The organism is Nonomuraea sp. NPDC049714, from assembly GCF_044465295.1.
Taxonomy (GTDB): domain Bacteria; phylum Actinomycetota; class Actinomycetes; order Streptosporangiales; family Streptosporangiaceae; genus Nonomuraea.
Window position 1 is genome coordinate 1 of record NZ_JBITLM010000017.1, and the last position, 112669, is coordinate 112669.

The window sequence follows — 112669 nt, forward strand, 5'->3', positions numbered from 1 at the left end:
AACGCTCGCGCACAACCCAAGACAAACTTCGCGGCCAGTTCACCTATCCGCAGCTGGACCAGTTACCCGGCCAAGGTTGCGTGACGGGCCACTAGTACGGCGAGCGCGCCTTCGGCCCCCTTCGGCAGGTCCAGCAGGCGGTCGATCAAGGCACCGTCGAAGTCCAGGTGAAGCCGGACGGAAAGGTCGAGATCCTCGGTCAGGGCCAGCGACTGCGCCACGAGCGCGCCCGTCTCCTGGCACTGGATCTTGTAGGCGAAATCGCCATAAGCGATGCCCGTCCGCCAGAACACCGACGTCAGGACGATCATCAGGTCGGGCGGCGTGGCAGGGGGAGCGGTGAGCGTTTCCAGCAGCGCCGTACGGTGATCGCCCTCTCGTACGCGCTGCAGCGCGTGATGCGCGCGATCGTAGTGGTACAGCCCCGCTGGAGACCCGCCGGATCCACCGGCGAGATACGCCTCGATCGGATACAGCGCGCCGCCGGACGGAACCGGCCGGTGCACCCGGACGGTCACGGCCTGGGCGGCTCCGGACCATTCCCCCAGCACGGGCACGTCATAGGCCCAGCCGAACCGGCCGATCCCGAGAAGGTGCCGCAGCAGGTGGCCGATGAGCTCCGGACCGGCGGCGAACGGCGCCTCCTGCCGGTCATCGGGCAAGTTCAGTCGCTCGGTGTCCGCGTACCGCTTGAACGCGCCGGTCGCCTTCGCGGCGCTCGCGGCGGGGGCGGCCGACGGCCCGTCCACCGCCACCGCGAGGAAGCGGCGGGTCGCCTCCCCCGGGGGCGGCGGCTTCGGCGGATCGGCGGCCCACACGGTCTTGACGATCATTTTCTCCCTCCAGACCGAGGTGGCAGCGCTACGGAAACGGGTGGGGATGCGGGTTGATCTCCTCGGGGCGCAGGTCGCGGTCCCGGTGGCCGAGCAGCCGGGGCACGGTCAGCAGCCGCGGCAGGCCCTCCGTCCTGCGGAACCGGTGGCCGAAGGTCATCGGCAGCGTGCCGGGGACGATGACCTTGGCGGACGCGAATCCGCCGGCCGCCTGCTCGGTGGAGGTGGTGTCGACGGCGATGACGTCCATGCCCTCTGCCAGCCACCGTCCGACGAGCTCGTGCAGGTCGTCCGAGAGGTCCGCGTGGCGCGGCCACCCCGCCCTGGCGGAGACCGCGCACAGCGGCAGCCCCGGCCTGTCGCCGTCCAGGAAGTCCGCCCGCGGGAGCGTCGCCGGATGCGTGTAGAGAGCCGCGTGGTCTTCCATGTCGCGAACCAGCAGGGGATCGGCCAGCATCGGCTCGACGGCGCCGAGATCGAGCCCGGCGGTCAGCCCCTCCAGCAGCGCGGCGAGCTCCCACAGGGCCGACCGCACGGCCCGCTCGGGATCGAGGTGGGCCGCGGCCGCGAACGCCATCGCCGGCCGGGCCTCCCCCGTACGGTTCACCGCGAAGGTCAAAAACGCCGGCACCCGCTGCTCCAGCATCGTGGAGAAGGCCATGACCTCGCACCCGAAGCGCCGCGTGAGCAACTCCACGGTCAGCGGGATCCGCCGGTCCGCCGCCGAATCCAGGTCGACGCGCGGCACGGCGAGGCGGCCGTACCAGGTCATGAGGAACGCGTCCCGCTCGGCGATCTCCAGCAGGCCGTACAGGATCGCCTCTTCCAGGCAGGAACCGGCGGCGCACCCGTTGGACGTCTCGAACACCCAGTGCGGCCCGGTCTCCGGACGCCTGCCGTAGTAGGCGATGGACTCCGGAACCAGCACGGGAGCGGACCGCTTGAACGAGTATCCCCACACCCAGCTCGTCCGCTGATCGGGCGCGAACGGCACGAACGGGTAATCCGGCAGCCGATACAGCTCCTCCGGGGGCGTGCCGAGAGTGCGGGGGTCGATCGCGTCGTCGCCGAGTTCCTCGTACGACCCTCGCACGGCGCTCCTGCGGCCCCCCGGCCGCTCGCCCGCACTGCGTTCCAGCGCCTCCGCCAGTGCGGTGAGCCTGGCGGAGCGGTAGTCCACGGCCCGGCCGAAACCGTGCTGGGAGTCGCTGTGGATCCGGGCCGGCACCAGGCGGGCCACGGCGCTGGGCGTCCCGGCGAGCGACCCGGCCTCCACGGAGGCGATCAGACCGGTCTCCGCGTCCACGTAGCGGTCCGCGACCCAGCTGTGCAGATTGTGCAGTCGAAACTCGCCGGGGGCCGCCTTGACCAGCGGTCGGCGGGGTAGCGCGGCCCCCAGCCCGGTATCCGACGGCAGGTCGGAGCAGCGTGGGCACCACGGGTCGGGGAGGAACCGATGTCGGCGCACCGACGCGTCCAGCAAGGACAGGCGCAGGATGGCGCCGTCGGTTCGGGCCGCGCACGCGCCGGCGGACGCAGTCTCCACCTCGTCCCGCACCAACCGGGCCACGGCCGTGGCCAGCATCGGCGGGACCATCGAGTCACCGGTCTCCTGCGACGCCGTCTGCGACCGGTCGCGCAGCAGGCGCCGGGCCGCCGTGTCGATCCGGTTGCGGCTCTGCCTACGCCGTACGCACAGCGGGCACCCCGGTCTCGGCGGACGCACCAGCGGGCCGACGGTGATCCACCCAGCGTCGACATGGACGGGCAGCCAGGGCATCCTCCGAACCGACGCGTACTCCTGGACCGCCCGCTCGCCCGCGTGCACCGAGCCACGCGAGACGACGACGAGCGCCGAGTATCCGCTCTCGTCCGCGACGCCGGTCGACAGGTCGTGCACCGCATCGACGGCGAGGTAGGTGATCCGGCCCTCGCCACGGGCGGCGACGGCCCGGGCGATCTGCCCAGTGCCGATGACAGCGACGTCCTGCTCGACCTGCGCCCGCGGTCTGAACGGGTCCGCCCGCACCTCAGTCATCACACAGCACCACCTGGACCACGAAGGGCAGTAACGAGCCGGCCGCACCCCTGTGGTCGTCCCGGACGAGCGGTACGACCACAGGGGTGCGGCCGGTGACGCGCAGCAGCCTCAAGGCGAGGAAGGCCGGGTCCGGCGGCCCGCCCGCAGCCCATCGCCGCGACGAAGGGACGACCTCGGGCCGCCCTTCGACCCGGGCCTGCCAGCTCAGCAGGGCATGCTCCGCCGCGTGCCGCAGGGCCTGATCGGGAGCCGAGGCCACCGATCTCGTCACCGCCCCGCCCGCGGCGGTCACCGTGTAGGCGGGCAGCCCCACCGCGGCGCTGTGATCCCGGAACTCGAACACCTCACCGGTACGCTCAAGCAGCCGTACCGTATCGAGGACACCCTCGCCGTCTCCGGACTCCCGTACCGGATCGACGCTGGGCGCGCCGGCCTCTTCCCCCAGGACCGGCAGTGCTTCGAAGTGCGCCAGGAGGCCGGCCCCCACGGCCTCGTCCCAGCACAGCCCGGCCGCGGCGCCGAGAGGTGCCGCGTACGCCCGCCGTTTCGTGGCCGGGTCACCGCCGGGAATCCGCACCCGGCGCACGGCCCCGGTCAGCAGGTCCATCCCCCAGGCGGTGGCCCGGTCACCGGCCTGCTGCGCCTCGTGCTCGGCCACCAGGGACCCGTAGGCGGCGAGGGCTGCCAGCACCGCCCGAACGCGTGCGGTCTCGCGGTCGGATCCCCATGCGACGACCGGCTCCACCGCCGAAGGCGGGCGACGGCCGTACGGATCGATCACCGTGGCCCGGCACAGGGCGAGCGGCACCTGCGGCAGGTCCTCCTCGTCAAGCGAACGCAGTGGTCCGAGGTAGGGGTCCACGAACCCGCGGGCGCGGGCGAGCAGGTCCCCCTGCGAGACACGCTCCGCTGCCCGCAGGGAGGCGATCGTGTCCTGCGTCGCCGCCGCGCCCACCGCCATGCCCACCGCCATGCCCACCGCCGCGCCGCCGGCGGGGTGAGGATGGAACCGGTGCGCGGTCGTGGTGAGGCTTTCCAGGTCGGTGCGCGTCATCGTCCCGTCGATCCGGGATCCGGAGCGCGTGCCCGTCCGCTCGGGGCGCATCCTCGCCAGGTGGCGGAAGCAGGCGAGGACGACGGTGGCGGCGATCAGCGAAGGCACCGGTCCGGTCAGCCATGAGACGCCGGTCTCTCGCCGTTCGGCTTGACCGGCGACCAGCCATCGCCACCCCGACTCCACAAGCCGGTGGTCCCGCTCGTAGACCGGTGTCGCCCACACGTCCGCATCGCGTACCAGCACCTGCGTCAGCGCGACGCCGGCGTCGGCGCACCTCCGGGCGGTCGCGAGCAGCGCCTCCGTGTCGTCTCCGGACGCGACGTGCACGACGAGATCGGCGTCGGCGATGCCGTCCCGCAGCAGCGGGTCACCGGCCGGATCCGGTCCCGCCGTCTCGACGATGATCTGCTGTCCCTCGTCCCGCCGGGCACGTTCGGCCGCCGCTCGGAGGATGGTTTCGCCCGCGCGGGGGAGGATGCGCAGTCGCCGCCAACCCGACCGCAGCCCGTCCTGGGCGACCGCGGCGAGGACCGGGCCTTGGCCGTAGAGCAGGATGCGCGCGTCCCGCACCTGCTGGAAGCGCCACTCCGGCGAGTCGTACCCATAGCGGATGAACGAAATCTCGGATGCGTACTCCGTCAACTCCCGCTCGGAAAGGCTGTGTGCTCGGTCGTCGCGCGCGTCGACGACGAAGCGGTGATCGGCCAGCGTCCGGACAAGCCCTTCCACCATCTCCCTGTGCGCGTCGGGCAGACCCTGGGTGATCTCCTCCAGCTCCCGGTCGCCGGACAGACGCGGCGCGAGACCATTGACCCATCGGAAAACATGCCGACCCTTGATAATGCAGGAGCCCAGTCCGCTTTGTAGGTAAACACCCTCCTGGCATTCGACATATCGAACATCATCCATGAGGCGTGGGCGCATGACCTGTCCTTTCGCACGCCAGTGATGGAGCGTGCCGCAGAGCACGCACCAGGTACGACGGAGGTTGCCGCGCTTGAGACCTGCTTCGCTGGGGGCGGGCAACCGGCTACAGGGACCTTCCGTCCTGGTTCTGCCGGAAGGAAAAGAAAGGACCGAAGAAGTGACTCGTATCGAGCGGTGACCGGTCAGGAATATGGGAGCGATCAGGGCATTCGAGTCGAGTTGCCCTGATACGAATAATTTTCGCGGTTCCGGCGCCGGACGCATGGCCGCAGCCACCGAGACCCCTGAGCTCCGCGATCGCGCGGCCGTGCCACGATCCTTTACGGTGCCCCTCACCCGCACAGCCGGTCAGGCGCGCGCTGGAGGGGCGAAGTTCCGGGTCGGAAGGAGTACAGGGGATGATGGTGGCCTGCGCTCCTGCCTAACGCTGGTGAGCATGTTCTCGATCACGAAGGCACTCGTATAAGACGCCTTATATAAGGCACCTTATATCATTGTCCTCACGATGTTCAACACGGAGTTGTCAAATGGCCGCTGCAGATGTGGACGAGGTCGACCCGCTCACCCGGCCCTACTATCTGATCTACCAGCTGAGCTACCTCATCGGTCATGACCTCGACCGCGTCCTGCGGCCGATGGGCCTCACCCGTGCGCAGCTCGGCGCGCTGAGCCATCTCGCCCGCGAGGGTGACATGTCGGCGGCAGACCTGGCCAGGAAGAGCCACGTCACCGCCCAGTCGATGGGCGCCGCCCTCACACAACTGGCCGAGGCGGAACTCGTGGCACGGCAGGCGCGCAAGGAGAACGCCCGGGTCATCGACACCTCCATCACCGACAAGGGGCGCCGCCTGTACACAAGGGTGCGGGAAAGGCTGCGCGACGCGGAGGCGCGACTACTCGTGGACCTGGACGAGCACGACGTCGAACGCCTCGTCGCCCTGCTCCGGCACGTCTACGGCACCCTGCACGCGGACGAAACGGCCGACCTCGGCAGATGACGGCTTCCGGCGACACGGGTCGCATGCCGCATCCGCAACCGCTGAAAGCGCCCCAGGGCACAGGACATGAACCGCGTCGAAGGATCCGATGTCGCGGGAGAAGCCGCAGTGGGCGCAGTGGGCTCAGCTGAAGGGCGAGTTGGGCCGAGGGCCGCTGGCGCACGGCTACGGCGACGACCAGCGCCGGACGTTGGGCCGGGTTCAGACGCTGCTCGGCGGCGGGAAACGGCTGCCACCCGTGGGGCAGCGGCCTCACGGATTCGATCAGGTCGGCGGCGCAACGTCGCGCCACGGTCGAGGAGCGTTCAACTCGCCGGCACTCGACCTCGCTCGGAGATCCAGCTGCTGTCGGTGTGGCCTGATCTCTGTCACCTGGTGGCGAACGATCTTGATGGCAGATTGATGGCCAACGATCAAAAAAGCCGTCTCCCGACCCCGGGAAACGGCCTATGAAATGAGAAGAACTCTGTGGGGCTACCAGGACTTGAACCTGGGACCTCTTCCTTATCAGGGAAGCGCTCTAACCGTCTGAGCTATAGCCCCGCACACACCGAAACGGTATCGCATCCGCAGAGCGGAGGCGAACCGGTTGTTCGGACGGGAAAAGCTTACCGCCTCCGGTGAGCTACTCGCGCCGCACCCGTGGACAACCCCAGGGTGCGGCGCGACCCGCGTACTACTCCGCCTCGCTGAAGGTCACTTCGACGCCGCCCACGAGGTCGGAGGCGACGTTGTAGATGACCGCCCCGAGCGTCGCCAGGGCGGTGATCAGCACGACGTTCACGGCGCCGATGAGGGCCGTGTAGCCGAGAATGCGGACCGGCTCGAACCATGACGCGATGTCGATGGGGATTGAGCTCTGTCCCTGCTCGCCCTGGCCGAGCTGGTTGACCAGCTCCACGAGGGAGTCGAACACGCCCAAGGCCGACAGCACGCCGTACAGGACGGCGACCGCCACGAACAGCACGACGAAGCAGACCAGCGACACCACGAAGCTGAACTTCATGGCCGACCACGGCTCGACGCGGCGCAGGACCAGGTGGGCCTTGCGCGGGAGGCGGGCTCCCGCGGAGTTCGACGACTTCTTCTTGCGCAGCTCGATGGGGGGCGGGGGAGCCTCGGTGGTGAGCGACGAGGCACGCATGCGTACGGTCTCGCCACCCTCCGGCTCCGCCTGCCCAGGCTGGCCAGGCTGACCTTGCTGGCCAGGCCCAGGCCCAGGCCCAGACTGACCAGGCTTGGGCGGCTGCTGCGGGCGCGCGGGCGGTGCCCCGTCAGGCTGCACCGCCGGCTGAGGCCCGGCGGCTCCCTCCTCATCGACTGGCTTGGGGCCCTCGTTGCCTGAGGGCCGCTGCGGCTGCTGTTGCTGCTGGCCGTTCTCCCGGACCGGTTTGGTCCGGGGGCCACCACCTTGGGTGCTCATGACCTACTCTCCTCCCCCGTCTTCCTCACTCTCCACCGAAGTCTCCAAGGACTCGGCGTTCCGGGCGAGGGCCACCACGCTGTCGCCTTCGGCGAGGTTCATCAATCGCACTCCCATGGTCTGGCGGCCGGACTGCTTGATCTCACCCGCACTCGTCCGGATCACCCCGCCTGCGGATGTGATCGCGAAGACCTCATCCTCCGGGTTGACCATGACGGCTCCGATCAGCTTGCCACGGGCACTCACGATCTTTGCAGTCAGCACGCCTCTGCCGCCACGTCCTTGCACCGGATATTGCTCCACGGGGGTCCGTTTTGCGTACCCGGCTCGGGTGGCGATAAGCACATGATGGCCATCACCGATGCGATTCATGGCGAGAAGTTCGTCACCGTCAAGGAATCTCATGCCGATGACACCGCTGGTCGCCCGGCCCATGGGGCGCAGCGCGTCGTCGGTGGCGGTGAAGCGGATGGATTGCGCGTTCCGGGACACGAGCAGCAGGTCGTCCTCTTCGGAGACCAGCCGGGCCCCGATGACCTCGTCGTCGTCGCGCAGGTTGATCGCGATGAGGCCGCCGGTCCTGGGGGAGTCGTACTCCGACAGGCGGGTCTTCTTGACCAGGCCGCTGCGGGTGGCCAGCACGAGGTAGGGGGCGACGTTGTAGTCGCGCATGGCGAGGACTTCCATGACCGTCTCGTCCGGCTGCATGGCGAGCAGGTTGGCCAGGTGCATGCCGCGCGCGTCACGCCCGGCGTCCGGCAGTTCGTACGCCTTGACCCGGTAGACGCGGCCCTTGTTGGTGAAGAACAGCAGCCAGTGGTGGGTCGTGGTGACGAAGAAGTGGTCGACGATGTCGTCCTGACGCAGCTGCGCCCCCCGCACACCCTTGCCGCCGCGCTTCTGCGCCCGGTAAAGGTCGGTCTTGGTGCGCTTGGCGTAGCCACCACGGGTGATGGTGACGACGACCTCTTCCTCGGCGATGAGGTCCTCGATCGACATGTCGCCGTCGTGCGCGATGATCTCCGTGCGCCGCTCGTCGCCGAACTTGGCGACGATCTCGCCGAGCTCCTCGTTGACGATCTCGCGCTGGCGGGCCTCGCTGGCGAGGATCGCGTTGTACTCGGCGATCTGCGTCATCAGGTGGTCGTACTCGTCCTGGATCGCCTGGCGCTCCAGGGCGGCGAGCTTGCGCAGCTGCATGTCCAGGATGGCCTGCGCCTGGATCTCGTCGATGTCCAGCATCGACATCAGGCCCTGCTGGGCGTGTGAGGCCGACTCCGAGGAGCGGATCAGCGCGATGACGTCGTCGAGCCGGTCGAGGGCCTTGAGCAGCGCACGCAGGATGTGCGCGCGCTCCTCGGCCTTGCGCAGGAGGTAGCGCGTCCGGCGGACGATGACCTCGATCTGGTGGGCCACGTAGTACCGGATGAACTGGTCGAGCCTGAGCGTACGCGGCACACCGTCGACCAGCGCCAGCATGTTGGCGCCGAAGGTGTCCTGGAGCTGGGTGTGCTTGTACAGGTTGTTGAGGACGACCTTGGCGACCGCGTCGCGCTTGAGCACGATCACCAGCCGCTGGCCGACCCGGGAGGAGCTCTCGTCGCGTACGTCGGCGATCCCCGAGAGCTTGCCCTCGCGGACCAGCTCGGCGATCTTGAGGGCGAGGTTGTCCGGGTTGACCTGGTAGGGCAGCTCGGTGACGACCAGTGCCTGCCGGCCCTTGCCGTCCTCCTCGACCTCGACCACGGCGCGCATGGTGATCGAGCCGCGACCGGTGCGGTAGGCGTCCTCGATCCCACGGCGTCCGACGATCAGCGCCTTGGTGGGGAAGTCCGGCCCTCTGACGAGCCGCATCGACGCTTCGAGCAGCTCCTCGTCCTCGGCCTCCGGGTTCTCCAGGCACCACTTGACCGCGCCGGCCACTTCGCGCAGGTTGTGCGGCGGGATGTTGGTGGCCATGCCGACCGCGATGCCGCCGGACCCGTTGACGAGCAGCTGCGGGAAGCGCGCCGGCAGCACGTCCGGCTCCTGCGACTTGCCGTCGTAGTTGGGCCGGAAGTTGACGGTGTCCTTGTCGATGTCGCGCAGCATCTCCATGGCGATGGGCGCGAGCTTGCACTCGGTGTAGCGCATCGCCGCCGCCGGGTCGTTGCCCGGCGAGCCGAAGTTACCCTGCCCGTCGACCAGCGGATAACGCAGCGACCAGTGCTGCGCCAGCCGTACGAGCGCGTCGTAGATGGAGGTGTCGCCGTGCGGGTGATAGGAGCCCATCACGTCACCGACGACGCGCGCGCACTTGAAGTAGCCGCGGTCGGGACGGTAGCCACCGTCGTACATCGCGTACAGCACCCGGCGATGCACCGGCTTGAGTCCGTCGCGGACGTCGGGCAGCGCTCTGGACACGATGACGGACATCGCGTAGTCCATGTAGCTGCGCTGCATCTCGGACTGGATGTCCACAGGCTCGATGCGATCAGCCGGGGGAGTGGTGTTCACTTCCGTCACTGGTTGTGGTCCTTCTTCGTGGTACAGGGAGCCGTGTCGAGTGGTCCCCGCAGGTTGCGGAATCCGTGCCGACGGCTAGGCCGCTAGACGTCGAGGAAGCGGACGTCGCGTGCGTTGCGGATGATGAAGTCGCGCCGGGCTTCCACGTCTTCGCCCATGAGCACGCTGAACAGGTCGTCGGCCTGCGCGGCGTCGTCGAGCGTGACCAGGCGCAGCAGCCGCGTCTCGGGGTTCATGGTGGTCTCCCAGAGCTGGGCGGCGTTCATCTCGCCCAGACCCTTGAAGCGCTGGATGTTGTCGCGAGCCCGGGGGTCGGGCTTGCCCGCGTCGATGCCGGCCTGGATGACCGCGTCACGCTCGGAATCGGAGTAGGCGTAGGAGGCGTCGTCGCCCTTACGGTCCCATTTGATCTTGTAGAGGGGCGGGCAGGACAGGTAGACGTGCCCGGCCTCGATCAGCGGCCGCATGAACCTGAACAGCAGCGTCAGCAGCAGCGTGTTGATGTGCTGGCCGTCGACGTCGGCGTCCGCCATCAGGATGACCTTGTGGTAGCGCAGCTTGGCGATGTCGAACTCGTCGTGCACGCCGGTGCCCAGCGCGGTGATCAGGGCCTGAACCTCGTTGTTCTTCAGGACCTTGTCGATCCGCGCCTTCTCCACGTTGAGGATCTTGCCGCGGATGGGGAGGATCGCCTGGAAGCGGGAGTCGCGGCCGCCCTTGGCGGAGCCGCCGGCCGAGTCACCCTCGACGATGAACAGCTCGCACTTCTCCGGGTCGTTCCACTGGCAGTCGGCCAGCTTGCCGGGCAGGCCGCTGCCCGACTCCAGCAGCGACTTGCGCCGGGTCAGGTCGCGGGCCTGGCGAGCCGCCATGCGGGCGCGGGAGGCCTGCAGCGACTTGTTGATGATGTCCTTGGCCTCGCCGGGGTTGCGCTCGAACCAGTCGCGCAGATGGTCGTTGCAGGCCTTCTGCACGAACGACTTGGCCTCGGTGTTGCCCAGCTTGGTCTTGGTCTGGCCCTCGAACTGGGGGTCCGACAACTTGATCGAGATGATCGCGGTCAGGCCCTCGCGGACGTCCTCACCGGAGAGGTTGTCGTCCTTGCCCTCCTTGAGGAACTTCTGCTCGCGCGCGTAGCGGTTGACGATGCTCGTCAGCGCGGCGCGGAAGCCCTCCTCGTGAGTGCCGCCCTCGGCCGTGTTGATGGTGTTGGCGAAGGTGTAGACGGACTCCGAGTAGGAGTTGTTCCACTGCATCGCGATCTCGACCGCGGCGCCTTCGCCCTCCTCCTCGAAGGCGATGATCGACGCGTGCGCCGGCTCCTTCTTGCCGTTGAGGTGCTTGACGAAGTCGGCCAGGCCGCCCTGGTAGCAGTATTCGGACCGATGCGGCTCACCGTTGATGTGGTCGGGACGCTCATCGGTGATCGTGATCGTCAGACCCTTGTTGAGGAAGGCCATCTCCTGGAAGCGCCGCGAGAGCGTCTCGTAGTTCCAGGTGGTGGTCTCGAAGATGTCCGGGTCCGGCCAGAAGGTGATGGTCGTGCCGGTCTCGTCGGTCTCCTCGCCCTTGGCCAGGGGGGCCGTCGGCCTGGAGTGGTCGAAGTAGACGCGCCAGTAGTGGCCTCTCTGCTTGACCTCGACGTCCATGGCGGTGGACAGCGCGTTGACGACGGCCGAGCCGACGCCGTGCAGGCCGCCGGAGACCGCGTAGGACTGGCTGTCGAACTTTCCGCCGGCGTGCAGGGTGGTGAGCACGACCTCGACGGCCGAGCGCTTCTCGACCGGGTGGATGCCCGTCGGGATGCCTCGGCCGTTGTCGATCACGCGCACACCGTTGTCAGCCATCAGCGTGACGTCGATGCGGTCGGCGTGGCCTGCGAGCGCCTCGTCCACCGCGTTGTCCACGATTTCGTAGACGAGATGGTGGAGGCCGCGCTCACCGGTCGACCCGATGTACATACCCGGGCGCTTGCGAACGGCTTCAAGCCCCTCGAGTACGGTGATTGAGCTAGCGTCGTAGGACAACTGCGAAATCCTCCTGCCGCGGACACGCGGCGGGGGAGGCGATTGCTTTCAAAGCTGCCCCTGCCGTGCCCGTCACCGTCGTGAATGCCCCCGATGCGCGGTCACCCAGGGGAGTCGGCTTGGTGCCGGGGTGACACGCAAGCGGACGTGTCCGGAATCCGCTTTCATTCTACCGGCTCTGGAGCCCGAAGGTAGCAATGAACGCGCCTGTGATGCTCTCTAGCTCGTTTTGCCCCCTGGCAAGCATCCCCCCTCTGGGGTTGGGGGTCAACGCGTCTGTGGCTCTCTGATCGCCCGGGGCGCCTAACCGTAGGTGTCGCCGGGGCCACGGCTTCCGGTCACCCGTAAACCACCGGCCGGTCGAGGGGCGTTCTGCGGGCCTCTGACCTTGACCTTCGTCACGGTGTTGTCGCCGAGCTCCTCGTTGAGCCTGCGTACGAGGGTGCGCGCGAGCAGCCGCACCTGGGTCGCCCACGCCGTCGAGTCGGCCACGACGAGCACCTCGCCGTCCTCGAACGACTCCGGCTTGGTGTGCGCGGCCAGGTCAGGGCCGACGATGTCGATCCAGCGGCCGAACACCGCGCCGACGGCCGCCGACCGCTCCCAGCCGCGGGCGGCCAGCAACTCCCTGATCGCCCGGCCGAAGAGCTGCGGGTCGCCCGTGTCCCGGCGCGGACCGGCGGCCTTGCGGCGGGGCTCGCGCCGGGGGAGCTGCCCCCGCTTGGCGGCGTCGGCCTTGGCCTGGGCCAGCTTCTCCCTGGCCATGGCGGCGCCCCGGGCCGTGGGGTCGTCGTCAACGGACACGCGTCACACTCCCCTCCGCTACGTCGAATCGGGCACCGGCCAGCTCGGCCGGCACGTCGTCGTCCACAGCCGCGGTGATGAGCACCTGCTCGGCGGGGGCGACGATCTCCGCCAGCCGGCGGCGGCGCTGCGTGTCGAGCTCGGCGAAGACGTCGTCGAGGATCAGCACGGGATCGCCGCCGTCGGCGCGCAGCAGGTCGTAGGCGGCCAGTCGCAGCGCGAGCGCGAACGACCAGGACTCGCCATGGCTGGCGTAACCGCGGGCGGGCAGCTCGCCGAGGCCGAGAACCAGGTCGTCGCGGTGCGGGCCGACGAGCGTCACGCCTCTTTCGATCTCGGCCGAACGGACCTCCAATAGCCGCTCGCGCAGCCGCTCTTCAAGGGTTTTCCCCAAGTCTGTGGATAACGTCTGTGCATCGGAAGATCCCCGCTCACCGGGGGATTCGTCCTCAGCGGCGTCCTCGCCTGTGGACAACGTGCTGCGGTAGGCCAGGGTCGCGGGGGCGCTCGTCGGGGCGAGCGAGGCATAGGCGCCGGCGACCAACGGGCGCAGCTCGTCGATGAGCTCCAGCCTGGCGCGCAGCAACTCCGCGCCGTGCCTGGCGAGGTGGGCATCCCAGACCTCCAGAGTGCTCAGGACGTCTCCGGCGCCCGCCGCCGCGAACCCGGTGTCCCCCTCGGCCCGCCGGCCGCTCCTGGTGCCTCTGCGGGCCTGGGAGGCCGTACGCAGCAGCGCGCCTCGCTGCTTCAGCACCCGGTCGTAGTCGGCACGCACGCCCGCGAACCGGGGTGTCCTGGACACCAGCAGCTCGTCGAGGAAGCGACGCCGCTCCGACGGGTCGCCCTTGATCAGCGACAGGTCCTCCGGCGCGAACAGCACCGTGCGCAGCAGGCCGATGACGTCGCGCGGCCGGGACACCGGGGAGCGGTTGAGCCGCGCGCGGTTGGCCCGGCCGGGATTGATCTCCAGCTCCACCAGCGCCCGCCGGTCGTCCCGCTGGACGGCGCAGCGCACGATCGCCCGGGCCGCGCCCTGACGCACCAGCGGCGCGTCACTGGCCACCCGGTGGCTGGAGTGCGTCGCCACGTAGCCGAGGGCCTCGACCAGGTTGGTCTTGCCCTGGCCGTTGGGCCCCACGAAAGCCGTGACGCCCGGCTCCAGGCCGAGCTCCACGGATGCGTAGGACCGGAAATCGGTCAGCGAGAGGTGGGCGACGTGCACCCCACGAAGGTTAGTGCGCCACGAGCGTCACTGGGGCAACCGGCGCACACCCTGTGGAAAACCGAGGTCACTCCGCTTCGCGCGGTGGACGGACGTCCGCCCCCGGCGCGTCGGCGCCCTTGTCCACAGAACCTTCGGCGGCGGTGGTCGCGTGGCCGCCGAACTGGTTGCGCAGCGCCGCGACCACCTTCATCGCCGGGGAGTCGTCCTGCCGCGAGGCGAACCTCGCGTAGAGGGCGGCGGTGATCGCCGGCAGCGGGACCGCGTGGTCCACAGCCGCCTGAACCGTCCACCGGCCCTCGCCGGAGTCCTGTGCGTAACCCCGCAGCTGCTCCAGCTTCTCGTCGTCGTCCAGCGCCCGCACCAGCAGGTCGAGCAGCCACGAGCGGATCACGGTGCCGGTGCGCCAGCTGCTGAACGAGCCCCTGACGTCCTTGACGACGTCCGCGGCCTCCAGCAGCTCCCACCCCTCGGCGAAGGCCTGCATCATGGCGTACTCGATGCCGTTGTGGACCATCTTGGCGAAGTGCCCGGCCCCGACGTCTCCCGCGTGGACGAAACCGTCCTCGCCCTCGGGCTTGAGCGTGTCGAAGATCGGCATGAGGTGCTGGACGTCGGCGTTCTCGCCGCCGCACATGAGCGCGTAGCCGTTCTTGAGGCCCCAGACGCCGCCGCTGACCCCGCAGTCGACGAACCTGACGCCCTTTTCGGCGAGCTCGGCGGCGTGCTTCTGGTCGTCGGCGTAGTGGGAGTTTCCGCCGTCGACGACCAGGTCGCCCTCGGACAGCAGCTCACCCAGCCGGTCGATCGTCTGCTGGGTGGGTTTGCCCGCGGGCACCATCACCCAGATGGCGCGTGGCGCCTGAAGCCGCTCGACCAGCTCCTGCAAGCTGGTCACGTCGCTGACCTCGGCATTGTGGTCGTATCCGACCACGTCATGACCGCCGCGGCGCAGCCGCTCGGCCATGTTGCCACCCATCTTGCCCAGTCCGACCATGCCGATCTGCATGTAGTCCAACCCCCTTGTCAGGCCTCCATCATCCCCGATGACGTTCTCAGCCGGACAGGCGGATGGGCATGATCAGGTAACGGTAGTCGGGAGCGCCGGGGTCGTCCACAGGCTTGCCCCCCGTGAGGATGGCGGGCTTGGTGGACGTGGTCATCTGCAGGCGGGCGACGTCGGAGTCGATCGCACCCAGCCCTTCCAGCAGGAACTGGTGGTTGAAGGCGATGTTCATCTCGTCGCCCTCGTAGTCCACGGGCAGCGCCTCGACGGCCTGCGCCTCGTCGCCGCTGCCGGCTTCGAGCACGACCTCACCGCTCTTGAACGCCAGCCGCACCGGTGTGTTGCGCTCGGCGACCAGGGCCACGCGCTTGACCGCCTCGACGAACGCGGCTGTGGACAGATCCGCCTTGGCGGAGAACTCGGTGGGCAGCAGCGAACGGTACTTGGGGAACTCCGGGTCCAGCAGGCGCGTGGTGGTCCGGCGCCCCGCGCTGGAGAAGCCGATCATGCCCTCGCCGGTGCCGCCGGCCGAGCTGAGCGCGATCTCCACCTCGGCCCCGCTCCCGCCGAGTGCCTTGGCCGTGTCGGCGAGCGTCTTGCCGGGGATCATCGCGATGGCGGAGATGTCCGCCTGGTCCGGCTGCCACCTGAGCTCACGCACGGCGAGCCGGTAGCGGTCGGTCGCGGCGAGCGTCACCAGGTCGCCCTCGATCTCCATCCGCACGCCGGTGAGCATGGGCAGCGTGTCGTCACGCCCTGCGGCGACGGCCACCTGGCTGACGGCGGAGGCGAAGGTGTCGCTGCCGACCCGCCCGGCGGCCGGTGGCATGGCCGGGAGCGAGGGGTAGTCCTCCACAGGCATGGTGAGCAGTGTGAAGCGGGCGCTGCCGCACGTCACGACGGCCTTGGCGCCCTCGACGACGAAGTCCACAGGCTGTGCGGGAAGCGCGCGGGTGATCTCGGCGAGCAGCTTGCCCGAGACCAGGACGACTCCCGGCTCACCGGTGTGGAGTTCGAGCGTCACCTCGGCGGAGACCTCGTAGTCGAAGCCGGACAGCTTCAGCCGCTGATCCTCGGTGACCTCGAGGCGCATGCCGGCGAGAACGGGCACCGACGGCCGTGCGGGCAGACTGCGTGCCGTCCATGCCACCGCCTCAGCGAGGACGTCTCGCTCGATTCGGAACATCACGGTCATCAGCCTCCTGGATCGTCGTTGATTCAAGTGTCGCGTCTCCCGCACCCTCGATCCGGGAGAACCCCTCTATGGGTCTTGAGTTTCTTCTTAAGAGATAAGTGAAGTCATCACACTAGGGGCGGTGGATACTGTGGACAACCCGCGTCTTCCCTGCTCAGCAGCCCTGTTTTCATCCACTGCGGCTGTGGGTGACGCCTGGGGGTAACCCCGCCGCCTGGGGACGAAGCTTCGTTGCCCACAGGCCGTCCCCAGATCAGGGGGTGTTCATCCACCGGTCATCCACTGGCTGTCCCCAGGTTGTCCACGGACAAAACGGCCCGGTGAACGGCCTCCAAAAGTCTGTGCACAGGCCGTCCCCAAGTCGTCCACCGGTAGTCCCCAGGTTCTCCTCAGGATGTCCCCAGGGTTATCCCCAAGCGCTGTGCGGAATTTATTCGGGCAATGCGGGGCGTACGGACGGGCCGTTCGCGCGTTTTCCCTGATCCACAGTGTTATCCACAGGCTGTGCATGACGGCTAGGACCCGCGCGACGTCTGCTTGATCCGCATTGTCAGCTCGTTGACCTGGTTGTACATCGACCGTCGCTCCGCGATGAGCGAGCGGATCTTGCGCTCGGCGTGCATGACGGTGGTGTGATCGCGGCCGCCGAACTGCTGGCCGATCTTGGGCAGCGACAGCTCCGTCAGCTCCCGGGCCAGGTACATCGCGATCTGCCTGGCGTTCACCAGGGCCCTGCTGCGCGAGCTGCCGCACAGGTCGTCGATGCTGATGCCGAAGTACTCGGCGGTCTTGTGCATGATCGTGGCGATCGTTATCTCCGGCCCGGAGTCCGAGGTGATCAGGTCCTTCAGCACCACCTCGGCCAGTTGGAGATCCACACCCTGGCGATTGAGGCTGGCGAACGCGGTGACCCTGATCAGGGCGCCTTCGAGCTCGCGGATGTTGGTGGAGATCCGGCTCGCGATGTACTCCAGCACCTCGGGCGGCGCCGCCAGGCCCTCCTGGATGGCCTTCTTCCTCAGGATGGCGATCCGCGTCTCCAGCTCGGGCGGCTGCACATCGGTGATCAGCCCCCACTCGAACCGGTTGCGCAGCCGGTCCTCCAGCGTGATCAGCTGCTTGGGAGCCCGGTCGCTGGAGATGACGATCTGCTTGTTGGCGTTGTGCAGCGTGTTGAAGGTGTGGAAGAACTCCTCCTGCGTCTGCTCCTTGCCCTCCAGGAACTGGATGTCGTCCACAAGCAGGATGTCGATCGCCCGGTAGCGTCCGCGAAAGCCGTCGGCCTTGTGGTCGCGGATGCTGTTGATGAAGTCGTTGGTGAACTCCTCGGAGCTGACGTACCTGACCCGCGCGCCGTCGTACAGGCTCTGCGCGTAGTGCCCGATCGCGTGCAGCAGGTGGGTCTTGCCCAGGCCGGAGTCGCCGTAGATGAACAGCGGGTTGTACGCCTTCGCGGGGGATTCGGCGACGGCCACGGCGGCCGCGTGCGCGAAGCGGTTGCTGGCGCCGATGACGAAGGTCTCGAAGGTGTACTTCTGGTTGAGCCGGGCCGGCTCACTGGGCTTGTTGCTCTTGGCTTCCCACCTGTTCGGCGTCGGCTCCGGCTCTTTTTCCACAGGCGGTGTGTACGGCTGAGCCTGTTCAAAAGAGAACGTCGGCTGTGGATAGTCGGTGGACGACTGTGCCTGGTCAGGCTGTGGAGAATAGAACTGCGGGGGCTCTGAGGCCTGGTAGTGCTGGGGTTGGACGCCCTGTGTATAACGTGGCTGCTGGTCCTGGCTCTGGGGATAACTTTGGCCCCCAGGCTGTGGATGATGTTCCTGCATGGACTGCATCGGCTGTTCGGGCGCCGTGGTGTCGATCATCACGGCCAGTCGCATGGCCCGGCCGAGCTCCTGGGAGAGCGCGTGGGCCACGAGCGGCCGGAGTTTGCGCTCGATGAGGTCCTTGAGGAAGTCGTTGGGCACGCCGAGCACGATCGTGTCGTCCGCCAGGGCGATCGGACGGACCATGGAGAGCCAGGTGCGCTGCTGTGCGGGCACGTTCTCGTTGAGGAAGTTGGTCAGGGCCCTCTTCCATACCGCGCCGAGGTCGACACCGTTCATGGTGTGGCTCCCCCTCCTTCCTCTCGCGGCCCCCCGCGATTGTTATCCACATACGGGGGCCGCCCGCGTAGTGATCAGTCCCCGTCGTCCACAGCATCGCGCCCGGGTCGAATACCCAGGGTCTCCACAGGAGATCCACAAGTTGTGCACAGCCTGACAGCGCGTCTGGAAGGGCCGACAGTAGCTATGTGCACAGCTGTGTTCAAGACGTTGTCCACAGCCTAGTGGTACGTGGGTGCACATGCTGTGGACATGAGCCGGGCGGTGGACAAGTAGCCTGTGGATACGTGGATAACCGTTTTCGGTTTGACCTGGGATGCTCTTGACCCGTAACGTACGACGGTCGGCTTGTCACGTGACGGCTATTTCGCGTGCCCTCGCATTTCAGACAGGCCAGCCATGTGTGTTCAGCGCCTCGTGCGCACCTTCAAGCCTGGAGCCCAGCCGTGAGCAAGCGTACTTTCCAGCCGAACAACCGTCGCCGCGCGAAGACCCACGGCTTCCGGCTGCGGATGCGCACCCGGGCCGGTCGCGCCATCCTCGCCGCTCGCCGCCGTAAGGGCCGCGAGAAGCTGTCGGCCTGATCGCCCCGAGTCGTCCGATTGTCCGCCCGCCGGTGCACTCCACCGGCGGGCGATAGGCGTCTATGGTGCTAGCCCGTCATTCCCGCATGCGGCGCGGGGACGAGTTCAAGGCCGCGATCAAGCGCGGCAAGCGCGCGGGTCGTCCCACTTTGGTCGTCCATCTCGGTATTTCAGGGGAAGGTACGCCTTTGGTGGGTTTTGTGGTGAGCCGAGCCGTCGGAGGCGCGGTGGTCCGCAACAAGGTCAAGCGGCGGCTCCGACACCTGATGCGGGACCGTCTCGACCGGCTTCCGAGAGGTAGCCTGCTGGTGGTACGCGCCAATCCACCGGCCGCGTCTGCGCGATGCGACCAGCTTGCCGCCGAGCTCGACCTCGCATTGGAACGTTTGCTCAGGCGGCGTGAGTCCTCGATGGATGGACAGAGATGACGGAGCAGCCGCAAGGGACTCCGAGCCTTGCCGCTCGGGTGCTGATCGTCCCTATCCGGTTCTACCGGGCCTTCATCAGCCCGATGCTCGGTCCGCGCTGCCGTTTCTACCCCTCGTGCAGCGCATATGGACTTGAGGCGATCTCCGTACACGGAGCATTGCGCGGCACATGGTTGACTGTCCGGCGAGTCGGGCGTTGCCACCCATTCCATCCCGGCGGTATAGACCCGGTGCCCCCACGCCCGGTTCGGTCCCACGAAATGCAAGGGAGATAGCTCGGTGGAGCTGTCCTGGCTGAGCTGGCTCTATGAAGCCGTAGCCTTCGTCATCACCTGGATCCATACGGGTTACAGCACATTCCTGAACCCGGACAGCGGCCTGACGTGGATGCTGACCATCATCACGCTGACCGTGCTCATGCGGATCCTCATCTTCCCCCTCTTCCTCAAGCAGATGAGGTCGTCGAAGAAGATGCAGGAGCTCGCCCCCAAGGTGGCTGAGCTCCGCAAGCGTCACAAGAACGACAAGCAGCGCATGAACCAGGAGGTCATGGCGCTGTACCAGGGAGCGGGGGCCAACCCGCTCGGCGGCTGTCTCCCTGTCGTGGCGCAGTTCCCCATCTTCATCTCGATGTTCACCGTCCTCCAGGCCATGGCCAACGGCGAGACGAAGTTCGGGATGACGCAGCAGCTCGTCGACAGCGCCCGGGCCGCGCACATCTTCGGTGCGCCGCTGCCGGCCAACTTCTTCATGTCCAGCGAGGACATCCTGGCCCTGAACGCCACGGTCATCCAGACGAAGGTCGTCCTCGGCATCTTCGTGGCGATCAGCTCGCTGACCACGTTCCTCACCGTCCGGCAGAGCGTCACGCGGTCCATGGCCCAGATGCCGGACAACCCGATGGCCCAGCAGCAGAAGATCCTCATGTGGATCTCCCCGCTGTTCGCCTTCTTCAGCCTGAACTTCCCGCTCGGTCTGATCATGTACTGGGTGACCACCAACGTGTGGACGCTCGGCCAGCAGCACTGGTTCTACAGCCGCAACCCGATGCCGGAGTTCGACGCCAAGGGCAACGTGATCCCGGTGAAGCCCAAGCCGGGCCTCCTCGCGAAGATTCGCAAGACGGATCCGGTGGTGGAGGAGGCTCCCCCGCCGCCTCCGGAGCCTAAGATCGTCAGGAACCAGCCGAGCCGCCAGCCACGCAGCAAGCGCACCGGCAGCAAGAAGTCGTGATTACGAAGGAGAGGCCGGCCATGACCGAGGCCGAGCAGGAGAAGGCTCCTGATCTCAGCGTGCTCGAGCAGGAAGGCGAGATCGCGGCGGACTACGTCGAAGGCCTTCTCGACATCGCCGACATCGACGGCGACATCGATATGGACGTCGAGGGCGACCGTGCGCTGGTCTCCGTTGTCGGGCTCAAGGGCAACGAGTTGGTCGGCCCCGCGGGCGAGGTCCTGGAGGCGCTCCAGGAGCTGACCCGCCTGGCCGTGCACCGGCAGACGGGGGAGCGGTCCCGGCTGATGCTCGACGTCGGCGGCTACCGCGAGCGCCGCCGCGCGGAGCTCACCAAGCTCGGCACCGAGATCGCCGATGAGGTCCGGAACCAGGGCGAGCCCAAGGCCCTCCAGCCGATGACCCCCTTCGAGCGCAAGATCGTGCACGACGCGGTGGCCGCTGCCGGGCTCACCAGCGAGTCGGAGGGCGAGGAGCCCCACCGCTACGTGGTCGTCCTCCCCGCCTGACCCACACCCCGCTCCACATCGGCCGTCAGCCCGCCCCACAGGCGACTGACGGCCGTTCTCATCTCCACCCCGCCAACCCACGCCCCTCCGCCTACCCTGGCCTTGCCGCCCGCCCTCACCTCTCTGGTGGCTCGCCCTCTGGGGGCTTGCCTCTTCAATGCTGTACGGCGCGGAGTCGTACGGTGTGGAGCGGTTCGGCGTGCCTCAACCGTCCCGACTCGCCCGGGCTGAACAACCGCATTCGACCGTTCCCAGGTTCACCGTCCGCCGTGAACCATTGATCATCCCAACAGCCGTATTTCCGTATGACGGAAAGGCGTTTCGAGGGCGGTGCACTCGGAGGCTCTGTTCAGGGCAGCCCGCTAGTCTTCAACAGTGATCGCCCGCTTAGCCTTGGGTAGACACCATCACCAATGATGCGCACACATTCACCCCTCAGAAAGGGCCACCAAGCAAGTGAGCGAAGAGCTACCGCCGCCGCCGGACATCGCGCGAGACGTCTTCGCCGGCGAGGCCTGGGACCGGGCAGAGGCGTTCGCCGAGCTGCTGGCCGGCCCCGGAGTGGTGCGCGGACTGCTGGGCCCCCGCGAGGTGCCGCGCATCTGGGACCGCCACCTGCTCAACTGCGCCGTCGTGGCCGAGGCCATCCCCGAGGACGTGCGCCTGGTCGACATCGGCTCGGGCGCGGGCCTGCCGGGCATCGTCCTGGCGATCGTCCGGCCGGACATCACGGTCACCCTGCTGGAGCCGTTGCTTCGCCGTACCGTCTTCCTGGAGGAGTGCGTCGAAGCGCTCAAGCTGGACAACGTAGAGGTGCTGCGCGGACGCGCGGAGGAGCTCGCGGGCAAGCGCGTGTTCGATGTGGCCAGCGCCCGCGCGGTCGCTCCGCTCGACCGGCTCCTGAAGTGGGCCATGCCACTGCTGCGCGAAGGTGGCGAGCTGATCGCGATGAAGGGGGAGCGAGCAGCAGAAGAACTCGCCGAGGCGGAGCCCCAATTGCGAGCCAGCGGGGCGAGAACGGCCGAGCTTGTAACCGTCGGGCACGGTAAGGTCGAGCCGCCTGCAACATTGGTTCGGGTGATATCGGGTCGCGCGCCAGAGCAAGGTAGGCGCCGACGAAGGAGGTGACGGTCGTGCCAGTCGCTTATTGCGGTCTTGGCTGGCCGGACAGCCGTCTGTCCGAAAGTCCCACTGGGGTTGGCTGGCCCGAAAAGGGCGTGTCGCGACAGCAAATTCCCGGCACTGAAATGCCACGGGTTGAAAGGATTACCAACGTGACCCAGACCCCCCTGAACCCAGGTGATTCGCCGTTGGTACGAGAGGCGCTCAACTCAGTGGTTTCACGTGAAACACCCGCTGCGCAGTTGCCGGCTCAGGAGGGTGACGCCCCTGAGAGGGCTGACGGCTCATGGCCGAAACCCGCCAAGTGCCGAGTGATCGCAGTGGCGAACCAGAAGGGCGGCGTCGGCAAAACCACGACGTCCGTCAACATCGCCGCCGCACTCTCCATGAACGGCGAACGCGTCCTCGTGGTGGATCTCGACCCGCAGGGCAACGCCTCCACGGCCCTGGCGACCGAGCACCGGGGTGACATTCCGGACGTCTATCAGGTGCTGGTCGACGATCTGCCCTTGGCGGACATCGTCAAGCAGGTCCCCGAGATGCCCAACCTCTACTGCGCCCCCGCCACCATCGACCTGGCCGGCGCCGAGATCGAGCTCGTCTCCCTGGTCGCCCGAGAGGCCCGCCTCCGCCGCGCCCTGGCTGCCTACGAGGGCATCGACTTCGACTACATCATCATCGACTGCCCGCCGTCGCTCGGCCTCCTTACGGTCAACGCCCTGGTCGCCGCCGACGAGGTCATGATCCCGATCCAGTGCGAGTACTACGCACTGGAGGGCCTCGGTCAGCTCCTCCGCAACGTCGACCTCATCAAGGCCCATCTCAACCCCACCCTCAGCCTTTCCACCATCGTCCTCACGATGTACGACGGCCGCACCCGACTCGCCTCACAGGTGGCGGACGAGGTCCGGGCGCACTTCGGCGAGACCGTCCTCCGAACGGTGATCCCCCGTAGCGTCCGCCTCTCGGAAGCCCCCAGCTACGGCCAGTCCGTCATGACCTACGACCCAGGCTCCAGCGGCGCCATGGCCTACATGGACGCAGCCCGCGAAATCGCTCACCGAGCGCTGGTCTAACCCTTCGCTCCACTTGGTGCTGCGGGTGTGTGCCCGCACGCGCGGACGGGACGCCTCGCCACGGACGGGGCCCGCAGGTGCTAGCGGTGTGCCCGTACGGGTGCGTTCGGGGTTCACACCGCCAGTTTCTGGGCGTGCAGCTTCGAGGCGTGTGAGCCTTACCTGCGAGTCCCAGACGTGCAGCTTCGAGGTATGCGGACCTCACCTATGAGTCCCGGGCGCGCAATTTAGAGGGGTACGGCCTCCGTCCGGTAGAGCTGCTACCGCGGTGATCCCTGTTGTGTGAGCCCGCACGTTGGGCCTGACATGTAGCCCGCGCCGCTCGCTGAAGGCGCCTGCTGAAGGTCTGCCTGCCGCTTTGTGCATCGGCTGGCAGGGTCGTTTGGCCATCCCGGTCCGTGCCGCGTGTAGATAAGCGAGCACGACAGGTTGTGCCGAGGTCTACTGCTCGCGCTGATCGATCATGTCGACACGGTCCATGAGGATGAAACGCCTCTGCTTCGCCGGGAGCGAAGGCAATGGGGGGTGTTCAGGGCATGGTGGTGTAAATCCGGTGGGGCGGTGTGTGGCGCGGAGGCGCCGGGCCGGGTTGGCAACGGTAACCTTCCCTGGATAGACCGGAATCAGCCCGGGCGGATGAGGAGACGTAGTGAGCCAGGTGCGGCGGGGATTGGGCAAGGGGCTGGGGGCGCTCATCCCGACCGGTCCCATCGTTGACGGGACGGGGACGGTTGACCCGAACGGTTCGACGAATGAGGCCGGTCCGAAGCCGGTTGCCGGAGCGTACTTCCGGGAGATAGATCTAGCCGCGATCGTGCCCAACCCGCGCCAGCCGCGTGACATCTTCGACGGCGAACGCCTGGAGGAGTTGGCGGCCTCCATCCGTGAAGTCGGGCTTCTGCAGCCGATCGTCGTGCGCTCAGTCGGTGGTGGCCGATTCGAGCTCATCATGGGGGAGCGCCGCTGGCGCGCGTGCAAGCTTGTGGGCCTTGACCCGGTGCCGGCGATCGTCCGCAACACCCAGGACACCGACCTCCTGCGGGACGCCCTGATCGAAAACCTTCAGCGTGAGGAGCTCAACCCGCTGGAGGAGGCGGCCGCCTACCGGCAGTTGCTCGATGACTTCCAAGCCACCCACGACCAGCTCGCCCAGAGGATCGGCCGCTCCCGCACCCACATCACCAACACCCTGCGGCTGCTCAAATCCCCGCCCGAGGTGCAGCTGAAGGTCGCCGCGAAGACCATCAGCGCCGGCCACGCCCGCGCCCTCCTCGGCCTTAACAGCCCCGAGGAGCAGATCCACCTGGCGACGCGCATCGTTGCTGAGCTCCTCTCGGTTCGGGCGGTGGAAGAGATCGTCGCGCTCGGCAGCGCAGGAGCCGCCCCTCAGAAGCCCTCCCGCGAGCGCCAGCCCGCCAAGCCCGCAGACCCCGGCCTGACCAGCCTCGCAGACCGCCTCTCGGACCATTTTGAAACCAAGGTCAAGGTCGACCTCGGCCGTCGCAAGGGCCGGATCGTCGTAGAGTTCGCCACGATCGACGACCTTGAGCGCATCATCGGCACCATGGCCCCCAACGCCACAGGCATCATGCGAGAAGCCGAAGACTAACCACCACCCCCGTTTCACGTGAAACATCGCCCCAGCAGCTAACACCCGAACATCACCCCAGCAGCCAACGGCTGAACGTCACCCAGCAGCCAACGGCATGCCCTTCCCCTCCCGTTGCCTCCTCCCTACCTCACCACTTCTTGCATCCCGGCCGACCCGACTATCGGCGTCCCTCCTCTGGCCCATCCACCGCTCGGTCTTCTGAACTATCGTTTCCCGCTTCCTGGCCTCGTTGGCCGTGGCCTGGCTTCCCCACCCCTCCTTCCCCCGTCTTCCCACTTCTCTGCGAAGCCGATCTTCGGGGACGGGGGATTTCCTCTGCCCCAAACCTGGGCCATGAGATTCCGCCGCGCCACCGCACCTTCGACCGTCGTGCTTCGCCTCTACGGCTGCCAAACCACCCAGACCAACTCGCCCCGACAACCGGCCCTCTTGCGCTCCCACACACCAACCTGTGGCCCCTGCCGCCACCTCCCACGCCCCCGTTAAAGTTCGGGCCGGCCATGAGATTTCGCCACCCACCGCCTTCGGCCGGCAAACTTCACCCCGACGAATTCCAAGCACCCACGACTGCACCGCCCAGACGATCGCCCTCTTGGCTCCAACCTCACCAACACCGCGACCGCCTGCGCTGCGACCGCCCGCGCTGCCACTCGCCCGCGCCGCCACTGCCGACATCGTCCGCGCTACCACCACCGCCTGCGCTACCACCGCTGGACGGGCTACCACCGCCAGTAACATCACTGCCCGCTACCACCGCGGCACGCTGCCCCGATACCTGCGTCCCTGCTTAGTGCCCCTCCTGGACCTTCCCCCTGACTTATCCGTCTCCTGGCGCCCCGTCTCACCTGAAGGCCAGGCCCATGCCCACCGACACCACGTCGCCATCACACTCCACCTCTGGCGAGCAACGGCACCTCGACAACGTCGGAGCAACACCACAAGAAGCCACCCCGTCACCCCGATACACCCCTGAGGCTCTTTACGATGCCTTCATGGCGGCGGTGAGCATGTACGTGATGACCAATTGGACGACGGCGCCTGTGGCATTCGCGTCCATATGACCGTGCTAGGTCTACGATGGCGCGCCTGGCGTGGGCTGCACTGCCCGGAGGGCAGCTTCGCGCCCGGTTAGCCCATACGGACACCCCTCTGCCATGGCCGTGGGGGATAGTGGCGCCTGCTGAGGCGGAAGACTGGACGAAAGGGAGAGGACCGCTCACCCGGATGTCGATTTCCCGACGGCCAACCTGCCCGCTGCGCAGCGGGCCCCGGCGACGCTTCCGATGAGCGAAGCGGCTTACGTCGAACGCCACTGGGAAGGCCAGCCAACCTGAGGAATTGGGCGGCCAGCCAACCTGAGCAAATAGCAACATGAAACGGCAGCCACAGCACTACCCGAACGCCCGACAATCCGGGACGCCGGGACGCCGGGACGCGTTTCACGTGAAACATCGCTGACTGCTCGGCTGTTCGACTGCAGCAATTGGGGCGAGGGGTTAGGGCGCTCATCCCGATCGGGTGCCGTTGTTGACGAGACGCGATGGTTTACGTGACGGTTCGACGAATGAGGTCGGTCCGAAGCCGGTTGCCGGGGCGTACTTCCGGGAGGTGAATCTGGCTGCGGTCGTGCTCAAATAACGCCAGCCGCGTGGGATCTTCGACGGGGGTCCTGGAGGAGGAGGTGGTATCGAACCGTGAGGCCCCGCTTGAACGTCATGACCTCAGCCAGCGGTAGGTGCTACGAGCTTGTTATGGGGAGCGCCGCAGACGCGCGGGCAAGGGGGATGCTCGTGAGCTGACGATTTTCAGAGATACCTCAATGTCTGTGGCGTGGGTGTAGGCGATGACCGTTGACGACTGCGCCCGTGGCGATCGTGTCGACGGGCAGTGGCTTGGTCTGCGGCCGGACCCGTAAGCGCCGCGCCCATAGCCGCCGCGCCCGTGACTCTGACAGCCTTTCGCGATGGTGCCGGCGTCCGTGATGGCGCGGCGTCCGCGGCGGTGCGGGGCACGGCCAAATGCTTCGCGTTGACCCGGATAGGCGTTGGGGTGGTGCTGCGTTGCTACTTGTTTACGCTGGCTCCTCCGGTTCAGGAGCTACGCCGTGGCGTGGCCGGCTGTAGAGAGGTGTGCGCGGATGTGCCCTGACTCATGGCTCGGGCGGTCGATGTCTCGGAGGGGCCGCCATTGGCTCCGAGGCTGCAGCGAGGAGTTCCTGTATTGCGACTGGCCGGGCGCGGAGCTGCCATCAGAGCTGTGCGGGTGGAGATTGCGTCTGTGACGCAGTGCTGCGCCGATGATGTCGTCCGAATGTCCGTGGGATGCCTACGCCATCGCCCCATGGCCCCATGGCTACGACGGCGCGACGGCCCCATGGCCCCATGGTGCGATGGGGCTTCATCGGCTTCCAAGTCCTACAACGACGACTCTCGACTCGGCTTGCGAGGCTGCTGCGGCGTATCCGCTGACACCCCGCTCACGACGATAAGCGCGTGGTTAATGAGTCGGCGTGGGTGCTCAGAGCTTTGGTTTCACGTGAAACCGGGCCAGGGGTTTTGGGTGTCGAAGCTATGGAGGGCTGAACGCTCGATGGGATGGGGAGCGAGAGGGACATGCACCGGGTGTCCCCGTTGGATCTTGGTGCACGCGATCAGACGTCCCCGCCGTGCCACTCAAGGAGGAAGCGAGGCCCGTACCGGGGGAGGTTGCTAGCCGGTGTGAGGGGAGGTTTCACGTGGAACATGGGGGCGGTTAGCAGCTAGGGGGTGGTGGCTTTGTGGATGGCGTTGAGGAAGTCGTCTACCTGGTCTGGGGTGGTGTTGAAGGCGGTCATCCAGCGGACTATGCCGGCGGCTTCGTCCCAATGGTGGAAGAGGTACCGGCTCTGCAAGGTCGCCGCCACCTGTGCGGGCACGGTGGCGAACACGGCGTTGGATTGGACCGGGTAGGCGAGAGAGATGCCGGGGGCGTTGGCCAGACCGTTCGCCAGGCGGGTGGCCATGGCGTTGGCGTGGGCGGCGTTCTGGTGCCACAGGTCGTCCGTCAGGAGAGCTGAGAGCTGGGCTGAGATGAAGCGCATCTTGGAGGCCAGTTGGAGGGACTGGCGACGGAGGTAAGGAACGGCCTGAGTGAGGGTCGGGTCCAGGACCACCACGGCTTCGGCGGCCAGGGCGCCGTTCTTGGTGCCGCCGAAGCTGAAGACGTCCACGCCGGCCGCTGTGGTGATGGCGTCCAGGCCGCAGTTCAGGTGGGCCGCCGCGTTGGCGAGCCTGGCGCCGTCCAGATGGAGGCGCATGCCTGCGCTGTGAGCCGCTTCGGCCAGCTCGGCGATCTCGGCGGGGGTGTAGCAGGTTCCCAGTTCGGTCACCTGGGAGATGGAGACCGCACGGGGCTGCGGCTCATGGTGAAGGCCCAGCTTGTGTACGTGGCCGGCGATATCTGCTGGGCGGAGCTTGCCGTCTGGGGTGGGTACGGTGATGAGCTTCACGCCGAGCAGGCGCTCCGCCGCGCCTGTCTCGTGCGTGGCGATGTGGGCGGTGTCGGCGCAGAGGATGGCGTCGTAGCGGCCGAGCATCAGTGGCAGGCCGACCATGTTGGCACCTGCGCCGTTGAGTACGGCGAATCCTTCGGCCTGGGGGCCGAACACGTCCTTGATCTGGCGCTCGAAGGCGGACGTCCAGGTGTCGTCGCCGTAGGCAGGGGCGTCGCCGTGGTTGGCTGCCGCCATGGCTTCGAAGATGGTCGGATGCACGCCCGCGTGATTGTCGCTGGCGAAGCTCTTCGGGGAGGTCATCACCCGGCCAAGGCTAGCCTTCGCGCAGTCTGCCTTGTCGATCACCACGCGACCCGTCTCAGCCAAGGGTGTCGTGACGGCCGCCGCTCGCGGAGGTCCGGGCGCGTAGGTCTGGGCGGGCAGCCGTGACAGAGGTTATGAGCGAGGGCGGGCGGCGGCGTTCTGGAGGAGGGTGCGGCACAGGTCGCCGAGGTCCTGCCCCGCGGCCTCCGCCGCCATCGGCAGCAGCGACGTCTCCGTCATCCCCGGAGCGACGTTCACTTCGAGGAAGTACGGCCGGTCCGAGGCGTCCACGATGAGGTCGGTGCGGGAGATGTCACGCAGCCCGAGAGCGGTGTGGGCGGTCACGGCGGCTTCGGCGCACGCGGCGGCGGCCGTGGCCGAGAGGCGGGCGGGGGCGAAGAACTCGGTGTGGCCGGCCGTGTAGCGGGCGGCGTAGTCGTACACCCCTTCGTCGGGGACGATCTCCACGGCGGGCAGGGCGATGGGGCCGTCGCCGAGGTCGACGACCGAGACGGCCACCTCGATGCCCTCGATGTAGCGCTCGATGAGGGCCGTGTCGCCATAGGCGAAGCAGCCGACCATGGCGGCCGGAAGCTCCTCCGCGGTGCGGACCATGGAGGCGCCCAGGGCGGAGCCGCCGCGGGCGGGCTTGACGAACAAGGGCAGGCCGAGGTGCTCCACGATGCGGCCGAGAACGGCAGTGGCGCCGAGGTCGTGGAAGGTTTCCTTGGGCAGCGTGACGGACTCGGGGGTGCGCAGGCCGACCGAGCGTACGACGGCCTTGGCGGTGGGCTTGTCGAAGGCGACGCGGCACGCGTCGGGGTCGGCACCCACGTAAGCGACGTTGAGCAGCTCCAGGACCGAGCGGATCGCGCCGTCCTCGCCCGCGCCGCCGTGGAGCGTGACGAAGACCGCGTCCGGCCGGTCGGCGAGGATGGACGGCACGAGGGACGCGTCGGTGTCGCGGGCCTCGACGTCGACGCCCGCCGCCCGCAGCACCTCGCTCACCCGGCGACCGGAGCGCAGGGACACCTCCCGCTCGTAGGAGAGGCCTCCTGCCAGCACGAGCACGTGGCCCAGATCGCTCATCACTTCTCCTCCGCTGATCGCACGCTGTCCCACCGTACCGGGCATCTGGGGCGAGCTGAGCGTACGCTGTCCCACCGTATCGGGCGTCTACGGCGGGAGGCCCCAACGGTGCCGGCCGTAGACGGGCGGATGGCGCGTACGCGGTCCCCACCGTACCGGGCGTCTGGCGGGCTGAGCCCACCGGCGCCGGGGCGGATGGCTCGCGGCAACGGGGTGGGCACTCTCGCCGTGACGTGAAGCTGTGACGTGAAGCCGTGACATGAAGAACGGCCGGCGCCGTCCGTGACGCCGGCCGTACTCGTGTCAGGAATCAGGCCAGGTCCGGTCCCGGGGTGTCGACGCCGGCGTGCCCGCGGGTGGAGCCGGTGCCGAAGGTGTCCCGTAGCTGGATCTCCTGCTCGATGACGCCGGCCAGACGGCGGACCCCTTCGCGGATGCGGTCCGGCTCGGGATAGCAGAACGACAGCCGCATGTGCCGCGCCCCGCTGCCGTCGGAGTAGAACCCGGTGCCGGGGACGAAGGCGACTCGCTCGGCCACGGCCCTGGGCAGGATGGCCTTGGAGTCGAGGCCTTCGGGCAGTTGCGCCCACACGAAAAAACCGCCGCCCGGTCGCGTCCAGGTGACTTCGGGCGGCATCAGCGCTTCAAGGGCGCCCAGCATGGCGTCGCGGCGTTCACGATAGAGCTCCTTGAACGTCTTGATCTGCTCCTGCCATGGTTGGGAGGCCAGATATTCGCCGACAGCGAGCTGGGTGAAGGTGGAGTGCGACAGCACGGCCGATTCCATGGCGAGGACGAGCTTGTCGCGGATGGCGTGCGGGGCCAGCGCCCAGCCGACCCGGAAGCCGGGGGCCAGCGTCTTGGAGAACGATCCCAGGTAGACGACGCCGTCGGCGTTGTCGGCGCGCAGGGCGCGCATGGGCTCGGCGTCGAAACCGAGCAGTCCGTACGGGTTGTCCTCGACGATGAGGACGCCGGCGCGCTGGCAGATGTCGAGCACCTGCTGCCGCCGGGCCACGTTGAGGGTGACGCCGCCGGGGTTCTGGAAGGTGGGGATCGTGTACAGGAACTTGATGGGAGCGCCCGCGGTCTCCAGGGCGTAGATCGTCTGGGCCAGGGACTCGGGCACGATGCCCTGATCGTCCATGGCGACATGCACCACTTTGGCCTGGTATGCGGCGAATGTGCCGAGGGCGCCCACGTAGGAAGGGCCCTCCGCGAGGACCACGTCACCCGGGTCGATGAAGATGCGGGTGATCAGGTCGAGCGCCTGCTGGGAGCCCACGGTGACGACCACGTCGTCAGCCCCGGCGTGGATGCCCTCCAGGCGCATGACGTCGCAGATCTGCTCGCGCAGGTGCGGGTCGCCCTGGCCGGAGCCGTACTGCAACGCGACAGGACCGCGCCTGGTCACCAGGTCGGAGACCAGCTGGCCGACCAGGTCCAGGGGAAGGGCGTTGACGTACGGCATGCCGCCCGCGAGCGAGACCACCTCGGGCCTCGACGCGACGGCGAAAAGAGCTCGAATCTCGGAAGCGACCATCCCGGTAGCTCGTGCGGCGTACCGATCGACGTAGGCGTCGATGCGCGACCCTTGGGTCGCGGGCGTTTGACCGTGATTCTGCTCTGCTGTCACGGCCCACCTCCTAGGTGAATATCGATCCGAGATACCAGATTACGCTAGTCGGACATGTCGCCCGTGACGGGCCTCGGCCGTCGTGGTATCCGCTGGCGGCGCCATCACTGGGCTACGATGCCAGGTGGGGACGCGTTTTTCGCGGGATTTTCCGGGTCAACGATAGGGGCCGTAGTTGTCGCGTCGGCTGGTCAACATAACCCTGGACAACGTAGAAGATCTTCCTCGCCGCTGCAGGCAGTGTGTTTTCTGGGAGCTCGACCCTGTCAGCGGAGAGCGATCGGTGGAGGCGGGGGATCCGAGCCTGGAGAAGGAGGCCTGGATCTCCGGCACGCTGCTCGAATGGGGGAGCTGTGGCAAGATCCTTTACGTCGACGGCGTGCCCGCCGGGTTCGCGCTCTACAGCCCGCCGCTTTACAGCCCGCGCTCGGTCGCCTTTCCCACCTCGCCGGTCAGCGCCGACGCCGTGCTGCTGATGACGGCGCACATCATTCCGGAGTTCTCCGGCGGCGGACTGGGCCGGATGCTCATTCAGGGCATGGCCAAGGACCTGACGCGCCGCGGGGTGAAGGCCATCGAGGCATTCGGCGACCTCAAATGGGAAGAGCCCAGCTGCGTGGTTCCTGCTGAATATCTACTATCCGTGGGCTTTAAGACTGTACGTCCACATTTGCGTTTTCCTCGGCTCCGACTGGAGCTCAAGACCGCCGTCTCCTGGCGCGAGGACGTGGAGGTCGCCCTGGAGCGTCTCCTGGGGTCGATGAGCCCAGAGCGTGCCCTGCGACCGGTATAGCCATCCCAAGCCCGTACGAACCCGTACAGAGCCGCGAAAGCCCCCTGCGCCGAGACGCAGGGGGCACGGGGGCGTTCTAGATGATGCCCTCAAGCTCGCGCAGCAGCATGGCCTTCGGCTTGGCGCCGATGATCTGCTTGACGAGCTCTCCACCCTTGTAGACGTTCATCGTCGGGATCTGGAGTACACCCGCGTCGCGCGGAACGTTCGGGTTCTCGTCGATGTTGAGCTTGACGATCTCCAGCTTGTCACCGTGCTCGTTGGCGATCTCCTGCAGGATGGGAGAGACCTGACGGCACGGGCCGCACCATTCGGCCCAGAAGTCCACCAGCACGGGCTTGTCGCTCTTGAGGACCTCGGCTTCGAACGTGGCGTCCGTTACTGCCTTCACGGTTGAACTCCTTACTTGTCGTTGCTGGCCAGCCAGCGCTCTGAGTCGAGTGACGCGGCGCAGCCGGTGCCGGCCGCGGTGATCGCCTGACGGTAGGTGTGGTCGACGACGTCGCCGGCGGCGAACACACCGTCGATGTTGGTCGCCGTGGTGGGGGCGTCGACCTTGACGTACCCCTCGTCATCGAGATCGATCTGGCCCTTGACCAGCTCGGTGCGGGGATCGTGGCCGATCGCCAGGAACAACGCGTCGGTGGCGAGCTCGCACTCCTCACCGGTCTTGACGTTGCGCACCTTGACGGCCTCGACGCGGCTCTCGCCCAGCACGTCGACGACCTCGCTGTCCCACATGAACCGGATCTTGTCGTTGTTGAACGCCCGATCCTGCATGATCTTGCTGGCGCGCAGCTCGTCGCGGCGGTGCACGACGGTCACCATGCGGCCGAACCGGGTCAGGAACGTGGCCTCCTCCATGGCGGTGTCGCCACCGCCCACGACCACGATGTCCTTGTTGCGGAAGAAGAAGCCGTCACAGGTGGCACACCAGGACACGCCACGGCCGGACAGCCGCTTCTCGCTGGGCAGCCCGAGCTCGCGATAACCGGAGCCCATGGCCAGGATGACCGACTTGGCGTAGTAGGTCTTCTCGTGGGTCTTGATGACCTTGGGGTTGGCGTTGAGATCGACCTCGACGACGTCGTCCGCGACCAGCTCGGCGCCGAACCGCTCAGCCTGCTTGCGGAGATTGTCCATCAGGTCCGGGCCCATGATCCCGTCCGGGAATCCCGGGAAGTTCTCCACGTCGGTGGTGTTCATCAGGGCGCCGCCCGCGGTCACGGATCCCTCGAAGACCAGAGGCGCCAGCTCAGCACGCGCGGAGTAGACGGCCGCAGTGTAACCGGCTGGGCCCGACCCAATAATGATCACGTTACGGACGTCGCTCAACGCTCCCACGCTCCTCGTCTGCTGTTTTGCCAGTGGCGTCAACAGATCCTAGGCCGCCGTGATTCCCGCCCCTGTCCGCAACACTGCCCGCAACGCGAAAGAGCCCGCCGAAGCGGGCTCTGACGTGCGATGTACGGCTACCAGCGGCCCAGACTGGGCTTACGGAGGTTCTTGCAGCTGAACGGGTCAACGACGTCGATCCGCAGCCGCTTGGCGGCCTTGCTCTTCCAGGACGCCATGATGATGGCCTCCTGGCCGTTGTACTGGCCCTGGTCGACCGCGAAGACGTCGAGCTTGGTGCGGTTGGAGACCTTGGTCACACAGCTGCCGACCTTGTCGCCCTCGGAGGGACCGCCACCCACGATGGGGGCGACGCCGAGGAAGGTCCCCAGCGGCTTGTCCAGCGCCTGGTCGCTGTAGTTGTAACCACTGTCGGTCAGCGCATAGGGGCGCGCCTTGGTCTCCTCCTTGGACGGCACTTCGCTCACCGCGACAGGCGGGCTCACCGTGGTGCCACCACCACCGCCCGCGGCCAGCAGGCCGGTGGAGAGCACCGCCGTGCCGACCACGGCAGCGGCCGCGGCGGCCGCCACCGCGGGCACCGCCCACCGCGTGCGCCGTGAGCTCCGCCGCTTGGCGGGGACGATGCTGCCGTCGGTCGCCACCACGCCAAGGCGGACCGGCTCGGGCGCCTCGACCGGTGGCTGTGGCCGCTCCCATGGGGAGTCGCGCATGAGCTCGTCCCAGTCGGGCGCGTCAGCGAGACCCACTCCTCCCCGCCGAGACTCCGCCTCGGCGGCCAGCGCCTGGTCGATGCGCAGTGCGACTCCCATCGGCATGGCCGGTGTGGGGGTCGCCGCGAGCACCTCTCGAACCGCCGCAAGGTCTGCCAGGCGCTCCCCGCAGGGGGCGCAGATCGCGAGATGCTCGCGCACCTGGCGGGCCGTGCTGACGTCTAGGAGACCCTCGGCCAGCTCGGCCAGGATGTCCAGATCGTAGTGCGTATCACCCGTCACGAAGTTCTGTCTCCCTTCGCGGATGAGACGCGACCCAGGTCCGATCGGTTCCGCAGATGCGAAAGAATTGGGGCAAGTTTCGCGCGTCCCCGCGCACACCTGCTCTTCACGGTGCCACTGGGCACATCAAGCACCTGAGCTGCGTCTTCGACGGAATACCCCATCATGTCGACGAGCACGAGGGCGGCTCGCTGGTCGGTGGGCAGCAGTTTCAGCGCGGCCGAGACCTCCATCGAGGTCTCGCGTTCGATGGTCTGGTCCGGCAGCGGCGTGTCCCGCTCGGCGGCCTCGATGAGCTCGTCGTCGGCCACCGGGCGCACGGACTTGCGGCGCATCCGGTCGAGGCACGCGTTGACGACGATGCGGTGCAGCCAGGTGGTGACGGCGGCCTCGCCGCGGAAGGTGCCGGCCTTGCGGTAGGCGGAGACGAAGGCGTCCTGGACGGCGTCGGCGGCCTCGTCGGGGTCGCCCAGCGTGCGCAGGGCGACGGCCCACATCCGGTCACGGTGTCTCTTGACGATCTCGCTGAAGGCGTGTGGATCCCCGTTGATGTGCGCGGCCAGCAGCTCGGCGTCGCTGACCGCCGGGCGTTCCGCTGAGGGTGTGTCGGGTGGGGAGTTCACAAGAGGGATTCCTGGTTACGCCGATCCTGGAGAGTGCACCACTACTTCATAGATGGTGCCATGAAACTTGCCCGCGTCTGCCGGGAGACGGGTAAACCAGATCAAAACGTACTGGCCACTTGCCGCCTGATCAGGCTTGAAGGTGATCTTTCCTGACGCGTCCTTCTCCTTGGCGACGGTCTTCAACGACGACAGGTCGGCACTGTCGCCGACCTTGAGCTCGACACTGGCACCGGACGCATCGGCAAGAGTAGCGACCACATCACTGATCTGCATGGACTTGCCCATGTCGAGGAGCAGGCCCACACCGTCCTTGAGATTGCCCAGCTCGGCGTTGTTGTAGTTGTCGGTCTTCCAGAATGTGCTGGGCTTGCCGTCGATGGTCAGCGCCGCGAGCTCGGCCTTCTCCTCCTTGTCGCCGAGCGGGTCGAAGCCGCTCGCCTTGTCCGGCTTGACCACCTGGGCCTGCTGCGGAGCCTCGCTGCTGGCGTCGGGCGTGGGATCGGCCTCGCGGGTGCCCGGATTGCCGAGGCTGCGGCCGATCGTCCAGGCGCCGACGCCGACCGCCACGATCACCAGCAGCACGACGATGGTCATCAGCACCCGGTTGAGCGCGCCGCCACCGCCGCCGCCGTTCGAGCCGGGCGGCATGGGACGGTGCACCACCTGGGGGCGCTGCTGGATGGTCGTGGGCCGGGGAGTGTCGATCCCTTCGGAGCGTGAGGCCGAGGTGACCGAGGGCGGATGGTACGGCATCGGGATCGGCATCGGCCTGGCCACGCCCGCCAGCGCCTCGGCGATCTCGGCGGGGCTGGTCAGCGCGCCGTGGCCCTTACGCGTCTCCGGCAGGCAGGCCCGCAGCGTGACGGTGTCGAGGTAGCTCGGGACACCGGCGGTCACCTGGCGGGGTGTGCAGAAGTGGCCGTCGATCATGGGGGCGGCGGGCAGCCCGCCCTCCTCCTCGTCGCCGGGCCAGTGGCCGGTCAGCCCCGCGTAGAGGAGCCGGCCGAGCCCTTCGGCGTCGTCGAGCGCGGGCTGGTCGGTGGTCAGGCCGGACAGGGCGGCGTCGACCGCCACACCCAGCACCTTGACCGTGTTGCCGGTCGTCCACACCAGGTGCTCGGGGCGCAGGCACAGGTGGTGCAGGCCCGCCTCGTGGGCGTGGGCCAGCGCCTCGGCCGCCTCGGCGACCAGTCCGGCCGCCCGCTCCGGCTCCAGCGGGCCGGCGGCGAGCAGGTCGACGAGCGTGTCACCGGTCACCCACTCGCTGACCACGTACGAGCGCCCGTCGTCCTGGGCGGCGTCGAACACCTGGGTCAGGCGCGGGTCGGTGAGCCTGCTCGCGGCCCGGGCGGCGGTGACGACCTCCTGGACGCGGGGGAAGTCGGGGGCGAAGGTCAGCACGCCGACAGGGCGGGCCAGGATCTCGTCGATGGCCTTCCAGTGGGTGGCGCCGTCGGACTCGCTGACCCGGTCCTCCAGGCGGAAACGGTCGGCTAGGCGAGTGCCGGGTTCGACCGCCGATGTGCTCACTTGCTCGCTCCGCTCGGCTGATCAGTCGTGCGCATGACTCGACTGACCCGCGTGGTGCTGTCCCACGAAGGCCTGCTATGCCGGGTGGATCCGCCCACGCCCCTCCTGCTTCCATTCGCGCGTGTCGGTCACCATGCTAGTGCCCCTCGCCGATGCGGCCCGTGCTCTTTACCGGCGTACCCGCCCGGCGACCATCCCAACGACCGAGTTGACCTCGGGGATGCGCGCCCTGTGGCCGACCCACAGGTAGAGCAGCAGGCCCAGTCCACCGCCCGCGGACAAGATGATCAGCGAGTTGAGGAACGCGAGTCCACCGAAAGCCTCCTGAACCGCCCAGACCGCCACCAGTGCCAGCACCGCTGTGGGCAGGGCGGCCAGATACATCCTGGTCAGGGCCACACCGATCTGCCATCCGCCCAGGCCGTTGACGCGGCGGCTGGCCAGCATCCAGGCCCCGGCGGCCCCCAGCGTGTAGGCGACGGCATAGGCGAACGCCAGCCCCATCACGGCGTACCGGGCGGGCAGCAGGTTGAAGAACAACACCATCAGCAGCGCGTTGAGCGCGGTGGCGGCACCGCCCACGAACACTGGAGTACGGGTGTCGCCGAAGCTGTAAAAAACTCGCAGCAGCAGCTGGAAGAAGGCGAACGGCACCAGCGCCAGCCCGTACACCTGCAGCACATTGCCGATGTAGACGGCGTCGGCGACCGAGGTGGCGCCATGGGCGTAGATCGGCACCGTGATCGCCGGGCCGAGCACCATGAGCAGCAGCGACACCGGCACCATCACCGCGCTGATGAGCAGCACGCTCGACCTGAACTCACTCCGTACGTCACCGAACCGCCCGTCGGCCACCGCCCGGCTCATCCTCGGCAGCATGGCGGTGATCACCGAGACGCCGATGACGCCGTACGGAAGCTGGAAAAGCTGGAACGCCAGGGTGTACGGAGTGATGCCGTGGCCGAGCACCTCGTTGCCCGCCGAGCTGGACAGGTTGGTGGTGAGCATGAACCCGAGCTGGGTGACGACCGCGTAGCCGATGGTCCAGACGCCGGCCTTGGCCATCTCGCCCAGCCGGGCGTTGCGCAGGTCGAAACGGGCGATGAACCGGAACCCGACCCGCCGGAGCGCCAGCACCAGCACGGTCGCCTGGACGATGATGCCGGCCGTGGTGCCGAGCCCGAGCAGGGCGAGCTCGCCGTTGGTGATGGTGTTGACGTCGTCGCCGTCGGTGACGATCAGGTGGTAGGCCACCAGGACGCCGATGACGACCAGGTTGTTGGCCACCGGCGCCCACATCGGGGCGCCGAAGCGGTCACGGGTGTTGAGGATCGCGCCGGCCACCGCGCCGACTCCGAAGAAGGCCAGCTGCGGCAGGATGAACTGGGCCAGCCGCACCGCCACCTCGAACTGCCGGGTGCCCCGGTCCCAGTCGGTGTAGAGGTCGATCAGCGTCGGGGCGGCGAGCACGGCCATCCCGGCGACGATGATCAGCACGGCCGTGGCGAGGGTGAGCAGCCGCTGCTCGTAGGCCCGCCCGCCGTCGGGGTCGTGCTGCTGGGCGCGGACGATCATCGGCACCACGACGCTGCTCAGCACGCCGAGCAGCAGCAGGTCCAGGATGCTGTAGGGGATGGCGTAGGCGGCGTTGTAGGCGTCGCCCATGGCCGCGGTGCCGATGGCGGTGGCGAGCACCATGGTCCGTACGAACCCGGTGATCCGGGACACCATCGTGCCCGCCGCCATGATGGCGCTGGCCCGCAGCATGCGGCTCATACGGTCTCACTTTCCCGTGCCCTGGCAGCTCGCGCCGTCCGCCGTTGCGATCTGCGTCTGAGCACCCGCGTGACCACCGCCGCGAGCATGACCGTCAGCGCCGCCCCCACGATGACCAGCGCGATCCCGGTGTAGCCGGTGGTGCGCACGATGAGTTTGACGGGGCTGCCGTAGGGGGTCTTGTCGGCGGTCATGAGCTGGACGGTCACGGTGGCGTCGCCGCTGGCGGGGGTGGCGGTCATCGGCACCTGCACCGTGCCGCTCTGGCCGGGGCCGATCGGCAGCGGCTCGGTCTGCTTGTAGGTGACCTGCAGCAGCTCGCGGTTGTTGGACTTGACCTCGATGTACAGCGAGATCGGGTCGGGCAGCGAGTTCTTCACGCTGATGGGCACCACACCGTCGCGGCCGGCGAGTGTGCGCGGGCGGTCCGGGCCGACGCCCGTGATCGAGACCTTGTTGATCCTGGCCGTGACCGCGTCGTCCACCAGCTTGGTGAGGGCCCGCCCGGTCCGCTGCCCGCCGCGCCAGGCGGAGGAGCTGAGCCGGAGCACCGCCGCGTCGAACTCCGGCTGGGGCCGGCCCGTGACCAGCCCGGTGAGCCGCGCCTTGGCGGCGGTCTCCTTGACGCGGGCGAGGTATTTGGCGCCGAGCTCCTGCTTGCGGTCCTGGGCGGTGTAGGTGAGCCCGGCCCGGGGCACCTGGGTCGCGCCGGGCTTGATCGAATCGAGCCGGGTCAGCGTCAGCCAGGGCAGCTTGCCGGCCGTCTTGAGCAGGGTCGACACCAGCGTGGGGCTGGGGTTCCAGCGGCGGGAGGGGGCGACGACGAGCGATCGGGGCCGGGTCTGGCCGGGCTCGGCGGAGATCATGGCGGTCTCCGCGATGAACCGCTGCTTGCTGAGCAGCGTCGAGCCGGCGGTGCCCGAGGGCGGCTCCAGCGTGCGGCTCAGCTCGGTGTCGGCGGTCAGCGCGGTGATCGGCCCCATGACGGTGTCGATCGTGGTGGCGGCGTCGGGGGTGATCGTGGCGGGGGCCTGCGGCGGCAGGTTGGCGGCGTCGAGCAGGACCTTGCCGACCCTGGCGACGTTCGGCTCGCCGACGGCGAGCAGGTCCAGCGCGTCGGCGTCGATCCGGCCGTTGGCCGGCCAGTAGGTGGAGGTCGCCGCCTCGGGTTTGACCAGCTGCCTGGCCTTCTGGCCGCCCAGCTCCAGCGCCCGTCCCGGCTGGTCGTCCAGGCCCTGGTGGGCGAGCGCGGTCACGTCGGGGTCGGCGTACGGCGTGGCCACCACGGAGTTGTCGGCCAGCGAGGCGCGCATCGAGGTCAGCCACTGCGAGGCGGCGTTGTCGGCGGGACGCTTCTGCCTGGCGCCCTTCGTGCTGACCGTGTGCTCCTTGGCCATCGCGTCGGCGTCGTCGAAGAGCGCGGGGTCGACGACCCAGGTGACGCTCGCCGGCGCGACCTCGGCGATGCGCGCCAGGTCGGCCAGGCGGCCCCTGCCGGTCATGGCGGCGCTGAGCTTGTCGTCGACGAAAGTGCCCTCGTCGGCGCGGTGCGGCTGGTCGATGACGGGCAGCACGAAGGCGAGCCGGTTGCGGACGGGCGGCTGCGGGGTCGGAGGGGCGTAGGTGAGGAAGGTCCGCTGCGAGGCGAGCTGGACCGCGTCCCACTGCACCACCTCGACGGCCAGCGGATAGGCGCCGAAGGCGGTGAGCTCGAACTGCGCGGGCGTCATGGTGAGCTCGAACTGCTGGGAGGCGTTGGCGGCGAGCTCGGGCAGGACCATGCTGGACTGCGTCGAGACCCGCGGCGGCTGGGTGAGCGTGGTCTGGTCGGCCTGGAAGGCGCTCATGGCGGCCCGGTCCGGGAAGCGCTGGGCGGAGTAGCGGACCCTGACCCGCAGGCCGGGCAGTGCGGCGCTGCCCGCGTTGTGCACCGTGCCGGTGATCTTGATCTCGGTCCCGCGCTCGGTGGCGTAGTCGGGCGTGATGGTGGCCAGGGTCAGGCTGACCCCCTGCCTGCTGGTGATCGCGGCAGCCTCGCTCGGCGCCGTCGCCACCGAGGGGGCGAACAGCGCGGCTGAGAGTACGGCGAGCAGCGCGGCCTTACGGATCACGCGTCTGCCCGAGCTGGAGTACGACGCACGCCCGCAATGGTACGGGTTCAGTGCCGCGGCGCGACCGCCTCCAGTTGCGCCCTGGGCCCGGGAACCCGTAGATCCACTGTCTTGCCCGTCATGAGTGCGAGCAGGTCGAAGGCGCGCAGGGCGAGGGCGGTGTGCCGATCACCGGTGGCGGTGAAGACGGGGTCCGGGTCCGGTCGCAGCCGGTCGTCGATCAGCACGGTCAGCTCGCCGGGCAGCAGCAGCGGGCTGACCAGGCCGGCGGCGTAGTCGGTGGCCGCGTTCACCACGTGCGCGGGCGCGTGGCGTGCCTGGCGGACGCCGAACAGGCCGCCGATGATCCCGGGCGCCGGGGGCGTGGCCAGCGTGGAGACGACCGCCACGACGAGCTCGCGTCCCACCCGCGGGGCCACTTCGAACACCGTGACCGTGACACATCGGCCGGGCGCGGTGGGGATCGTCTCGGGTAGCTCCTCCGCGCCGGTCATGGGGCGCGGAAGGCGTACGATCTCATGGTGGATCTGGTGCGCGAGGAGCCAGCGGTGGATCGCGAGGGCATCCTTCATCAGACCTCCTTGCCTCATACGATGGCGTCGTCGGTCCCCTGACCGAAGGTAACCCGGACCCGGTGTGGCTCGGGGGATATGTTCCGGAATCGAAGGACCTACCCAGCTTGTCCGACTCAAATCTGACCGAAATCCAGCAGCGCGCCATGGGCGATCTGTTCCGCAAGGTCGCTCCTGTGGCCGATGAGCTAGGCCGGCTGTTCGCCGCCCAGGGCCACGAGCTCGCGCTCGTCGGCGGCCCGGTGCGCGACCTCCTGCTCGGCCGGGTCGGCAACGACCTCGACCTGACCACCGACGCCCGCCCCGAGCGGGTGCTGGAGATCGTGCGCGACTGGGCCGACTCGGTCTGGACCATCGGCATCGACTTCGGCACCGTGGGCCTGCGCAAGGGCGGCTGGCTGATCGAGATCACCACCTACCGCAGCGAGGCGTACGACCCGAAGTCACGCAAACCCGAGGTGATGTACGGCGAGACGCTGGAGGCCGACCTGGAGCGGCGCGACTTCGCGGTCAACGCGATGGCGGTGCGGCTGCCGTCGCACGAGTTCGTCGACCCCTACGGCGGCCTGCCTGACGCGGCGGCCAAGCTGCTGCGCACCCCTGGCGCGCCCGAGCGGTCCTTCGACGACGACCCGCTGCGCATGCTCCGCGCCGCCAGGTTCGCCTCCCAGCTCGGCTTCAGGGTGCACGAGGCGGCCCTCGCGGCGATGACCGCGATGGCCGAGCGGATCGAGATCGTCTCCGCCGAACGGATCCGCGACGAGCTCGACAAGCTGATCTGCGGCGCCAACCCGCGCGAGGGCCTGCGCCTGCTCGTGGAGACCGGGCTGGCCGCCCACGTCCTGCCCGAGCTGCCCAAGCTCCGCCTGGAGATCGACGAGCACCACCGGCACAAGGACGTCTACGACCACACGCTGACCGTCCTCGACCAGGCCATCGCCCAGGAGGAGGACGGCAAGCCGGATCGGATCCTGCGCTGGGCCGCGCTCATGCACGACGTCGGCAAGCCCAAGACGCGCCGGCACGAGCAGGGCGGGCGGGTCTCCTTCCACCACCACGAGGTGGTGGGCGCGCAGATGACCAAGAAGCGGATGACCGAGCTCAGGTTCCCCAAGGACGTGGTGAACGACGTCTCCCGCCTGGTGGAGCTCCACCTGCGCTTCCACGGCTACGGCACGGGCGAGTGGACCGACAGCGCCGTGCGCCGCTACGTCCGCGACGGCAGCCACCTGCTCGACCGGCTGCACAAGCTGACCAGGGCCGACTGCACCACCCGCAACAAGCGTAAGGCCGCGGCCCTGTCACGCAGTTACGACCAGCTGGAGGAGCGCATCGCCCGCCTCGCCGACGAGGAGGAGCTGGCCAAGATCCGGCCCGAGCTCGACGGCAACGAGATCCAGCGGGTGCTGGGCGTCGGCCCGGGGCCGGTGGTGGGCCAGGCGTACAAGTTCCTGCTGGAGCTGCGGCTGGACAAGGGCATGATCGGCAAGGAGGCGGCCACCGAGGCGCTGCGCGAGTGGGCGCGCGACGGCGGCGTGGTCACGACGTGATCGGCACCCGCTGCTGGGTGAGCGCCCGGTAGGCCAGCCCGCTCGCCACATAGCCGGCCGCGATGATCGCGACGGCGAGGTAGGACTTGCCGTTCGGCGGCAGGATGGTCGCCGACAGCGCCGCGGCCAGCACGTACATGCCGTTGAACAGCATGTCGTAGATGGAGAAGGCGCGGCCGAGGTAGGCGTCCTGGACGTCGCGCTGCACGGTGGTGTCGGCGCAGATCTTGACGCTCTGCCCGGCGATGCCGAGCACGAAGCCGGCGATCGGCAGCCCCCACGTCTGGAACGGCAGGACGAGCACCGCCGCGAGCAGGCCCGCCACGGTCATCGCGATGGGCACCCAGCGCACGATGGTGAAGCGCTCGGTGGCGTACGGGGTGATGATCACGGCGAGGAAGTAGCCGACGCCGGAGGTGGCGACGACCAGGCCGATGCCGCGCAGCGCCGCGTCGGGGTCGCCGTCGGTGAAGTAGTAGCGGTAGAGGATGATGCCGAGCGCCGTGGCCATGCCGTAGAAGAAGCGGTGGGCCGCCATCGCGCCCATGGTGGCGGCGGCGACGCGGTGGTGGATGAGGTGCCTGGCGCCGTCGGCCAGGCCGGCGACCACGTTGCGCAGGGCCTCGCGCGCCTGCGGCCGGTCGGGGTCGTAAGACGGGCCGAGCAGCGAGCGCTCCATCGTGCGGGCGATCAGCGCGCTGAGTCCGAACATCACGCCGGAGGTGGCCAGCAGCAGCGCGACCCCGAGATCTCCGCTGCCGAACAGCCCTCGGAGCAGGAATCCGAATCCCACGCCGATGAAGGTGAGCACGGTGCCGGAGGTCGGCGTGACCGCGTTGGCCGCCATCAGCCGGTCCTGTGGCACCACGTGCGGCAGCGACGCGCCGAGCGCGGCCAGGAAGAACCTGTTGACGCCCAGCACACCGAGCGCGGCGGCGTAGAAGAACGGGTCCGGCACGTCGGCCGCCACCAGTCCCGCGGTCGCGAGCAGCATCGCACCCCGTACGATCGGCGCGATCATCAGGATCTGCCGCCGCGACCAGCGGTCGATGAACACCCCGACGAACGGGCCGAGGATGCTGTAGGGCAGCAACAGGACGGCCAGTCCGGTGGCCACCCCTAGGGCGGTCGTCTGGTTCTCCGGGCTGAAGAAGGCGAATCCGGCGACGCCGAACTGGAAGATCCCATCGGAGAACTGGGAGACCAGCCGGGTGCCGAACAACCGTCTGAAGTCCCGCCCCTTGAGAACCACTCGTAGATCGGCGACGAAAGACACGTCGTCAGCCTAGCCCCGGCGGTGCGATGATCGGGTGTCCTCGGAGGTTGGCGCAGCAGGTGGGCAACGGGGTTCTGGCGGAGCCCCTGAAGACGTACGCTTCACAGCGTGACGATTGTGGAACACGTGGTACTCGTTGACGACACCGGCCACGCGCTCGGGACCGCCCCCAAGCTGTCGGTGCACGGCCGGGAGACGCCTCTGCACCTGGCCTTCTCGAGCTACGTCTTCGACCGGGCAGGACGGGTGCTGCTGACCAGGCGGGCCACCCACAAGCTCACCTGGCCGGGCGTGTGGACCAACAGCTGCTGCGGCCATCCGATGCCCGGCGAGCCGCTGGACCGGGCGGTTCTCCGCAGGCTCTCCTACGAGCTCGGGCTCACCGTCCAGCGCGCCGACCTGGTGCTGCCGCGCTTCTCCTACCGGGCGGTCATGGGCAACGGGATCGTCGAGCACGAGCTCTGCCCGGTCTACCGCGTGACGGTCGACCTCGCCGAGGCGCCCAACCCGGACGAGGTGGACGACACCCGCTGGATGCCGTGGAGCGACTTCACCCAGGGCGTGCGGGGTGGCCTGCTGGAGATCTCCCCCTGGTGCCGGGAGCAGGTGCCGCTGCTGACCGCGCTCGGCCCCGACCCGCTGCGCTGGCCCACGGCCCCGGACGACGAGCTGCCGCCCGCGGCTCGCGTACGGCTCGACTGATCCCTGCGGCGCGCTGCGGCGCCGCAGGGATCAGCGGGGCTCAGCGCTCGACCTCGCCCCGGATGAACTTCTCGACGTAGTCGCGCGCCTCGTCGTCGGAGTACTGCTCCGGCGGCGACTTCATGAAGTACGAGGAAGCGCTCAGGATCGGGCCCCCGATGCCGCGGTCGAGCGCGATCTTGGCGGCGCGGACGGCGTCGATGATGATGCCGGCCGAGTTGGGGGAGTCCCAGACCTCCAGCTTGTACTCCAGGCTGAGCGGGGTGTCGCCGAAGGAGCGTCCTTCGAGGCGCACGTAGGCCCACTTGCGGTCGTCGAGCCACGGCACGTGGTCCGACGGGCCGATGTGCACGTCGGCTCTGGCCATCTCGTGCGGGATCTGCGAGGTGACCGACTGCGTCTTGGAGATCTTCTTGGACTGGAGGCGCTTGCGCTCCAGCATGTTCATGAAGTCCATGTTGCCGCCGAAGTTGAGCTGGTAGGTGCGCAGCAGCTCGACGCCGCGGTCCTCGAACAGCTTGGCCATGACGCGGTGCGTGATGGTGGCGCCGACCTGGGACTTGATGTCGTCGCCGACGATCGGCACGCCCGCCTCGGTGAACTTCTCGGCCCACACGGGGTCGGAGGCGATGAAGACCGGCAGCGCGTTGACGAAGGCGACCTTGGCGTCGATCGCGCACTGGGCGTAGAAGCGGTCGGCGTCCTCCGAGCCCACGGGCAGGTAGGACACCAGCACGTCGACCTGGTTGTCACGCAGCACCTGGACCACGTCGACGGGCGACTCGTCGGACTCCTCGATGATGTCGCTGTAGAACTCGCCCAGGCCGTCGAAGGTGTGGCCGCGCTGGACCGTCACTCCCGTCGGCGGCACATCGGTGATCTTGATGGTGTTGTTCTCGCTGGCGACGATCGCCTCGGACAGGTCCCGGCCGACCTTCTTGGCGTCCACGTCGAAGGCGGCGACGAACTCGACGTCGCCGACGTGGTAGTCGCCGAACTTCACGTGCATCAGGCCCGGCACCCGGACGGCCGGGTCGGCGTCCCTGTAATAGTGAACGCCCTGGACCAGCGACGACGCGCAGTTGCCGACACCGACAATGGCCACGCGAACCGAACCCATCGCACTCGCTCCCTTACTCATCACTTGACGTGGTATCTCTCTCAGGCCCTTGTGAGGCCTTTCTCTCCGTTGCGATCAACTCGTTCAGCCACCGGACCTCGCGCTCGACGGATTCGAGCCCGTGACGTTGCAGCTCGAGCGTGTAGCTGTCGAGCCGCTCCCTGGTGCGGGCCAGGGCGGTGCGGACGCTGTCGAGGCGCTCTTCGAGGCGGCTACGGCGGCCTTCGAGGATGCGCAGGCGGACTTCGGCCTCGGTGTGCCTGAAGAACGCGAAGTGGACGCCGAAGCTTTCGTCCTCCCAGGCTGAGGGACCGGCCTGGGTGAGCATGTCCTGGAGGCGCTCCTTGCCCTCCGCCGTGAGCTTGTAGACGATCTTCGATCTGCCGCCCACGATCGTGGTGGGAGCCGGCTGCTCCTCCGCGATGAGCCCTTGCTCCAGCAGCGACCGCAGGCAGGGGTAGAGCGAACCGTAGGAGAACGCACGGAACATCCCCAGCAGGGCGTTGAGCCGTTTGCGCAGCTCATAGCCGTGTAGCGGCGTCTCGTGCAGCGACCCGAGCACGGCCAGTTCCAGCACTCTGCCCTGTCCGCTGGCCAAGGGAACCGCCCCCTCTCGCGTCGATGTATCGAGCCGATACATCTTGAGGATACGTCGCGCCGCTATATGCCGCAATCGACGACTTCCCCAAGTCGTTGGGATGAATCCGTAAAAAGCCGTAGTCTGGCGCTCATGTGGTCACAGAGAAGGGTGGTGGACGGCGGCCTGACGAGGCAGGCGGTGGTCCGATCCACCCGTTCACGTGGTGACTCTCTGGCGACATGGCGCAGGATTACGAAGAGTTCCGGGTGAACATGGTCGAGGTCTGCCAAGGTTGTTCCTGGAATCGCTTGACGGCCTCGTTCGTCCTCGGTAACGGGCGCGATCAGTTGCCAGCCTTCAGTAGGCGCGACACAGCAGTCACCGAGGACGGCGAGGAGTCACACCCCAGAACCGCCGTGCTATTCCGACGACGATGTGAGGACGTGTGAGTTACAGCAGCAATGAGGGGGCGGCCCGCCCGGGAAGGCGCCGCCGCTCCAACTCATCCCGCTCCATGCCCCAGGCGCCGCAGACAGGCGAGTCCGGCTGGGGTGAGGCGCCGCCCTCCCGTCGTCCCGAGGCCGCCTACGAGCAGACCGGCGCGATGGCCGCCCAGGCGTACAACGAGCCGACCCCGCGTAACGAGGCGACCTCGCGCAACGAGCCTCCCCGACGCAACGAGCCGACGCCGTACAACGAGCCCGGGCCGCGCGGAAATCCGCGCCCGCCGGGCCCGGCGCCGTCCCACGGCCCGTCCCACGGCCCGGCGCCCTCCCCTGGGCCCTCGCCGGAGCACGAGCCCCGCAGGCGCGCCCCCCAGGGCTCCCGTCGGCGCGGCAGCGGTGAGCAGGAGACCCGCTCGCGCAGCAACCAGGAGACCATGGTCAGCGACGCCCCCCGGCGCGCGCGCAGGAGCGGAGGCGGCCCCGGCGGGCCGGCCGAGCCGCCACGCCCGCCCGAGGACGGCGACAGGCCCAGGTGGCGGCGGTTCATCCCCAGCTGGAAGATCGTCGTGGCCAGCTTCGTCGTGCTCTCCGCCGGCGTCTTCGGCATGATCGCGGTCGCCTACGCCAACACGCCCGTGCCGACGCAGAGCCAGGTGCAGGACGGCGTCAAGGACCAAGAGAGCATCATCTACGACGCGCACGGCAAGGAGCTGGCCAGGCTCGGCACCAAGCGCGTCCCCCTCAAACTGCAGCAGGTGCCGCGCGCGGTCCAGGACGCCGTCATCGCCGCCGAGAACGACACCTTCCGCGAGGACGCCGGCATCTCCTTCAGCGGCATGGTGCGCTCGCTCTGGAGCACCGTCTCCGGCGAGCAGGTGCAGGGCGCCTCCACGATCACCCAGCAGATGGCGCGGGCCTACTACGACGGCCTCTCCCAGGAGCGCACCATCCAGCGCAAGGTCAAGGAGATCTTCGTCGCGGTCAAGCTGAACAAGCAGCTGCCCAAGGAGCAGATCCTCGAGCAGTACCTCAACACCATCTACTTCGGCCGGGGCGCCTACGGCATCGGCGCGGCGGCCGACGCCTTCTTCAACAAGAAGGTAGAGAAGCTCACCCCGGAACAGGGCGCCTACCTCGCGGGCCGGATCCAGAACCCCGACGCCTTCGACCTGGCCGAGAAGGCGGGCAAGCTCGAGGCGACCGAGTTCCGCTACGACTACGTGATCCGCCAGATGGCCAAGCTCAACCCACAGGCCTACGGCGGCCTGGCCGCGAAGACCCCCACGGCGCCCAAGCGGATCAAGTACAAGCCCAAGGACTACTTCCAAGGGCTCAGGGGCTACATGGTCGAGGCGGTGCTCAACGAGCTCGAAGCGCGCAGCATCAGCAGGGAAGACGTCGACAAGGGCGGCTACCGGATCTACTCGACGCTGGACCCGAAGCTCATGCGGGCCGCCAAGACCGCGGTGAACCAGCACACGGGCAGCCTCACCACGGAGATCAACGCCATGCTGGCGGCCGTCAACCCGACCAACGGCCGGATCCTGGCCTTCTACGGCGGCGACGACTACGCCAAGGACGCGTGGAACGACGCCTTCCTGTCGCAGAAGCAGGCAGCCTCGGCGTTCAAGCCGTACGTCCTGGCCGCATGGCTGGACGTCGGCTACAGCCTGCGCAGCTGGGTGCCCACCAAGGGTCCGGTCAAGCTGCCCAACACCACGCCCATCGACAACGATCACTCCATGAAGGCCTCGGCCGTGGACGTCGTCGCCGCCACGGCCAACTCCATCAACACCGCCTACGCGAAGATGGGGGAGAAGGTCGGGCTGGACAAGGTGATCGACATCGCCTCCAAGGCCGGGCTCAACGAGGCCAGGCTCAAGGACGCCGAGTCCCGCCACCACTACCTGATCACCATCGGCAGTAGCCAGGTGACGGCCGTCGAGCAGGCGGGCGGCTACTCGATCTTCGCCAACGGCGGCAAGCACTTCGACAACCACGTCATCATCAAGGTCGAGGACAAGTCCGGAAATATCGTCTTCACCGAGGACAAGACGGCCACGCAGGTCATCTCGCCCGAGGCCGCCGCCGACGCCACCGCCGCGCTCCAGGCCGTGGTCAAGTCCGGCACCGGCCGCAGCGCCGCGCTGTACGACCGGCCGACGGGTGGCAAGACCGGCACCAACAACGAGAACAAGGAAGCCTGGTACGTCGGGTTCACCTCGCAGATCTCCACCGCGGTCGGCATGTTCCGCCAGGAGTGCAGGACCAAGGGCGGCAAGGTCGTCAAGCCGGTGAACGACACCTGCCCGTGGGCCAGGGGCAAGAGCAAGAAGTACACCATGCAGAACCCGTACAGCACGGCGTTCGAGGTCCCGCTGGGCGCCGGCTTCCAGGGTGCCACCTATCCGGCGGCCATCTGGAAGACCTTCATGACCGAGGCCACCAAGGGCCAGAAGGTCGTGCCGTTCCCGCCGCGCGCCGACACCGGCATCTCCGAGGACCTGGTCCCCAAGCCGGAGCCCACCTCGACGCCGACCCCGACGCCCGACCCGGACAACCTCGACCAGGGACCCGACGAGTCGTGCGGCTTCGTCGAGCCGTGTGACGAGGACAGCAACGTCTCCGTCGACCCCAACGTGGACGACTTCCCCGAGAACGGCGAGGAGGACACCGGCTTCCTGGGTGACCAGGACGGTGCCGGCCAGGCGACCATGCCCGAATCGTCGATGCCGAGCAGGCGCGAGCAGCAGTGACCACGACGACGCGGGCGCGCCTGCCCTTCATCGCGCGCGCCGTGCCGTATCTCCCCCTGGGGCTGTTCGCGGCCCTGGGGGCGACGCTCGCCTACCTGGTGCGGCTGCCCTGCCGCAGCGGCGGCTGGAACGACCAGGTCACCACCTACACCAACTTCTGCTATTCCGACATCTACCCGCTCTACTTCGACAGGCAGCTCGCCACCCAGAACCCGTACTTCGCCGACGTCCCGTTCGACAAGCACGTCGAGTATCCGGTGGTGCTCGGCGAGGTCATGCAGGCGATCGGCTGGCTCGTCCGCAACCTGGAGCCGTCGGTGCCGGCGCAGGGGGTCCTGTTCTACGACCTCACCGTCATCCTGATGGGCGTCAGCCTTGTGGCAGGCGTGCTGCTGATGGCGGCGGTGGCCGGCCCGACCAGGCGCTGGGACGCCGCGTGGTACGCGCTCGCGCCCGCCGTGATCCTGGCCGCCTACATCAACTGGGACCTGGTCGCGGGCGCGCTGAGCATGGGCATGCTGCTGGCCTGGGCCAGGCAGCGGCAGGTGCTGGCCGGGGTGCTGCTGGGGCTGGCGATCGCCACCAAGTTCTACCCGCTGATGTTCGTCGGCGCGCTGTTCCTGCTCACGCTGCGCACCGCGCGCTGGCGGCCGTTCCTCGTCACGATGGGCTCGGCCGCGGCGGCGTGGCTCGTGGTCAACCTGCCGTTCATGATCTTCGCCTGGGACGGCTGGCGGCGGTTCTACGTCTTCTCCCAGGAGCGCGGCGTCGACTGGGGCTCGCCCTGGCTGTTCTTCCAGACCAAGGGCTGGCCGGTGCTCGGCACCTCGGACGTCAGCCTGCTGGGCATGGTCTCGCTGGCGCTGTTCTGCCTCGGCATCGCGGTCCTCACCCTGGCGGCGCCCCGCCGGCCGCGCCTGGCGCAGATCTGCTTCCTCGCGCTGGCCGCCTTCATGATGACGAACAAGGTGTGGTCGCCGCAGTTCGTGCTGTGGCTGGTGCCCCTCGCCGTGCTGGCCAGGCCCAACTGGAAGCCGCTGGCGCTGTGGCAGGTGGCCGAGGTGTGGTATTTCTTCGCCATCTGGCTCTACCTGCTGGGCCAGCCGCCGGTCAGCCGGGCGGACCTCGGCATCGGCGACGACACCTACTTCACCGCCGTCTGGGGGCGCATCATCACGATCGCCATCATGATGGCCTTCGTGGTGCGCGACATCCTGCGACCGGACAAGGACGTGGTACGGCAGGCCGGCGTGGACGACCAGGTCGGCGGGGTCTTCGACGAGGCTCCCGACCGGTTCACGCTGAGGGCCGCCACCTAGCCGCATGCTCACCCGTTCCCCGGCCAGGGACGCTCTGGTGGTCTGGTTCGGCTCGCGTGCCGGGCTGCTGCTGATGACGTTGCTCGGCGTGTCCTTCGGCCAATACCTGCACAGGTGGAGGCAGTGGGACGCCGGGCTGTTCGTCACGATCGCGGAGTACGGCTACGACGGCGAGCCCGGCCGGCAGCCGGACGCGGGGCTGCCCGCCTTCTTCCCGGGCATGCCGCTGGTGCTGCGGGCGGTCCACCTCGTGGTTCCGGACTGGTCGGCCGCCGGGCTGATCGTCTCGCTGGTCGCCGGGGCGGTGGCCATGGTCGCGCTGGCCAGGCTGGCGGAGCTGGAGGGCGCGCGCGGTTGGGCCGCGGTGCTGGCGCTGGTGCTCTTCCCGGTGGCCGTGTTCCTCACCGCGGGCTACAGCGAGTCGCTCTTCCTGGCGTTCGCGATCCCCGCCTGGCTGGCCGCCCGCCGGGAACGCTGGGCCGCGGCCGCCGTGCTGGCGGCGGGCGCGTCGTGCGTGCGGATCACGGGGCTGTTCCTGGCTGCGGCCCTGATCGTGGAGTTCTGGAGGAGCGGTCAGCCGGTACGCCGCGCGCCCTGGCTGGTGGTGCCGTTCCTGCCGCTGGCGGCGTACTCCTTCTATCACTTCACCCGCACCGGGGACTGGCTGGCGTGGAAGAGCGCGCAGGAGGCCGGTTGGGGGCGGGAGCTGGTGTGGCCGTGGGACGCCTGGACGGTGACCTGGCAGGCGGCCATGGGCGAGGGCGAGGCGGCGGCGCCCTTCCGCATGGAGATCGCCGGGGCGGTGGTCGCGGTGGCGGCCCTGGTCTGGCTGCTGGTCCTGCGCAGATGGAGCGAGGCGGTCTACGTGGGGCTGCAGGCGGCGGCGCTGATGACGTCGGCCTACTATCTGTCGCTGCCACGCTCGCTGCTGCTGTGGTTTCCGCTCTGGGTGGCGATCGCCGGGCTCGCGACCAGGCGGCCGTGGGTGATCGTCGTCTACGCGCTGGTGTCGGGGCCGCTGATGGTGCTCAACACCGTCCGCTTCCTGTCGGGCGCCTGGGCGGGGTAAGGCCTCTACCCACTTTCGGTCATCGGTAATCCAGGGAAGTTATCCACAGGCTGTGTGTATCGGCTAGAGGTTCTTCCGCAGGAAGGCGATGTCCTCCGCCTGGCCCTCCGCCGGGGTCTCCACCACGATCGGCGCCCCAGCCGCCCGGCACACCTCCAGGATCAGCTCCGGGTCGATCCTGCCCTTGCCCAGGTTGGCGTGGCGGTCGGCGCCCGTGCCGAAGTCGTCGCGCGAGTCGTTGCAGTGGACCAGGTCGATCCGGCCGGTGATGGCCTTGACCCGGTCGACGATGCCGGACAGGTCCTCGCCGCCGGCGTGCGCGTGGCAGGTGTCGAGGCAGAAGCCCACGTCGAAGCCGTCGAGGGCGTCCCAGAGCCGGGCGAGCCGCTCCAGGCTGCGGGCCATCGCGTTGTCGCCGCCCGCGGTGTTCTCGATCAGCACCGGGATGGGGCACTCCAGGCGCTCGAAGACCTTGCGCCAGTTGTCGAAGCCCGCCTGCGGGTCGTCGCCGGCGTTGAGGTGGCCGCCGTGCACGATCAGGCCCTTGGCGCCGATGCCCGCCGCCGCCTCCAGATGCTGGGCGAGCAGCTTGCGGCTGGGGATCCTGATGCGGTTGTTGGTCGAGGCCACGTTCACCAGGTAAGGGGCGTGGATGAAGATGTCGACGCCCTCGACCGGCACGGTGGGCAACTCCGGCTTCTTGTAGCCCTGCGGGTTGCCGAGGAAGAACTGCACCACCTCGGCGCCGATCGCCGCGGCGTGGGCGGCGGGGTCGTCCTGACCGACGTGAGCTCCGATGCGCACCATGCCAGGAGCCTATCCGTTTGCCGGACCCGCGCTCGGGAAGTCGCCTTGGACCCCCTACGCGAGGAGAACGATATGAGCCGCTGGCGGCTGCGCTCCTTAATCATCCTGATCTACGTGGTCATCGGCCTGTACGTGGCCTGGGTGTACGACTACATCACGCCGGCGATCCTCAAGGACATCGCCGAGGCGCTGCTCGCGGTCTTCCTCTGGTTCCTGGTCCTGCTCGGCGTGGACCTGCGCATCGGCGGTTGACCGATATCCCGGACGGCCCCGGGCGACGACCGGGGCCGCCGGTGTCACGGCAGGAAGCCGCCTCTGGCGATGCCCAGGGCGGCACCCACGAACGACGCCACGAGACCGATGATGTTGAGCGAGCGCTGCGGCGTGGTGGCCGAGACATACTGGGAGTAGAGCCCGATGCCGAAGCCGAGCGTGCCGAACCAGGACGAGACGACGTGACCCCCGGGGAAGAAGGTCCCCGCGAAGGCGGCGAGTCCGCAGACCAGCGTGCTGACCGCGAGGATGTTCTCGACCGGGTGGGATCTGCCGTCGGTGTTGAGTGTGAGCCTGAACCGCTCGTTCTGTGAGGGTTGGAGCAGGTGCGGCACAGCGAAAGCACCCCCTAGGTTTCCTAGGTGCCTTCCCACCTTTGCGCGACTGGTAACCTGGACACGCTGCGTTGTGATGGATGATCCGTCACCCCGAGGGGCCGATATGGGCGCCCCGGGATCCGCGCAGCGTCCTCCTGTCACGGCAGAGTGTCGTGACCGCAAAAGTCCAGAGGAGGTTGGAGTCCCGCATGCGTCGTTACGAAGTAATGGTCATTTTGGACCCTTCGCTCGATGAGCGCACCGTGGCGCCGTCCCTTGACCAGTTCCTCACCGTGGTCCGCAATGACGGCGGCACTGTGGAGAAGGTCGACGTCTGGGGCCGTCGCCGTCTTGCCTACGACATCGACAAGAAGTCCGAAGGCATCTACGCCGTCATCGACCTGTCCGCGCAGCCCGCGACGGTCAAGGAGCTCGACCGCCAGATGAACCTCAACGAGGGCATTCTGCGCACCAAGGTCCTGCGTCCCGACGTGCACTAAGCAGCTCGTTGCCCGGCTTTTTGTCGGGCGGCGGCCGTACTCTGAGCCGTAACCGAAGACGAAGGCGTGCAGGAAGGCGAGCGCTAGCCATGGCAGCAGGCGACACCGTAATCACCATCGTCGGCAACCTTGTCGACGACCCGGAGCTGCGCTTCACCCCCACGGGGCAAGCGGTGGCTCGATTCCGCATCGCGTCCACTCCGCGGTTCATGGATCGTCAGACCAACGAGTGGAAGGACGGCGAGAGCCTCTTCCTGACCTGCAACGTGTGGCGGCAGGCGGCGGAGAACGCCGCCGAGAGCCTCCAGCGCGGCATGCGGGTCATCGTTCAGGGGCGGCTCAAGCAACGGTCTTACGAGACCAAGGAAGGCGAGAAGCGCACCGTCTACGAGGTCGAGGTCGACGAGGTCGGCCCGTCTCTGCGTAACGCCACGGCCAAGGTCAACCGCACCTCCCGTCAGGGCGGCGGCGGTGGCGGCGGCTTCGGCGGCGGTCCGGCCGACGACCCGTGGGCCTCTGCCACGCCTGCCTCGCCCCAGGGGGGCGGCGGCTTCGGCGGCGGTGGCGGCGGTTTCCAGGGTGGCGGCGGCGGCCAGCAGCAGGGCGGGTCCTCGTCCGGCGGCTTCGGCGGCGGCGGCGACTTCAGCGACGAACCGCCTTTCTAACCGGAAGATCCCTTTCCGATCCACCTGTCCACCTCGGCCCATTCCCGCTTGACGGCGGGGCTCTGAAAGGAGCACCACGATGGCAAAGCCGGCACTGCGCAAGCCGAAGAAGAAGGTTTGCCTGTTCTGCCACGACAAGATCTCCTACGTCGACTACAAGGACACCGCGCTGCTGCGGAAGTTCATCTCCGACCGCGGCAAGATCCGTGCGCGTCGGGTGACGGGCAACTGCACCCAGCACCAGCGCGACGTGGCGACCGCGATCAAGAATGCCCGTGAGGTGGCTCTGCTGCCCTACACGAGCACCGCGCGCTAAGGAGGCCTGTCGATATGAAGCTCATCCTCACCAACGAGGTCTCCGGCCTCGGCACCCCTGGCGACGTCGTCGAGGTCAAGGACGGTTTCGGCCGTAACTACCTCATCCCGCGCGGCTACGCCATGCGCTGGACGCGTGGCGCCGAGAAGCAGATCGAGTCCATCAAGAAGGCTCGTGACGCCCGCGAGATCCGCGACATGGGCACGGCCAAGGAGGTCGCCGGCCAGATCGGCGCGCTCCGCGTCCGGCTGACCACCCGCGCGGGCGACTCCGGCCGCCTGTTCGGCTCGATCACCACGGGCGACATCGCCGAGGCCGTCAAGGCCGCCGGCGGTCCGACCCTCGACCGCCGCCGCATCGAGATCGTCAACCCGATCAAGAGCGTCGGCTCCCACAAGGTGACCGTCAAGCTGCACCCCGAGGTCTCGGCGTCCGTTGACGTCGAGGTCGTCGCCGGCTGACGATTTCCGGCTTGGCCGCGGCCCGTCTCCCTTTCACGGGGAGGCGGGCCGCCGCACTTCACCCGCAGGTCGGAGCGTACAATTCCTACGTTCTTCCCCTGTATTTCCCCCTGGAGGCTCAGCCATGGCCCGTCCCTCGATGCTGCTCGCGCTAGGCGCGCTCGCGGCGGCGGCCGTCGCGTGTGCGCCTGCCGACAACACGGCGAGCACCTCGGCCGCTCCGACGGCGTCCACCGCCTGCACCAAGGAGCAGCTCAAGCTGATCACCCCGGGGAAGCTGACGATCGGCACGGACAAGCCGGCCTTCGAGCCGTGGTTCAAGGACGACGACCCGGCCAACGGCCAGGGCTTCGAGAGCGCGGTGGCGCACGCGGTGGCGGGGGAGCTCGGCTTCGACCGCACCGAGGTGCAGTGGAACACGGTCAAGTTCGACGCGGCCTTCGCGCCCGGCCCCAAGCAGTTCGACTTCGACATCAACCAGGTCTCCATCACCCCTGACCGGGCCAAGGCCGTCGACTTCAGCCACGGCTACTACACCGTCAAGCAGGCCGTCGTGGCCCTCGACGGTGGCAAGGCCGCCTCCGCCACGTCGCTGGCCGAGCTCAAGGGCGTCAAGATCGGCGTGCAGGTCGGCACCACCTCGCTCAACGCCGTGCGTGAGGTGATCAAGCCGGAGAAGGACCCGAACGTCTACAACGAGCAGATCGACAGCATCAACGCGCTGAAGAACAAGCAGATCGACGCGCTGGTCCTGGACCTGCCGACGGCGTTCTACGTCACGGCCGCGCAGGTCGAGAACTCGAAGATCATCGGGCAGTTCAGCGCGACGGGCGGCACACCCGAGGAGTTCGGCCTGGTCATGGAGCGGGGCAGCGCCCTCAAGTCGTGCGTCGACAAGGCCGTCGACGCACTCAAGACCAAGGGCGAGCTGGCCAAGATCGAGCAGCAGTGGCTGAGCGAGGCGGCGGGCGCGCCGGAGCTGAAGTGACCGCCGGGCCCACCCGGGTCAAGAGCGAGCGGCAGCACGAGCGGGAGCGGATCCGCAGGTCCCAGGGCCGCCGCACGGCCTCGATCGCCACCGCCTCGACGTTCGTCTTCGTCGTCCTGGTCGTGTGGATCGTCACCAACGCGCCCGGCTGGCCCCGGGTGCGGGAGACGTTCTTCGACGGGGAGATGTTCGTCAGGGCGCTGCCGGACGTGCTGGACGGCTTCCTGCTCAACATCAAGATGTTCCTGATCGCCGAGCCGCTGATCCTGGTGGTCGGTCTGCTGGTCGCGCTGGCCCGCAACATCCGCACGCCCGCCTTCTTCCCGGTCCGGGCGCTGGCCACGCTCTACACCGACGTCTTCCGCGGCGTGCCGACGATCCTGGTCATCTACCTGATCGGCTTCGGGCTGCCCGCGCTCAACCTGCAGGGCGCCCCCACCGACCTGGCGACCCTGGGCATCATCGCGCTCACCCTGTCGTACGGCGCGTACGTGGCGGAGGTGTTCCGGTCCGGCATCGAGTCCATCCATCCGAGCCAGGTGGCCGCCGCCCGCTCGCTCGGCCTGAGCCACGTCAAGACGATGCGGTTCGTGGTGCTGCCGCAGGCCACCCGCCGGGTGGTGCCGCCGCTGCTGAACGACTTCATCTCGCTGCAGAAGGACACCGCGCTGGTGGCCACCATCGGGCCGCTGGAGGCGCTCCGGCAGGCGCAGATCCACGCCGCCGGCACCTTCAACTACACCCCCTACCTGGTCACGTCGTTGCTGTTCATCCTGCTGACGATCCCGATGGCCCGGTTCACCGACCATCTGGCCGAGCGCACGCGGAGGAGGCGGGGGGCATGAGCTTGCTGACCATCGACGGGGTGTGGAAGGACTTCGGCGACCACAGCGTGCTGCGCGGCATCGACCTGGAAGTCCGCCCGCACGAGGTGGTGAGCCTGATCGGCGCGTCCGGGTCGGGCAAGTCGACGCTGCTGCGCTGCGTGAACCTGCTGGAGACGGTCGACGACGGCGCCATCCACCTCGACGGCCAGGAGATCACCGACCCGCGGGTGAACGCGGACGACGTGCGCAAGCGGCTCGGCATGGTCTTCCAGGCGTTCAACCTGTTCCCGCACATGAACGTGCTGGACAACATCACCCTGGCCCCCCGGCAGGTGCACAAGGTCGCCAAGGAGCAGGCCGAGGAGCAAGGCGTCGAGCTGCTGGGCAGGTTCGGGCTGGCGGACAAGGCCCGTGCCTATCCCGACCAGCTCTCCGGCGGCCAGCAGCAGCGGGTGGCCATCATCCGGGCCCTGGCCACCGGGCCCAGGCTGATGCTGCTGGACGAGGTCACCTCGGCGCTCGACCCCGAGCTGGTCGTCGAGGTGATCGCGCTGATCAGGGAGCTCAAGGAGTCGGGCATGACGATGATCGTGACGACCCACGAGATGTCCATCTGCCGCGACATCTCCGACACCGTGTGCTTCCTCGACGACGGGGTCCTGCTGGAGAAGGGCCCGCCGGAGAAGATCTTCACCGAGCCGGAGCACGACCGCACCCGCAGCTTCCTGCGTAGCGTGCTCGGCTCCGGCCGCCTCTGAGGCTTCAGCGCCGCAACGCGCTAACGCCGGTGCCGGCCCCGGCCACCGGCCTCCGGCGGGGGCCGTTCGGCCTGGGAGAGCAGGCTGCGCCGCCTGCCGTACACGAGATAGACCACCAGGCCGAAGGCCATCCACAGGGCGAACCACGCCCAGGTGAGCAGTTGCAGGTTGACCATGAGCCAGAGGGTGGCGACGAGCGAGGCGATGGGCAGCAGCGGTGAGAGCGGCACCCGGAAGCCCCGCTCCAGGTCCGGCATCGTCCGGCGCATCGCGATCACGCCGGCCGCCACGAACAGGAACGCGAACAGCGTGCCCATCACCACGAGCTCCTGCATGGTGAGCACCGGCACGAACACCGCCAGCACGATCGCCACCGCGCCGATCACCAGCGTCGCCCGCTGCGGCGTGTGATAGGCGCGGCTGATCGCGCCCAGCTGCCTGGGAAGCAGCCCGTCGCGGGCCATCGAGAACAGCACGCGCGTCTGGCCCACGATCAGCACCAGGATCACGGTCGTCAGGCCGAGCACCCCGCCGACGTCGATGACGTGCCCCATCCAGTCCACGCCGACGTCCTGGAAGGCGCTGGACAGCGGGGCGTCCAGGGAGATGCTGGTGTACGGGATCATGCCGACCATGACCACGGCCACCGCGATGTAGATCACCGTGGCCACCACCAGGCTGCGGATCATGCCCTTCGGCACCATGGCGCGAGGGTTGACGGTCTCCTCGGCGGCGGTGGCGACGATGTCGAAGCCGATGTAGGCGAAGGCGATGACCGGCGCCGCCGCGAACACGCCGATCCAGCCGAACGCCTGGTCCTGACCGACGAAGAAGTCGAGCACGGTCGTCTTCGTGCCGCTGACGGGCTGCGGCTCGGCGTAGAGGTCGCCGAAGTTGGCCACGTCGATGTGCATGGCTCCGACGACGATGACGGCGCCGATGGCCAGCAGTTTGGCCGCGACCATGACCCACAGGGCCCGCAGGCCGATCCGCGCGCCGACCGCCACGACCCCGGTCAGCAGCACCAGGATGACCACCACGAGGACGGTGGCGACCACGTCGGGGTACGGCACCCGTACCCCGAAGTTGGTGATGGCGCCGACGGTGATCTGCGACCAGGCCCGCGCCACCACGGCGGCGGCGAGCTGGAGCTCCAGAATGAGCGCCCAGCCGATGATCCACGCCCACACCTCGCCGAAGATGACGTAGGCGAAGGTGTAGGCGCTGCCGGATCTCGGCATCGTGGACGACAGCTCGGCATAGCACAGGCAGGCGAGCAGGCAGGCGATCCCGGCGATCATGAACGACAGGATCACGCCCGGCCCGGCCGTGGTCTTGGCCTGCTGGCCGGCGATGCTGAAGATGCCGGCGCCGATCATGACGCCGAGTCCGAGCACCACGAGGTCGGCCGTGCGATAGACCTGGGCCAGCGCATGCCGGGCACCGGTGCGCAGCTCGGTCGCCTCAGCAGGTGGCAGGCGCCGGGTGATGGAGGATCGCGTGATAGTGGACAAGACACACCCCGCTCATGGGACTCGCCCACACTGCCTTACCACTACGACAACGGCAAGCACGGGAGGATTACGCCCCTGTTACCAGCCAGGCGCTGCCCATGGCGCGCCGGCCCAGCGTGACGAGCCGGGCGGCCATCCACACCCCCAGCGCGCACCACAGGGCGACGATGCCGTGCTCGGCGGCGACGAAGGCGGCGGGCAGGTAGGCCAGCGTCGTCCACACGCCGGCCCACGCCAGATAGCGCTGGTCACCCGCGCCGATGAGCACGCCGTCGAGCACGAACACCACGCCGCAGATCGGCTGGAACAGCGCCACCGGCCAGAGCACGGCCAGCAACTGCGCGGTTACCTGTGGATCGGCGTCGAACAGGCCTGGCAGCAGCGGCCGCACCGCCAGCACGACCAGGGTCAGCACCACCCCCGACCACACGCCCCAGACGACCATCCGCCGGGTCGCGGCCCTGGTCGCGACGGTGTCTCCGGCGCCCAGCGCCCGCCCGGTGATGGCCTGCCCCGCGATGGCGATGGCGTCCAGGGTGAAGGCCAGCATGGTCCAGATCTGGGTGGCGATGGCGTAGGCGGCCAGCTCGGCCTGCCCCATCCTGGTGGCGATCGTTATCGCGACCAGGAGCACGATCCGCAGGCAGATGGTCCGGATGAGCAGGGCGAGGCCGGCCGTGCCCGCCTGCCTGACCCCGGCCGGATCGGGTCTGAGCGGGGTGCGCAGCCGCCTCGCCGCGCGTACGACCACGCTCACGTACACGGCGGCGCCCAGCGTCTGCGCGAGCACCGTCCCCCAGGCCGATCCCGCGATGCCCCAGCCGAGGCCGAGCACGAACCAGGCGTTCAGCACCGCGTTGAGCGCGAAGGAGCCCACCGCCACCAGCAGCGGCGTGGCGGTGTCCTGCAGCCCGCGCAGCACGCCGGTGCCCGCCAGCACGACCAGCATCCCGGGCGTGCCGAGCAGGCTGATCCGCAGGTACGTCACCGCCTGCTCGGCCTGGTGAGGCGCGGCTCCGAACAGGTCCACGACGGCCGGGGCGAGCGGCCAGCAGACCACGATCACCGCGGCGCCGATGGCCAGCGCCAGCCAGATGCCGTCCACGCCGCTGCGCATGGCCCGGTCGTGGTTGCCCGCCCCCGTCTGCCGTGCCACGGAGGCCGTCGTACCGTAGGCGAGGAACACGCACAGGTTCACCAGTGTCGTCAGGACCGCCCCCGCGACGCCCAGCGCGCCCACGGCGGTGGTGCCCAGCCCATGGCCGACGATGGCGTAGTCGGCGAGCAGGAAGAGCGGCTCGGCGACCAGCGCCCCGAACGCGGGCACGGCCAGCCGGAGTATCTCCCGGTCCTGGGTGGTAATGGGCATCCGTCTATTATGCCCCTTACCCGGCGTGGCGGTCCAACTTTCTTCCCTCCACAGCCGGTGGACACTGTTGTGCCAGGTCAGAGCGGTTTCGGTGGATGTCTTTCATAGTTATCCCCAGGCTGGTCCACAGGCCTTTCACATCTTCGGCCCGTTCGTCCACAGCTTGACCACAGGGTTATCCACAGGCTGCGTTGCCCTCGGCCCGGCGAGCCGGGAAACTGTCTCACCGGTCGACTACAAGTGGGGGTGGTGCGACCGCCTGCAAGCTGTTGAGGGGGCGCGGTGAGCATTGACGACGAAGAGGTGGGCGCGGGCCCAGGTTTCGAGCGCACACCACCCAACAACATCGACGCGGAGCAGTCCGTCCTCGGCGGCATGCTGCTGTCCAAGGACGCCATCGCCGACGTGGTCGAGGTCCTGCGGTCCGACGACTTCTACCGGCCCGCCCATCAGATGATCTACGACGTCGTCACCGACCTCTACGGCCGGGGCGAGCCGGCCGACGCGGTCACGGTCTTCGACGAGCTGCAGAAACGCGGCGAGATGGCCAGGGTCGGCGGCGCCGCCTACCTCCACACCCTGACGGCCGTGGTCCCGACGGCCGCCAACGCCGGCTACTACGCCAAGATCGTCCGTGAGCAGGCGATCCTCCGCCGCCTCATCGAGGCCGGCACCCGCATCGTCTCCTTCGGCTACGGCGGCCAGAACGAAGAGGTCGACGACCTCGTCGACCGCGCCCAGGCGGAGATCTACAAGGTCACCGAGCGCCGCACCTCGGAGGACTACGCGGCCCTGGCCGACATCATGCCGGGCGCCCTGGACGAGCTGGAGGCCATCGGCAGCCGGAGCGGCCAGATGGTCGGCGTCCCCACCGGCTTCCAGGACCTCGACCAGCTCACCAACGGCCTCCACCCGGGCCAGATGATCGTCGTGGCCGCCCGGCCCGCCATCGGCAAGGCGCTCGCCCTGGACACGCCGCTCCCGACGCCGGCCGGGTGGACGACGATGGGCGAGGTGCAGGTCGGCGACCACCTCATCGGCGCCGACGGCAAGCCGACACGCGTCGTCGCGGCCACCGAGGTCATGCACGGCAGGCCCTGCTACGAGGTCGAGTTCAGCGACGGCACGGTCATCGTGGCCGACGCCCAGCACCAGTGGCGCACCACCACACGAGCCGCCAGGAGGGCCGCTGACGATCTGCGGTCGTTCCAGTGGCCCGCCGACTCCGTCCGTCGTGTCAGGGACGCGTACCACGGCTCGCTCGCCGCTCGTGACCAGCGGATCACCCACCGAGAGGCCGTGGCCACCGTCGGGCAGGAGTTCCGTTACGTCCTCCACACGGTGGAGAAGGCAATGGGGACGGTCGGCAAAGTGCCTGCGGCTGTCGGCGGCCCGGTCCGGAGCTACTCCTGGCAGACGCCCGCCTATCCTGCGGCTCAACTCTTCGGAGCTCTGTACGAGAGGGTGACGAGGCCGAAGAACGCCGCCACGACGGCTCGGCACAGGAGTGTGGTGACCACGGAGGAGATCGCCGCCACGCTGAGGTGCTCGTCCGCGGATCGGCGGCCCAACCATGCCGTCGCGGTTTCCACTGCATTCCAGCTCGACGAGCAGGATCTCCCGCTTTCCCCTTACCTGCTAGGGATGTGGCTCGGCGACGGCCGGAGCGAAAGCGAGCGAGTCACCACGCTCGACCCTGAGATCATCGCCGATCTGCGAGCTGAGGGATGCCGCACGTCGGGTGTGCCGGGCGACAAGCACATTCCCGCCGATTATCTGCGCGGCTCGGAGAGTCAGCGGCGCGAGCTGCTGGCAGGTCTGCTCGACTCCGATGGGTACGTGAACGCGGACGGGCAGATCCAGTTCGCGGTGACGAACCGGCAGCTGGCCCATGATGTGCACGAGCTGGTCCTCAGCCTCGGTTACCGAGCGACGATTCACACCGAACCAGTGAAGGGGCGCACCGAGGCATCTGCCACCCGCTACGTGATCGAGTTCACCACGCCGGACAAGGTCTTCCGCTTGCCTCGCAAGGCGGCCAGGCAGGTGGATCGGGCGCATCCGTCGACGCTGGTGCGCTACATCGTGGACGTGCGTCCCGTCCCGTCACGGCCGGTCAGATGTGTCGAGGTGGCTAACGCCGATCACATGTACCTGGCCGGCCGGACCTGCATCCCGACACACAACAGCACCCTGGGGTTGGACTTCGCCCGGTCTGCGGCGATCAAGCATGGGATGACCACAGTCATCTTCTCCCTGGAAATGTCGCGCAACGAGATCACGATGCGTCTGCTGTCGGCCGAGGCCAGGGTGTCCCTGCAGTCGATGCGATCGGGCATGATGGGCGACGACGACTGGACCCGGCTGGCACGGCGGATGAGCGAGGTGGCCGAGGCGCCGCTGTTCATCGACGACTCGCCCAACATGTCGATGATGGAGATCAGGGCCAAGTGCCGCCGCCTCAAGCAGCGCAACGATCTGCGGTTCGTGATCATCGACTACCTTCAGCTGATGAGCTCACCGAAGAAGACCGAGAGCCGTCAGAACGAGGTCTCGGAGATCTCGCGTGCCATCAAGCTGCTGGCCAAGGAGCTGGAGGTGCCGGTCATCGCGATCTCGCAGCTCAACCGTGGTCCCGAGCAGCGTACGGACAAACGCCCTATGGTGAGCGACCTGCGCGAGTCTGGATCTATCGAGCAGGACGCGGACATGGTCATCCTTTTGCACCGTGAGGATGCGTACGAGCGCGAGTCCCCCCGAGCGGGTGAGGCGGACCTGATCGTGGCCAAGCACCGTAACGGCCCCACGGCGACGGTCACCGTGGCGTTCCAGGGCCACTACAGCCGGTTCGTCGACATGGCGCAGCACTGACGGCCGTAGCGGGCGCGTGGCCGGTCGTCGGTCATCGGGCGGGCGCCCGGGTGCGGGCGTCGATGCGGTAGCGGCCCGGGGTCCGGCCGCGGGCGCGGGTGAAGGCGCGGTTGAAGGCGGGGACGGAGCCGTACCCCACGGCGGCGGCGACGTCCTCGACGGAGTCGTGGGTGTCGCGGAGCCGGATGGCGGCCAGATCCATCCGCCACTGGGCCAGGTAGGCGGCGGGGCTCTGCCCGATGGCCGCCGGGAAGCGCCGTGACAGCGTCGCGCGCGACACCGCGATCGCGGACGCGAGCGTCGCGGTCGTCCACGGCCGCGCGGGGTCCTGGTGGATACGCTCCAGCGCCTCGCGGACGATCGGATCGCCGAGCATGCCCAGCCAGGTCCCGCGCTGCTCGGCCGGGCGGGTGGCCAGCCAGGCGCGCAGCAGCTGGATCAGCATGATGTCGACCAGGCTGTTGAGCACGGCCGTCGTCGCGATCTGCGGGTGGGCCAGTTCGCGGCCGAGCATGCGCACGGCGTCGTCGAAGCAGTCCGCCCCCACCTCGGCGCCGACGTGCACGAGGTCGGGAAGCCTGGTCAGCACCTGCGTGCGTGTCGCCGGATCGCAGCTGTAGTGGATGGTGACGATGCGCGTACGCACGGGCGGCGCACCGAGCCGGACCACCTCGCCGCTCTCGCGGGCGCGTGCCGCCTCCGCCTGGTCGCACGGCCCGGCCCGGGAGCCGGAGGCGTCGCTCAGGGCGTGCCGCGTCCCGGCCGGGAGCAGGACGACGTCGCCCGCGGTCAGCTCCACCGGCTCACGGCCCGCGACGGTGAGCCACGCGCCGCCCGCGGTGACGGCGTGCATCGCAGCGCCGGGATAGTCGTCCAGGACCATCGCCCAGCTTCCGCCCGCCTCGATCCGGGTGCCGAGAGTGCCTTGGACGCCGGACACCTGGAGCACGTCTGTCAGGAGATCCATGAGGTGATCGTACGTCAGGGTGAGGCAATCGGATAATTATCTGAGCCAGACGGGTATCGACTGACGCACCTGGTGCTCCGTACGGTTCATTACGCCCGGCTGTACCGGGCCGGAACCCAAGGAGAGACATGCGACTGCACGGAGCCACCGCCCTCGTCACCGGCGCCAACCGCGACCTCGGCCGCCACTTCGCCGAGCAACTGCTGCACCGGGGCGCGGCCAAGGTGTACGCCACCGCCCGCCGTCCGGAGCTCGTGGACCTTCCCGGCGCCGAGGTGCTGCCGCTCGACGTCACCGACCCGGCGTCCGTCGCGGCGGCAGCGGCGGCCGCCGGCGACGTCGACCTGCTGATCAACAACGCCGGGGTCTCCCTGGGGGTGAACCTCGTCGGCGGTGACCTCGACAAGATCCGGCTGACGCTCGACACCCACTTCTACGGCACCCTCGCCATGATCCGGGCCTTCGCCCCCGTCCTCGCCGGGAACGGCGGCGGCGCCATCCTCAACGTCCTGTCGGTCCTGTCCTTCCAGAGCTTCGACGGCAACAACGCCTACGCGGTCGCCAAGTCCGCACAGTGGGCCCTGACCAACGGGGTCCGGCTCGAACTCGCCGATCAGGGCACCCTCGTCACCGGCCTGGTGTTCGGGCCGACGGCCACCGAGACCATGAAGGCCTTCGCGGACAAGGCCCTGGAGGGCGGCGCACTTCCGGACGGCGTGCTGAACGACCCGGTCGACATCGTCCGCGCCGCCCTCGACGGGGTCGAGGCCGGGAAGATCGAGATCCTCGCCGACGGCTTCGGCGTCGCGGCGAAGGCCGCACTCACCGGCGACCCCCGCGCCTTCGTCCTGGGGACGGCTTCCGCCGGGTGACACGTCCTGACGCCCGAGGACGAACCCTGATCTCCGTACGGCGCGCCGAGGCTCTCTCGCTGACCCGCGCGTGTGACCCTGGGGAGTGCTCTACTGGTGAGTAGGAGCGAAGGGAAGCGCGTCATGACCATTCTCATCGCCTACGACGGCTCGCCGGACGCCCGGGCCGCCGTCGAGTTCGCCGGGCGTGCCCTCGCCGGTCGGCCCGCCATCGTCGTCACCGTGTGGGAGCCGCTGCTCGTGCGGATGCGCCGGTTCCCGCTGGGGGCCATCACGATCGCGGAGGACCTGGGGGAGGCCCGGGGTCAGGCGGAGCAGGTGGCCAAGGAGGGGGCCGAGCTGGCCGCCGCCGCGGGGTTCGCCGAGGTCACGTCCAGGGTGGTCGCCGAGACCGAGTCGATCTGGCGGACGATCGTGGAGGTGGCGGACGAGCTGGACGTCACGCTGGTCGTGATGGGGTCGCGTGGTCTGGCCGGGCTGCGCTCGGTGCTGCTGGGCAGCGTCTCCAACCACGTGCTGCACCACATCCACCGCCCGATCCTGATCGTGCCGCCCGCCAAGGGCTAACGGCACGGGGAGGCGGGAGGACAGATGCGGGTGTCGATGCGCCGGGCGCCCGGCCCTTCGGTGCCCAGCCGGTCGTAGGGGTTGGCCAGCGCGCACCGGTCCAGCGACAGGCAGCCGCAGCCGATGCAGTCGGTGAGGTCGTCCCGCAGGCGCTGGAGCTGCTCGATCCGGTCGTCGAGCTCCTTGCGCCAGGCTCCTGACAGGCGCGCCCAGTCGTCGCGGGTGGGGGTGCGCTCCTCGGGCAGCTCGGCGAGGGCGTCCTTGATGGTCTTGAGGGGGATGCCGAGCCGCTGCGCCAGCCGCACGAACGCCACCCTGCGCAGGGTGTCACGGGTGTAGCGGCGCTGGTTGCCGGCCGTGCGGCGGCTGGAGATCAGGCCCTTGGTCTCGTAGAAGTGCAGGGCGGACACGGCGACGCCGCTGCGCTCGGCGAGTTGGCCGACGGTCAGCTCCCGGGAGTTCCATGTCACGTTCGTCACATCCTCAAGGTTACTTGAGGATGACCGGCCGGAAATGGGTCACCAGCCGCTCGCCGTCGAAGAAGTGCAGGGCGAAGGCGGGCGGCAGGTCGTAGTCGAGGGGAAAGCCGTCGGTCTCGACGTGGGTCAGGCAGGTGGAGATGACACCGGGGGCGATGACGAGCGGCACACCGGCGAACGTGCTCGACACCCCGGTGTGCGCGTGGCCGGTGAACACGCCCGCCACGTTCGGGTGCCTGCGCACGACCGCTTCGAGCCGTTCCGGAGCGGTGAGCTTGATCCGGTCCACGTATGGGATCCCGAGGTCGATCGGCTGATGGTGCAGGCCCACGAAGGCCGGCACCCCGGGCCGTTCGGCGAGGATCTCGTCGAGCCAGGCCAGCGTCTCGTCCGCGAGGTAGCCGTGCGGCTCGCCCGGCACGCTGGAGTCGGCCAGCGCGATCGTGACCTCGTCGAGTCTGAGCACCTGGTTGGCGGGCCCGATCAGCTTCTCGAACGGCGGCACCGCGTCATGGTTGCCGGGGCAGACGATCAGCGGCACGTCGCCGCCGAGGAGGAGCCCAGCGGCGATCTCGTACTCCTCCACCAGCGCGTGGTCGGCGATGTCGCCGGTGACCACCACCGCGTCGAGCCGGAGCGCCGCGAGATGCCGCATGACGCCCCGGGCCCGGCCCACACTGGCCGCGGATCCGCCGATGTGGAGGTCGCTGATGTGCGCGATAGTCGCCATTTCGTCACCTTACGCCAGGTCGCGCTACTCCCAGCGGAAGAGCTTGACGGCCAGCCCGCTGAACAGCGCCAGCCCGACGGCGATCACGATCAGGTGCGGGAGCTGGGGCAGCTGGCCCGCCCAGGTGTCGCGCATGGCGTTGATGAACGGCCCGACCACCGAGTAGTCGCTGACCGTGCGCAGCGTCTCCGGCATGGCCTCGCGCGGGATCCACATGCCCCCCACGAACATCAGCGGGAACATCGCGATCGACCCGATGCCGGGCGCGGACTTGCTGTTGGGCGCGATCGAGGCGATCACCAGCCCCATGGCGAGCATCGCCGCGGTGCCGAACAGGACCACGAGGACGAAGGCGAAGATGCTCGAGGGGATCTGCGAGCCGAGCACCAGCCACCCGAGCACGATGATCAACACCGTCGCCACCAGCGCCACCACCAGATGGATCAGCAGTTGCGCGCCCAGCAGCCGTGCCGGGTGCACCGGCGTCGTCGACATCCTGCGCAGCACCCCCCGCTCCCGGTAAGTGGTCAGCACACTGGGCAGCGTGGTGAAGGAGATCGTCAGCAACGCCAGCAGGATCATCTGGGCGGGCAACTGGGCGTCGATGAACCGCTGACCGCCGAACGCCGGATCGGGCGTCCGCAGCGTCGGGATCTGCCCCAGGACCACCAGCAGCACGACGGGCAACACGATGCTGAAGGCGACGCTGGGCCAATCACGCAGCATCAGCTTGATCTCGACAGCGAGGATCTTCTTCATACCAGTTTCCTTCCGGTGAGCGCGAGGAACGCGTCGTCCAGAGAGGCCTGCTCGATGCGCAGGTCACCGGGGACGATCTGCTTCTGGGCCAGGGCGAGGGTGACCACGTGCGCCAGGTTCCCGGTGCCGGACACCGTCACCTGGTCGCCGCTGTGGCTGACGTCCGTCACACCGGGCAGCTCTGTCAGTACGGAGTCCGCCACGGGAGCCGACGGCCGGAACCGCACCCGCTGCTCGGCGCCCACCCGGGCGATCAGGCCGGCGGGTGAGTCGGTGGCGACGACGCGTCCGGCGTCGATGAGCGCGATCCGGTCGCAGAGCCGTTCGGCCTCCTCCATGAAGTGCGTGACGAGCACGATCGTCACGCCGGAGTCGCGCACGCTCTCGACCAGTTCCCAGGTGTCGCGCCTGGCCTGCGGGTCGAGCCCGGTGGTGAGCTCGTCGAGCACCGCGATGCGCGGCTTGCCGACCAGCGCGAGCGCGACGGACAGGCGCTGCCGCTGACCGCCGGAGAGCTTGGCGAAGGCGGTGTCCCGCTTGGCTGACAGCCCGACCTGCTCCAGCAGCGCCTGCCAGTCGGCCGGCTCGGGGTAGAAGGAGGCGTACAGGTCCATCGCCTCCCAGACCTTGATCTTCTCCGGCAGGGCCGCGCTCTGCAGCTGCGCGCCGAGCACCCGGCGCAGCGCGGCCCGGTCGCGGGACGGGTCGATGCCGGTGACCCGCACCTTGCCGCCGTCAGGGGCGCGGATGCCGGACACGCATTCCACGGTGGTGGTCTTGCCCGCGCCGTTCGGCCCGAGGATGCCGAAGATCTCCCCGGCCCGCACCTCGAACGAAACGTCGTCCACCGCCACATGGTTGGGGTAGCGCTTGTGGAGGTTCTCGACCTCGATGACGTTCATGGCCTTGAGCCTAGGAACGGGCCGTACGCAGGAGAATCGTGCTGGTTGCCCGGGCAAGGTGTATCTAGATGCAGTGTGCGTATCGCCTTCCATCGCGCACACTGAGGGGATGCTGCGGAAGTTCGGTCATGTCCTGGCGCTGCTGGCGCTGCTCGTCGCCGAGGTGATCGCGCTCGCCTCGTCGGTGCTCACGCTGATGCTGACCTTCGGCCTGGGCATGGTCTTCCTCTTCCCGCCGCAGGTCCGGATGATCCGGTGGGTGACGAGGACGACCAGGCGCGTGGTGCACGCCTCCACCGGGGTCACGATCGAGCCTCCGTACCTGCCCAAGCCGCCGCCTCCCCAGCCGCAGCCCGACGGCATGTACCGGTCGAACCGCACGCTCTACAAGACGCCGCGGATGCCGGCCTGGAACGACCGCTGGAAGTGGCTGCTCACCGACCCGGCGACCTGGCGCGACGGCCTGTGGCTGGCGCTGGACCCGATGGTCAAGGTGCTGCTGGTGCCGCTGTTCATCCTGCTTCCCGGCCGCGGCCTGCGGGTGTACGCGCTGTGGTGCGAGGTGCTGCTGGCCGCGACCGCGGCCAGCCGCCTGGCCGGCCAGGTCAACCACCTCAGCAGGGTACGCAACCTCGCCGTGGACACGCAGGCGGCCGAGATGCGCAGGATCGAGCGTGACCTGCATGACGGCACCCAGGCCAGGCTGGTGGCGATCGGCATGACGATCGGCGCCGCCGAGCAGCTCATGGCCACCGACGCCGCCGCGGCCAAGGCGCTGATGGCCAAGGCCAGGGAGGCGTCCGCGGAGACGCTGACGGAGCTGCGCCGGATCATCCGCGGCATCCACCCGCCGGTGCTGGCCGAGCGCGGGCTCGCGGACGCGGTGCGGGCGCTGGCGATGGACAGCGTGCTGCGGGTGACGGTGGAGGCGGACCTGCCGAACCGGCCGGAGTCCCCGGTGGAGGCTGCGGCCTACTTCGCGATCAGCGAGCTGCTGGCCAACGCCGCCCGGCACGGCAAGGCCAAGACGGTGGCGGTCGACATCAGCTGCAACGGCCCCAACCTGCGGATCACGGTGGCCGACGACGGCTGGGGAGGCGCCGACCCGGCGAAGGGCAGCGGGCTGGCCGGCATCGAGCGCAGACTGGCGGCCTTCGACGGGGTGTTAGCGATCAACAGCCCGCCCGGCGGCCCCACCACGGTCACCATGGAGCTGCCGCAGGTGCTGCCCGAATACTGGGCAGGCGAGTTGTCCAAGCTGCCGCGCTGGAAGCTGGTGACAGTGGTGGCCCTGCACTCGACGGCCTGGTGCCCGATGTTCCCGCAGGGGATCGTGGCCGCCATCTTCAAGATCTTCGGCGTTGACGAGAAGACCTGGTTCCTCGCTCTGCACCTGCCGGGGCCCTGGCAGTGGCCGGTCATCGCGCTCATGATCGCGCTCGGCACGACCATGTACGTGGTGGCCATGGCGCTGCCCGCGCTGCACGAGAAGAAGGGGGGCGCGGCGTGCTAGACGGCACCGAGCCGCCTATGGTGCACAACGTGCCTCTCCGCGTGCTCATCGCCGAAGACCTCTACCTGCTCAGAGAAGGGCTGGTCCACCTGCTGCAGGCGCACGGCTTCCAGGTGGTCGCCGCCGTGGAGAGCGGCCCGGAGCTCCTCAAGGGCCTGCTGGAGCTCCGCCCCGACGTCTCCATCGTGGACGTACGGCTGCCGCCCACGTTGACCGACGAAGGGCTGCAGGCCGCGCTGGCCGCGCGCAAGCAGGTGCCCGGCCTGCCGATTCTGGTGCTCTCCCAGCATGTCCAGCAGCTCTACGCCCGCGAGCTGCTGGCTGACGGCTCCGGCGCGATCGGCTACCTGCTCAAGGACCGGGTGTTCAACGCCGAGCAGTTCGTCGACGCGGTCCGGCGGGTCGCCGCGGGCGGCACCGCGATGGACCCGGAGGTGATCGCGAAGCTGCTGGCCAGCAACGCCGCGCACGAGCCGCTGGCCGCGCTCACGCCGCGCGAGCGGGAGGTGCTCGAAGCCATGGCGGAAGGGCGCTCCAACGCCGCCATCTCGCAGCGCCTCTACCTCAGCGAGAGCGCCGTGGCCAAGCACACGGCCAGCATCTTCGGCAAGCTCCGCCTGGCCCCCTCCGACGACGACAACCGCCGCGTGCTGGCCGTTCTCGCCTACCTCAACAGTCGCTGAGGAGGACTCTTGTCGGTGCCCTCGGCTATTTTCTAGAGGGCACGCCGAGAGAAAGGGTGGATCAGGTGAAAATCCGGGTTAACCGCGATGTCCTGGCCGAGGCGGTCGCGTGGGCCGCCAGGGTCCTGCCCAGCCGCCCTGTGACGCCGGTGCTGTCCGGGCTGCTGCTGGAGGCGGGCGAGGAGCTGAGCCTGTCCGCGTTCGACTACGACGTGTCGGCCCGCGCCACGGTCGACGCCGACGTGGCTGAGACGGGCAGCGTGCTGATCCCCGGCCGGCTGCTCGCGGAGATCAGCCGGAGCCTCCCGGCCGATGACGTCGAGATCGTCACCGAGGGGTCCGAGGCGGTGCTCACCTGCGGCAGCGCCGAGTTCGGCCTGATCACCATGCCCGTCGAGGACTTCCCGACCATGCCCACGATGCCGCCGAGCATCGGCGCGATCGGCGGCGGCGTCTTCGCCCTGGCGGTCGGGCAGGTCGCGCCGGCGTCCAGCCGCGACGACACTCTCCCCATGCTCACCGGCATCAGGGTCGACATCGACGGCGACTCGATCACGATGGCCGCGACCGACCGCTATCGCATCGCCGCCCGGGACTTCGCCTGGCGTCCGGTCGGCGCCGACACGTCGATCTCCGCCATGGTGCCCGCCCGGGTGCTGGTGGAGGTGGCCAAGTCACTGCGTGGCGGCGAGGTGTCGGTGGCGCTGGGCGACGGTGTGGCCGGGTTCGAGAGCGTCGGCCGCAGCACCACGGTCCGGCTGCTCGACGAGCAGTTCATCGACTACCGCGCCCGGTTGACCGCCGACTGGTCGATCAGGGCCGACGTGCGGGTGGCGCCGTTCGTGGCCGCCATCAAGCGGGTGGCGCTGGTGGCCGAGCGCAACACCGCCATCCGGCTGTCGTTCAGCCAGGGGCAGGTGCTGATCCAGGCGGGCGGCGGCGACATCGGCCGCGGCGCCGAGGTGGTCGAGTGCGAGCTGCGCGGCGACGACATCCAGATCGCCTTCCAGTCGCAGTTCCTCCTCGACGGCCTGACCGGCATCGACAGCGAGCTGGCCCGCCTCAACATGGAGTCGCCGACCAGGCCGGCCCTGATCCAGGACGTTCCCGGCGACGCCGAGCCGGCCTTCCGCTATCTGGTGATGTCACTGCGGCTGAGCTGACCGCCCCGCCACCAGCCTGTAGACGCGCTTGAACTCCGCGTAGGCCTCCTCGCCCACGGCCCGCGCGTGCCGCTCCTCGATGGCGGCCACGATGGCGTCCGAGCGGGCCATCTCGTCGAGCCCTTTCGCCGTGGGCACGACCAGCTTGGCCCGGCGGTCGGCCGGGTCCGGCTGCCGCTCCACGTACCCCAGCGCGACCAGCTCGTCCACCAGGGTCCCGATGACCTGCTTGTGCTGGCCTGACTGCGCGGCCAGATCGGTGGCCCTGCTGCCCTGCTCGTCCAGATAGGCGAGCACGGCGCCATGGCGCGGCCTGAGCTCCGGATGCCCCTGCTCGGCGAGGGTGGCGAACAGCTCCTTCTGCAGGCCGAAGAGCGTGCGGCCGCTCAGGACGCCGAGATCGGGGTCGGCTTGCTTACGTTCACTGCGGCGCACGGCCATGTCCTCCAAATGGTCACTAATCTTGACTGTCACTATTTCTTACCATATTCTGCTCGTATGACGACAACGGTAGAACTCACCCGCTTCCGGGTGCCTCCCGAGCGCGCTGACCAGCTGCTGGCGGCACGACCGGGCATGATCGCGGACTTCCGGGCCGACCGCGCCGGCTTCCTCGGCGCCCGGCTGGTCCGCCTGCCCGACGGCGAGTGGCTCGACGTCGTGGAGTGGCGATCGCCGGACGACTTCGCCGCCTCCCGGGCCAAGGGGGCCAACCTGCCGGGCATCCGTGCCTTCTTCGACCTGATCACCGAGGTGGTGTCCACGGAAGAGGGCACCACGCATGAGAGCGAGATCTGACATGACCACCTTGATCACCGGTGCCACCGGGAACGTCTCCGGCGCACTCCTGCGAGCCCTGCCCGGCACGGACGACGTCCGGGTGCTGGTCCGCGATCCCGCCAGGGCGCCCGCCGGCGTCGAGGTCGCGGTCGGCGACCTGGACCGGCCACAGACGTTGCGGGAGGCGTTCAAGGGCGTGGACGTGCTGTGGCTGCTGACCGCGATGGGTCCCCAGGCGCCGCATGCGAGCATGAACGCCGTATGGGCGGCCCGCCAGGCCGGCGTGCGGCACATCGTGCGCATGTCGGCGATCGGCGCCGCCCACGACGCCCCCACCCGCAACGGCCGCCTGCACGCGCTGTCAGACGCCGAACTCGCCGCCTCCGGGCTCGGCTGGACCATCATCCGACCGGCGTTCTTCATGCAGAACCTCTTCGGCTCGGTGAGCGGCGACACGCTCTACGGCCCCACGGGAGAGGGCCGGATCGGCTTCATCGATGTCCGCGACATCGCCGAGTTCGCCGCCGAGGTGCTGAGCGATCCGGCGGTTCACCACGGCAGGACCTACACCATCACCGGCCCGGAGAGCATCTCCCTGCGCGAGGCGGCCGCCCGGCTGACCCGCGTCCACGGCACGCCCATCGGCTACGAGCCGGTGTCGCCGGAGGCGGCTCACCAGGCGATGCTCACGGCGGGCCTCCCGGAGTGGCAGGCGGAGGTCAACGTCGAGTACGCCCAGGCGTACGCGTCCGGTTGGGGCGACTACACCACCCCTGACTTCGCGCAGGTGGTCGGCCACCAGGCTCGCACGTTCGAGGACTTCGCCGCCGACCACGCCGAGTGGCTGCGCTCGTGACTAGGCGTCGGTCAGGGCGATGAGGATGTGCTCCATGCACGCGTGGCCGGCCCGCTCCGCGGCGGTGGCGTCGCCGGCTGCGATGGCGCGGGCTATCGCGTCGTGCGGGATGTAGCTCTTGTTGAGCGAGGTGCCCGCCGCGGTGATGCTGGCCCGCAGCGCGGCCGAGAAGTCCTCGTACAGGTCGATGAGCACGAAGTTGTGCGTGGCGTGCGCGACGGCCATGTGGAAGGCCAGGTCGGCCTCGACGAAGAGGTCGGGGTCGTCGGCCTCCCAGGCCTTGTCCCGCTCGGCGAGCGCCGCCTCGATGAGGACGATGTCCTCGTCGGTGCGCCGGGTGGCGGCCAGGCGGGCGGCCTCGATCTCAAGAGCCCGCCGCACCTCCAGGATCTCCAGCTGCTCGGCCTGCCGCAGCCGCCTGAGCATGGCCCCCGAGAGCTCGCTGGTGGCGCGGACGTAGGTGCCGTCACCCTGCCGGCACTCCAGGAGTCCGGCATGAGTGAGCGCGCGCACGGCCTCGCGAACGGTGTTACGTCCGACCCCTAGCTGCTCCGCGAGCACGGTCTCGGTCGGGATCTTGCCGTTCATCGGCCACGACGCTGAGGTGATCTGCTCCTTGAGCTGGTCGATCACTTGATCAACCAGCGAAGCCCGCTGCGCTGTACGCAGACTCACAGTCGCGCCTCCTCCGGGGGAAACCAATCATCCTATGAGTCAATGACTGGAGAACCCTAGTCTACTCCAGGCCTGAAGAAGACGGCCTGGAGCCCCCCGGAGGTCAGTGGGAAAGCGGGGCGTCGACCGTGAGCCCGGCCATCGTCGAGCGGACCCCGGCGGCTTCGAGGGCCTTGCGATAGGCGGCCGTCTGCTGGGCGCGGTCTCCCACCTGGCCGTACAGGTCGCCGAGCTCGCGCCAGCAGCGGGCGGCCGGCCGGTCGGAGCCGAACACCTGCCGGTCACGGTCGGCCAGCAGGGTGCGGGCCTTGCCGAGGTGCGTGGCCGGGTCGCCGCCCAGACCGAGCGCGACCGTGGCGAGCACCAGGTTGGCCTCGGCCGGGGCCGTGCCGGGAGCGTCGGGCAGCAGGTCGAGGGCCTCGCCCGCGAGCTTGCCCGCGAGCGCGGCGTCGCCGGCCCGCAGCTGGACCCTGGCGCGCACGATGAGGCTCTCGCCGTGCTCGCGCTCCCTGCCCGTGGCCGTGGCGAACGTGTGCGCCGCGGCGCCGGACAGCCGCTCCGCCTCGCTCAGGGGAGCGCTCTCCAGTCGGGCCCAGTGCATCGCGGTCCTGGCCAGCTGTAGTGCGAGCCGCTCCTGACGGCCGGCGTTGACGGCGTCGTCGGCCAGCCGCACGGCCAGCGCGGAGTCGTCGCCCGCGGCCGCCGCGCTGCTCGCCTGCCAGAGCGCGTGAATCTCTCCGGAACGGTCCACAATTTCAGGAACCCCGGCGACGTCCAGCACCTTCTTGACATAGGCGAGCTCGGCGGACTGCCCCTCACGGTCGCCGCGCGCCACGACCAGCGCGGCGGCCAGGTCGATGGCGATCTCGCCCTGGGTGATGGACATCTGCTCGGCCTGCTCCAGCGCCTTGCAGGCGAGGTCACGGGCCCGCAGCCGGTCGCCGGCCCGCTGGTAGCAGCGGCTCAGCGCGACGGTGAGCGGCAGGTCCGCCAGGCGCTCGGGGTGCGCGGCGGCCTCCCTGCGCAGGCGCTCGAACGCCTCGACCGCCTGGCCGAGCCGCCCCTGCGCCTCCAGGGCACGCGCTCTGCCCAGTCGCGCGTGCGCGGTGAGCATGGCGTTGTCCTCGTCGGCCGCCTTCACGATCTCCGTGTAGCGCTCGGCGGCCACGCCGGGATCGCCGTGCTGTAGCTCAAGCTCCGCGTGACGCAGGCCGAGCTCGGTGTCGATGCGCTGCCGAGGCTCGATCCCGTGCAGGAGGAACTCGGTGGTGCACCCCAGCCTTTCGGCGAGGAGCCGTGCGACGACGGGAGTCGGTGTGCGCTTACCCGACTCAATGAGCGAGACATAACTGTCCGACAGGTCGGGTCCGGCCAGCTGGGCCTGCGACATGCGCCTGTTCAGCCGCAATCCTCGGACGCGGTCACCGATGGTTCCCTGACTCGGCATCTCATCTCTCAAGGCGGGGAAGGGTCAACAACACGCAATGATTGCATGAAGTAGCCGAATCGGGTATCCCCGCGTGAAGAATTCTCCAAGCGGAGATTAATCGTCGCCGTCGTCCTTGCCTGGGAAAAGCATCTGGCAGACCTCCAGGTAGAGGGTCTCCGGATACGGAATGTACTCGACGTTCGACAGGGCCTGGTCCTGACCGGCGGACTCGAGGATGAACTCTCCGTAACCGAGCATGCGCCCAACCAGAGATCGTTGGAAGCTCATGTCGGTGACTTTTCCGATCGGCATCATCGCGACCTTGCGCGTGATGAGGCCCGTGGTCAAGAGCATCCGTTTCGAGGTAACCACAAAGTAGTCGACCGACCACTCCGCGACTTTCCAGACAAAACGGATCAATAGCAGCAACCAGAGCCACCACACGACCACGAGAGCCGTGCCACCCCCCGCGCTTCCGCCGAAGAACCTGCTGAGCAGTCCGGCGATGATCAGGCCGCCGAACACCTCGGCGATCGGACGCAGCAGCACGGCGGGGTGACGCCGCACCATGATGACCTGTTGTTCGTGGGGGAGGAGGTAACGGTTGACCGACGACGGAGCAGAGTCCCCGTGGGTCACAAGTCTCATGCGAGTTGGTTCACGAATTGAGCCAGCGAGTCTGCCGCGTTGAACACGGTGTCGAACGCCCCTCTGACCGCGTCAGCGGCATCAGATGGTCGTGCGAACAGGTAGTACGCGACAAACGCGACACCACCGTATGTCAGGACTTTTTTGACCTGCACTGTCGCCTCCGTACACTTACCCACTCCGCCCGCCCTATACATTACCCACCCTGTAGCCCGGGTAAAGGTGGCATCGCGAGCTAGTTTCGATCTTGCCTAGCCACGTTCGCTGGCCACCAGGGCCAGAACGTGGAGATGCTTGCGCGCGATCCGCTCGACGAGACTCGGATGCGCGTAGCCTGTGACCTCCAGCGCGCCGTAGTGCGCCGCGTCCACGCAGCGCGTTACGGTGGCAGCGGAGTGGACACCCGCGAACTCCTCGCGAAGCGCCGTCTCCACTTCCGCGTACGGATTCGGATCCGCCTCGGTGCGATCGTTCACGAGAACACCCCGGCGATCGGACAAACGCTCATCCTGCTCCCCCACCAGCGGAAGTTGCCTTCCTCACTCTTCGTACCCATGCAAACACAGTATGTAACGAAGAGGGTGCTCCGCGTGAAGGAAAAGGGCCTGTCAGGCCACGCCGTAGAGGCGGTCTCCCGCGTCGCCGAGGCCCGGCACGATGTAGCCGTTCTCGTTGAGCCGCTCGTCGAGCGCGGCCGTCACCACCCGGATCGGCTTGCCGCTGTTGGCGAACACCTCGTCCATGTGCGCCAGGCCCTCGGGCGCGGCGAGCAGGCACAGGGCGGTGACGTCGACCGCCCCCCGGTCGAACAGGAACTGCACCGCCGCTGACAGCGTGCCGCCCGTGGCCAGCATCGGGTCCACGACGTAGCACTGCCGCCCCGACAGGTCGTCCGGCAGCCGGGTGGCGTACGTCTCGGCCTGCAGCGTCGACTCGTTGCGCACCATGCCCAGGAACCCGACCTCGGCCTTGGGCAGCAGCCGGGTCATGCCGTCGAGCATGCCCAGCCCGGCGCGCAGGATCGGGACGACCAGTGGGTACGGCTTGGCCATCCGCACGCCGTCGGCCGTGGCCACCGGGGTCTCCACGGTCACGTCGGCGACCCGTACATCTCGCGTGGCCTCGTACGCCAGCAGCGTCACCAACTCGTCCGCCAACCGGCGGAAAGTGGGCGAGTCGGTGCGGACATCGCGCAGCGCGGTGAGCTTGTGAGCCACGAGCGGATGGTCGACGACGAGGGTTTCCATAAAGGACAACGCTATCTTGTGTGGAACGTACCGACACGATGCGTCCGCTGTTTTGATCACAATTTGGTCGGAGGGGCACGCGCCGGCCGGTCAGGTCTGGAACGATTGGAAACCGAAGAGGCTCTGTACTGACAGGGTCGGGTGTGGGGGATCGCGATGACAGACGAAGACGCACTTGATTTCGCCATCGTGGTCTATCTCGAGGACGACTGCTGGGACGCCGAGCTGCTGCCTGCCGCGCTCACGTCCGATCTGCACGGCCTGATCAAGGCCCTGCGCCAGCAGCCGAGCGAGAGCGGCACGATTGGCCTGGTCGCCGTGGGGGATGAGTTCTTCGTGGCGCTGCGCGTACTCGGCGAACGGGTCGATGTCTTCCTCTCCGACATCGCCGCGTCGTGGGATTTCCCGCTGGCCGAACAGGTTCTCGACTACCTCGACGTGCCGGTTCCCGACGAGGACGAGCTCGACGAGATCCTCCAGGACGAGGACACCGCGCTGCCCGCCGGCGACCTGTCGATCTTCGCTGACCTCGGACTGGACGAGATGGAGCTGGGCATTCTCTCCGGCGACGTCGATCTGCTGCCCGACGAGGTGCTGTCCAGCATCGCCGCACGGCTCGGCTTCTCCGAGCCGTTCGAGCGGGCCATCGAATCGGTCTTCGACTGACCCCCTGGAGCGCACATGGCGAACACCTTCTCCGCGGCCTTCGTCAAGACCTCCGGCGGCTGGAGCGGCGCCGAGGTCGACCTGCGTGATTCCGAGATCGTCGACGACTTCGGCGACGCCGTGGTCGAGGCGCTCGGCCTGGCCGGCGACGAGCTCGCGCTGCTCTGCGTCGAGGTGGAGGACGAGTGGTTCTCCATCGTCCGCTACCGCGGCGACGAGGAGCCCCGCGTGTTCCTCTCCGACGCCCACGCGATCCTCTCCGACCACCTCGGCGAGCTGTTCGCCGAGTTCGCGGGCGTGGCTCCCGACAAGGAGGCCACCGAGCTCGGCGTGCGCCCGGCAGGCGACTTCGAGCTGCTCAGCGACCTGGGTGTGACCTCCGAGGAGCTGCTGGAGCTGAGCATGGAGGAAGGGATGCTGCCGGCCGACATCCTCTCGGTGCTGGCCGAGCGGCTGTCCTTCGCCGACGAGCTCGACCGCTTGCGGTGAACCACGCGGACGCGATGCGTCTCGCCCTGGACGAGGCCGCCGCCGCGGGAGCCAGGGGCGAGGTGCCCGTCGGCGCCGTGGTGCTCGACCCGCTCGGCGAGGTCCTCGCCGCCGCCGGCAACGACCGCGAGAGCGCCGCCGACCCCACCGCGCACGCCGAGGTGCTCGCCCTCAGGCAGGCCGCCCGGCGGCGCGGCCAGTGGCGGCTGACCGGCTGCACGCTCGTCGTCACGCTCGAACCCTGCACCATGTGCGCGGGAGCCGCCGTCCAGTCGAGGATCGACAGGATCGTGTACGGCGCGGTCGACGACAAGGCGGGAGCCGTCGGCTCGCTCTGGGACGTCGTCAGGGACCGCAGGCTCAACCACCGCCCCGAGGTCGTCATGGGCGTGCTGGCCGAGGAGAGCTCCGCGGTTCTCAAGAAGTTCTTCGCCACTCGGCGGATCCGGTAAGCTCGTCGACGGTGGTGTCGCCTAGTGGCCGAGGGCGCACGCCTCGAAAGCGTGTGATGGGGCAACTCATCCGTGGGTTCAAATCCCACCACCACCGCCACCCGAAAAGGGCCCCCGATCTCTCGGGGGCCCTTTTCGTTCACTGAGCCGACCACCCTCGCCAGCTGTCGACCGTGATGGTGACGACAGGCCCCTCCGGCGGCCGGTCCCGATACTGCTCATAACGATCCGCCAGCCGCTCGATCCATCGAGCGGGATCCCCGGCGATGGCGGCCCGGCCGTCGGCTCTGACCCACCACAGGCGAGACCAGTCGTCGTCGTAGTGGTCGACCAGCAGGCAGACGCGGTCGTTCTCGGCGATGTTGCGCAGTCGCCGGAGGTGCGTGGTGGTCTTCGGCTTGTGGTCGACGGCGAACGCGATCACGTCCCCGTCCACGGCGAACACGATCGGCACGAGATGCGGGGTCCCGGCCGCGTCCACGGTGGCGAGCGTGGCCGTCCGCGCCGCTACGAAACGTTCGCGAGCGGTTGCCTGGTCCATGGGTGCCATTGAACCGCGAGCGGTTTCGGGTCAGCTCGGCAGTTCGAGAACTCTGGCGTGCAGGATCGAACGCTGGTGCAGAGCCGCGCGCAGTGCCCGGTGCAGGCCGTCCTCAAGGTAGAGCTCGCCCCGCCACTGGACGACGTGGGGGAACAGGTCGCCGTAGAAGGTGGAGTCGGCGGCGAGCAGCGAGTGGAGGTCCAGCATGGCCTTGGTGGTGATCAGGGAGTCGAGCCGGACCTGCCGCGGGGGTATCTGGGCCCACTCGCGGTTGGACGTGCCGTGTTCGGGATAAGGGCGTCCGTCGCCGACGAGCTTGAAGATCACCCCACTGATTTTAGGCGTGATTTCGATTACTTGCGTTCTCGGCGGAGATCAAACCAGCTCGTCGGCCGTGCATCGGGCGGAATTTCCGGTTGCGTATCCGCGCTGGAAGGCGGCCACGCGCTGTTTCGAGCTGCCGTGTGTGAACGACTCGGGATCGACCCGGCCACCGCTGCGTCGCTGAATCCGGTCGTCGCCCACGGCGGCCGCCGCGTCGAGCGCCTCGGCGATCTCGGTGTCGGTGAACGGCTTTTCGTAGAAACCGCCTTCGTAGGCGTTCTTGGCCCACACGCCCGCGTAGCAGTCGGCCTGCAGCTCGACCGCCACCGAACTGCCGCCTTCCAGGGCGCCGAGCAGGTTCTGCACATGGTGGCCGTACTCATGGGCGATGACGTACGCCTGCGCGAAGGGGCCGCCCTGGGCGCCGAACCGGCTCCGCAGCTGGTCGAAGAAGCTCAGGTCCAGGTAGACGCGCCGGTCGCCGGGGCAGTAGAAGGGGCCGACGGAGGAGTCGGCATCCCCGCACGCGGTGCGCACGCCGCCTGAGTACAGCACGGTCTTGGCCGGGCGGTAGGTCGGCAGCTCGGTCTTCCAGTAGTCCTGGATGCTGTTTACCACGCCCACGACCTGGCACTTCTCCGTCTGGTCGGCGTCCTTGCCCGTCTGGCACCGCTCGGCCAGGTTCGCCGGGGGCTGTCGCTGGGCGGGCTCGACGCCGCCGCCCACGTTGTTCAGGACGAAGACCAGGACGAGCGCGATCAGGCTGACGATGCCTCCGCCGCCCATGATCACGCCGCGCGGGAACCTGCCGCCGCCGCCTCCTCCACCGGCATCCTCGACCTGTGAGGAGTCGAGGTTGACGTCGTCCCTGAAGTCCATGGCGTGTCCCTTCCGCTGGGGTTGCCAGGTGGCAACTTCCCCGAAAGGGAGGTCGGAATGCCTCTGGCCCCGGCCAAGGGCTCAGTCAGAGCTTGCCGTTAATATGCCGATATGACGGGTGGAATGTTAGGGATTGCCCTGGTTTCCCTGGGCATGGTTCTCACACCAGGGCCGAACATGATCTACCTGGTCTCCAGGTCGATCACCCAAGGCCGCAAGGCGGGGCTCATCTCGCTCATGGGCGTCTTCCTGGGTTTCACCACTTATTTGACGGCCACCTGCCTGGGCCTGACGGCCATCTTCGCCTACGTGCCGGCCGCGTACACCGCACTGAAGCTCGCCGGCGCCGCCTACCTGCTCTGGCTCGCCTGGAACGCGGTCAAGCCGGGCGGCACCTCGGCGTTCGAGACCCGCGAGCTGCCTGTCGAGCCGGCCCGCAGGCTGTTCGCCATGGGCCTGTTCACCTGCCTGCTGAACCCCAAGATCGCGATTCTGTACCTGTCGTTGCTGCCGCAGTTCATCGACCCCGCCATGGGCCACGTCCTGCTGCAGAGCCTGGCGCTCGGCTCGGCGCAGATCGCCGTCGGCACCCTGGTCAACGGCCTGATCGTCATCTCGGCGGGTGGCCTGGCCGCATTCCTCGCCAGCAGGCCGCTGTGGGTGCGCGCGCAGCGCTACTTCATGGGCACCGTGCTCGGCGGCATGGCCGTCCACCTCGCCACCGACCGCTCCAAGGCCCTCACGACGGCCTAGCCCTCTCATAGGCACTCAGGGAGGTTTCAGGGTCGTCCCGGACGCTGCTCCGGCCGCCTTGCAGGAGACTCGGTGCCATGAGCATTCGGAGATCAGGTGTGGTCGCGGGATCGCTGGCGCTCGCGGCGCTGTTGACGGGATGTGGTCTCGCCGGGCCCGTCAACAGTGACACGGCGTCCTACGACGTCGCGGACAAGGTGACCGCGATCGAGGTCGAGACCGACTCGGGCCAGATCGAGGTGATCGAGTCCGACCGGGCGGGCATCCACGTGACCGAGCACCTCACCTGGCAGAAGAGGAAGCCCACCACCACCCACGAGACGCAGGGCGGCACCCTGGTGCTCACCTTCACCTGCCCCGGTGGCTGGATGGCCGGCAACTGCGACGTCGGCTACCAGGTCGAGATCCCCCGGGGGCTGCGCGTCAAGACCGTCAGCGACTCGGGCAAGGTGACGCTGCGGGATCTGTCCGGCGACGTCGAGGCGGCCACCGACTCGGGCGCGATCGAGGCCGACGGGCTCACGGGCAAGCAGGTCGTCTCCAAGAGCGACTCGGGCGCCGTCACCCTCGCCTTCGCCGCCCGGCCCGGCAAGGTGGAGACGTCGACGGACTCGGGCGCCATCACCCTCGCCTTCGCCGCCCCGCCGGACAAGGTCGTGACGTCGACGGACTCGGGCAAGACCGTGGTACGGGTGCCCGAAGGCCCGTACAACGTCGTGTCCACCACCGACTCCGGCAACGAGCACCTGAACACCGTCCACGACCCCTCGGCCCCGCGCTCGCTCACCCTGACCAGTGACTCCGGCGACATCGACATCCTGCCTTCCTGATCCCGGGGTCTCGGCAAGAGAGGAAAGCGTGTGGGAGATCACGAGATCGAGCTGCGGCACGATGTGGTGATCAAGCGATACGGATCGACCGGCCATGACCAGCCCGAGCGGGAATGGCGAGCCCTGGAACTGCTCGACGCGTACGCGCCGGGGCTAGCGCCCGCCCCGGTGAGCGCCGAGCCGGACGCCGACCCGCCGACCGTGGTGATGTCCAGGCTCGCCGGCGTCGCCGTACGTGGACCGATCGGCGGACATGTGGCCGACGCCCTGGCCGGGGCCGTGACGAGAGTCCAGCACGCGATTCCCCGGCCAGCGCTGGAGCGGGTGCCGGCGCGTGCCGGACATCCGGTCGAACTCCTCCGGCAAGTATTGGCCTGGTCCGCGACGGTTCCTCCCGGCGGAGACCCTGCGGTCGCTGACGTGCTCGGCCAGGCTGCGAGCTGGGTGGAGCAACCGAGGCTGGAGGAACTGCTGGCGCGGCCCGGCACTCCGGTGTTCGGCACCGGCGACGGGAACCTGGCCAACTACCTGTGGGACGGAACCGATGTCCGCGTCATCGACTTCGAGTACTCCGGCCGCAGCGACCGTGCCTTCGAACTGGCCGAGGTCATCGAGCACATCTCGGTCTGGCGCCACGGCCCCGCCGGCATGACCGCCGTGCTGGAGCGCCTGGACCTGACCGCTGAGGAGGCCGGCAGGCTCACCGAGTGCCGTCGCCTCCTCGCGCTGTACTGGCTGCTGCGGACTCGCGGGGACACCCAGGCCGATCAGGCGAAGCGGATGTCGGCTCTGCTGTAGATGCCTCCTTCCAGCTCTGCACTACCTCACCTGGCTACTGAGCGGGGCGAGGACCGCGAACAGGTGGCTAGCCGTCCGAGCCCGCGGCAGACGGCGGCACTTCGGCAACGAAGAACAGGAAGCTGAGTTTTCCCGAGAAGTCATCGAATTCGTCGGGGAACAGCTCACGGACGGCCGGGTCGAGTTGCGGCTCGCTGATGACGGCAAGGCGGAACCCGGCGGTGGTGAAGGCATCGGTCATCGCGTGCAACGGCCTGCGCCAGAAGGTCATCGGGAAGGACTGTCCGTTGAACGTCCATTCGTCGGCGTAGCTGGTGGTCGCGAAATAGTCGGGCCGAGGACTCTGGATCATGTAGTCCACGAAAGGATGGTGGACCGACGCGATCAGTCGGCCGCCGGGCCTGAGCACGCGCCGCATCTCGGCCAGCGTCGGCGCCCAGTCCTCCAGGTAGTGCAGCACCAGCGACGCGACCACGTCGTCGAACGCCCCGTCGGCGAACGGCAGGCGGTCGCCGAGGTCGACCACGCGCAGGTCCGCGTCGTCACCGAGCCGCCGCCTGGCCAACGCCAGCATCCCGGCGCTGGCGTCGACGCCGGTGACGACGGCACCGCGGTCGCGTAGGGCAGCCGACAGGGGGCCTGAGCCGCAACCGGCGTCCAGGATCCGGCGGCCGGCCACATCCCCGGCGAGCGTGACGATCGCGGGCCGCGCGTAGTGCGCGTTCAAGATGTTGTTCTCGGTCTCCGCGGAGTACGCCTCGGCGAAGTCGTCGTAGTCATTCACCCGGGCCGGATCCGCAGCTCGGGTCGCGGCCGAACCCCGGGCAGGAGGCCGTGTCGCGGAATCTTCGGGCACCTCGGTCACGCGGTCCATCGTCGTAGCCTAGCGATCTGGCGAAGCGATGCCCCGATCGTTTCCAGCGCCGTGATCGGCTATCCGGCGGGGCGTCAGGCGGGCGGCGCCAGCCGTCGTACCCGATCAAGAAGTGCGTTGTCCAGATCCCCTACCAGCCCCCCGTTGTTCACCGAGGGCCGGCAAGGGGAAAGGATGCGCACCCAGGCCGGCGGTCCCTCCGCATAGCCGAATTGCAGTAGGAACATCTCCCGTCGTCCGCCGCCGACTTCCTGGCACGTGTTGCCGCCCGGTTCGGCGTCCAGCGAGTTCAGCCCCGCTGCCAGCTCGCGCGCCTGCTGTTCTCCATGCTCCAGCCCGCGAGATGGGCGGGGTGTGGAGTTCCCCTTGTGGCGATCTCGACAGACCAGCACCTTGATCGCCCCATCGGGCACCATCTGCTCATTCTGTCCCCGCCGTCGGGTCGCCGGGTCGCAAGGGTCCTTCGGCGGGAGGAGCGCCCAGGTCCCGGTGCGGTAGGCAGTGGTGATGCTGGGCCCGACGTACGAATCGCTGACGACCGTGCCATTGGTGGTCGTGACGCAGGAGTTGACCTCTTCGGCGCTGCCCACCCACAACGCCTGGCCGTCGGGGTAGGCGAACCGGATGAGGTAGTTGGTCATCCGCCCGCCCACCAAGGTGCAGGCTTTTTCGAGGCGATCGGTGGTGACCGGAAGGTATCCCAGGTCGTAGGCCATCGACTTGGCCTGGTCGGTCAAGATCCGTGATCCGGCGAGTGACTCCCCGCCCGGATTCGAGTTCAGGCCGGGGTAGGCGCAGATCAACGCGCTCGTGGGTGTACCGGGGACGAGCGAGTCCTCGACTCCGTCGAGGCCCGCGGCAGCCGGCACCCAGTGGCCGATCTCGTCGCCGTCCCATCGCTGTGGACACGAAGCAGGCACCGGCGGCGCGGGCTCGCCGACCATGCCCGGAACCACGACGACCGCGGCGAGAAGCAGGACCGCCGCCAGGACGATGCCGCTCCAATGAAGGGGCTTCACATGCCGATGACGTTCCCCGCCTACCCACCGGTTCACCGAACGGAAGCTCGAAGCCGAGCAGCTCATCCGTTGAGACCAGGAAGCCGACAGGGGTGCGCCGTGATCACGGCGCACCCCTGCTGAGCTGGCGGAGGATGGGGGATTTGAACCCCCGAAAGGTTGCCCTTTACACGCTTTCCAAGCGTGCGCCCTCGGCCACTAGGCGAATCCTCCGTCGATGAGCTTACCGGACTTCCAGAGGTGTGGTGACCATCATTTCCCGCCGCAAGCCGTACGAGATTTCCTGTCGCGAAGGGCTGGAGCGAGCACTGCCGTGTCCCGCTAGACTGTGGAAGGACCCCTCGCGCGGCGTCATCCTGTGAACCTCCCCAGGGCCGGAAGGCAGCAAGGATAAGCGGGCTCTGGCGGGTGTGCGAGGGGTCTCTTCGTTGGGAGCCCCTCGCAGGCGGGATGGTCGCATGAGCCTTGCGCTTTACCGCAAGTACCGGCCCGGGACCTTCGCGGAGGTCAAGGGCCAGGAACACGTCACCGACCCGCTGCGGCAGGCGTTGCGCACGGGCCGCATCAACCACGCCTACCTGTTCAGCGGCCCCCGCGGATGTGGCAAGACCTCCAGCGCCCGCATCCTGGCCCGCTCGCTCAACTGCGAGCAGGGCCCCACGCCCGACCCCTGCGGCGTCTGCGAGTCCTGTGTCGCGCTCGCCCCGACCGGGCCCGGCCACCTCGACGTGATCGAGATCGACGCCGCCTCCCACGGTGGTGTCGACGACGCGCGTGACCTGCGGGAGCGGGCCTTCTTCGCGCCGGTGTCCGCGCGCTACAAGATCTACATCATCGACGAGGCGCACATGGTGACCCGCGAGGGTTTCAACGCGCTGCTCAAGCTCGTCGAGGAGCCCCCGCCGCACCTGAAGTTCATCTTCGCGACGACCGAGCCGGAAAAGGTCATCGGCACCATCAAGTCGCGGACCCACCACTACCCGTTCCGGCTGATGCCGCCCGCGACGCTCCGCGCGCTGCTGGAGGAGATCCTCTCCTCGGAGAGCGTCCCGTTCGAGCCGCCCGCGCTGCCGCTCGTCGTCCGGGCCGGCGCCGGATCCGCGCGTGACTCGCTGTCCATCCTGGACCAGCTCCTCGCCGGGGCCGACGACGAGGGCATCACCTACGCCAAGGCCGTCTCGCTGCTCGGCTACACCGACGGCGACCTGCTGGACGAGGTCGTCGCCGCCTTCGCCGCGCACGACGGCGCCCAGGTCTTCCACGCCGTCAACCGGGTCATCGAGGGCGGCCACGACCCGCGCCGCTTCGCCGCCGACCTCCTGGAGCGCTTCCGCGACCTGGTCATCCTCGCGAACGTCCCCGAGGCGGCCTCCAGCGGCCTGCTCGACCGCCCGGCCGACGAGCTGGAGCGGCTGGTCCAGCAGGCCGCCTCGATGGGGCCCGCCGAGCTCACCCGCGCCGCCGAGATCTTCAACAACGGCCTCACCGAGATGCGCGGCGCCACCTCGCCGCGCCTCCTGCTGGAGCTCATGTGCGCCCGCGTCCTGCTCCCGGCGGCGGCGCAGGGCGAGGCCGCCCTGCTCGTCCGCCTGGAGCGCCTCGAACGCGGCGGCGCCGTGGCGCACATGGCCGCCCGCTCAGCCGCCGCACAGGCAGGTCCTGGTACGCGTGCCGTCCAGGCCGGTCCTGGTACGCCTGCCGCGCAGGATGGTCCCGGTACGCGGGCCGTACAGGATGGTTCTGGTGCGCAGGCCGGCTCCGGCGCGCCTGCCGGACAGGATGGTCAGGCCGCGGCTGCCCACGGTGCCACGGTCAACACGCCGAGCGGGCAGGCGTTCGACCCCTCGGGGGCGGACACCCAGGCGCGGCGGGCGGCTGACGACTGGCCCGAGGCGGCTCGTCCAGGGGCTCCGGCGGCGCAGCCGGCCCCTGCCGCGCCACCCGCTCACGCCCCGTCCGGTGTCACGGCGGGTGGTACGGCCACGATCCAGCAGCAGTGGCCGGTGGTTCTGGCCGCGCTGAAGCAGCGCAGCATCGCGGCCTGGTCGAACGTGAGCACCAACGCCCAGGTGGTGGGCGTCGAAGGCAACGTGGTCACACTCGGCTTCCTGCAGGTCGGCGCGATGAAGAACTTCACCGGCGGCGGCAAGGACGCCGTGGTGGCCAGTGCGCTGGGCGACGTGCTCGGGGGCACCTGGCGGGTCGAGGCGGTGGTGGGCGGAGGTTCCGCGCCGCAGCAGACCTCACGCGGCCCTCAGTCCGGGCCGCACTCCGGGGGGCCTTCGGGCGGTTTGTCGGGTCCCCACTCGGGCGGGCCCGCGGGCCCGCATCCCGGTGGACCTTCGGGTACGCATCCGGGCGGTCCGGCCGGGCCGCATTCGGGTGGTTCCGTCCGCTCATCCTCGGATGCCCATGCGGGCCAGGGTGGTGCGGCAGGCGGCCACACGGGCGCTTCGGCGGACCCGCAAGGAGAGCAGCCCGGCTCAGGGCAGCCCGGCGCGGGGTCCGGCTGGGGTGCGGAGCCGTCCGGTGCGGGGCCCGGCTCGGGGCTGTCTGGTACGGCGTCCGGTTCGGGGGAGTCCGGCAGCGTGGGGGCGCAGGCGGGCGATGCCGCTGGGGGGCAGTGGGGAGTGGCCGCGGGTTCGCACGCGGGCTCACCGGTGGGTGCCCTGGGCGGGACGCAGGCTGATGGTGGCGTCGCGGTGCAGACGCCTCAGGGTGTCGCCGTTCAAGCCGACGGTGCGGCGTCGCCGGCGCGGAGCCGTACGGCGTTGGACGAGGCTCGTTCGACCGGTCCTTCGTCGTCGGGCGGCCCTCAGACGACGGACGAGTCCTGGCCGTCCGCCCCTGACGATCCCGGGCCGGGGTCGCCTCCCACGCCCGACCCCACCCAGGCGTCGGCGGGTGCGGGGCACCGAGGGGGAGGGGCGCCGGGCACCGGCCTGGCCGCCGCCCGTTCGGCCGCCAGAGCCGCCGCCCAGGCGGGTCCCCGCGTGGCCGGCGCCCGCAAGGCACCCTCCCAGAGCCCTCAGGGCTCCCAGGGCTCTCCGGCCTGGCCGGACGCCGTCCCGGGCCGTGGCAAGAACGCCTACGCCGACGACGTCGACCCGCTGAACGACGCGGGCGCCGATGTCGACGCGGCATCGGGCATGGCCCTCCTCCAGCGCGAGCTGGGCGCCCAGGTGATCGGCGAAATCGACCACTGACGCCTCACGGCAATACGGACGACTCCGTGCGGCGAGATCGTTGATCTCGGACGCTTTTCGCCATGGATGGTTCTTCGGGTGAAGGTGCTGGCGCATGGCGTTGACCGGAGGTGCCGGACGGCTCGGGTGGGCATGCAGGTCCCCGGTTCGTATCGCCTGCTGGTGGCGGGCTTGCCGACGGCCCTCCTTGCCCGCTGCTGGCGGGCTTGCCGACGGCCTCGTTTCTGCTCGGTACCGCGCTGAAGGTCCTCGTCACCGTCCGGGAGACGGCTGCGGCTTGTGCTCGGCCGCCGGCTCGCCCCGGTCGGCCGCTCCCGCCTGGTCGTGGGGGGTTGCGTGCTGAGGTGCGGGCGGTGTCTGGGTGATGGAGGCGAGGAGGGCTAGTTTGTCGGCGTTGTCGGTGCCGGGGTCCGGGTGGTAGATGACGAGCGTCCGGCCGGGCGCGCCGCCGATGCCCAGCCTCTCCCGGTGCAGGTGCAGGCCGCCGACCTGGGGGTGGTCGATGCGCTTGGGGGCGCCTTCGCACGCCTCTACGTCGTGGCGGGCCCAGAGGCGGCTGAAGCGGGGGCTGGAGAGGGAGAGCTCTCCGACGAGCTCGATGAATCGAGGGTCGTCCGTGTCGGTGCCGACGGAGTCGCGGAAGCCCGCGACCATGCCCCCGGTGGCGTTCTCCCAGTCGGGGTAGAGGGCCTGCTCGGCGGGGTCGAGGAAGATGTCCCGCAGGCGGTTGCCTCCCGCCACGAGGCGCGGGGACAGGGCGGTCGCCAGGGCGTTGGCGGCCAGGACGTCGAAGTAGCGGCCCTCGACGTACGCGGGGAGCGGGAGCGTGGCGACGAGCTGGGTGATGCCGGGAGGGACGGTCTCCTTCCGGGGCCGGCGTCGGCGCCGGCGGGGTTTGTCGGCGCCCAGGCGTAGCAGGTACGCCGTCGCGTCGTCGTCGAGTCGCAGCACGCGGGCGAGGGACTCCAGGACCTGCACGGAGGGGTTGCGGTCGCGGCCCTGCTCCAGGCGCAGGTAGTAGTCGGCGCTGATGCCGGCGAGCATCGCGACCTCTTCCCTCCGCAGGCCCGGCACGCGCCGTACCCCCATAACGGGGATGCCGGCCTGCTCGGGGGTGACGAGCTCACGGCGGGCACGCACGTAGTCGCCCAGCGGGTTCGATTCGTCGCGCATCTCTCCACCGTAGTTCGCGCGACCGGGTGGGTGCCTGGTCCTGTCACCCCCAGGACCGCGGGGGCTCTGGCTCCGGCGGAGCACGGGCGGCAGCGTGGTCGGCGGCCCATCGAAAAGGAGCGAATCATGGCAACATATCTGCTGGTCCACGGTGCCTGGCATAGCGGGCAGTGCTGGGAGCGGGTGGTCCCGTTGCTGGCGTCGGCCGGACATCGGGTGATCGCGCCGTCGCTGACCGGTTACGGCGACAAGGCGCATCTGCTCGGCCCCGAGGTGGGGCTCGACACGCACGTCGACGACATCGTCAGTCTGATCACCGAGGAGGACCTCACCGAGGTGGTCCTGGTGGGACACAGCTACGCCGGGCTGGTCATCTCGTCCGTGGCCAACCAGGTCCCGGATCGGATCGCACGCTTGGTCTACCTCGACGCGATGGTCCCGGAGGACGGCGAGAGCGCGGTCGATGCCCAGCCCGTGACCCAGACCCTGATCGACCTCGCCGTGAAGTCCGGCACCGGCTGGCGGGTGCCGCCGCTCCCCGAGATGCCGCCGCCCTTCGGCCTGTTCGGGGTGACCGACCCGGCGGACGTCGCCTGGTTGCGCGCGATGCTGTCGGATCAGCCGGTGCGCTGCCTTCAGCAACCGGTCCGGCTGGACAACCCGGCCGTGAACGCGATCCCACGGGCGCACATCCACTGCACCGCCGGCGTGCCGGAAGGCATCACCCGTCGGCCCGTGCCCGCGATCCAGCCCAACGGCGACCCGGCGCAGGTGTGGGAGCTGGCGACCGGCCACGACTGCATGATCACTGTGCCGGCCGAGCTCACCGACCTCCTGCTCAAGCTGGGCTGACCGGCCGGGCGAGCCGCTAGCTGGTGCGGAGGCGGGCGCGGGCGGCGGCGGCCCGGGGATCGGCCGGGGGGAGGGCCCTGATGATGCGTTCGAGGACCTGGAAGTCCTCGCGGCCGTTGGCGGTCTGGGCGTAGGCCCACAGGTCCTGGGGGGAGCCCCGCTGGAGGAGGCAGGTGCGGACCTGGACTTCGAGCTCGTCCCGTTCGCGGCGGATCTCGGGGGACTCTGAGCGGGGCAGCAGGGGGCCGGGGTAGGCACGGGCCAGGGAGGCGGGATCGTTGGCCGTCAGCAGGCGGCGTAGGTCCAGGAAGTCCGCTTCCACGGGAGAGGTCAGGTGGTACGGCTTGGCGTCGATGGCGGCGCCGAGCTGGGCGCGCAGGCGGTGGATCTCGGCTCGGATGGTGACCGGGTTGCCGTCGTCGCCGTACAGGTGGAAGGAGAGCTGCTCGGCGGTCAGGCCGCGCGGATGAAGGGCGAGGAGGGCGAGGATCTCGGCGTGGCGGAGGGAGAGCGGGAGCTTGCGACCGCTGAGGACGGCCGAAGGCGGGCCGTCGCCGAGGAGGCTGAGGGTGAGCGGGGGCGGCGGGGCGTCGGGGGTGGGGCACAGGAGGTAGCCGTCGGAGTAGGGCTCCAGGAGCGCCACGCGGCCGTCGCGGAGGATCATGCGCTCGCCGGTGGCGGGCAGGTCGATGCGGTCGCCCAGGTGGCCGGCCGGGTCGCCGGCGATGACGCGGCCGCTGGGGGAGAGCAGGATGGCCGAGCCGCAGCGCGCGGACTCGTAGCGGCGGCGCAGGGACTCGTCGCGCTCGTGCATGCGCAGGGTGAGCTGGGTCTCGGCCAGCCTGGCCGTGGCGCCCACCAGGGCGATGGTGGCGGGGTGGAGGCTGGGGGCGGTGCCGCTGACGTCGACGCAGCCGAGGATCCGGCCGGTCTCCGGGTCGATGATCGGGGCGGCGCTGCACGACCAGATGTGCAGCACGCGCATGAGGTGCTCTTCGGAGTAGACGTGCACCGGCCGCCGGGTGGCGAGGGCGGTGCCGATGCCGTTGGTGCCGACGGTGTCCTCGGACCAGCGGTGCCCGTCGGCGAGGCCCACGCGGTCGGCGCGGCTCAGGGTGGTGGGGTGCCCGTCGCGCCACAGGACCAGGCCCTGGTCGTCGGTCACGACCATGATGTGCTCGCTGTCGTTGGCCGCCTGCTGGAGCGTCTGGGTGAGCAGGGGGAGCAGCGGCTGGAGCGGGTGGGACTCGCGTACCTGGTCAAGGTGGGCGGGGCCGTAGGCGAGGGGGGCGGCCGTGGCGTCGGGATCGATGCCGGCGGCCATGGAGCGTCGCCAGGACGCGCTGATCAGCCTGCGGGGCACGGTGGGCGTCAGTGCCTCTGACGTCACCGTCTCGTGCGCCGTGCGCAGAAGGCGGGAGTATGCGTCAAGGTGAGCGTAACTCATCGGCCACTCCAAGTAATCAACGCCTATGGCGAGCATCCGTGGTGCGGGCCTGCCTGCGCAACCCGTTCGGGGGATTGCTTAGGGTGATTGAATCATCGCAACGTGTGTGCAACGTTCTCGTGGCTAGCGTTCCGGTGCAACGCGTCGGCGTGGTGCGGCCGCTCCGGTCGACGTGCGGCCGGGTCTCGGGCACTGGAGGGGGGCCGGGACCCGGCCAGACCGGAGCCGTGCGAAACACCTGTATGCCCCCAGTACATGACGAGGCACAAACACCGTAGGCTCGTGGCAGTCAAGAACCGGAGCCACGAGGAGCGCACGACGGTGAACCCAGGGGATGTCAACCTGCAGCAGCTGCTGGAGCAGGCACAGCTCATGCAGCAGCAGCTTGTGAGCGCCCAGCAGGAGCTCAACGACGCGCAGATCGAGGGCTCGGCCGGCGGCGGCCTGGTCACGGCCGTCGTCAACGGCTCGGGCGAGCTGCTCGAGCTCAAGATCGATCCGAGCGTCATCGACGCCGCCGACCCGCAGGACACGGCCGACACGATCGCCGATCTGGTGATCGCCGCCGTGCGCGACGCGGTCAGGGCGGCGGCCGATCTGCAGCAGGAGAAGCTCGGTCCGCTGGCCCAGGGCCTGGGCGGCGGCGGCCTCGGCCAGTTGCCAGGGTTTTAGACGATGTACGAAGGGGTCGTCCAGAACTTGATCGACGAGCTGGGCCTGTTGCCCGGCGTCGGTCCCAAGAGCGCGCAGCGAATCGCGTTCCACCTGCTGGCGGCCGATCCTGCCGACGTCAAGCGGCTGGCGCACGCGCTGTTGGAGGTCAAGGAGAAGGTCCGGTTCTGCCGGACGTGCGGCAACGTGGCGGCCGAGGAGGAGTGCCGCATCTGCCGCGATCCGCGCCGCGACACGCACGTGATCTGCGTGGTGGAGGAGTCCAAGGACGTCGTCGCGATCGAGAAGACGCGCGAGTTCCGCGGCACCTACCACGTCCTCGGCGGCGCGATCAGCCCGATCGACGGCGTCGGTCCCGAGGACCTGCGCATTCGTGAGCTCATGACCAGGCTGGCGGACGGCCGGGTCACGGAGCTCATCCTCGCCACGGACCCCAACCTTGAGGGTGAGGCGACGGCTACTTACCTGGCCCGTCTGGTCAAACCGATGGGCATGAAAGTGACACGACTGGCCAGCGGTCTGCCTGTCGGCGGTGATCTCGAGTACGCCGACGAGGTGACCTTGGGCCGCGCGTTCGAGGGACGGAGGCTGCTGGATGTCTGACGAGTGGAGCGCCCTGGCGGAGGAGATCGCCGGACACGCCCAGAACTATGTGGACGGCCTGGCGAGGGTGGCCGGCGGCGAGGGGGGCGACGCCATCTGGTCGCTGCTCCTCGTCGAGGTGGCGCAGGTGAGCCTGGCGGGAGCCAAGCTCGGCGCCAACCAGGACGTGATCCTCTCCGGCAACTACGAGCCCCCGCTGGGCGAGGATCCCGACATCGACGGGGTGCGCACGGCGCTGGGCGAGTTGCTGGAGGCGGTGGACGACTACGCCGAGGTGTTCGATCCGTACAAGGACACCTCCGTGACGCCCTACCGGCTCTCGGACGACCTGACGGCGGTCGCCGCCGACCTCATCCACGGGCTGCGCCACTATCAGGCGGGCCGGCCGCACGAGGCCCTGTGGTGGTGGCAGTACTCCTACTTCAACACCTGGGGCAACCACGCGGGCGCGGCCATGCGCGCGCTGCAGGCCCTGGCCGCGCATTCGCGGCTGGACGTGGCGGAGGAGGCCACCACCGCCTAGAGGCGTCCACATAGTGGTCTAGACCTGAGTGGCATGAGACAGCCCAAGTAGACTGGCAGCTCACAGTCCAGACCGGGAGACTCTCGTGGCCCTCGTTGTGCAAAAGTACGGTGGTTCGTCCGTTGCCGACGCGTCCTGCATCAAGCGGGTCGCGCAGCGCATCGTCGCGACGAAAAAAGCCGGCAACAGCGTGGTCGTCATCGTCTCCGCGATGGGCGACACCACCGACGAGCTGCTCGACCTGGCCGAGCAGGTGTCGCCGCTGCCTCCGGGCCGCGAGCTCGACATGCTGCTGACCTCCGGGGAGCGCATCTCGATGGCGCTGCTGGCGATGGCGATCGCCAACCTGGGCCACGAAGCCCGCTCGTTCACGGGCTCGCAGGCCGGGGTGATCACCGATTCGACACACGGCAAGGCGCGCATCATCGACGTGACGCCGAGCCGCATCCGTGAGGCGCTCGACCAGGGCCACATCGCGATCGTGGCCGGCTTCCAGGGCGTCTCGCAGGACACCAAGGACATCACCACGCTGGGCCGTGGCGGCTCCGACACCACCGCGGTCGCGCTGGCGGCGGCGCTGGAGGCGGATGTCTGCGAGATCTACACGGACGTGGACGGCATCTTCACCGCGGACCCGCGCATCGTGCCCGGGGCCCGCCAGATCCCCAGGATCTCCTACGACGAGATGATGGAGATGGCGGCCTGCGGGGCGAAGATTCTGCACCTGCGGTGCGTCGAGTATGCTCGCCGGTTCGACCTGCCGATTCACGTACGAAGCTCTTTCAGCAACAGGGAAGGCACGTGGGTCGTCTCCGACCCTTACACCGAAGGAACCGAGATGGAGCAGCCGATCATCTCCGGCGTCGCGCACGACCGGAGCGAGGCCAAGATCACTGTTGTCGGGGTGCCCGACAAGGTCGGTGAGGCTGCCGCGATCTTCAAAACCCTGGCCGACGCCGGGGTCAACATCGACATGATCGTGCAGAACGTCTCGGCCGCGGCGACGGGCCGCACCGACATCTCCTTCACGCTGCCGACGACCGACAGTTCGACCGCGCTGACGTCGCTGAAGAAGATCCAGGGAGACATCGCCTTCGAGTCTGTGCTCTTCGACGACCAGATCGGGAAGGTGTCGCTGATCGGCGCGGGCATGCGCTCGCACCCCGGCGTCACGGCGACGTTCTTCGCGGCCCTCGCCGACGTGGGGGTCAACATCGAGATGATCTCCACCTCGGAGATCCGCATCTCCGTGATCGTCGAGCAGGACGGTGTCGACGCGGCCGTGGCCGCCGCGCACCGCGCCTTCGATCTCGAGTCCGACCAGGTCGAAGCCGTTGTGTATGGAGGTTCAGGACGATGAGCAGGCCCAATCTCGCACTGATCGGCGCCACCGGCGCCGTCGGCACCGTCATGCGGGACATCGTCTCGACGCGGGACGACATCTGGGGTGAGGTGCGCCTGGTGGCCTCCCCGCGCTCGGCGGGCAAGGTGCTCCAGGTCCGCGGCGAGGACGTGGTCGTGCAGGCGCTGGCGCCCGAGGTGTTCGACGGCATCGACATCGCCATCTTCGACGTGCCCGACGAGGTGTCGGCCGTCTGGGTGCCGATCGCGGCCGAGCGTGGCGCGATCGCCATCGACAAGTCCGGCACGTTCCGGATGGAGCCCGACGTCCCGCTGGTGGTGCCCGAGGTCAACCCTCAGGACGCGCGCGACCGGCCGCGTAACATCGTCTCCACGCCCAACTGCACCACGCTGTCGATGATGGCGGCCATCGGCGCGTTGCACGCGGAGTATGTGCTGACCGAGCTCGTCGTGGCCTCCTATCAGGCGGTGTCGGGTGCGGGCGTGGCGGGCTCGGCCCGGCTCTACGACGAGGTCGAGGCGCTGGCCGGTGACCGCACGATCGGCCAGGTGGCCGGTGACGTGCGCAAGGTGCTGGCCAACAAGCTCCCGGAGGAGTCGCCGTTCCCGGCGCCCGTCGCGTTCAATGTGGTGCCGTGGGCGGGATCCTACAAGGACGGTGGCTGGGCCTCCGAGGAGCTCAAGCTCCGTAACGAGTCCCGCAAGATCCTCGGCATTCCCGACCTGAAGGTCTCCGCGACCTGTGTCAGGGTGCCGGTGATCACCACCCACTCGCTGGCCGTGCACGCGCGCTTCGAGCGCGAGATCACGGTGGCCGACGCGCATCGGGTGCTGGAGGCGGCGCCCACGGTGGTGCTGAGGGACGACCCGGCCAACGGCGTCTACCCGATGCCCGCCGACGTGGTGGGCACCGATCCCACCTACGTGGGCCGGGTGCGTCAGGCGATCGACTTCCCCAACACGCTGGACCTGTTCGTCTGCGGCGACAACCTGCGCAAGGGGGCCGCCCTGAACGCGGCGGAGATCGCCGAGCTGGTCGCCTCGGAGTTCTGACCGGATCCTGGGGCATCCTGTTCATCGGAAGAGGATGTCCCAGTGGTCGCCCTCGTCGGCGTAGATCGAGCCTGACGGGGTGCGGTACAGCGGGGAACCATCACTCCGCATCCCGGTTCGATCGTAATTTTTGGTTATATAGCGATCGATGCACTGATTGTGTGAGATGTCAGCCTTGTAGCCCGCGCCATGGCTCAACGGGCCGGGCGCGTGGCCTGCTTCGGTGCCGCCGGTGACCATGACCGGACACCCGCTGCGCTGCTTGAGCTCGATGAGCCCCGAGACGGTCGACGTCCGGACCGCATCCAGCGAGGTGCAGTAGCGCAGCCGCTTGTTGCTGCAGTTGCCCGTCGATCGCCAGCGCAGGCCCGCCCCCTTGAGCCAGCGGGAGGCGCTGGCGTGGGACAACTGCACTGTCGCCTGCCTCGGCAGGGCGCGGTGCAGGTTCACCAGCGGCCGGTGGGCCTGCTTGGCCCGTGGCCGCGCCGACCACTTCCAGCCGGTCCCGGCCTGACCCGCGCGCGCTTCGGGGCGTCGCTCGCGAGGGGCCGCCTGCTGGACGGGCCGCACGTTATAGGTCTCCTCCAGGGCTGTCGCGGCCTCGGCGGGCGCGGCGTGCCATCGAGGAGCCTTGTACGCCCCCCCGAGGTGATAGACGCGAACGATCGGGGCCGGCGCTTGTCGTGGCTCTTCCACTGGCGTGATCGGTGCGGCGGAGGCCGCGGACGCCAGTGCGATTATGGAGATTTCGAGAGCAAAGAGCGCGACCACGAGGAGCCGCACTGTCCTACGTATCCACATGTCGATGCCTTTTCGCGGAATAGCCCTTCCGCTGGAATCATCAATCCCACTGTTCATGCCGGATAACCCCTGCCACACCAGGATCTTTGCCTTGTGGCGCCGATCACCGTGCGGCTTCATGACCTAACCGCGCATTAAGCCGTAAAGTGACGAACGTGTCCGAAGCCCGAAACCGAGAATCGGAGAGCACCCGAGAGGTCATCGTCGAGACGGCCTTGCGCCTGTTCCGGGAGCGTGGCTTCGAGGCGACGACCATGCGCGCGATCGCCGCCGAGGCCGGGGTGTCCGTGGGGAACGCCTACTACTACTTCGCCGGCAAGGAGGCGCTGGTCCAGGCCTACTACGACCGCGCCCAGATGGAGCACGAGAGGGCCTGTCAGGAGCTGCTGACCACCGAGTTCACGCTGGCCGCCCGGCTGAGTGGGGTGCTGCGTGAGTGGGTACGGGTCTCGGAGCCGTACCACGAGTTCGCCGTCAAGTTCTTCAAGCACGCGGCCGAGCCGACGAACCCGCTGAGCCCGTTCAGCGCCCAGTCCTCGCCGGCCCGTGAGGCGTCCATCGGGATCTACCGGCAGGTGGTCGAGGGGGCGCGTGACCGGATGAACGCCGAGCTGCGTGAGGAGCTGCCGGAGCTGCTCTGGCTGCTGTCCATGGGCATGGTGCTGTTCTGGGTGCACGACACCTCGCCGGGGTGCGCGCGCACGTACCGGCTGATCGAGGTCACGGTGCCGCTGGTGGACCGGCTGGTGAGCCTGTCGCATCTGCCGGGGCTGCGGGGGATCACCCAGGACTTCGTCGCCGCGGTGCACGAGCTGCGGGCATAGTGCGGAGACCGACCGGTTGGTACGGTCGGGGCATGACGCAGAACTGGGGCATGACGATCCCCTTCTACGACCGTTCGCTCGCCCAGTCGCAGGAGCTGATCGCGGAGCTGCCCGCACTCGGTTACACCGACGTGTGGTCGGCCGAGGTCAACGGCGTGGACGGGTTCACGCCGCTGGCGCTGGCCGCGCAGTGGGCCCCCGGGGTCAGGCTGGGCAGCGCCATCGTGCCCGTGTCGACCCGCGGCCCCGGACTGCTGGCGATGTCCGCGGCCACGCTGGCCGATCTCGCGCCTGAGAGGTTCGTGCTCGGCATCGGCTCGTCCTCCCCGGCGATCGTCGAGCGCTGGAACGCGGTCGAGTTCGTCAAGCCCTACGCGCGTACGCGTGACACCCTCCGCTTCCTGCGGGAGGCGCTGGCCGGCGAGAAGGTGTCGCGGGCGTACGAGACCTTCGAGATCAAGGGCTTCAAGCTGGAGCGGGCGCCGAAGGTCCCGCCCAGGATCGTGCTGGCCGCGCTCCGGCCGCGGATGCTCCACCTGGCGGCCGAGGAGGCCGACGGCGCGATCACCAACTGGCTCTCGCCCGACGACGTGCGCACGGTGCGCGCGGAGATCGGGCCGGACACCGAGCTGATCGCCCGCCTGTTCGTCTGCGTGAACGAGGACGCGGACCAGGTGCGCGAGCTGGCCCGGTGGATGCTGGCCAGCTACCTCACCGTGCCCGCCTACGCCGCCTTCCACGACTGGCTGGGCCGCGCCGAGGTGCTGCGCCCCCTGCACGAGGCGTGGGCCGCAGGCGACCGCAAGGCGGCGCTCAAGGCCATCCCGGACGAAGTGGTCGACGCCCTGGTGGTGCACGGCGACGCGGCCACCTGCCGGGCCAGGATCCAGGAGTATGTCGACAACGGCCTCGACACGCCGGTGCTCGCCCCCATCCCCAGCGGTGACGTCTCGATCACCCAGGCGGTGCGCGACCTGGCGCCACTAGATCGTTAGGAACCAATCTCCCCGAGTAACACGTTATGTCGTGAGAGTCGGGTAAGGGGGATCACATGATGGCGAAATCACCAGCACGGGCGGCGGCCGCATGGCGCACGTACCAGGAAGTCACCAAGCCTGGAACGCCGGGACTGATGACGAGGGTGCGAGCGATTCCGCGCATGATCGGCGCGGTGATGCGCGGCCGATACGCCGGCCTGGGCAAGGGCAAGCTCGGCATGATGGCGCTCGGCGTCGTCTACATGATCTCCCCGATCGACGTCGTCCCCGACTTCCTCGTCCTGATCGGGGTCGCGGACGACTTCGGCGTGTTCCTCTGGCTGATGGCCTCGCTGCTCGGCGAGAGCGGCCGTTACGTGGACCACGAACGCCAGATCATCACCGGGCGGGTCGAAGGAGCTCCTCAGGAGGGATAGATCTCTTCCATCCTGAGCCAGGCGCGCGACGGTAGCGGGTGCCCGAACAACCGGGCCGCGTTGCCGTACGCCACCCTGGCGATGTCGGCGGGCGGCAGCGCGCCGAGATTGCGCGAGACCGCCTGCTGGGTGTCGGGCCAGGTCGAGTCGGAGTGTGGGTAGCCGCTCTCCTGCAGGACGTGGTCCAGGCCCACCGCCAGCCGCACGCCTGACAGCGCGTGGTCGTCGAGCGTGCCGAAGAAGAAGTTACGGCGCAGCACCTCGCTGGGCTTGATCCCGCCGTCCCACTCCGCCTCGCCCGCCACCGGGTGGTCGAGGGCGTAGTCGGCCCGCTCGGCCAGCATCGGCAGCCAGCCCACGCCACCCTCCACGATGAGGATGCGCAGGTTGGGGAAGCGCAGCGGCAGGCCGGACCAGAGCCAGTCGGCGCAGGCGAACATGGCGCTGGTCGGCATCAGCGTGGTGATCGCCTCGATGGGCGTGTCGGGCGACGGCACCGGCGACCAGCTCGATGAGCCGGTGTGCAGGCACACGACCGTGCCGGTCTCCTCGCAGGCGGCGAAGAACGGGTCCCAGTGGCCGGTGTGGATCGACGGCAGCCGCAGCCGCGTCGGGAACTCGGGGAACACCACGGCCTTGAAGCCCCGCGCCGCGTTGGCCCGGATCTCCTTGGCGGCGACGTCGGGATCGGGCAGCCAGGGGAGCTGCAGGCCGATGATGCGCTCGGGGTAGGTGCCCGCCCAGACGTCGATGTGCCAGTCGTTGTAGGCCTTGACCAGCGCCAGGCCGAGCTCCTGGTCGCGTGTCCTGGCGAACGGCATGCCCGCCTGGCCGGCCACCATGCCGGGGAAGCACAGGGCGGCCCAGATGCCGGCCATGTCCATGTCCTCGATGCGGGCCTCGATGTCGTGGCAGCCGGGGCGCATGCTGTCGAACCTGACCGGGTCCAGGGTCCACTGCTCACGCGGCAGCCCCGCACCGACGTCCAGGCCCGCGCAGGGATAGGTGGCGCCACCGTAGCGCCAGACCTGGTGACCGGCCTCGGTCTCGACGACCTTGGGCGCGACCTCGGCGTACTTCTCCGGCAGCCTGTCCTCGAAGAGGTCAGGGGGCTCGATCAGGTGATCGTCCGCCGAGATGATCACATAGTCGCGCCGCCTGGGGTCTGGGTCGGGGAGCAGCGGCGTAGTCACGCGAGTAACCGTACGACGATGGGATAACGTCGAACAAGCTGCGACGTATCCGTTGGGTCTCCGAGCCGGTGGGAGAGCGCCATCACTCGGGTCCGGTCAGGAGATGCTCGCGCAGCCGGTCGACGACCGTGGAGTCCAGGCCGAGCACGTCGGTGACGTACCCCTCGACGGAGCCGTGCCTGCCCGTCAGGTCGTCGAGGAAGTGCCGCATCGTCTCGGCGGGCGCCAGGCCGAAGCCGTCCCACATGGGCGCCTCGGGGTGCCTGCGGAGCCAGTCGGCGACGAAGCGCTCGGTGGCCAGGCCGGTCAGCGCGTAGTCGGCCACGATGTCGTCCTCGGCCACGCCCACCAGGGACAGGATCAGGGCCGTGAGCAGGCCGGTGCGGTCCTTGCCCGCGGCGCAGTGGACGACCACGGGGGCGCGGTCGGCCTGGGCGATGGTGGTCACGGCGGTGCGCAGGTGTTCGACGCCGTCCTCCGTCACTTCCAGGTAGCGGTCGGCGAGGAAGCGCGCCACCGGCTGCGTGCCGTCGTAGGCGGTGAGGTTCCAGCGACGGCCTTCGACGGGCAGGTTGTGGTAGGTCAGGCCGTCCTCCTCGGGCACTCGTCCCGACCCCGCCACCTCGTGGGGGTGGCGCAGGTCGATGACCGTTTTCACGCGGAGCGCGCGGAAGATGTCGAGGTCCTGGCCGGACAGCCGGCCGAGGGAGTCGGCGCGGTAGAGCCGCTGCCACCGGACAGTGCGCCCGTCCTTGGTGGCATATCCACCAACATCGCGAAAATTGTGGACATTGGTGAACTCGATGTGGCGGATCATGTCCTCACCTTAATTGGGGGAAACTTCCGCCTCCAGGGGTGTGTCGGCGTCCTCCTGCGCCCTGCGATCGGCCAGCTCGCGCCGGATCAGCAGCACCCAGCCACCGATCGCGATCCCGATGAACAGCCACCACTGCACGCCGTACGCGAGATTGAGCCCGCCGCCCGCCCCCACGTCGGGCGCGGGCACCGGAGCGGGCGCGGCGGAGCTCTCCGGCCGCTGCTCGACCAGCTCCACGTACCCGCCCACGAGCTGGTACGGCAACGAAGCGCCGATCTTGCCGGGATTGATGAGCAGCACCTGGCCAGGGGGCAGTCCGGGGCGGTCCCTGAGACCGCTGTTCTCCTCGGTCTCGGCCGGACGTAGCCGTCCGGTGACAGTTACCTCACCTGTGGGCGGAGCGGGCACCTCGGGCGGCGCGTCGGCGGTCGGCCCGGCCTGCACCCAGCCCCGGTTCACCAGCACGGCCTGTCCGCTGCCGATCACCAGCGGGGTCAGCACGTAGAACCCGTTACGCCCGTCCTGGGGCCGTCGGCGCACCACCAGCGCGTGCTGGGCGTCGTAGGTGCCGGCGGCCACGACCTTCCTGAACCGGTCGGACTCCTTGACCGGCTGTCCGGGCCTGGCGAGCTCGCCGAGCGGCACCGGCGCGCTCTCGATGTTGCTGGTGACCAGGTCGCTGTTGGCCGAGCGCTCCTCGAAGCGCCCGAACTGCCACCGGCCCAGGAACACGAAGGCGGGGATCACGAGCAGCACGACGAGGTGAAGCGCCACCCAGCGAGGGGTGAGCAGGAACCGGTACACCCTTCAAGGGTAGGCACCAGGGCCGATGCCTCTCCACGCGCCTCAGGCGGTCGAGAGCCCAGAGCCGGGGCCGGGCAGTGCCGTGACCTCGCGGGGACCGCCCACCTCGTGGCCTTCGGCGCAGCGGAAATACTGCTCGACGGGGGCGCCGCAGTCGCGGTGGGTCAGCAGGACGGGCGGGCCGTCCTCGCCCGCGAGATAGCGGTCGCCCCAGTGCATGAGCGCGATCAGCAGGGGGTAGAGGTCACGGCCCTTGTCCGTCAGCCGGTACTCGTCGCGTTGCCGCTGGCCGGGCTCGCGGTAGGGGACCTTGCGGAGCAGGCCCTCGTCCACCAGGCGGGTCAGCCGGGCGCTGAGGACCTGCCTGGGCGCGCCGGTGATCGCCTGCATGTCGGCGAAGCGGCGGACGCCGGCGAACGCCTCGCGCAGCACCAGGAAGGTCCACTTCTCCCCGACGATGTCCAGGGTGCGCTCGATCGAGCAGTTGTTCGCCCGGAGGGGCACGTTCATGAGCACATGATACCTGAGTTCAATTGACAGACTTAGAGGAAGTGGTGAAGGCTGGGTCCATGTTCGGAACCCAGTTGCCGCTCATCCGTCCGGTCAGAGCCGACGACGAGGAGCGGATCCGCCGCTTCCTGGCCGGACTCTCCCTGCACACGCAGACCCTGCGCTTCTTCGCCGGGGTCGGCCGCCCGTCCGCCGGTGTGGTGCGCGCGCTGATCGAGCTCAACGAGCGCAGGGACGCCCTCGTCGTCGTGCACGAGGGGGAGATCATCGGCCACGCCATGAGCTACCGGGGCGACCTGAGCGACGTGGAGATCGCCGTGGTGGTCGCGGATCAGTGGCAGGGATTCGGGCTGGGGCCGGAACTGGTCGAAAGGCTGCTCCTCCGGGCCGTGGTGCGCGGCGCCACCACCGTCGGCATGGACGTGCTCGGCGAGAACAGGCGGGCGCTGAGGATGATCCGCAAGGTCTGGCCCGAGGCCAGGATGACGGTCACTTCAGGATCTGTGGAGGTGACCGCTATGATCCAACAGGCGAAGGTATTTGCGGAACAACGTTCTGGTGCAGCACCATGATGACGTGAAGAGTGTCAAGAGCGGACGCGACGGACGGACCCGCATCATCGAGGGCGCCCTGCGCCGCTTCAGCCAGGACGGCGTCTCGGCCACCACCCTGGCCAGCCTCCGCGAGGAGAGCGGCGTCAGCGTCGGCAGTTTCTACCACCACTTCGCCAGCAAGGAGCACGTCTTCGGTGTCCTCTACGCCGAGACCCTCGCCGACTACCAACGGGAGTTCCTCGCCGAGCTGGTCAGCCACCAGGACGCGCGGGCCGGCGTCGAGAGCGTCGTCGCCTTCCACATGCGATGGGCCGGCGAGCACCCGGAGCGGGCCAGACTGCTGATCAGTGAGCGCCCGCCGCGCAAGCACGAGCCCGGCGGCGCCGAGGTGGCCGAGTCCAGGCGCGCCTTCTACCGCCAGGTCAGCGACTGGTGGCGGCCGCACATGAAGAACGGCCTGCTCCAGCCCTTCCAGGCTGCCATGTGCTACGTGCTGTGGCTCGGCCCCTCACAGGAGATGTGCCGTCTGTGGTTCGCCGGGGCGCACACCCCCACCGACGAGGAGATCAAGGGCCTGAGCGAGGCGGCCTGGCAGAGCCTGCGCCAGCACGACGAGTAGACGAGCCCGCTAGGCCGGCTGGCGGATCCGCGTAGGCACCCGCCAGCTCGCACTGTCGAGCGAGATGTCCAGCCGGAGCTCGCCGCGCTGCCTGCGCAACCCCGGCACGCGTACGCGATCGAGCACGTCGAACCGGCCACGGGACGGATAGCCGAACCCCAGCTCGCCCGGCAGCACCCGGAGATCGTCGCGGTTTCCGCAGTGAGGGCAGGTCCACGACACCAGGTCGAGCCCCCGGTTGTAGTCGGAGCAGGCGCCGAAGTATTCGTCGGGCACGAAGCGCGACTCGCAGGCCAGGCAGGGAATGAGCATTGTGGGTCCGCTCCTCGTCGAACGGGCGACTGACCTCCTAAGAAGTATCCCGTCCCACTTGTCCCACGCTTGCGGAACGCTTGGGTACTTCGGTAACAGTATGATCACTGTCGGTATCGGATCATGCGTGGAGGTCTGCGGTGAAAGGATGGACTCGTGGAACGACTGCGCGATCATCTCCTGGAGACCGGCTACACCATCGACGGCGTCCGTGCCCGGCTCGGCGACGTGGCGGCTTCGGCGCTGGCCCGTGAGGAGCTGGTCCCGGCCCTGCGCGCCACGGCGGGGAAAGATCCGCTGGCCGCGCTGATCCGGCTGTGGTGGCTCGGCGCCGAGGTGGACGCGGGTGACCTGCCCACCGCGGTGCTGGAGTCCGGCCTGGTGCGGGTGACGGGCACGCGGGCCAGGGCGGAGGTGCACCTGCAGCCCTGGGAGGAGGACGGCTACGTCGTCTCCGACCGCAAGGTGCGGCCCGGTGACCCGGCGCTGCGCCCCGACCACGTCGTGGGCGCGGGCGGCGCGTCCGCCAACCTGGCCCAGCTCGTCACCCGCCGGCCTGTCGAGCGCGCCCTCGATCTCGGCACCGGCTGCGGCGTGCAGGTGCTGTCCCTGACAGGACGGGCCCGGCACATCACCGCGACGGACGTCAACCCACGGGCGATCGAGCTGGCGAAGCTCAGCTGGCGGCTCTCCGGCATCACCGGCGTGGAGGCCCGCACCGGCTCGCTGTACGAGCCGGTGGCGGACGACCTGTTCGACCTGATCGTCGCCAACCCGCCGTTCGTCATCTCTCCCGGCGGTGAGCTGACCTACCGCGAGACGGGAGCCGACGGCGACGGTTTCTGCCGCGATCTCGTACGGCGCACGCCCCGCCATCTCAATCCCGACGGCCAGGCGCATTTCCTGGCCAGCTGGCTGCACGTCGAGGGCGAGGACTGGCGTGAGCGCGTCGGCGGCTGGCTGCGCGAGACCGGCTGCGACGGCTGGGTGGTCGAGCGTGATCTCCAGGACCCGGCCGAGTACGTCGAGCTCTGGCTCAGGGACGCCGCCGAGCACGGCACCCCCGGCTACACCGAGCACTACGACCGCTGGCTGGCCTGGTTCGAGGAGCGCAAGGTGGAGGCGGTCGGCTTCGGCTGGATCACCATGCGCAACTCCGGCACGCTCGACCCGGTCGTCCGCGTGGAGCAGCTCACCCACAAGGTAGCCCTCCCCGTGGGCGACTACGTGGACGACGTGCTGGACGCGATCGCCACCGCGCACCGGGTCGCCGATCTCGACTCGGCGCTGCTGCGCACCGCGGACGGGCTGCTCGACGAGCGCATCGGCCTGCCCGGCGCCGAGGACCCCATGCGGATCGTGCTGCGCCAGACGACGGGCCTGCGCCGCAGCAGGGAGGTGGGCACGGTGGAGGCCGCGCTGGCCGGCGTCTGCGACGGAGAGCTGGCCCTGGGGCCGCTGCTCAACGTGATTGCCGAGCTGGTCGGAGACGGCGCGATCCCCCACCCCGACGCCATCCGCCCGCTGATCGCCGAACGCTACTTCCTCCTCTGACCCACCAGGACGCCGCCTCCTGCGCGATCCGCCCGCCCCACACCCCAACACCCTCGTCTTTGATTCGGTGTTGATTGGTTGTTGACCGTCCACGGGCAGGCTGTGATCCACGACACGGACCTGGGGGGTTCGAGGACCGTGTCGGGTCCGGCCGGTCGTCGATGTGAGGCGGCTAGCCGCTACGCGGAGCATCCGGATACCCGGGCCCCCTAGCGAAGCGTGGCGGTCAGATGGCCGGCCGGGCCGAATTCCCCCATCTCACACCATTTCTGCGGGGGCTCGTGACGCCCGAAGGACAGCCTTGTTCAATCATGTGTGGATGACACGTCTGGACGACGAGCTGTACTCAGGACTCGACGACCTGAGCGTTCTCCAGGAGGACCTTGAGGTCCCCGGCCTCAGGAGCACCGAGGCCGGTGAAGATGTCGAAGGCCTGCCGTAGACAGTCGGTGCTCCTGGTGGCGCTGCCGAGCCCCTTGAGCGCCTTGCCCAGCACGGTGAGGGAGAGCGCTTCCCCATAGGGGTGGCCAATCTCCCTGGACACCACCAGGGCCTCCTCCGCGTGGCGCACGGCCTCGCCGTAGCGCTCGGCGGTGATGAACGTCTCCGCCAGCCGGGAGCAGACCCGCTGCTCCCAGACGCGCTGCTTGCTGGCCCGGAAGAAGGCCAGGCACTCGGCGTGGTGGTGGACCGCCTCGGTGAGCCGGCCGACCCGCGACAGCACGATGCCCAGGTGGTAGCGGGCCCTGGCGGTGCCGGCGCCGCTGCCGATCTCGGTGAAGATGGCCAGGCCCCGCTCCGCCGCGGCGATCGCGTCCTTGGCGCGGCCCAGGCCGAGGTGGTCGCGGGCCGAGTAGCTGAGCACCAGCGCCTCACCGGCGGGCACGTCGTTGTCGCGGTACCACTGCGAGGCCGTGTCGAACCAGGCCAGCGCCTCGGTGTGGCGGCGCTGGCGGCCGACGACGACGGCGAGGGCGTTCAGCACCTCCCCGGTGACGATCTTCTCCTGGCGCGCCGTGGAGAGCTCGTGCACGATCTTGAACTGCTCCTCGGCCTCAGGCAACCGGTTGCCGGCGAACAGCACCCTGCCGAGCACGTACCGGGCGCGCAGTTCGCTCGCCTGGTCGCCGATCCGCCGGGCGGTGGCCAGCACGGCGCGGGTCCCGTGGTCGAACTCGCGGGTGTGGGTGCCGGACTCCAGCAGCGGCTCCATGGCCACCAGCAGGTCGGCGGCGGGCAGGAGCTGCTCGGGCACGCGCGAGGAGATGGCGGCCTGGTTGATCGCGGCGAACAGCGAGTCGCCTTCGGCGATCAGCCAGGCGACGGCCTCGTCGGTCGTGCCGAACACGTGGCCGCTGCCGACCACCACGAGGTTGTCGGAGATCATGCTGCCTTCGTAGGCCAGCCGGTGCGCCGACCGGCAGGAGGCCAGGTAGAAGCCGAGCAGCCTGCGCAGCGCCATCGTGCGGGCCTGTGGCCGTTCGCTCTTCTCCAGCGCCCGCCGCGCGAACAGCTTGAGCAGGTCGTGGAAGCGGTAGCGGCCCGGGGCGGGCGCCTCCAGCAGGCTCGCGTCGACGAGCGACTCCAGTACGTCCTCGGCCTGGCGCATGCTCAGCGACAGCACGGCGGCCGCGGCTCCGGTGGAGATGTCCGGCCCGGTGGGCAGCGACAGCAGCCGGAACGCGCGGGCCTGGGAGCCTTCGAGCTGGCCGTACCCGAGCGCGAACGTGGCCTCGACGGCGAGGTCGCCCACCCGCAGCTCGTCGAGGCGGCGCTGCTCGTCGGCCAGCCTGGACCCCAGCGAGGCCACCGTCCAGGACGGCCGGGCCGCGAGCCTGGCCGCCACGATCCGTACGGCCAGCGGCAGGAACCCGCAGGCGGCCACCACGTCCATGGCGGCGGCGTGCTCGGCCGCCACCCGCTCGGGCCCGGCCACCGTGGCGAACAGCGACAGCGCCTCGTCCGGCTCCATCACGTCCAGGTCGATCAGGCGGGCCGACGGCAGGTCGGCGAGCTTGACCCGGCTGGTGACCAGCGCCGCGCACCCGGGCGAACCGGGCAGCAGCGGGCTGACCTGCGCGGCGTCGCGGGCGTTGTCGAGCAGGACGAGGATGCGCCGGTCGGCGAGCAGTGACCGGAACAGCGCGGAGCGCTCGGCCGGCACTTCCGGGATCACGTCGGGCGGGATGCCGAGGGCCCGCAGGAACGCGCCGAGCGCCGACTCGGGCGCGGTGGCCTCGTCGGTGTAACCGCGCAGGTCGACGTAGAGCTGCCCGTCGGGGAACAGGTCGCCGGTCGCGTGCGCCACGTGTACGGCCAGCGCGGTCTTGCCGACGCCGCCGATACCGCAGATCACCGCGACGGGCACCCCTTCGGCCGACGACTGCGCCGACAGCAGCGTACGGAGCCGCCCGGCGATCTCCTTGCGCCCGGTGAAGTCGTTCACCGCGGCCGGGAGCTGCGCGGGACGTGGCAGCTCCGGCGCCGGCTCGTCCTCCGGCTCGGGCGCTTCGGCGGCGACCTCGGCGGCGGCGAGCTTGGGGTCGGCGGCCAGGATGCGCTGGTGCAGCACGGTCAGCTCGGGGCCCGGCTCGATGCCGAGCTCCTCGATGAGCGCCTCGCGCGTCTCGGTGAACACCGCCAGCGCGTCGCCCTGCCGTCCGCACCGGTAGTAGGCCAGCATGAGCTGGGCGCGCAGCCGCTCGCGCAGCGGGTGGTCGGCGGTCAGCGCGATCAGCTCCGAGACCACCGCCGCGTGGTTGCCCAGCTCCAGGTCCAGGTCCATGAGCGACTCGATGACGCTGATCCGGCGCTCGATCAGCCGGTCGCGCTGGTGCTCGGCGTACGGGCCGACGGCTCCGGCCAGCGGCTCGCCCTCGAACAGGCGGAGTGCGTCGCGCAGGCACTCGGCGGCGGCCGCCGGCCTGCCCGCCCGCCGCGCGCTCTCCGCCTCGGCGATGCCCGCCTCGAACCGGGTCAGGTCGAGGGAGTTCTGGGGCAGTCGCAGGGCGTAGCCCCGGCCGACGGAGGTGAGCAGGTCGGGACGGGTGCGGGCGGGCCTGTCGGGCTCCAGGACCGTGCGCAGCCTGGAGACGTAGGTGCGCAGCGCGCCGAGCGCCCTGGGCGGCGCTTCCTCGCCCCAGACGGCGTCGATCATCTCGGTCGGCGTGACCGCCCGGCCTTCCCGCAGGAGCAGCATGCCGAGAATCGAGCGCTGCAACGGGGTGCCCAGATCGAGCTCGCTGCCATCGCGCCACGCGCGGACGGGACCCAGCACGGCGAACCGCAGCCTGCCTTCGACGTCCTGACCAGCCATGCCGCTTGTCTCCAACGCAATGGAACGATTTGTTACCGAATGATAGGTCCATAGTCGCCGCGCACCTAGGCGCGGGGGCATTCGTTAACCGAAGCGTTGATTCGCCTTTGATCCGGTATTGAGCGTCGCACAGCATCCTGAAGTCAGCGAGCGTGACCCAGGAAAAACGGGGGCGTCACGCTCGAGAGAATAACCAGGACAAATGTATGGCCCCGCCCATTTCCATCGGGCGGGGCCTCGCGGGTCCGGGATTCGGGCTCAGCCGTGCCACAGGTCCGGCACCAGCGTGGAGTGCCGTACCAGAGAAAGCTCCTTCAGTCCCATCGTCAGGTGGTCGAGCGCGGCCGCGATCCACGGCAGCTGGAGCGGATCCGCGCTGTTCAGCGCGGTCAGTCGCTCGTCGGTCGTCGTCCCGTACAGCAGACTGACCGCGACCCGCACCCGCGCGGCGGCGGGGTCGTCGCCGAAGGCGTGGCCGGGCAGCACCCCGATGCCGTGCTCGTCGAGCAAGATCTTGGTGATGTCCGCCGAACCGCCGAGTCGCAGATGGCTCAGGTCCGGATAAAGGTAGAAACCCCCCTGCGGAACGGGCACGTCAGCACCGATCGCGACGAACCTGTCGCGGACGGCGTGCGCCAGCGTGCCGTGCAGCTTCCTGCTCAGCTCGATGCGTTCGGTCAGCTCGGGTGGATCGGTGAAGGCGTACGCCGCGGCTTCCTGCACCGGGGCGGCCGGTGCCGACCAGATCTCGCTGGCCACCGCGAGCAGGGCGGCGCGCAGGTCGGGCGCGTTCTCGGGCAGTCTGGCGACGCCGATCCGCCAGCCGCCGAGTGCCAGGCTCTTGCTCAGGCCGGTGGTGACGACCGTGCGCTCGGGAGCCAGATCCGCCGGGGAGGTGTACGGCAGGGCCGGGTCGTGCAGCAGGTCGCGGTAGATCTCGTCGGAGATGATGTAGAGGTCGAGGTCGCGGGCGACTTCCACCAGGCGGCGGATGGTCGGCGGCGTGGCGAGCCGTCCCGTGGGATTGTCCGGCAGCGTCACGAGCACGGAGCGGACGGTCCGGCCCTGGGCCCTGGCGCGCAGCACGGCCGCGGCGACCAGATCCGGATCCGGCGCGCCTCCCTCGCCACGCGGCGCGGGGACCAGGATGGGGCGGGAGCCGACCAGGTCGGCCTGCGCGGCGTAGCTGACCCAGCTGGGCCTGGTCAGGACGATGTCGCCGCCGATCGCCAGGAGCAGGCCGTACAGCAGCGACTTGCTGCCCGGTCCGCTGACGACCAGCTCGGGGTCGGTGGTGAGCCCCCGTCGTGTCCAGTAGCCCGCCGCCGCGCTCCGGAGCTCGGCCGCCCCCGCGACCGGCCCATAGCCGTTGCGATCGGATGCGGCGACCAGCTTGTCGCGCAGCGCCGGGTGGACGGGCAGCCCTGCCTCACCGAAGGCCAGGTGGAGCACACGTTCCCCGGCGCGCCGTCTTCGCTCGATGTCTTCGTTGGCCGCCAAGGTGGCGGACAGGGTCACGGTCATGTTTGTCACGTTCCCAGGGTGGTTGGATAGAGGCATCAGGACAAGCGAGGCTTTTTGTGGGTAGGCATAAGGAAGTCCGATGCTCGATTTGCGCCGTTTGACGTTGATCTGCGAATTTGCCCGTCGGGGCAGCATCGCTGCAACCGCCGCTTCGACGGGGTATAGTCCATCGGCGGTCTCCCAGCAGCTGGCGGCGCTGGAGCGTGAGACCGGCACGGCCCTCATCGACAGGACCGCGCGCAGCGCCGAACTCACCGATGCCGGCCGGAGGCTGGTGGCGCATGCGGAACGCATCCTTTCCATGGTCGAAGAGGCGGAATCGGATCTGTCGGCCCACGCGGGCAGCCCCGCCGGGCGTGTCGTGGTAACCGCCTTCCCCACAGCGGCCGTCGCATTCGCCCCAGCTCTCGCCCGCTCGCTCCGCCGTCACACCGAGCTCACCCTTCGGCTGCGGCAGAGCAGGTCCGGGCGGGGGATACGGGAGGTGCAGTCGGGCGAGGTGGACATCGCGCTGGTCGACGACTGGTACGGCCAGGCCCGCGACAGCGAGAACCTGCGGGTCTTCCCGCTGCTGCACGACCCCCTGGTGCTGGTGGTGCCGCGCAAGCACCGCCTGGCCGACCCCGGGGTGCCGCTGGACCTGCGCGAACTGCGCGACGAGCCGTGGATGGCCACCCCGGACGGCGAGCCGTCGCGGCTGGCGGTCGACCGGCTCCTCGTCGACGTGGGCGGCACCAGGCCGGTGCCGTGGGAGTTCGAAGGGCTTGGAACGATCCTTTCCCTGGTCGCCAAGGGCATCGGCATCGCCGCCGTCCCCGCCCTGGCGCTGGCGGCCGGGGTGCGCGGGCTGTCGGTGCGCCAGTTCCCCGGCAACCCGGTGGCGCGCGACGTGCACGCGGTCGCCCGCGCCTCCAGCGTCAACCGCCCGTCGGTGTCGGTGACGCTGCGGGCGATCCACGTCGCCGCCCGCTACATCGCCGCCGACCTCGCTCCGGTACGCCCGGCTGAGCGCTGACGTCCGGTACGACCGGCCGAGCGCCGAGTTCCGGTAGCGTCTGCCGTCGTGACTCCTCCGTTCCCTGAAGGGAGCGGCTTCTCGCTAAGCCGCTTGCGCAGCCTGGCGAAGGGCAAGCCCTGCCCTGAGGATGTTGATCGCCGCGTTCACGTCGGCGTGCGCGGTGTGCCCGCACGACACGCACCTGAACTCGGCTTGGGTGAGGCGGTTGTCCTTCGCGCAGTGCCCGCAGCGGGCGCACGTGCAGGAGGTGTGGGCGGGGTTCACCGCGATCAGCTCTCGACCGGCGCTTTCAGCCTTGTGCGACAGGATCGTCAGGAACACCCCCCAGCTCGCATCCAGGATCGAACGGTTGAGCCCGGACTTGGCGGCGACGTTGCGCCCCGGCGCTTGGAGAGTGCCGGATGCCGAGCGGGTCATGTTGGTGATCCGCAGGTCCTCGTACGCGATCACGTCGTAGGCGCGGACCAGGGCGAGCGCGGCCTTGTGCGCGCCGTCGAGGCGCTGGCGGCGGACCTTGGCGTGCAGCGCGGCGACGCGGGCCACCGCCTTGCGCCGCCGCTTGGAGCCCCGCTTCTTGCGGGCCAGGTCACGCTGCCCCGCCGCGAGACGGTCGGCCGTGGCCGCGAGGTGGCGCGGATTGGCCACCTGGCCGCCGTCGGAGGTGGTGACGAGCGAGGCGACACCCAGGTCGATCCCGGCGACCGCGCCCGTGGCGGGCAGCGGTCCGGCAGGCACCTCAGCGCACGACAGGACCACGTACCAGCGGGAGCCTTCGCGCTTCACACTGATCGTCTTGACGGTGCCGGACACGCGGCGGTGCCGGTGGACCCGCACGTGCCCGACGCCCTGAAGCCGCACCCAGATGGCGGTCGGGTGCTGCGGCTGGGAGTCCCACCGGCAGCCGTCGCCGTCCTTCGGCCACTCCACCGTGTCGAACCGGCCGCGCCCCTTGAACCGGGGGAAGCCCGGGGTGCGCCCGGACTTGACGCGCTCGAAGAATGCAGCGAACGCCTTGTCCAGACGGCGCAGCGTGGCCTGCTGGGAGGAGAACGACCACCGGCCCTGCCCGTCGGGGTCATCACCCCGGATGTGCTTCAGCTCGGCGGACTGGTCGCCGTACTGGATGCTCACGCCTGCCTTGGCGTAGGCGGC

At 69.1% G+C, this 112669-nt stretch carries 108 protein-coding genes, 3 tRNA genes, 1 other RNA gene and 1 pseudogene (1 of these 113 cut by a window edge); 54 read left to right on the top strand and 59 right to left on the bottom strand.

Annotated features, from left to right (window positions below):
* Positions 1-62: 62 nt before the first annotated feature.
* The 3 genes from ACIBQX_RS44000 to ACIBQX_RS44010 are packed head-to-tail and all read right to left on the bottom strand — an operon-like array spanning position 63 to position 4663.
* Positions 63-833 carry a SagB/ThcOx family dehydrogenase gene (locus ACIBQX_RS44000; RefSeq protein WP_397015540.1) on the bottom strand — a complete coding sequence of 257 codons (771 nt, stop codon included), beginning with the start codon at positions 831-833 and terminating at the stop codon, positions 63-65.
* Between the two features lie 28 nt (positions 834-861).
* Positions 862-2871: a TOMM precursor leader peptide-binding protein gene (locus ACIBQX_RS44005; protein ID WP_397015542.1), complete on the bottom strand. Its 2010-nt coding sequence runs from the start codon at positions 2869-2871 to the stop codon at positions 862-864.
* Entirely contained in the window at positions 2864-4663 is a 1800-nt protein-coding gene (locus ACIBQX_RS44010) for a hypothetical protein (protein WP_397015544.1), read from the bottom strand. Before ACIBQX_RS44010 ends, ACIBQX_RS44005 begins: the two co-directional genes overlap by 8 nt.
* A gap of 722 nt (positions 4664-5385) precedes the next feature.
* On the opposite strand from ACIBQX_RS44010, the gene ACIBQX_RS44015 reads away from it, so the two are divergent.
* Positions 5386-5856 carry a MarR family winged helix-turn-helix transcriptional regulator gene (locus ACIBQX_RS44015; protein ID WP_397015546.1) on the top strand — a complete coding sequence of 157 codons (471 nt, stop codon included), beginning with the start codon at positions 5386-5388 and terminating at the stop codon, positions 5854-5856.
* Between the two features lie 469 nt (positions 5857-6325).
* Here the strand turns inward: ACIBQX_RS44015 and ACIBQX_RS44020 are convergent.
* The 9 genes from ACIBQX_RS44020 to dnaA all read right to left on the bottom strand — a co-directional run bounded on the left by ACIBQX_RS44020 (position 6326) and on the right by dnaA (position 18143).
* Positions 6326-6399: transfer RNA gene (locus ACIBQX_RS44020), tRNA-Ile, on the bottom strand.
* 133 nt (positions 6400-6532) lie between these two features.
* A complete protein-coding gene (locus tag ACIBQX_RS44025; protein ID WP_397015965.1) occupies positions 6533-7141 on the bottom strand; it encodes a DUF3566 domain-containing protein in 609 nt (202 codons plus the stop codon).
* A gap of 141 nt (positions 7142-7282) precedes the next feature.
* Positions 7283-9784 (bottom strand): DNA gyrase subunit A, encoded by a 2502-nt coding sequence (gene gyrA / locus ACIBQX_RS44030; RefSeq protein WP_397015548.1) that lies wholly within the window; start codon positions 9782-9784, stop codon positions 7283-7285.
* A gap of 83 nt (positions 9785-9867) precedes the next feature.
* On the bottom strand, positions 9868-11811 hold the full coding sequence (gyrB, locus tag ACIBQX_RS44035) for a DNA topoisomerase (ATP-hydrolyzing) subunit B (RefSeq protein WP_397015550.1): 1944 nt from the start codon (positions 11809-11811) through the stop codon (positions 9868-9870).
* Between the two features lie 303 nt (positions 11812-12114).
* Positions 12115-12615 (bottom strand): DUF721 domain-containing protein, encoded by a 501-nt coding sequence (locus ACIBQX_RS44040; RefSeq protein WP_397015552.1) that lies wholly within the window; start codon positions 12613-12615, stop codon positions 12115-12117.
* A complete protein-coding gene (gene recF / locus ACIBQX_RS44045) occupies positions 12605-13837 on the bottom strand; it encodes a DNA replication/repair protein RecF (protein WP_397015554.1) in 1233 nt (410 codons plus the stop codon). Before recF ends, ACIBQX_RS44040 begins: the two co-directional genes overlap by 11 nt.
* Positions 13838-13904: 67 nt before the next feature.
* The gene (gene gnd, locus ACIBQX_RS44050; RefSeq protein WP_397015556.1) at positions 13905-14855 is read right to left on the bottom strand and encodes a phosphogluconate dehydrogenase (NAD(+)-dependent, decarboxylating); all 951 of its coding nucleotides are present in this window, start codon (positions 14853-14855) and stop codon (positions 13905-13907) included.
* A gap of 37 nt (positions 14856-14892) precedes the next feature.
* Positions 14893-16032, bottom strand: a complete 1140-nt coding sequence (gene dnaN, locus ACIBQX_RS44055) for a DNA polymerase III subunit beta (RefSeq protein WP_397015967.1) — start codon at positions 16030-16032, stop codon at positions 14893-14895.
* A gap of 521 nt (positions 16033-16553) precedes the next feature.
* Positions 16554-18143 (bottom strand): chromosomal replication initiator protein DnaA, encoded by a 1590-nt coding sequence (gene dnaA / locus ACIBQX_RS44060; protein WP_397015558.1) that lies wholly within the window; start codon positions 18141-18143, stop codon positions 16554-16556.
* A gap of 446 nt (positions 18144-18589) precedes the next feature.
* Here dnaA and rpmH point away from each other — a divergent pair, with 446 nt between their 5' ends.
* The 8 genes from rpmH (at position 18590) to ACIBQX_RS44100 (ending at position 24704) form a co-directional block, all read left to right on the top strand.
* Complete coding sequence (rpmH, locus tag ACIBQX_RS44065) at positions 18590-18727, top strand: 50S ribosomal protein L34 (protein WP_043614899.1); 138 nt, start codon at positions 18590-18592, stop codon at positions 18725-18727.
* A 62-nt stretch (positions 18728-18789) separates the two neighbouring features.
* Positions 18790-19155, top strand: coding sequence for a ribonuclease P protein component (gene rnpA / locus ACIBQX_RS44070; protein WP_397015560.1), 366 nt, complete (start codon positions 18790-18792; stop codon positions 19153-19155).
* The gene (gene yidD, locus ACIBQX_RS44075) at positions 19152-19430 is read left to right on the top strand and encodes a membrane protein insertion efficiency factor YidD (RefSeq protein WP_397015562.1); all 279 of its coding nucleotides are present in this window, start codon (positions 19152-19154) and stop codon (positions 19428-19430) included. The genes rnpA and yidD overlap by 4 nt, the downstream gene beginning before the upstream one ends.
* A gap of 4 nt (positions 19431-19434) precedes the next feature.
* Positions 19435-20388 carry a membrane protein insertase YidC gene (gene yidC, locus ACIBQX_RS44080; RefSeq protein ID WP_397015564.1) on the top strand — a complete coding sequence of 318 codons (954 nt, stop codon included), beginning with the start codon at positions 19435-19437 and terminating at the stop codon, positions 20386-20388.
* A 20-nt stretch (positions 20389-20408) separates the two neighbouring features.
* Positions 20409-20897 (top strand): protein jag, encoded by a 489-nt coding sequence (locus ACIBQX_RS44085; protein ID WP_397015566.1) that lies wholly within the window; start codon positions 20409-20411, stop codon positions 20895-20897.
* Positions 20898-21353: 456 nt separating this feature from the next.
* Positions 21354-22025, top strand: a complete 672-nt coding sequence (rsmG, locus tag ACIBQX_RS44090) for a 16S rRNA (guanine(527)-N(7))-methyltransferase RsmG (RefSeq protein WP_397015568.1) — start codon at positions 21354-21356, stop codon at positions 22023-22025.
* 119 nt (positions 22026-22144) lie between these two features.
* A complete protein-coding gene (locus tag ACIBQX_RS44095; protein ID WP_397015970.1) occupies positions 22145-23095 on the top strand; it encodes a ParA family protein in 951 nt (316 codons plus the stop codon).
* A 649-nt stretch (positions 23096-23744) separates the two neighbouring features.
* Positions 23745-24704, top strand: a complete 960-nt coding sequence (locus ACIBQX_RS44100) for a ParB/RepB/Spo0J family partition protein (RefSeq protein ID WP_397015570.1) — start codon at positions 23745-23747, stop codon at positions 24702-24704.
* Between the two features lie 2761 nt (positions 24705-27465).
* On the opposite strand, the gene ACIBQX_RS44105 is transcribed toward ACIBQX_RS44100, so the two are convergent.
* From ACIBQX_RS44105 to ACIBQX_RS44115, 3 genes are all read right to left on the bottom strand, one after another.
* Positions 27466-28500, bottom strand: coding sequence for a threonine aldolase family protein (locus ACIBQX_RS44105; protein WP_397015572.1), 1035 nt, complete (start codon positions 28498-28500; stop codon positions 27466-27468).
* A 135-nt stretch (positions 28501-28635) separates the two neighbouring features.
* Entirely contained in the window at positions 28636-29592 is a 957-nt protein-coding gene (locus ACIBQX_RS44110; protein ID WP_397015574.1) for a D-alanine--D-alanine ligase, read from the bottom strand.
* A gap of 310 nt (positions 29593-29902) precedes the next feature.
* The gene (locus tag ACIBQX_RS44115) at positions 29903-31135 is read right to left on the bottom strand and encodes a PLP-dependent aminotransferase family protein (protein ID WP_397015576.1); all 1233 of its coding nucleotides are present in this window, start codon (positions 31133-31135) and stop codon (positions 29903-29905) included.
* A gap of 268 nt (positions 31136-31403) precedes the next feature.
* Between ACIBQX_RS44115 and ACIBQX_RS44120 the strand changes: the two genes are divergently transcribed.
* Positions 31404-32021, top strand: coding sequence for a GNAT family N-acetyltransferase (locus ACIBQX_RS44120; protein WP_397015578.1), 618 nt, complete (start codon positions 31404-31406; stop codon positions 32019-32021).
* Positions 32022-32097: 76 nt separating this feature from the next.
* On the opposite strand, the gene trxA is transcribed toward ACIBQX_RS44120, so the two are convergent.
* The 8 genes from trxA to ACIBQX_RS44160 all read right to left on the bottom strand — a co-directional run bounded on the left by trxA (position 32098) and on the right by ACIBQX_RS44160 (position 40987).
* Complete coding sequence (trxA, locus tag ACIBQX_RS44125) at positions 32098-32412, bottom strand: thioredoxin (RefSeq protein WP_397015580.1); 315 nt, start codon at positions 32410-32412, stop codon at positions 32098-32100.
* An 11-nt stretch (positions 32413-32423) separates the two neighbouring features.
* A complete protein-coding gene (gene trxB, locus ACIBQX_RS44130) occupies positions 32424-33356 on the bottom strand; it encodes a thioredoxin-disulfide reductase (RefSeq protein ID WP_397015582.1) in 933 nt (310 codons plus the stop codon).
* A gap of 137 nt (positions 33357-33493) precedes the next feature.
* Positions 33494-34372, bottom strand: a complete 879-nt coding sequence (locus ACIBQX_RS44135; RefSeq protein WP_397015584.1) for a zf-HC2 domain-containing protein — start codon at positions 34370-34372, stop codon at positions 33494-33496.
* Positions 34369-34995, bottom strand: a complete 627-nt coding sequence (sigM, locus tag ACIBQX_RS44140) for an RNA polymerase sigma factor SigM (protein ID WP_397015586.1) — start codon at positions 34993-34995, stop codon at positions 34369-34371. Before sigM ends, ACIBQX_RS44135 begins: the two co-directional genes overlap by 4 nt.
* 15 nt (positions 34996-35010) lie before the next feature.
* Positions 35011-36528, bottom strand: a complete 1518-nt coding sequence (locus ACIBQX_RS44145; protein ID WP_397015588.1) for a protein kinase family protein — start codon at positions 36526-36528, stop codon at positions 35011-35013.
* Positions 36529-36696: 168 nt separating this feature from the next.
* The gene (murJ, locus tag ACIBQX_RS44150; protein WP_397015590.1) at positions 36697-38304 is read right to left on the bottom strand and encodes a murein biosynthesis integral membrane protein MurJ; all 1608 of its coding nucleotides are present in this window, start codon (positions 38302-38304) and stop codon (positions 36697-36699) included.
* The gene (locus ACIBQX_RS44155) at positions 38301-40415 is read right to left on the bottom strand and encodes a DUF6049 family protein (RefSeq protein ID WP_397015592.1); all 2115 of its coding nucleotides are present in this window, start codon (positions 40413-40415) and stop codon (positions 38301-38303) included. The genes murJ and ACIBQX_RS44155 overlap by 4 nt, the downstream gene beginning before the upstream one ends.
* A gap of 47 nt (positions 40416-40462) precedes the next feature.
* Positions 40463-40987: an aminoacyl-tRNA deacylase gene (locus tag ACIBQX_RS44160; protein WP_397015594.1), complete on the bottom strand. Its 525-nt coding sequence runs from the start codon at positions 40985-40987 to the stop codon at positions 40463-40465.
* 146 nt (positions 40988-41133) lie between these two features.
* Here ACIBQX_RS44160 and ACIBQX_RS44165 point away from each other — a divergent pair, with 146 nt between their 5' ends.
* Positions 41134-42537: a CCA tRNA nucleotidyltransferase gene (locus tag ACIBQX_RS44165; protein WP_397015972.1), complete on the top strand. Its 1404-nt coding sequence runs from the start codon at positions 41134-41136 to the stop codon at positions 42535-42537.
* On the opposite strand, the gene ACIBQX_RS44170 is transcribed toward ACIBQX_RS44165, so the two are convergent.
* Positions 42527-43813 carry an MFS transporter gene (locus tag ACIBQX_RS44170; RefSeq protein ID WP_397015596.1) on the bottom strand — a complete coding sequence of 429 codons (1287 nt, stop codon included), beginning with the start codon at positions 43811-43813 and terminating at the stop codon, positions 42527-42529. The genes ACIBQX_RS44165 and ACIBQX_RS44170 overlap by 11 nt on opposite strands.
* 108 nt (positions 43814-43921) lie before the next feature.
* Between ACIBQX_RS44170 and idi the strand changes: the two genes are divergently transcribed.
* Positions 43922-44515 carry an isopentenyl-diphosphate Delta-isomerase gene (gene idi / locus ACIBQX_RS44175; RefSeq protein ID WP_397015598.1) on the top strand — a complete coding sequence of 198 codons (594 nt, stop codon included), beginning with the start codon at positions 43922-43924 and terminating at the stop codon, positions 44513-44515.
* Positions 44516-44555: 40 nt separating this feature from the next.
* On the opposite strand, the gene ACIBQX_RS44180 is transcribed toward idi, so the two are convergent.
* Both ACIBQX_RS44180 and ACIBQX_RS44185 read right to left on the bottom strand, forming a co-directional pair.
* Positions 44556-45635, bottom strand: coding sequence for an inositol-3-phosphate synthase (locus ACIBQX_RS44180; protein ID WP_397015600.1), 1080 nt, complete (start codon positions 45633-45635; stop codon positions 44556-44558).
* A 13-nt stretch (positions 45636-45648) separates the two neighbouring features.
* Entirely contained in the window at positions 45649-46233 is a 585-nt protein-coding gene (locus ACIBQX_RS44185) for a PadR family transcriptional regulator (protein WP_189137536.1), read from the bottom strand.
* Between the two features lie 254 nt (positions 46234-46487).
* On the opposite strand from ACIBQX_RS44185, the gene ACIBQX_RS44190 reads away from it, so the two are divergent.
* From ACIBQX_RS44190 to ACIBQX_RS44205, 4 genes are all read left to right on the top strand, one after another.
* Positions 46488-46664: a hypothetical protein gene (locus ACIBQX_RS44190; RefSeq protein WP_397015974.1), complete on the top strand. Its 177-nt coding sequence runs from the start codon at positions 46488-46490 to the stop codon at positions 46662-46664.
* 65 nt (positions 46665-46729) lie between these two features.
* Positions 46730-49417 (top strand): transglycosylase domain-containing protein, encoded by a 2688-nt coding sequence (locus tag ACIBQX_RS44195; protein WP_397015602.1) that lies wholly within the window; start codon positions 46730-46732, stop codon positions 49415-49417.
* Positions 49414-50736: a glycosyltransferase family 87 protein gene (locus ACIBQX_RS44200; protein WP_397015604.1), complete on the top strand. Its 1323-nt coding sequence runs from the start codon at positions 49414-49416 to the stop codon at positions 50734-50736. The genes ACIBQX_RS44195 and ACIBQX_RS44200 overlap by 4 nt, the downstream gene beginning before the upstream one ends.
* A 4-nt stretch (positions 50737-50740) precedes the next feature.
* Complete coding sequence (locus tag ACIBQX_RS44205) at positions 50741-51805, top strand: mannosyltransferase family protein (protein WP_397015606.1); 1065 nt, start codon at positions 50741-50743, stop codon at positions 51803-51805.
* A 63-nt stretch (positions 51806-51868) separates the two neighbouring features.
* On the opposite strand, the gene ACIBQX_RS44210 is transcribed toward ACIBQX_RS44205, so the two are convergent.
* Complete coding sequence (locus ACIBQX_RS44210; RefSeq protein ID WP_397015608.1) at positions 51869-52612, bottom strand: deoxyribonuclease IV; 744 nt, start codon at positions 52610-52612, stop codon at positions 51869-51871.
* Positions 52613-52684: 72 nt separating this feature from the next.
* Here ACIBQX_RS44210 and ACIBQX_RS44215 point away from each other — a divergent pair, with 72 nt between their 5' ends.
* Complete coding sequence (locus tag ACIBQX_RS44215) at positions 52685-52864, top strand: hypothetical protein (protein ID WP_397015610.1); 180 nt, start codon at positions 52685-52687, stop codon at positions 52862-52864.
* Between the two features lie 44 nt (positions 52865-52908).
* Here the strand turns inward: ACIBQX_RS44215 and ACIBQX_RS44220 are convergent, their stop codons facing one another.
* Positions 52909-53220 (bottom strand): hypothetical protein, encoded by a 312-nt coding sequence (locus ACIBQX_RS44220; RefSeq protein ID WP_397015612.1) that lies wholly within the window; start codon positions 53218-53220, stop codon positions 52909-52911.
* A 191-nt stretch (positions 53221-53411) separates the two neighbouring features.
* On the opposite strand from ACIBQX_RS44220, the gene rpsF reads away from it, so the two are divergent.
* The 7 genes from rpsF (at position 53412) to ACIBQX_RS44255 (ending at position 57717) form a co-directional block, all read left to right on the top strand.
* Positions 53412-53702: a 30S ribosomal protein S6 gene (rpsF, locus tag ACIBQX_RS44225; protein WP_106242878.1), complete on the top strand. Its 291-nt coding sequence runs from the start codon at positions 53412-53414 to the stop codon at positions 53700-53702.
* 89 nt (positions 53703-53791) lie between these two features.
* A complete protein-coding gene (locus tag ACIBQX_RS44230) occupies positions 53792-54367 on the top strand; it encodes a single-stranded DNA-binding protein (protein WP_397015613.1) in 576 nt (191 codons plus the stop codon).
* Between the two features lie 79 nt (positions 54368-54446).
* The gene (rpsR, locus tag ACIBQX_RS44235; RefSeq protein ID WP_020543048.1) at positions 54447-54683 is read left to right on the top strand and encodes a 30S ribosomal protein S18; all 237 of its coding nucleotides are present in this window, start codon (positions 54447-54449) and stop codon (positions 54681-54683) included.
* Positions 54684-54697: 14 nt separating this feature from the next.
* A complete protein-coding gene (rplI, locus tag ACIBQX_RS44240) occupies positions 54698-55144 on the top strand; it encodes a 50S ribosomal protein L9 (protein WP_397015614.1) in 447 nt (148 codons plus the stop codon).
* 124 nt (positions 55145-55268) lie between these two features.
* Entirely contained in the window at positions 55269-56132 is an 864-nt protein-coding gene (locus ACIBQX_RS44245) for an ABC transporter substrate-binding protein (RefSeq protein WP_397015616.1), read from the top strand.
* Positions 56129-56977 carry an amino acid ABC transporter permease gene (locus tag ACIBQX_RS44250; protein ID WP_397015618.1) on the top strand — a complete coding sequence of 283 codons (849 nt, stop codon included), beginning with the start codon at positions 56129-56131 and terminating at the stop codon, positions 56975-56977. The genes ACIBQX_RS44245 and ACIBQX_RS44250 overlap by 4 nt, the downstream gene beginning before the upstream one ends.
* Complete coding sequence (locus ACIBQX_RS44255) at positions 56974-57717, top strand: amino acid ABC transporter ATP-binding protein (RefSeq protein WP_397015620.1); 744 nt, start codon at positions 56974-56976, stop codon at positions 57715-57717. The genes ACIBQX_RS44250 and ACIBQX_RS44255 overlap by 4 nt, the downstream gene beginning before the upstream one ends.
* 20 nt (positions 57718-57737) lie before the next feature.
* Here the strand turns inward: ACIBQX_RS44255 and ACIBQX_RS44260 are convergent, their stop codons facing one another.
* Complete coding sequence (locus tag ACIBQX_RS44260; protein ID WP_397015622.1) at positions 57738-59231, bottom strand: APC family permease; 1494 nt, start codon at positions 59229-59231, stop codon at positions 57738-57740.
* A 67-nt stretch (positions 59232-59298) separates the two neighbouring features.
* Positions 59299-60600, bottom strand: a complete 1302-nt coding sequence (locus ACIBQX_RS44265; protein ID WP_397015624.1) for an MATE family efflux transporter — start codon at positions 60598-60600, stop codon at positions 59299-59301.
* Between the two features lie 282 nt (positions 60601-60882).
* Here ACIBQX_RS44265 and dnaB point away from each other — a divergent pair, with 282 nt between their 5' ends.
* A complete protein-coding gene (gene dnaB / locus ACIBQX_RS44270; RefSeq protein WP_397015626.1) occupies positions 60883-63471 on the top strand; it encodes a replicative DNA helicase in 2589 nt (862 codons plus the stop codon).
* Between the two features lie 31 nt (positions 63472-63502).
* Here the strand turns inward: dnaB and ACIBQX_RS44275 are convergent, their stop codons facing one another.
* On the bottom strand, positions 63503-64438 hold the full coding sequence (locus ACIBQX_RS44275; protein WP_397015628.1) for a cupin domain-containing protein: 936 nt from the start codon (positions 64436-64438) through the stop codon (positions 63503-63505).
* A 128-nt stretch (positions 64439-64566) separates the two neighbouring features.
* Between ACIBQX_RS44275 and ACIBQX_RS44280 the strand changes: the two genes are divergently transcribed.
* Together ACIBQX_RS44280 and ACIBQX_RS44285 are read left to right on the top strand one after the other, a co-directional pair.
* The gene (locus ACIBQX_RS44280; RefSeq protein WP_397015630.1) at positions 64567-65310 is read left to right on the top strand and encodes an SDR family oxidoreductase; all 744 of its coding nucleotides are present in this window, start codon (positions 64567-64569) and stop codon (positions 65308-65310) included.
* Positions 65311-65433: 123 nt separating this feature from the next.
* The gene (locus tag ACIBQX_RS44285) at positions 65434-65877 is read left to right on the top strand and encodes a universal stress protein (protein WP_397015632.1); all 444 of its coding nucleotides are present in this window, start codon (positions 65434-65436) and stop codon (positions 65875-65877) included.
* On the opposite strand, the gene soxR is transcribed toward ACIBQX_RS44285, so the two are convergent.
* The 4 genes from soxR to ACIBQX_RS44305 are packed head-to-tail and all read right to left on the bottom strand — an operon-like array spanning position 65874 to position 68747.
* Complete coding sequence (soxR, locus tag ACIBQX_RS44290; protein WP_397015634.1) at positions 65874-66356, bottom strand: redox-sensitive transcriptional activator SoxR; 483 nt, start codon at positions 66354-66356, stop codon at positions 65874-65876. The two genes, ACIBQX_RS44285 and soxR, sit on opposite strands and share 4 nt — an antisense overlap.
* 10 nt (positions 66357-66366) lie before the next feature.
* Positions 66367-67086, bottom strand: coding sequence for a metallophosphoesterase (locus ACIBQX_RS44295; RefSeq protein ID WP_397015636.1), 720 nt, complete (start codon positions 67084-67086; stop codon positions 66367-66369).
* 24 nt (positions 67087-67110) lie between these two features.
* A complete protein-coding gene (locus ACIBQX_RS44300) occupies positions 67111-67845 on the bottom strand; it encodes an ABC transporter permease (protein WP_397015638.1) in 735 nt (244 codons plus the stop codon).
* Positions 67842-68747, bottom strand: coding sequence for an ABC transporter ATP-binding protein (locus ACIBQX_RS44305; RefSeq protein WP_397015640.1), 906 nt, complete (start codon positions 68745-68747; stop codon positions 67842-67844). The genes ACIBQX_RS44300 and ACIBQX_RS44305 overlap by 4 nt, the downstream gene beginning before the upstream one ends.
* Positions 68748-68856: 109 nt before the next feature.
* Between ACIBQX_RS44305 and ACIBQX_RS44310 the strand changes: the two genes are divergently transcribed.
* The 3 genes from ACIBQX_RS44310 (at position 68857) to dnaN (ACIBQX_RS44320) (ending at position 72106) form a co-directional block, all read left to right on the top strand.
* On the top strand, positions 68857-70260 hold the full coding sequence (locus tag ACIBQX_RS44310; protein ID WP_397015642.1) for a sensor histidine kinase: 1404 nt from the start codon (positions 68857-68859) through the stop codon (positions 70258-70260).
* A 29-nt stretch (positions 70261-70289) separates the two neighbouring features.
* Positions 70290-70943: a response regulator gene (locus tag ACIBQX_RS44315; protein WP_397015644.1), complete on the top strand. Its 654-nt coding sequence runs from the start codon at positions 70290-70292 to the stop codon at positions 70941-70943.
* A 65-nt stretch (positions 70944-71008) separates the two neighbouring features.
* The gene (gene dnaN / locus ACIBQX_RS44320; RefSeq protein ID WP_397015646.1) at positions 71009-72106 is read left to right on the top strand and encodes a DNA polymerase III subunit beta; all 1098 of its coding nucleotides are present in this window, start codon (positions 71009-71011) and stop codon (positions 72104-72106) included.
* Here the strand turns inward: dnaN (ACIBQX_RS44320) and ACIBQX_RS44325 are convergent.
* A complete protein-coding gene (locus tag ACIBQX_RS44325; RefSeq protein ID WP_397015648.1) occupies positions 72089-72541 on the bottom strand; it encodes a MarR family winged helix-turn-helix transcriptional regulator in 453 nt (150 codons plus the stop codon). The genes dnaN (ACIBQX_RS44320) and ACIBQX_RS44325 overlap by 18 nt on opposite strands.
* A 63-nt stretch (positions 72542-72604) precedes the next feature.
* Between ACIBQX_RS44325 and ACIBQX_RS44330 the strand changes: the two genes are divergently transcribed.
* Positions 72605-72904, top strand: coding sequence for an antibiotic biosynthesis monooxygenase family protein (locus tag ACIBQX_RS44330; protein ID WP_397015650.1), 300 nt, complete (start codon positions 72605-72607; stop codon positions 72902-72904).
* A gap of 1 nt (position 72905) precedes the next feature.
* A complete protein-coding gene (locus ACIBQX_RS44335) occupies positions 72906-73742 on the top strand; it encodes an SDR family oxidoreductase (RefSeq protein WP_397015652.1) in 837 nt (278 codons plus the stop codon).
* Here ACIBQX_RS44335 and ACIBQX_RS44340 read toward each other — a convergent pair whose 3' ends face one another.
* From ACIBQX_RS44340 to upp, 6 genes are all read right to left on the bottom strand, one after another.
* Entirely contained in the window at positions 73743-74417 is a 675-nt protein-coding gene (locus tag ACIBQX_RS44340) for a FadR/GntR family transcriptional regulator (RefSeq protein WP_397015654.1), read from the bottom strand.
* A gap of 103 nt (positions 74418-74520) precedes the next feature.
* On the bottom strand, positions 74521-75864 hold the full coding sequence (locus ACIBQX_RS44345) for a helix-turn-helix domain-containing protein (RefSeq protein ID WP_397015656.1): 1344 nt from the start codon (positions 75862-75864) through the stop codon (positions 74521-74523).
* 96 nt (positions 75865-75960) lie between these two features.
* Positions 75961-76494, bottom strand: coding sequence for a PH domain-containing protein (locus tag ACIBQX_RS44350; protein ID WP_397015658.1), 534 nt, complete (start codon positions 76492-76494; stop codon positions 75961-75963).
* Positions 76491-76649 carry a hypothetical protein gene (locus tag ACIBQX_RS44355; RefSeq protein WP_397015660.1) on the bottom strand — a complete coding sequence of 53 codons (159 nt, stop codon included), beginning with the start codon at positions 76647-76649 and terminating at the stop codon, positions 76491-76493. The genes ACIBQX_RS44350 and ACIBQX_RS44355 overlap by 4 nt, the downstream gene beginning before the upstream one ends.
* Before the next feature lie 96 nt (positions 76650-76745).
* Positions 76746-76970: a hypothetical protein gene (locus tag ACIBQX_RS44360; protein WP_189137508.1), complete on the bottom strand. Its 225-nt coding sequence runs from the start codon at positions 76968-76970 to the stop codon at positions 76746-76748.
* A gap of 132 nt (positions 76971-77102) precedes the next feature.
* Positions 77103-77741 (bottom strand): uracil phosphoribosyltransferase, encoded by a 639-nt coding sequence (upp, locus tag ACIBQX_RS44365; protein WP_397015662.1) that lies wholly within the window; start codon positions 77739-77741, stop codon positions 77103-77105.
* Positions 77742-77897: 156 nt separating this feature from the next.
* Here upp and ACIBQX_RS44370 point away from each other — a divergent pair, with 156 nt between their 5' ends.
* From ACIBQX_RS44370 to ACIBQX_RS44385, 4 genes are all read left to right on the top strand, one after another.
* Positions 77898-78407, top strand: a complete 510-nt coding sequence (locus ACIBQX_RS44370) for a tRNA adenosine deaminase-associated protein (RefSeq protein ID WP_397015664.1) — start codon at positions 77898-77900, stop codon at positions 78405-78407.
* Positions 78408-78422: 15 nt separating this feature from the next.
* Positions 78423-78896, top strand: a complete 474-nt coding sequence (locus tag ACIBQX_RS44375; RefSeq protein WP_397015666.1) for a tRNA adenosine deaminase-associated protein — start codon at positions 78423-78425, stop codon at positions 78894-78896.
* The gene (tadA, locus tag ACIBQX_RS44380; protein WP_397015668.1) at positions 78893-79348 is read left to right on the top strand and encodes a tRNA adenosine(34) deaminase TadA; all 456 of its coding nucleotides are present in this window, start codon (positions 78893-78895) and stop codon (positions 79346-79348) included. The genes ACIBQX_RS44375 and tadA overlap by 4 nt, the downstream gene beginning before the upstream one ends.
* A 10-nt stretch (positions 79349-79358) precedes the next feature.
* Positions 79359-79448, top strand: a tRNA-Ser gene (locus ACIBQX_RS44385).
* A gap of 39 nt (positions 79449-79487) precedes the next feature.
* Here the strand turns inward: ACIBQX_RS44385 and ACIBQX_RS44390 are convergent.
* From ACIBQX_RS44390 to ACIBQX_RS44400, 3 genes are read right to left on the bottom strand one after another with little or no spacing between them, the layout of a single operon-like run.
* The gene (locus ACIBQX_RS44390) at positions 79488-79889 is read right to left on the bottom strand and encodes a TIGR03668 family PPOX class F420-dependent oxidoreductase (protein ID WP_397015670.1); all 402 of its coding nucleotides are present in this window, start codon (positions 79887-79889) and stop codon (positions 79488-79490) included.
* Positions 79890-79919: 30 nt separating this feature from the next.
* The gene (locus ACIBQX_RS44395) at positions 79920-80216 is read right to left on the bottom strand and encodes a type II toxin-antitoxin system VapB family antitoxin (protein ID WP_189137501.1); all 297 of its coding nucleotides are present in this window, start codon (positions 80214-80216) and stop codon (positions 79920-79922) included.
* A gap of 48 nt (positions 80217-80264) precedes the next feature.
* The gene (locus ACIBQX_RS44400; RefSeq protein WP_397015672.1) at positions 80265-81092 is read right to left on the bottom strand and encodes a neutral zinc metallopeptidase; all 828 of its coding nucleotides are present in this window, start codon (positions 81090-81092) and stop codon (positions 80265-80267) included.
* 153 nt (positions 81093-81245) lie between these two features.
* Between ACIBQX_RS44400 and ACIBQX_RS44405 the strand changes: the two genes are divergently transcribed.
* From ACIBQX_RS44405 to ACIBQX_RS44415, 3 genes are all read left to right on the top strand, one after another.
* A complete protein-coding gene (locus ACIBQX_RS44405) occupies positions 81246-81845 on the top strand; it encodes a LysE family translocator (protein WP_397015674.1) in 600 nt (199 codons plus the stop codon).
* A 77-nt stretch (positions 81846-81922) separates the two neighbouring features.
* A complete protein-coding gene (locus tag ACIBQX_RS44410; protein ID WP_397015676.1) occupies positions 81923-82675 on the top strand; it encodes a DUF4097 family beta strand repeat-containing protein in 753 nt (250 codons plus the stop codon).
* A gap of 30 nt (positions 82676-82705) precedes the next feature.
* Entirely contained in the window at positions 82706-83473 is a 768-nt protein-coding gene (locus tag ACIBQX_RS44415) for a phosphotransferase family protein (protein WP_397015678.1), read from the top strand.
* A gap of 67 nt (positions 83474-83540) precedes the next feature.
* Here the strand turns inward: ACIBQX_RS44415 and ACIBQX_RS44420 are convergent, their stop codons facing one another.
* The 3 genes from ACIBQX_RS44420 to ACIBQX_RS44430 form a co-directional block, all read right to left on the bottom strand.
* A complete protein-coding gene (locus tag ACIBQX_RS44420) occupies positions 83541-84347 on the bottom strand; it encodes a methyltransferase domain-containing protein (protein WP_397015680.1) in 807 nt (268 codons plus the stop codon).
* Positions 84348-84421: 74 nt separating this feature from the next.
* The gene (locus tag ACIBQX_RS44425; protein WP_397015682.1) at positions 84422-85291 is read right to left on the bottom strand and encodes a hypothetical protein; all 870 of its coding nucleotides are present in this window, start codon (positions 85289-85291) and stop codon (positions 84422-84424) included.
* A 200-nt stretch (positions 85292-85491) separates the two neighbouring features.
* Positions 85492-85579: transfer RNA gene (locus ACIBQX_RS44430), tRNA-Ser, on the bottom strand.
* A 119-nt stretch (positions 85580-85698) separates the two neighbouring features.
* On the opposite strand from ACIBQX_RS44430, the gene ffs reads away from it, so the two are divergent.
* Together ffs and ACIBQX_RS44440 are read left to right on the top strand one after the other, a co-directional pair.
* An RNA gene (gene ffs / locus ACIBQX_RS44435) (signal recognition particle sRNA small type) lies at positions 85699-85794 on the top strand.
* A gap of 30 nt (positions 85795-85824) precedes the next feature.
* Positions 85825-87420, top strand: a pseudogene (locus ACIBQX_RS44440) (DNA polymerase III subunit gamma and tau); the annotation flags it as partial.
* A 1404-nt stretch (positions 87421-88824) separates the two neighbouring features.
* Here ACIBQX_RS44440 and ACIBQX_RS44445 read toward each other — a convergent pair.
* A complete protein-coding gene (locus ACIBQX_RS44445; protein WP_397015684.1) occupies positions 88825-89745 on the bottom strand; it encodes a helix-turn-helix domain-containing protein in 921 nt (306 codons plus the stop codon).
* Between the two features lie 126 nt (positions 89746-89871).
* Between ACIBQX_RS44445 and ACIBQX_RS44450 the strand changes: the two genes are divergently transcribed.
* A complete protein-coding gene (locus tag ACIBQX_RS44450) occupies positions 89872-90597 on the top strand; it encodes an alpha/beta fold hydrolase (RefSeq protein ID WP_397015686.1) in 726 nt (241 codons plus the stop codon).
* A gap of 16 nt (positions 90598-90613) precedes the next feature.
* Here ACIBQX_RS44450 and ACIBQX_RS44455 read toward each other — a convergent pair whose 3' ends face one another.
* Positions 90614-92044: a GAF domain-containing protein gene (locus ACIBQX_RS44455; RefSeq protein WP_397015688.1), complete on the bottom strand. Its 1431-nt coding sequence runs from the start codon at positions 92042-92044 to the stop codon at positions 90614-90616.
* Positions 92045-92365: 321 nt separating this feature from the next.
* Between ACIBQX_RS44455 and ACIBQX_RS44460 the strand changes: the two genes are divergently transcribed.
* The 5 genes from ACIBQX_RS44460 to ACIBQX_RS44480 all read left to right on the top strand — a co-directional run bounded on the left by ACIBQX_RS44460 (position 92366) and on the right by ACIBQX_RS44480 (position 96257).
* Positions 92366-92716, top strand: a complete 351-nt coding sequence (locus ACIBQX_RS44460) for a YbaB/EbfC family nucleoid-associated protein (protein WP_101787598.1) — start codon at positions 92366-92368, stop codon at positions 92714-92716.
* Between the two features lie 3 nt (positions 92717-92719).
* The gene (recR, locus tag ACIBQX_RS44465) at positions 92720-93319 is read left to right on the top strand and encodes a recombination mediator RecR (protein ID WP_397015690.1); all 600 of its coding nucleotides are present in this window, start codon (positions 92720-92722) and stop codon (positions 93317-93319) included.
* Complete coding sequence (locus tag ACIBQX_RS44470) at positions 93312-93842, top strand: DUF5063 domain-containing protein (protein WP_397015692.1); 531 nt, start codon at positions 93312-93314, stop codon at positions 93840-93842. Before recR ends, ACIBQX_RS44470 begins: the two co-directional genes overlap by 8 nt.
* A gap of 85 nt (positions 93843-93927) precedes the next feature.
* Entirely contained in the window at positions 93928-95202 is a 1275-nt protein-coding gene (locus tag ACIBQX_RS44475; protein ID WP_397015694.1) for an aspartate kinase, read from the top strand.
* Positions 95199-96257, top strand: coding sequence for an aspartate-semialdehyde dehydrogenase (locus ACIBQX_RS44480; protein ID WP_397015696.1), 1059 nt, complete (start codon positions 95199-95201; stop codon positions 96255-96257). Before ACIBQX_RS44475 ends, ACIBQX_RS44480 begins: the two co-directional genes overlap by 4 nt.
* 21 nt (positions 96258-96278) lie before the next feature.
* Here the strand turns inward: ACIBQX_RS44480 and ACIBQX_RS44485 are convergent, their stop codons facing one another.
* The gene (locus ACIBQX_RS44485; RefSeq protein ID WP_397015698.1) at positions 96279-97178 is read right to left on the bottom strand and encodes a hypothetical protein; all 900 of its coding nucleotides are present in this window, start codon (positions 97176-97178) and stop codon (positions 96279-96281) included.
* A 35-nt stretch (positions 97179-97213) separates the two neighbouring features.
* Here ACIBQX_RS44485 and ACIBQX_RS44490 point away from each other — a divergent pair, with 35 nt between their 5' ends.
* From ACIBQX_RS44490 to ACIBQX_RS44500, 3 genes are all read left to right on the top strand, one after another.
* The gene (locus ACIBQX_RS44490) at positions 97214-97882 is read left to right on the top strand and encodes a TetR family transcriptional regulator (protein WP_397015700.1); all 669 of its coding nucleotides are present in this window, start codon (positions 97214-97216) and stop codon (positions 97880-97882) included.
* 32 nt (positions 97883-97914) lie between these two features.
* Positions 97915-98877, top strand: coding sequence for an LLM class F420-dependent oxidoreductase (locus ACIBQX_RS44495; RefSeq protein WP_397015702.1), 963 nt, complete (start codon positions 97915-97917; stop codon positions 98875-98877).
* Between the two features lie 137 nt (positions 98878-99014).
* The gene (locus ACIBQX_RS44500; protein ID WP_397015704.1) at positions 99015-99296 is read left to right on the top strand and encodes a YkvA family protein; all 282 of its coding nucleotides are present in this window, start codon (positions 99015-99017) and stop codon (positions 99294-99296) included.
* Here ACIBQX_RS44500 and ACIBQX_RS44505 read toward each other — a convergent pair.
* From ACIBQX_RS44505 to ACIBQX_RS44520, 4 genes are all read right to left on the bottom strand, one after another.
* Positions 99284-100489, bottom strand: coding sequence for an amidohydrolase family protein (locus ACIBQX_RS44505; RefSeq protein ID WP_397015706.1), 1206 nt, complete (start codon positions 100487-100489; stop codon positions 99284-99286). The two genes, ACIBQX_RS44500 and ACIBQX_RS44505, sit on opposite strands and share 13 nt — an antisense overlap.
* Positions 100490-100571: 82 nt before the next feature.
* Entirely contained in the window at positions 100572-101306 is a 735-nt protein-coding gene (locus tag ACIBQX_RS44510) for a tyrosine-protein phosphatase (RefSeq protein WP_397015708.1), read from the bottom strand.
* A gap of 9 nt (positions 101307-101315) precedes the next feature.
* Positions 101316-102110 carry an SURF1 family protein gene (locus ACIBQX_RS44515; RefSeq protein ID WP_397015710.1) on the bottom strand — a complete coding sequence of 265 codons (795 nt, stop codon included), beginning with the start codon at positions 102108-102110 and terminating at the stop codon, positions 101316-101318.
* A gap of 42 nt (positions 102111-102152) precedes the next feature.
* Positions 102153-102620 (bottom strand): winged helix-turn-helix transcriptional regulator, encoded by a 468-nt coding sequence (locus tag ACIBQX_RS44520; RefSeq protein ID WP_397015712.1) that lies wholly within the window; start codon positions 102618-102620, stop codon positions 102153-102155.
* Between the two features lie 59 nt (positions 102621-102679).
* Between ACIBQX_RS44520 and ACIBQX_RS44525 the strand changes: the two genes are divergently transcribed.
* The gene (locus ACIBQX_RS44525) at positions 102680-103192 is read left to right on the top strand and encodes a GNAT family N-acetyltransferase (protein WP_397015714.1); all 513 of its coding nucleotides are present in this window, start codon (positions 102680-102682) and stop codon (positions 103190-103192) included.
* Positions 103193-103196: 4 nt separating this feature from the next.
* Positions 103197-103793, top strand: a complete 597-nt coding sequence (locus tag ACIBQX_RS44530) for a TetR/AcrR family transcriptional regulator (RefSeq protein ID WP_397015716.1) — start codon at positions 103197-103199, stop codon at positions 103791-103793.
* 9 nt (positions 103794-103802) lie between these two features.
* Here ACIBQX_RS44530 and ACIBQX_RS44535 read toward each other — a convergent pair whose 3' ends face one another.
* Entirely contained in the window at positions 103803-104105 is a 303-nt protein-coding gene (locus ACIBQX_RS44535) for a hypothetical protein (RefSeq protein ID WP_397015718.1), read from the bottom strand.
* A gap of 156 nt (positions 104106-104261) precedes the next feature.
* On the opposite strand from ACIBQX_RS44535, the gene ACIBQX_RS44540 reads away from it, so the two are divergent.
* Positions 104262-105659 carry a methyltransferase gene (locus ACIBQX_RS44540; RefSeq protein WP_397015720.1) on the top strand — a complete coding sequence of 466 codons (1398 nt, stop codon included), beginning with the start codon at positions 104262-104264 and terminating at the stop codon, positions 105657-105659.
* Positions 105660-106005: 346 nt separating this feature from the next.
* Here the strand turns inward: ACIBQX_RS44540 and ACIBQX_RS44545 are convergent, their stop codons facing one another.
* The gene (locus tag ACIBQX_RS44545) at positions 106006-108975 is read right to left on the bottom strand and encodes an AfsR/SARP family transcriptional regulator (protein WP_397015722.1); all 2970 of its coding nucleotides are present in this window, start codon (positions 108973-108975) and stop codon (positions 106006-106008) included.
* A gap of 258 nt (positions 108976-109233) precedes the next feature.
* Positions 109234-110499, bottom strand: a complete 1266-nt coding sequence (locus tag ACIBQX_RS44550) for a pyridoxal phosphate-dependent aminotransferase (protein ID WP_397015976.1) — start codon at positions 110497-110499, stop codon at positions 109234-109236.
* A 79-nt stretch (positions 110500-110578) separates the two neighbouring features.
* Here ACIBQX_RS44550 and ACIBQX_RS44555 point away from each other — a divergent pair, with 79 nt between their 5' ends.
* Complete coding sequence (locus tag ACIBQX_RS44555; protein ID WP_397015724.1) at positions 110579-111514, top strand: LysR family transcriptional regulator; 936 nt, start codon at positions 110579-110581, stop codon at positions 111512-111514.
* Positions 111515-111598: 84 nt separating this feature from the next.
* Here the strand turns inward: ACIBQX_RS44555 and ACIBQX_RS44560 are convergent, their stop codons facing one another.
* Positions 111599-112669 carry the 3' portion of an RNA-guided endonuclease InsQ/TnpB family protein gene (locus ACIBQX_RS44560; protein WP_397015726.1) on the bottom strand. It continues 114 nt past the right edge of the window, so 1071 of the gene's 1185 nt are visible here — the last part of the coding sequence; its start codon lies beyond the right edge, outside the window; it ends in the stop codon at positions 111599-111601.

Excerpts from the sequence above, each read along its gene's own strand:
- ACIBQX_RS44000 (WP_397015540.1), bottom strand. The coding sequence starts at position 833 with ATGATCGTCAAGACCGTGTGGGCCGCCGATCCGCCGAAGCCGCCGCCC.
- ACIBQX_RS44005 (WP_397015542.1), bottom strand. The coding sequence starts at position 2,871 with ATGACTGAGGTGCGGGCGGACCCGTTCAGACCGCGGGCGCAGGTCGAG.
- ACIBQX_RS44010 (WP_397015544.1), bottom strand. The coding sequence starts at position 4,663 with ATGGTGGAAGGGCTTGTCCGGACGCTGGCCGATCACCGCTTCGTCGTC.
- ACIBQX_RS44015 (WP_397015546.1), top strand. The coding sequence starts at position 5,386 with ATGGCCGCTGCAGATGTGGACGAGGTCGACCCGCTCACCCGGCCCTAC.
- dnaA (WP_397015558.1), bottom strand. The coding sequence starts at position 18,143 with ATGAACGGTGTCGACCTCGGCGCGGTATGGAAGAGGGCCCTGACCAAC.
- rnpA (WP_397015560.1), top strand. The coding sequence starts at position 18,790 with ATGGTGCTAGCCCGTCATTCCCGCATGCGGCGCGGGGACGAGTTCAAG.
- yidD (WP_397015562.1), top strand. The coding sequence starts at position 19,152 with ATGACGGAGCAGCCGCAAGGGACTCCGAGCCTTGCCGCTCGGGTGCTG.
- ACIBQX_RS44085 (WP_397015566.1), top strand. The coding sequence starts at position 20,409 with ATGACCGAGGCCGAGCAGGAGAAGGCTCCTGATCTCAGCGTGCTCGAG.
- ACIBQX_RS44095 (WP_397015970.1), top strand. The coding sequence starts at position 22,145 with ATGCCACGGGTTGAAAGGATTACCAACGTGACCCAGACCCCCCTGAAC.
- ACIBQX_RS44105 (WP_397015572.1), bottom strand. The coding sequence starts at position 28,500 with ATGACCTCCCCGAAGAGCTTCGCCAGCGACAATCACGCGGGCGTGCAT.
- ACIBQX_RS44110 (WP_397015574.1), bottom strand. The coding sequence starts at position 29,592 with ATGAGCGATCTGGGCCACGTGCTCGTGCTGGCAGGAGGCCTCTCCTAC.
- ACIBQX_RS44115 (WP_397015576.1), bottom strand. The coding sequence starts at position 31,135 with ATGGTCGCTTCCGAGATTCGAGCTCTTTTCGCCGTCGCGTCGAGGCCC.
- murJ (WP_397015590.1), bottom strand. The coding sequence starts at position 38,304 with ATGAGCCGCATGCTGCGGGCCAGCGCCATCATGGCGGCGGGCACGATG.
- ACIBQX_RS44160 (WP_397015594.1), bottom strand. The coding sequence starts at position 40,987 with ATGAAGGATGCCCTCGCGATCCACCGCTGGCTCCTCGCGCACCAGATC.
- ACIBQX_RS44165 (WP_397015972.1), top strand. The coding sequence starts at position 41,134 with ATGGGCGATCTGTTCCGCAAGGTCGCTCCTGTGGCCGATGAGCTAGGC.
- ACIBQX_RS44180 (WP_397015600.1), bottom strand. The coding sequence starts at position 45,635 with ATGGGTTCGGTTCGCGTGGCCATTGTCGGTGTCGGCAACTGCGCGTCG.
- ACIBQX_RS44190 (WP_397015974.1), top strand. The coding sequence starts at position 46,488 with ATGGTCGAGGTCTGCCAAGGTTGTTCCTGGAATCGCTTGACGGCCTCG.
- ACIBQX_RS44195 (WP_397015602.1), top strand. The coding sequence starts at position 46,730 with ATGCCCCAGGCGCCGCAGACAGGCGAGTCCGGCTGGGGTGAGGCGCCG.
- ACIBQX_RS44205 (WP_397015606.1), top strand. The coding sequence starts at position 50,741 with ATGCTCACCCGTTCCCCGGCCAGGGACGCTCTGGTGGTCTGGTTCGGC.
- ACIBQX_RS44210 (WP_397015608.1), bottom strand. The coding sequence starts at position 52,612 with ATGGTGCGCATCGGAGCTCACGTCGGTCAGGACGACCCCGCCGCCCAC.
- ACIBQX_RS44215 (WP_397015610.1), top strand. The coding sequence starts at position 52,685 with ATGAGCCGCTGGCGGCTGCGCTCCTTAATCATCCTGATCTACGTGGTC.
- rpsF (WP_106242878.1), top strand. The coding sequence starts at position 53,412 with ATGCGTCGTTACGAAGTAATGGTCATTTTGGACCCTTCGCTCGATGAG.
- ACIBQX_RS44230 (WP_397015613.1), top strand. The coding sequence starts at position 53,792 with ATGGCAGCAGGCGACACCGTAATCACCATCGTCGGCAACCTTGTCGAC.
- rpsR (WP_020543048.1), top strand. The coding sequence starts at position 54,447 with ATGGCAAAGCCGGCACTGCGCAAGCCGAAGAAGAAGGTTTGCCTGTTC.
- rplI (WP_397015614.1), top strand. The coding sequence starts at position 54,698 with ATGAAGCTCATCCTCACCAACGAGGTCTCCGGCCTCGGCACCCCTGGC.
- ACIBQX_RS44245 (WP_397015616.1), top strand. The coding sequence starts at position 55,269 with ATGGCCCGTCCCTCGATGCTGCTCGCGCTAGGCGCGCTCGCGGCGGCG.
- ACIBQX_RS44255 (WP_397015620.1), top strand. The coding sequence starts at position 56,974 with ATGAGCTTGCTGACCATCGACGGGGTGTGGAAGGACTTCGGCGACCAC.
- ACIBQX_RS44265 (WP_397015624.1), bottom strand. The coding sequence starts at position 60,600 with ATGCCCATTACCACCCAGGACCGGGAGATACTCCGGCTGGCCGTGCCC.
- ACIBQX_RS44275 (WP_397015628.1), bottom strand. The coding sequence starts at position 64,438 with ATGGATCTCCTGACAGACGTGCTCCAGGTGTCCGGCGTCCAAGGCACT.
- ACIBQX_RS44280 (WP_397015630.1), top strand. The coding sequence starts at position 64,567 with ATGCGACTGCACGGAGCCACCGCCCTCGTCACCGGCGCCAACCGCGAC.
- ACIBQX_RS44285 (WP_397015632.1), top strand. The coding sequence starts at position 65,434 with ATGACCATTCTCATCGCCTACGACGGCTCGCCGGACGCCCGGGCCGCC.
- ACIBQX_RS44295 (WP_397015636.1), bottom strand. The coding sequence starts at position 67,086 with ATGGCGACTATCGCGCACATCAGCGACCTCCACATCGGCGGATCCGCG.
- ACIBQX_RS44300 (WP_397015638.1), bottom strand. The coding sequence starts at position 67,845 with ATGAAGAAGATCCTCGCTGTCGAGATCAAGCTGATGCTGCGTGATTGG.
- ACIBQX_RS44305 (WP_397015640.1), bottom strand. The coding sequence starts at position 68,747 with ATGAACGTCATCGAGGTCGAGAACCTCCACAAGCGCTACCCCAACCAT.
- ACIBQX_RS44310 (WP_397015642.1), top strand. The coding sequence starts at position 68,857 with ATGCTGCGGAAGTTCGGTCATGTCCTGGCGCTGCTGGCGCTGCTCGTC.
- ACIBQX_RS44330 (WP_397015650.1), top strand. The coding sequence starts at position 72,605 with ATGACGACAACGGTAGAACTCACCCGCTTCCGGGTGCCTCCCGAGCGC.
- ACIBQX_RS44335 (WP_397015652.1), top strand. The coding sequence starts at position 72,906 with ATGACCACCTTGATCACCGGTGCCACCGGGAACGTCTCCGGCGCACTC.
- ACIBQX_RS44345 (WP_397015656.1), bottom strand. The coding sequence starts at position 75,864 with ATGCCGAGTCAGGGAACCATCGGTGACCGCGTCCGAGGATTGCGGCTG.
- ACIBQX_RS44350 (WP_397015658.1), bottom strand. The coding sequence starts at position 76,494 with ATGAGACTTGTGACCCACGGGGACTCTGCTCCGTCGTCGGTCAACCGT.
- upp (WP_397015662.1), bottom strand. The coding sequence starts at position 77,741 with ATGGAAACCCTCGTCGTCGACCATCCGCTCGTGGCTCACAAGCTCACC.
- ACIBQX_RS44370 (WP_397015664.1), top strand. The coding sequence starts at position 77,898 with ATGACAGACGAAGACGCACTTGATTTCGCCATCGTGGTCTATCTCGAG.
- ACIBQX_RS44375 (WP_397015666.1), top strand. The coding sequence starts at position 78,423 with ATGGCGAACACCTTCTCCGCGGCCTTCGTCAAGACCTCCGGCGGCTGG.
- ACIBQX_RS44390 (WP_397015670.1), bottom strand. The coding sequence starts at position 79,889 with ATGGACCAGGCAACCGCTCGCGAACGTTTCGTAGCGGCGCGGACGGCC.
- ACIBQX_RS44400 (WP_397015672.1), bottom strand. The coding sequence starts at position 81,092 with ATGGACTTCAGGGACGACGTCAACCTCGACTCCTCACAGGTCGAGGAT.
- ACIBQX_RS44405 (WP_397015674.1), top strand. The coding sequence starts at position 81,246 with ATGGTTCTCACACCAGGGCCGAACATGATCTACCTGGTCTCCAGGTCG.
- ACIBQX_RS44410 (WP_397015676.1), top strand. The coding sequence starts at position 81,923 with ATGAGCATTCGGAGATCAGGTGTGGTCGCGGGATCGCTGGCGCTCGCG.
- ACIBQX_RS44420 (WP_397015680.1), bottom strand. The coding sequence starts at position 84,347 with ATGGACCGCGTGACCGAGGTGCCCGAAGATTCCGCGACACGGCCTCCT.
- ACIBQX_RS44425 (WP_397015682.1), bottom strand. The coding sequence starts at position 85,291 with ATGGTCGGCGAGCCCGCGCCGCCGGTGCCTGCTTCGTGTCCACAGCGA.
- ACIBQX_RS44445 (WP_397015684.1), bottom strand. The coding sequence starts at position 89,745 with ATGCGCGACGAATCGAACCCGCTGGGCGACTACGTGCGTGCCCGCCGT.
- ACIBQX_RS44450 (WP_397015686.1), top strand. The coding sequence starts at position 89,872 with ATGGCAACATATCTGCTGGTCCACGGTGCCTGGCATAGCGGGCAGTGC.
- ACIBQX_RS44455 (WP_397015688.1), bottom strand. The coding sequence starts at position 92,044 with ATGAGTTACGCTCACCTTGACGCATACTCCCGCCTTCTGCGCACGGCG.
- recR (WP_397015690.1), top strand. The coding sequence starts at position 92,720 with ATGTACGAAGGGGTCGTCCAGAACTTGATCGACGAGCTGGGCCTGTTG.
- ACIBQX_RS44470 (WP_397015692.1), top strand. The coding sequence starts at position 93,312 with ATGTCTGACGAGTGGAGCGCCCTGGCGGAGGAGATCGCCGGACACGCC.
- ACIBQX_RS44480 (WP_397015696.1), top strand. The coding sequence starts at position 95,199 with ATGAGCAGGCCCAATCTCGCACTGATCGGCGCCACCGGCGCCGTCGGC.
- ACIBQX_RS44485 (WP_397015698.1), bottom strand. The coding sequence starts at position 97,178 with ATGAAGCCGCACGGTGATCGGCGCCACAAGGCAAAGATCCTGGTGTGG.
- ACIBQX_RS44495 (WP_397015702.1), top strand. The coding sequence starts at position 97,915 with ATGACGCAGAACTGGGGCATGACGATCCCCTTCTACGACCGTTCGCTC.
- ACIBQX_RS44500 (WP_397015704.1), top strand. The coding sequence starts at position 99,015 with ATGACGAGGGTGCGAGCGATTCCGCGCATGATCGGCGCGGTGATGCGC.
- ACIBQX_RS44510 (WP_397015708.1), bottom strand. The coding sequence starts at position 101,306 with ATGATCCGCCACATCGAGTTCACCAATGTCCACAATTTTCGCGATGTT.
- ACIBQX_RS44520 (WP_397015712.1), bottom strand. The coding sequence starts at position 102,620 with ATGAACGTGCCCCTCCGGGCGAACAACTGCTCGATCGAGCGCACCCTG.
- ACIBQX_RS44525 (WP_397015714.1), top strand. The coding sequence starts at position 102,680 with ATGTTCGGAACCCAGTTGCCGCTCATCCGTCCGGTCAGAGCCGACGAC.
- ACIBQX_RS44535 (WP_397015718.1), bottom strand. The coding sequence starts at position 104,105 with ATGCTCATTCCCTGCCTGGCCTGCGAGTCGCGCTTCGTGCCCGACGAA.
- ACIBQX_RS44545 (WP_397015722.1), bottom strand. The coding sequence starts at position 108,975 with ATGGCTGGTCAGGACGTCGAAGGCAGGCTGCGGTTCGCCGTGCTGGGT.
- ACIBQX_RS44550 (WP_397015976.1), bottom strand. The coding sequence starts at position 110,499 with ATGACCGTGACCCTGTCCGCCACCTTGGCGGCCAACGAAGACATCGAG.
- ACIBQX_RS44555 (WP_397015724.1), top strand. The coding sequence starts at position 110,579 with ATGCTCGATTTGCGCCGTTTGACGTTGATCTGCGAATTTGCCCGTCGG.